Annotated in this window: 103 protein-coding genes, 1 other RNA gene and 1 pseudogene (1 of these 105 running past the window's edge); 71 read left to right on the top strand and 34 right to left on the bottom strand. The window is 42.3% G+C overall.

The features are described 5' to 3' along the window. The 4 genes in view from L1286_RS06185 to L1286_RS06170 are tightly spaced (at most 59 nt apart) and all read left to right on the top strand, a layout consistent with a single transcriptional unit that may run on beyond the window. On the top strand, window positions 1-1,156 hold the 3' portion of the coding sequence (locus L1286_RS06185) for an ABC transporter permease (protein WP_235406037.1). Its footprint begins 158 nt before the window's first position; only the last 1,156 of its 1,314 coding nucleotides appear in the window; its start codon lies beyond the left edge, outside the window; it ends in the stop codon at window positions 1,154-1,156. Between the two features lie 13 nt (window positions 1,157-1,169). Continuing rightward, complete coding sequence (locus L1286_RS06180; protein ID WP_235406036.1) at window positions 1,170-2,372, top strand: ABC transporter permease; 1,203 nt, start codon at window positions 1,170-1,172, stop codon at window positions 2,370-2,372. 59 nt (window positions 2,373-2,431) lie between these two features. Next, complete coding sequence (locus L1286_RS06175) at window positions 2,432-3,766, top strand: sigma-54-dependent transcriptional regulator (protein ID WP_235406035.1); 1,335 nt, start codon at window positions 2,432-2,434, stop codon at window positions 3,764-3,766. Continuing rightward, on the top strand, window positions 3,766-5,058 hold the full coding sequence (locus tag L1286_RS06170) for a sensor histidine kinase (RefSeq protein WP_235406034.1): 1,293 nt from the start codon (window positions 3,766-3,768) through the stop codon (window positions 5,056-5,058). The genes L1286_RS06175 and L1286_RS06170 overlap by 1 nt, the downstream gene beginning before the upstream one ends. Here the strand turns inward: L1286_RS06170 and L1286_RS06165 are convergent, their stop codons facing one another. From L1286_RS06165 to L1286_RS06150, 4 genes are all read right to left on the bottom strand, one after another. Next, complete coding sequence (locus L1286_RS06165; protein WP_235406033.1) at window positions 5,059-5,388, bottom strand: hypothetical protein; 330 nt, start codon at window positions 5,386-5,388, stop codon at window positions 5,059-5,061. A gap of 128 nt (window positions 5,389-5,516) precedes the next feature. Then, the gene (locus L1286_RS06160; protein WP_235406032.1) at window positions 5,517-6,161 is read right to left on the bottom strand and encodes a 2OG-Fe(II) oxygenase; all 645 of its coding nucleotides are present in this window, start codon (window positions 6,159-6,161) and stop codon (window positions 5,517-5,519) included. Between the two features lie 84 nt (window positions 6,162-6,245). Further along, complete coding sequence (locus L1286_RS06155) at window positions 6,246-6,947, bottom strand: CTP synthase C-terminal region-related (seleno)protein (protein ID WP_235406031.1); 702 nt, start codon at window positions 6,945-6,947, stop codon at window positions 6,246-6,248. Between the two features lie 123 nt (window positions 6,948-7,070). Continuing rightward, entirely contained in the window at window positions 7,071-7,541 is a 471-nt protein-coding gene (locus tag L1286_RS06150) for a low molecular weight protein-tyrosine-phosphatase (RefSeq protein ID WP_268832069.1), read from the bottom strand. Window positions 7,542-7,779: 238 nt separating this feature from the next. Here L1286_RS06150 and L1286_RS06145 point away from each other — a divergent pair, with 238 nt between their 5' ends. Together L1286_RS06145 and L1286_RS06140 are read left to right on the top strand one after the other, a co-directional pair. Beyond that, entirely contained in the window at window positions 7,780-8,646 is an 867-nt protein-coding gene (locus L1286_RS06145; RefSeq protein WP_235406029.1) for a serine hydrolase domain-containing protein, read from the top strand. Between the two features lie 344 nt (window positions 8,647-8,990). Next, window positions 8,991-9,467, top strand: a complete 477-nt coding sequence (locus L1286_RS06140; protein ID WP_235406028.1) for a hypothetical protein — start codon at window positions 8,991-8,993, stop codon at window positions 9,465-9,467. Between the two features lie 41 nt (window positions 9,468-9,508). On the opposite strand, the gene L1286_RS06135 is transcribed toward L1286_RS06140, so the two are convergent. Continuing rightward, on the bottom strand, window positions 9,509-9,982 hold the full coding sequence (locus tag L1286_RS06135) for a hypothetical protein (RefSeq protein WP_235406027.1): 474 nt from the start codon (window positions 9,980-9,982) through the stop codon (window positions 9,509-9,511). A 367-nt stretch (window positions 9,983-10,349) separates the two neighbouring features. On the opposite strand from L1286_RS06135, the gene L1286_RS06130 reads away from it, so the two are divergent. The 3 genes from L1286_RS06130 (at window position 10,350) to L1286_RS06120 (ending at window position 12,551) form a co-directional block, all read left to right on the top strand. After that, window positions 10,350-10,763 carry a nucleotide triphosphate diphosphatase NUDT15 gene (locus L1286_RS06130; RefSeq protein WP_235406026.1) on the top strand — a complete coding sequence of 138 codons (414 nt, stop codon included), beginning with the start codon at window positions 10,350-10,352 and terminating at the stop codon, window positions 10,761-10,763. A gap of 138 nt (window positions 10,764-10,901) precedes the next feature. Next, window positions 10,902-12,005, top strand: a complete 1,104-nt coding sequence (locus L1286_RS06125) for a YHYH protein (RefSeq protein WP_235406025.1) — start codon at window positions 10,902-10,904, stop codon at window positions 12,003-12,005. Between the two features lie 27 nt (window positions 12,006-12,032). Continuing rightward, window positions 12,033-12,551, top strand: coding sequence for a hypothetical protein (locus L1286_RS06120; protein ID WP_235406024.1), 519 nt, complete (start codon window positions 12,033-12,035; stop codon window positions 12,549-12,551). Between the two features lie 66 nt (window positions 12,552-12,617). Here L1286_RS06120 and L1286_RS06115 read toward each other — a convergent pair whose 3' ends face one another. Together L1286_RS06115 and L1286_RS06110 are read right to left on the bottom strand one after the other, a co-directional pair. Next, window positions 12,618-13,505 carry a hypothetical protein gene (locus tag L1286_RS06115; RefSeq protein ID WP_235406023.1) on the bottom strand — a complete coding sequence of 296 codons (888 nt, stop codon included), beginning with the start codon at window positions 13,503-13,505 and terminating at the stop codon, window positions 12,618-12,620. Continuing rightward, window positions 13,502-14,191 (bottom strand): hypothetical protein, encoded by a 690-nt coding sequence (locus L1286_RS06110; RefSeq protein ID WP_235406022.1) that lies wholly within the window; start codon window positions 14,189-14,191, stop codon window positions 13,502-13,504. The genes L1286_RS06115 and L1286_RS06110 overlap by 4 nt, the downstream gene beginning before the upstream one ends. Window positions 14,192-14,448: 257 nt before the next feature. Here L1286_RS06110 and L1286_RS06105 point away from each other — a divergent pair, with 257 nt between their 5' ends. Further along, complete coding sequence (locus L1286_RS06105) at window positions 14,449-16,605, top strand: alkaline phosphatase family protein (RefSeq protein WP_235406021.1); 2,157 nt, start codon at window positions 14,449-14,451, stop codon at window positions 16,603-16,605. A 68-nt stretch (window positions 16,606-16,673) separates the two neighbouring features. Here L1286_RS06105 and hmpA read toward each other — a convergent pair whose 3' ends face one another. Genes hmpA through L1286_RS06090 form a run of 3 tightly spaced genes read right to left on the bottom strand, consistent with a single transcriptional unit; the run spans window position 16,674 to window position 19,318 of the window. Then, window positions 16,674-17,837 carry an NO-inducible flavohemoprotein gene (gene hmpA, locus L1286_RS06100; RefSeq protein ID WP_235406020.1) on the bottom strand — a complete coding sequence of 388 codons (1,164 nt, stop codon included), beginning with the start codon at window positions 17,835-17,837 and terminating at the stop codon, window positions 16,674-16,676. A gap of 14 nt (window positions 17,838-17,851) precedes the next feature. Beyond that, entirely contained in the window at window positions 17,852-19,066 is a 1,215-nt protein-coding gene (locus L1286_RS06095) for an NnrS family protein (protein WP_235406019.1), read from the bottom strand. Next, the gene (locus L1286_RS06090) at window positions 19,067-19,318 is read right to left on the bottom strand and encodes a hypothetical protein (RefSeq protein WP_235406018.1); all 252 of its coding nucleotides are present in this window, start codon (window positions 19,316-19,318) and stop codon (window positions 19,067-19,069) included. It lies immediately after the preceding gene. Between the two features lie 160 nt (window positions 19,319-19,478). Here L1286_RS06090 and norR point away from each other — a divergent pair, with 160 nt between their 5' ends. From norR to L1286_RS06045, 9 genes are all read left to right on the top strand, one after another. Continuing rightward, complete coding sequence (gene norR, locus L1286_RS06085; protein WP_235406017.1) at window positions 19,479-21,056, top strand: nitric oxide reductase transcriptional regulator NorR; 1,578 nt, start codon at window positions 19,479-19,481, stop codon at window positions 21,054-21,056. A gap of 210 nt (window positions 21,057-21,266) precedes the next feature. Further along, window positions 21,267-21,737 carry a bacterioferritin gene (gene bfr / locus L1286_RS06080; RefSeq protein WP_235406016.1) on the top strand — a complete coding sequence of 157 codons (471 nt, stop codon included), beginning with the start codon at window positions 21,267-21,269 and terminating at the stop codon, window positions 21,735-21,737. Window positions 21,738-21,740: 3 nt separating this feature from the next. Next, window positions 21,741-22,232: a bacterioferritin gene (gene bfr / locus L1286_RS06075; RefSeq protein ID WP_142048908.1), complete on the top strand. Its 492-nt coding sequence runs from the start codon at window positions 21,741-21,743 to the stop codon at window positions 22,230-22,232. Window positions 22,233-22,446: 214 nt separating this feature from the next. Further along, window positions 22,447-23,040, top strand: coding sequence for a TetR/AcrR family transcriptional regulator (locus tag L1286_RS06070; RefSeq protein ID WP_235406015.1), 594 nt, complete (start codon window positions 22,447-22,449; stop codon window positions 23,038-23,040). Continuing rightward, window positions 23,037-23,882 carry an alpha/beta fold hydrolase gene (locus L1286_RS06065; protein ID WP_235406014.1) on the top strand — a complete coding sequence of 282 codons (846 nt, stop codon included), beginning with the start codon at window positions 23,037-23,039 and terminating at the stop codon, window positions 23,880-23,882. The genes L1286_RS06070 and L1286_RS06065 overlap by 4 nt, the downstream gene beginning before the upstream one ends. 84 nt (window positions 23,883-23,966) lie before the next feature. Further along, complete coding sequence (locus L1286_RS06060) at window positions 23,967-25,184, top strand: ABC transporter substrate-binding protein (protein WP_235406013.1); 1,218 nt, start codon at window positions 23,967-23,969, stop codon at window positions 25,182-25,184. Then, window positions 25,181-28,507: a PAS domain-containing hybrid sensor histidine kinase/response regulator gene (locus tag L1286_RS06055; RefSeq protein ID WP_235406012.1), complete on the top strand. Its 3,327-nt coding sequence runs from the start codon at window positions 25,181-25,183 to the stop codon at window positions 28,505-28,507. Before L1286_RS06060 ends, L1286_RS06055 begins: the two co-directional genes overlap by 4 nt. 71 nt (window positions 28,508-28,578) lie before the next feature. After that, window positions 28,579-30,735, top strand: a complete 2,157-nt coding sequence (locus L1286_RS06050; protein WP_235406011.1) for an exonuclease domain-containing protein — start codon at window positions 28,579-28,581, stop codon at window positions 30,733-30,735. Between the two features lie 12 nt (window positions 30,736-30,747). Beyond that, a complete protein-coding gene (locus L1286_RS06045; RefSeq protein WP_235406010.1) occupies window positions 30,748-31,128 on the top strand; it encodes a DUF1294 domain-containing protein in 381 nt (126 codons plus the stop codon). 78 nt (window positions 31,129-31,206) lie between these two features. Here the strand turns inward: L1286_RS06045 and L1286_RS06040 are convergent, their stop codons facing one another. Then, the gene (locus tag L1286_RS06040; protein ID WP_235406009.1) at window positions 31,207-33,372 is read right to left on the bottom strand and encodes a cation:dicarboxylate symporter family transporter; all 2,166 of its coding nucleotides are present in this window, start codon (window positions 33,370-33,372) and stop codon (window positions 31,207-31,209) included. A gap of 209 nt (window positions 33,373-33,581) precedes the next feature. Continuing rightward, complete coding sequence (locus tag L1286_RS06035) at window positions 33,582-34,076, bottom strand: malate synthase (RefSeq protein ID WP_235406008.1); 495 nt, start codon at window positions 34,074-34,076, stop codon at window positions 33,582-33,584. A 245-nt stretch (window positions 34,077-34,321) separates the two neighbouring features. Here L1286_RS06035 and L1286_RS06030 point away from each other — a divergent pair, with 245 nt between their 5' ends. Beyond that, window positions 34,322-35,821, top strand: a complete 1,500-nt coding sequence (locus L1286_RS06030) for a DUF3612 domain-containing protein (RefSeq protein ID WP_235406007.1) — start codon at window positions 34,322-34,324, stop codon at window positions 35,819-35,821. 181 nt (window positions 35,822-36,002) lie between these two features. Beyond that, a complete protein-coding gene (locus L1286_RS06025) occupies window positions 36,003-36,707 on the top strand; it encodes a substrate-binding periplasmic protein (RefSeq protein WP_235406006.1) in 705 nt (234 codons plus the stop codon). 615 nt (window positions 36,708-37,322) lie between these two features. Here the strand turns inward: L1286_RS06025 and L1286_RS06020 are convergent. The 3 genes from L1286_RS06020 to L1286_RS06010 form a co-directional block, all read right to left on the bottom strand. Beyond that, window positions 37,323-37,922, bottom strand: a complete 600-nt coding sequence (locus L1286_RS06020) for a hypothetical protein (RefSeq protein WP_235406005.1) — start codon at window positions 37,920-37,922, stop codon at window positions 37,323-37,325. An 843-nt stretch (window positions 37,923-38,765) separates the two neighbouring features. After that, window positions 38,766-39,047 carry a helix-turn-helix domain-containing protein gene (locus L1286_RS06015; protein WP_063356480.1) on the bottom strand — a complete coding sequence of 94 codons (282 nt, stop codon included), beginning with the start codon at window positions 39,045-39,047 and terminating at the stop codon, window positions 38,766-38,768. 716 nt (window positions 39,048-39,763) lie between these two features. Then, window positions 39,764-41,245 (bottom strand): hypothetical protein, encoded by a 1,482-nt coding sequence (locus tag L1286_RS06010; RefSeq protein ID WP_235406004.1) that lies wholly within the window; start codon window positions 41,243-41,245, stop codon window positions 39,764-39,766. 344 nt (window positions 41,246-41,589) lie between these two features. Between L1286_RS06010 and L1286_RS06005 the strand changes: the two genes are divergently transcribed. From L1286_RS06005 to L1286_RS05985, 5 genes are all read left to right on the top strand, one after another. Next, window positions 41,590-45,600, top strand: a complete 4,011-nt coding sequence (locus tag L1286_RS06005; protein ID WP_235406003.1) for a hybrid sensor histidine kinase/response regulator transcription factor — start codon at window positions 41,590-41,592, stop codon at window positions 45,598-45,600. A gap of 235 nt (window positions 45,601-45,835) precedes the next feature. Further along, complete coding sequence (locus tag L1286_RS06000; protein ID WP_235406002.1) at window positions 45,836-46,603, top strand: hypothetical protein; 768 nt, start codon at window positions 45,836-45,838, stop codon at window positions 46,601-46,603. After that, window positions 46,604-49,360 (top strand): antiviral RADAR system adenosine triphosphatase RdrA, encoded by a 2,757-nt coding sequence (gene rdrA, locus L1286_RS05995; RefSeq protein WP_235406001.1) that lies wholly within the window; start codon window positions 46,604-46,606, stop codon window positions 49,358-49,360. It abuts the gene before it with no gap. Continuing rightward, on the top strand, window positions 49,357-51,918 hold the full coding sequence (rdrB, locus tag L1286_RS05990; RefSeq protein WP_235406000.1) for an antiviral RADAR system adenosine deaminase RdrB: 2,562 nt from the start codon (window positions 49,357-49,359) through the stop codon (window positions 51,916-51,918). The genes rdrA and rdrB overlap by 4 nt, the downstream gene beginning before the upstream one ends. 305 nt (window positions 51,919-52,223) lie before the next feature. Beyond that, window positions 52,224-52,787: a DM9 repeat-containing protein gene (locus tag L1286_RS05985; protein ID WP_235405999.1), complete on the top strand. Its 564-nt coding sequence runs from the start codon at window positions 52,224-52,226 to the stop codon at window positions 52,785-52,787. Between the two features lie 77 nt (window positions 52,788-52,864). Here L1286_RS05985 and L1286_RS05980 read toward each other — a convergent pair whose 3' ends face one another. Continuing rightward, a complete protein-coding gene (locus tag L1286_RS05980) occupies window positions 52,865-53,377 on the bottom strand; it encodes a GNAT family N-acetyltransferase (RefSeq protein ID WP_235405998.1) in 513 nt (170 codons plus the stop codon). Between the two features lie 222 nt (window positions 53,378-53,599). Beyond that, window positions 53,600-54,511 carry a DUF1444 family protein gene (locus tag L1286_RS05975; protein ID WP_235405997.1) on the bottom strand — a complete coding sequence of 304 codons (912 nt, stop codon included), beginning with the start codon at window positions 54,509-54,511 and terminating at the stop codon, window positions 53,600-53,602. A gap of 223 nt (window positions 54,512-54,734) precedes the next feature. Here L1286_RS05975 and L1286_RS05970 point away from each other — a divergent pair, with 223 nt between their 5' ends. The 8 genes from L1286_RS05970 to L1286_RS05935 all read left to right on the top strand — a co-directional run bounded on the left by L1286_RS05970 (window position 54,735) and on the right by L1286_RS05935 (window position 60,742). Beyond that, the gene (locus L1286_RS05970) at window positions 54,735-55,250 is read left to right on the top strand and encodes a hypothetical protein (protein WP_235405996.1); all 516 of its coding nucleotides are present in this window, start codon (window positions 54,735-54,737) and stop codon (window positions 55,248-55,250) included. 5 nt (window positions 55,251-55,255) lie between these two features. Beyond that, on the top strand, window positions 55,256-55,429 hold the full coding sequence (locus L1286_RS05965; RefSeq protein WP_235405995.1) for a hypothetical protein: 174 nt from the start codon (window positions 55,256-55,258) through the stop codon (window positions 55,427-55,429). A gap of 297 nt (window positions 55,430-55,726) precedes the next feature. Next, window positions 55,727-57,139: an AAA family ATPase gene (locus L1286_RS05960; protein WP_235405994.1), complete on the top strand. Its 1,413-nt coding sequence runs from the start codon at window positions 55,727-55,729 to the stop codon at window positions 57,137-57,139. 11 nt (window positions 57,140-57,150) lie between these two features. Beyond that, window positions 57,151-58,068: a hypothetical protein gene (locus L1286_RS05955; protein ID WP_235405993.1), complete on the top strand. Its 918-nt coding sequence runs from the start codon at window positions 57,151-57,153 to the stop codon at window positions 58,066-58,068. 9 nt (window positions 58,069-58,077) lie between these two features. Continuing rightward, window positions 58,078-59,184, top strand: coding sequence for a hypothetical protein (locus L1286_RS05950; RefSeq protein WP_235405992.1), 1,107 nt, complete (start codon window positions 58,078-58,080; stop codon window positions 59,182-59,184). Window positions 59,185-59,192: 8 nt separating this feature from the next. After that, a complete protein-coding gene (locus tag L1286_RS05945) occupies window positions 59,193-59,582 on the top strand; it encodes a hypothetical protein (protein WP_235405991.1) in 390 nt (129 codons plus the stop codon). 288 nt (window positions 59,583-59,870) lie between these two features. Continuing rightward, entirely contained in the window at window positions 59,871-60,374 is a 504-nt protein-coding gene (locus tag L1286_RS05940; RefSeq protein WP_235405990.1) for a DUF4760 domain-containing protein, read from the top strand. Next, entirely contained in the window at window positions 60,374-60,742 is a 369-nt protein-coding gene (locus L1286_RS05935) for a BRcat domain-containing protein (RefSeq protein ID WP_235405989.1), read from the top strand. Before L1286_RS05940 ends, L1286_RS05935 begins: the two co-directional genes overlap by 1 nt. A gap of 138 nt (window positions 60,743-60,880) precedes the next feature. Here L1286_RS05935 and L1286_RS05930 read toward each other — a convergent pair whose 3' ends face one another. The 5 genes from L1286_RS05930 to L1286_RS05910 form a co-directional block, all read right to left on the bottom strand. Beyond that, window positions 60,881-61,312 carry a hypothetical protein gene (locus L1286_RS05930; RefSeq protein WP_235405988.1) on the bottom strand — a complete coding sequence of 144 codons (432 nt, stop codon included), beginning with the start codon at window positions 61,310-61,312 and terminating at the stop codon, window positions 60,881-60,883. Between the two features lie 3 nt (window positions 61,313-61,315). Further along, window positions 61,316-61,513: a hypothetical protein gene (locus tag L1286_RS05925; RefSeq protein WP_235405987.1), complete on the bottom strand. Its 198-nt coding sequence runs from the start codon at window positions 61,511-61,513 to the stop codon at window positions 61,316-61,318. A gap of 25 nt (window positions 61,514-61,538) precedes the next feature. Continuing rightward, a complete protein-coding gene (locus tag L1286_RS05920) occupies window positions 61,539-62,180 on the bottom strand; it encodes a hypothetical protein (protein ID WP_235405986.1) in 642 nt (213 codons plus the stop codon). A 177-nt stretch (window positions 62,181-62,357) separates the two neighbouring features. Then, the gene (locus L1286_RS05915) at window positions 62,358-63,614 is read right to left on the bottom strand and encodes a Y-family DNA polymerase (protein WP_235405985.1); all 1,257 of its coding nucleotides are present in this window, start codon (window positions 63,612-63,614) and stop codon (window positions 62,358-62,360) included. Further along, window positions 63,602-64,015, bottom strand: coding sequence for a LexA family protein (locus tag L1286_RS05910; protein WP_235405984.1), 414 nt, complete (start codon window positions 64,013-64,015; stop codon window positions 63,602-63,604). The genes L1286_RS05915 and L1286_RS05910 overlap by 13 nt, the downstream gene beginning before the upstream one ends. Window positions 64,016-64,144: 129 nt before the next feature. On the opposite strand from L1286_RS05910, the gene L1286_RS05905 reads away from it, so the two are divergent. Further along, entirely contained in the window at window positions 64,145-65,041 is an 897-nt protein-coding gene (locus tag L1286_RS05905; RefSeq protein WP_235405983.1) for a hypothetical protein, read from the top strand. A 283-nt stretch (window positions 65,042-65,324) separates the two neighbouring features. On the opposite strand, the gene ssrA is transcribed toward L1286_RS05905, so the two are convergent. Then, window positions 65,325-65,682, bottom strand: a transfer-messenger RNA (tmRNA) gene (ssrA, locus tag L1286_RS05900). Window positions 65,683-65,863: 181 nt separating this feature from the next. On the opposite strand from ssrA, the gene L1286_RS05895 reads away from it, so the two are divergent. From L1286_RS05895 to L1286_RS05885, 3 genes are all read left to right on the top strand, one after another. Further along, the gene (locus tag L1286_RS05895) at window positions 65,864-66,058 is read left to right on the top strand and encodes a hypothetical protein (protein ID WP_235405982.1); all 195 of its coding nucleotides are present in this window, start codon (window positions 65,864-65,866) and stop codon (window positions 66,056-66,058) included. A 255-nt stretch (window positions 66,059-66,313) separates the two neighbouring features. Next, complete coding sequence (locus L1286_RS05890) at window positions 66,314-67,225, top strand: ADP-ribosylglycohydrolase family protein (protein ID WP_235405981.1); 912 nt, start codon at window positions 66,314-66,316, stop codon at window positions 67,223-67,225. 134 nt (window positions 67,226-67,359) lie between these two features. After that, window positions 67,360-67,740, top strand: coding sequence for a GFA family protein (locus tag L1286_RS05885; RefSeq protein WP_235405980.1), 381 nt, complete (start codon window positions 67,360-67,362; stop codon window positions 67,738-67,740). 79 nt (window positions 67,741-67,819) lie between these two features. On the opposite strand, the gene L1286_RS05880 is transcribed toward L1286_RS05885, so the two are convergent. Next, window positions 67,820-70,627, bottom strand: coding sequence for a TonB-dependent receptor plug domain-containing protein (locus L1286_RS05880; RefSeq protein ID WP_235405979.1), 2,808 nt, complete (start codon window positions 70,625-70,627; stop codon window positions 67,820-67,822). Between the two features lie 591 nt (window positions 70,628-71,218). Here L1286_RS05880 and L1286_RS05875 point away from each other — a divergent pair. The 10 genes from L1286_RS05875 to L1286_RS05830 all read left to right on the top strand — a co-directional run bounded on the left by L1286_RS05875 (window position 71,219) and on the right by L1286_RS05830 (window position 84,512). Further along, window positions 71,219-72,067, top strand: a complete 849-nt coding sequence (locus tag L1286_RS05875) for a trypsin-like serine protease (protein ID WP_235405978.1) — start codon at window positions 71,219-71,221, stop codon at window positions 72,065-72,067. 835 nt (window positions 72,068-72,902) lie between these two features. Beyond that, a complete protein-coding gene (locus L1286_RS05870; RefSeq protein ID WP_235405977.1) occupies window positions 72,903-73,973 on the top strand; it encodes an energy transducer TonB in 1,071 nt (356 codons plus the stop codon). Window positions 73,974-74,143: 170 nt separating this feature from the next. Continuing rightward, window positions 74,144-75,031, top strand: coding sequence for an ABC transporter six-transmembrane domain-containing protein (locus L1286_RS05865; protein ID WP_235405976.1), 888 nt, complete (start codon window positions 74,144-74,146; stop codon window positions 75,029-75,031). Continuing rightward, window positions 75,021-76,268 (top strand): efflux RND transporter periplasmic adaptor subunit, encoded by a 1,248-nt coding sequence (locus L1286_RS05860; RefSeq protein WP_235405975.1) that lies wholly within the window; start codon window positions 75,021-75,023, stop codon window positions 76,266-76,268. The genes L1286_RS05865 and L1286_RS05860 overlap by 11 nt, the downstream gene beginning before the upstream one ends. After that, the gene (locus L1286_RS05855) at window positions 76,265-79,357 is read left to right on the top strand and encodes an efflux RND transporter permease subunit (RefSeq protein ID WP_235405974.1); all 3,093 of its coding nucleotides are present in this window, start codon (window positions 76,265-76,267) and stop codon (window positions 79,355-79,357) included. Before L1286_RS05860 ends, L1286_RS05855 begins: the two co-directional genes overlap by 4 nt. Before the next feature lie 81 nt (window positions 79,358-79,438). After that, entirely contained in the window at window positions 79,439-80,338 is a 900-nt protein-coding gene (locus L1286_RS05850) for a helix-turn-helix transcriptional regulator (RefSeq protein WP_235405973.1), read from the top strand. A gap of 157 nt (window positions 80,339-80,495) precedes the next feature. Further along, window positions 80,496-81,323 (top strand): class I SAM-dependent methyltransferase, encoded by an 828-nt coding sequence (locus L1286_RS05845; protein ID WP_235405972.1) that lies wholly within the window; start codon window positions 80,496-80,498, stop codon window positions 81,321-81,323. A 34-nt stretch (window positions 81,324-81,357) separates the two neighbouring features. Further along, the gene (locus L1286_RS05840) at window positions 81,358-81,576 is read left to right on the top strand and encodes a DUF6500 family protein (RefSeq protein WP_235405971.1); all 219 of its coding nucleotides are present in this window, start codon (window positions 81,358-81,360) and stop codon (window positions 81,574-81,576) included. 48 nt (window positions 81,577-81,624) lie between these two features. Continuing rightward, window positions 81,625-82,143, top strand: coding sequence for a GNAT family N-acetyltransferase (locus tag L1286_RS05835; RefSeq protein ID WP_235405970.1), 519 nt, complete (start codon window positions 81,625-81,627; stop codon window positions 82,141-82,143). Window positions 82,144-82,328: 185 nt separating this feature from the next. Next, a complete protein-coding gene (locus L1286_RS05830) occupies window positions 82,329-84,512 on the top strand; it encodes an OsmC domain/YcaO domain-containing protein (RefSeq protein WP_235405969.1) in 2,184 nt (727 codons plus the stop codon). A 112-nt stretch (window positions 84,513-84,624) separates the two neighbouring features. On the opposite strand, the gene L1286_RS05825 is transcribed toward L1286_RS05830, so the two are convergent. Then, the gene (locus L1286_RS05825; RefSeq protein WP_235405968.1) at window positions 84,625-84,936 is read right to left on the bottom strand and encodes a hypothetical protein; all 312 of its coding nucleotides are present in this window, start codon (window positions 84,934-84,936) and stop codon (window positions 84,625-84,627) included. A gap of 285 nt (window positions 84,937-85,221) precedes the next feature. Between L1286_RS05825 and L1286_RS05820 the strand changes: the two genes are divergently transcribed. From L1286_RS05820 to L1286_RS05790, 7 genes and pseudogenes are all read left to right on the top strand, one after another. Further along, complete coding sequence (locus L1286_RS05820; protein WP_235405967.1) at window positions 85,222-86,271, top strand: S66 family peptidase; 1,050 nt, start codon at window positions 85,222-85,224, stop codon at window positions 86,269-86,271. 127 nt (window positions 86,272-86,398) lie between these two features. Continuing rightward, window positions 86,399-86,935, top strand: a pseudogene (locus tag L1286_RS05815) (RNA 2'-phosphotransferase). 15 nt (window positions 86,936-86,950) lie between these two features. Beyond that, a complete protein-coding gene (locus L1286_RS05810; RefSeq protein ID WP_235405966.1) occupies window positions 86,951-87,589 on the top strand; it encodes a Vat family streptogramin A O-acetyltransferase in 639 nt (212 codons plus the stop codon). After that, window positions 87,582-88,019, top strand: coding sequence for a hypothetical protein (locus L1286_RS05805; RefSeq protein ID WP_235405965.1), 438 nt, complete (start codon window positions 87,582-87,584; stop codon window positions 88,017-88,019). The genes L1286_RS05810 and L1286_RS05805 overlap by 8 nt, the downstream gene beginning before the upstream one ends. Window positions 88,020-88,048: 29 nt before the next feature. Further along, window positions 88,049-88,510: a GNAT family N-acetyltransferase gene (locus tag L1286_RS05800; RefSeq protein WP_235405964.1), complete on the top strand. Its 462-nt coding sequence runs from the start codon at window positions 88,049-88,051 to the stop codon at window positions 88,508-88,510. Window positions 88,511-88,798: 288 nt separating this feature from the next. Continuing rightward, on the top strand, window positions 88,799-92,071 hold the full coding sequence (locus tag L1286_RS05795; RefSeq protein WP_235405963.1) for a WD40/YVTN/BNR-like repeat-containing protein: 3,273 nt from the start codon (window positions 88,799-88,801) through the stop codon (window positions 92,069-92,071). Between the two features lie 157 nt (window positions 92,072-92,228). Beyond that, window positions 92,229-92,792: a PepSY-associated TM helix domain-containing protein gene (locus L1286_RS05790; RefSeq protein WP_235405962.1), complete on the top strand. Its 564-nt coding sequence runs from the start codon at window positions 92,229-92,231 to the stop codon at window positions 92,790-92,792. Between the two features lie 37 nt (window positions 92,793-92,829). On the opposite strand, the gene L1286_RS05785 is transcribed toward L1286_RS05790, so the two are convergent. The 3 genes from L1286_RS05785 to L1286_RS05775 all read right to left on the bottom strand — a co-directional run bounded on the left by L1286_RS05785 (window position 92,830) and on the right by L1286_RS05775 (window position 94,164). Further along, a complete protein-coding gene (locus L1286_RS05785) occupies window positions 92,830-93,462 on the bottom strand; it encodes a DUF6058 family natural product biosynthesis protein (protein ID WP_235405961.1) in 633 nt (210 codons plus the stop codon). A gap of 67 nt (window positions 93,463-93,529) precedes the next feature. After that, a complete protein-coding gene (locus L1286_RS05780) occupies window positions 93,530-93,829 on the bottom strand; it encodes an antibiotic biosynthesis monooxygenase family protein (protein WP_235405960.1) in 300 nt (99 codons plus the stop codon). Continuing rightward, a complete protein-coding gene (locus L1286_RS05775) occupies window positions 93,826-94,164 on the bottom strand; it encodes an NIPSNAP family protein (protein WP_235405959.1) in 339 nt (112 codons plus the stop codon). The genes L1286_RS05780 and L1286_RS05775 overlap by 4 nt, the downstream gene beginning before the upstream one ends. Before the next feature lie 85 nt (window positions 94,165-94,249). On the opposite strand from L1286_RS05775, the gene L1286_RS05770 reads away from it, so the two are divergent. Together L1286_RS05770 and L1286_RS05765 are read left to right on the top strand one after the other, a co-directional pair. Next, entirely contained in the window at window positions 94,250-94,927 is a 678-nt protein-coding gene (locus tag L1286_RS05770) for an ArsR/SmtB family transcription factor (RefSeq protein WP_235405958.1), read from the top strand. Window positions 94,928-94,990: 63 nt separating this feature from the next. Next, entirely contained in the window at window positions 94,991-95,611 is a 621-nt protein-coding gene (locus tag L1286_RS05765) for a hypothetical protein (RefSeq protein ID WP_235405957.1), read from the top strand. A gap of 4 nt (window positions 95,612-95,615) precedes the next feature. Here the strand turns inward: L1286_RS05765 and L1286_RS05760 are convergent, their stop codons facing one another. Beyond that, a complete protein-coding gene (locus tag L1286_RS05760) occupies window positions 95,616-96,122 on the bottom strand; it encodes a helix-turn-helix domain-containing protein (protein WP_235405956.1) in 507 nt (168 codons plus the stop codon). A 772-nt stretch (window positions 96,123-96,894) separates the two neighbouring features. On the opposite strand from L1286_RS05760, the gene L1286_RS05755 reads away from it, so the two are divergent. Next, window positions 96,895-97,539: a hypothetical protein gene (locus L1286_RS05755; RefSeq protein ID WP_235405955.1), complete on the top strand. Its 645-nt coding sequence runs from the start codon at window positions 96,895-96,897 to the stop codon at window positions 97,537-97,539. Between the two features lie 665 nt (window positions 97,540-98,204). Here L1286_RS05755 and L1286_RS05750 read toward each other — a convergent pair. Continuing rightward, entirely contained in the window at window positions 98,205-99,320 is a 1,116-nt protein-coding gene (locus tag L1286_RS05750) for a pyridoxal-phosphate-dependent aminotransferase family protein (protein ID WP_235405954.1), read from the bottom strand. Between the two features lie 174 nt (window positions 99,321-99,494). Next, window positions 99,495-100,346 carry a LysR family transcriptional regulator gene (locus L1286_RS05745; protein WP_235405953.1) on the bottom strand — a complete coding sequence of 284 codons (852 nt, stop codon included), beginning with the start codon at window positions 100,344-100,346 and terminating at the stop codon, window positions 99,495-99,497. Between the two features lie 134 nt (window positions 100,347-100,480). Here L1286_RS05745 and L1286_RS05740 point away from each other — a divergent pair, with 134 nt between their 5' ends. The 7 genes from L1286_RS05740 (at window position 100,481) to L1286_RS05710 (ending at window position 104,382) form a co-directional block, all read left to right on the top strand. Beyond that, window positions 100,481-101,140: an FMN-dependent NADH-azoreductase gene (locus L1286_RS05740; protein WP_235405952.1), complete on the top strand. Its 660-nt coding sequence runs from the start codon at window positions 100,481-100,483 to the stop codon at window positions 101,138-101,140. A 105-nt stretch (window positions 101,141-101,245) separates the two neighbouring features. Beyond that, window positions 101,246-101,725 carry an ASCH domain-containing protein gene (locus tag L1286_RS05735; RefSeq protein WP_235405951.1) on the top strand — a complete coding sequence of 160 codons (480 nt, stop codon included), beginning with the start codon at window positions 101,246-101,248 and terminating at the stop codon, window positions 101,723-101,725. A 172-nt stretch (window positions 101,726-101,897) separates the two neighbouring features. Continuing rightward, window positions 101,898-102,257 (top strand): response regulator, encoded by a 360-nt coding sequence (locus L1286_RS05730; RefSeq protein WP_235405950.1) that lies wholly within the window; start codon window positions 101,898-101,900, stop codon window positions 102,255-102,257. A 110-nt stretch (window positions 102,258-102,367) separates the two neighbouring features. Then, window positions 102,368-102,757: a RidA family protein gene (locus tag L1286_RS05725; RefSeq protein ID WP_235405949.1), complete on the top strand. Its 390-nt coding sequence runs from the start codon at window positions 102,368-102,370 to the stop codon at window positions 102,755-102,757. 86 nt (window positions 102,758-102,843) lie between these two features. After that, window positions 102,844-103,200, top strand: a complete 357-nt coding sequence (locus tag L1286_RS05720; protein ID WP_235405948.1) for a RidA family protein — start codon at window positions 102,844-102,846, stop codon at window positions 103,198-103,200. A gap of 20 nt (window positions 103,201-103,220) precedes the next feature. After that, on the top strand, window positions 103,221-103,661 hold the full coding sequence (locus tag L1286_RS05715; RefSeq protein WP_235405947.1) for a GNAT family N-acetyltransferase: 441 nt from the start codon (window positions 103,221-103,223) through the stop codon (window positions 103,659-103,661). 199 nt (window positions 103,662-103,860) lie between these two features. Then, a complete protein-coding gene (locus L1286_RS05710) occupies window positions 103,861-104,382 on the top strand; it encodes an adenylate kinase (RefSeq protein WP_235405946.1) in 522 nt (173 codons plus the stop codon). Between the two features lie 48 nt (window positions 104,383-104,430). Here the strand turns inward: L1286_RS05710 and L1286_RS05705 are convergent, their stop codons facing one another. Both L1286_RS05705 and L1286_RS05700 read right to left on the bottom strand, forming a co-directional pair. Next, the gene (locus L1286_RS05705; RefSeq protein WP_235405945.1) at window positions 104,431-104,913 is read right to left on the bottom strand and encodes an acyl-CoA thioesterase; all 483 of its coding nucleotides are present in this window, start codon (window positions 104,911-104,913) and stop codon (window positions 104,431-104,433) included. 95 nt (window positions 104,914-105,008) lie between these two features. Continuing rightward, window positions 105,009-106,658 (bottom strand): electron transfer flavoprotein-ubiquinone oxidoreductase, encoded by a 1,650-nt coding sequence (locus L1286_RS05700; protein WP_235405944.1) that lies wholly within the window; start codon window positions 106,656-106,658, stop codon window positions 105,009-105,011. 175 nt (window positions 106,659-106,833) lie between these two features. Here L1286_RS05700 and L1286_RS05695 point away from each other — a divergent pair, with 175 nt between their 5' ends. The 5 genes from L1286_RS05695 (at window position 106,834) to L1286_RS05680 (ending at window position 113,708) form a co-directional block, all read left to right on the top strand. After that, the gene (locus L1286_RS05695) at window positions 106,834-107,586 is read left to right on the top strand and encodes an electron transfer flavoprotein subunit beta/FixA family protein (protein WP_235405943.1); all 753 of its coding nucleotides are present in this window, start codon (window positions 106,834-106,836) and stop codon (window positions 107,584-107,586) included. Further along, complete coding sequence (locus L1286_RS05690; protein WP_235405942.1) at window positions 107,583-108,509, top strand: electron transfer flavoprotein subunit alpha/FixB family protein; 927 nt, start codon at window positions 107,583-107,585, stop codon at window positions 108,507-108,509. Before L1286_RS05695 ends, L1286_RS05690 begins: the two co-directional genes overlap by 4 nt. A 416-nt stretch (window positions 108,510-108,925) precedes the next feature. Continuing rightward, window positions 108,926-109,288 (top strand): GFA family protein, encoded by a 363-nt coding sequence (locus tag L1286_RS24290; protein ID WP_442961679.1) that lies wholly within the window; start codon window positions 108,926-108,928, stop codon window positions 109,286-109,288. A gap of 300 nt (window positions 109,289-109,588) precedes the next feature. Beyond that, the gene (locus tag L1286_RS05685; RefSeq protein ID WP_235405941.1) at window positions 109,589-112,378 is read left to right on the top strand and encodes a TonB-dependent receptor; all 2,790 of its coding nucleotides are present in this window, start codon (window positions 109,589-109,591) and stop codon (window positions 112,376-112,378) included. A 49-nt stretch (window positions 112,379-112,427) separates the two neighbouring features. Further along, a complete protein-coding gene (locus tag L1286_RS05680; RefSeq protein WP_442961687.1) occupies window positions 112,428-113,708 on the top strand; it encodes a metallophosphoesterase in 1,281 nt (426 codons plus the stop codon). 46 nt (window positions 113,709-113,754) lie between these two features. Here L1286_RS05680 and L1286_RS05675 read toward each other — a convergent pair whose 3' ends face one another. Further along, on the bottom strand, window positions 113,755-114,093 hold the full coding sequence (locus tag L1286_RS05675; RefSeq protein ID WP_235405939.1) for a DUF3703 domain-containing protein: 339 nt from the start codon (window positions 114,091-114,093) through the stop codon (window positions 113,755-113,757). Window positions 114,094-114,363: 270 nt separating this feature from the next. Between L1286_RS05675 and L1286_RS05670 the strand changes: the two genes are divergently transcribed. Next, window positions 114,364-115,317, top strand: a complete 954-nt coding sequence (locus tag L1286_RS05670) for a tyrosine-type recombinase/integrase (protein ID WP_235405938.1) — start codon at window positions 114,364-114,366, stop codon at window positions 115,315-115,317. Window positions 115,318-115,343: the final 26 nt, after the last annotated feature.

Genomic DNA, 115,343 nt, shown 5'->3' with positions numbered 1-115,343 from the left:
CAGCCAGTTGCATGCTGTGCAATTACAAACGATGGATGAAGGGCAAACATGGAATACGTCCGATGATGTGCCTACGCAGCTAACCTATCAAGACGCTAAATTTTTGATGGAGAACTCGCCGCTAACACACCGTGTCGCGATGATGAAATCAGGTGCCGCAGTGCATCTTGACAGCCCGGATAGTGTGCCATTTATTGAGGATGTGCGTATCACCGGAAGATCGTTCTTCTCTATGTTTGATCTATCATTTTTGCATGGTGGGGCCTGGAGTGAGATGCAAAGTGAACAAGCTGCGCCAGTTGCTGTAATTGGTGAAGCGTTAGCGCAGAGGTTGTTTCAACGAACTGATGTACTAGGTGAGTCTATTTATCTTGATGAGCGTAAGTATGAAGTTATCGGCGTGACAGCAGCTTGGCAGCCAGCAATTAAGTTTTACGATGTGAATAATGGTCCGTTTCAACGCGCGGAACAGCTCTTTATTCCTTTTAGCCATATTGAAGCCTATGAGTTACATAGTTGGGGAAACACCAATTCTTGGAAAAATGAGGAGATTAGAGGGCGTGAGCAGTTTCTTCAGTCAGAGATGGTGTGGCTCCAGTTTTGGGTTCAAATTGACTCTGAAAATGCGTTGAAAAACTATCAACAATTTTTGCTGGACTATATGGCACAGCAACAAAAGCTAGGGCGATTTAATCGCAAGCAACTTGCTTACAATATTAAGCCAGTGAATGAGTGGTTGGAATACAACCACGTCATTGACCCTGATAACAAGATTTTAGTGGGTCTGAGTTTTATGTTTCTCGCCGTATGCTTGGCGAATATCCTCGGCATGTTGTTGGCAAAGTTCTTAAAGCGCGCGCCGGATGCCGGGGTTCGACGAGCATTGGGGGCAAGCAAAAAGCAGATATTTTTTCAGCATTTGGTTGAAGTAGCGTTGCTGGGTTTACTGGGGTGCTTGGTCGGTATTCTTCTTGCGCAGGTGGGGCTGGTTGGCATTAGAGAGACGATGTCAGTGTATGTGGGCATCGCTAAGATGGATTGGACCATGTTGCTGTTGTCCCCCATCATCGCAATCTCTGCATGTTTATTAGCTGGGTTATTCCCTGCTTGGGTGGTTTGTAAAACGTCACCCGCTACCCACTTGAAGGTTCAGTAAAGGAGTGCACAAAATGCTAGAAATTAAGCCAATTATTAATACGCTGATGCGCTCAAAGGCGGGTGCTCTGTTACTGATATTACAAATTGCCATTACGTTAGCGATCGTCAGTAATGCGCTGTCAATTGTGTCAAGCCGCATCGACAAACTGACCGAGGATACCGGATACGATGAACAAGGGATCATTGCTTTTACTGTGTTGACATACAACCGAAATATAGACAGAGCCAAGCAGTTCAAAGAAGACATGATCACATTAAAAGAAATCGATGGTGTCAAAGAGGCCATGACTGTAAGTTCAATCCCACTGTCAAGTAGTGGTGGGTCTTGGACGGTTAGCAACCACCCAGATGAATTGCAAGGTAAACGTGTCGACAGTGGCTATATTCAGGCAAACCATCGGATTGTTAACGCATTTGGCCTAACGATTAGCGAAGGGCGCGACTTTGAACCACAAGACGAAACAGAGGGCTCACAAGATCAATTCCCCTCGGTCACGATTGTAAGTCGCGCTGTTGCAAATAAGCTATTCGGCGAGGGAAAAGGGCTGAACGAATTCATATACAGTGGCGACAATATGATGAAGATTGTGGGCATTGTTGAAACGATGAAAAGCCAATGGCCAGACTCGAAAATGGGTGACAATGTGGTGCTGATCCCGATTGAGAGGAGCAGTATGTATCAGCGGGTTATTGTGAAAGCGGAGCCAAGCAAAAGGGCACAAGTGATTAAGTTGATAGAGCCGACACTCCTTGAGAATGAACGCCAAAGAGTCATTATGGGTGTGAAAGGGCTGGATACCGCCAAGGCGCAAACATACCAAAGAGATACCCTCATGATTAGAATGCTGATGGCACTGATTGTATTTTTGGCGATTATCACTGCCTTGGGTATTTTTGGATTAACACATTTTAATATTAGTAAACGAACCAAACAAATCGGTACTCGTCGCGCGCTAGGGGCGAGGAAGTCGGCAATTTTTAGGTATTTCATTGTCGAAAATACCTTGGTGACTTTATTTGGCGTCGCGGTAGGATCGGTTGCTGCAATTTACATGGGGGGGCAGCTTATGGCTTTGTACAGTATCCCTGCCCTAGATTGGTCTATTGTGCTGTATACGTCACTGGTAATGTTGGTCATGAGTGTCTTGTCGGTGTATCAACCTGCAAGGCGAGCAGCCAATATTTCTCCTAGTATCGCGACACGAAGTATCTAATCAGAGGACTGTGCATTATGTTACACTCGAAAGGGTGTAACATAATAAATAATAAACACATGGATAAAATACTTATTGTTGATGACAATCAAGCTGTTTTACAGTCACTGTCATTACTGTTCGAACTACATGACTATGAAGTTGTCACAGCCAGCTCGCCTTTTGAAGCTGAGCAAGTGGTGCGATACCAACGCATTGCATTGGTGATCCAAGACATGAACTTCACGTCAGACACCACATCTGGTGAAGAAGGCAAAGCTTTATTTTTTAAACTTCGCGCACTCTCTCAAAATTTGCCCATCATACTTCTCACGGCTTGGACCGAACTTGAGATGGCCATTTCACTCGTCAAAGCTGGCGCCGCGGATTACCTTGCAAAGCCTTGGAATGATGACAAGCTTTTGGTGGCGGTCGCCAACTTAATCGCGTTGGGTAAGGCCAATTCGGACAATCAGCAGCTGCAAAGGCAACAAGTAGAGCGTGAAAGCTACAGTGCAAATGCTGAGTTAGTGGGGTTGATTTATGAAAGTGTGGCGATGCAACGAGCCGTTGAGATGGCACTACAGGTTGCGAAGTCAGATGTATCCGTATTGATTACGGGGGCAAATGGGAGCGGCAAAGAAAAAATAGCGCAGATCATCCAAGCGAATTCCAAATTGGCCAACCAGCCTTTCATTAAAGTAAATGCAGGTGCACTGCCAGATAACCTGATAGAAGCAGAACTTTTTGGTGCCGAAGCGGGGGCTTATACTGGCGCAAATAAAAAACGTATTGGCCGTTTCGAAGCTGCTGATGGAGGCACGCTGTTTTTAGATGAAATAGGCAACCTGCCGTTGTCTGGGCAAATGAAACTACTGAGAGTACTGCAAACGGGTGAATTTGAACGGTTGGGCTCCGTGGATACGCAACAAGTCAATGTGCGAGTAATCTCAGCCACAAATGCAAACCTACTCAACGATGTGGCATCAGGCAAGTTTAGAGAAGACCTGTTTTATCGCCTCAATGTAATAGAAATCAATTTGCCGAGCTTAGCGCAACGTGTTGATGATATTTTGCCCCTCGTTAGGCATTTTTTACCCGGCCGCCCGCTATCCTTGGACGCGGAGCGCGCGCTGTGTGCCCATACTTGGCCGGGCAATGTCAGAGAGCTAGAAAACGCGTGTAAACGCGCCGGAGTACTGAAACCAGAGGGGGAGCTTGTTGCCAAAGACTTTGGGCTACTGGACAATGTCATTACGCAACCTGTCAAATCACAAGTAGCAGAACCGACGAAGCTGGAATTGCAACAAGCCATGCACCAGTGCCAAGGCGTCATTGCAAAAGTCGCCAGACAATTTGGGATGAGTCGCCAAGCACTTTATCGGAGGCTGCAAAAGTATGGAATTGACTATTGATGGCTAAGGCATTGAATACTCTAAAGTATAAGGTCATTGGTGTATTGTTTATCAGTCTTTTTGTGGCGTGCTCACCCATTATTTACTTGGTTTCAATACATGCTTGGCTGGCATTAAGTACGTGTTCGGCTTTACTCTGTTGCTTACTCATGAAGCTAACGTTCAATAACTTAATTAAAGCTATAAACGCCCTCAATGTTGGCCTTTTAAACTTTAAAGATGGCGATTTTTCCAACCAATTAGCATACCAAAAAGACGATGAATTTGGACAATTGTGTCGGCTTTACAACCAGACTGCACAGCAACTGAGAAAAGAAAAACAGTGGCTCTATCAAAGAGAAATGATGTTAGATAAGATGTTGCAAAGTGCGCCTCAAGCATTATTACTCGTCAATGATAATGGCGTCGTGGTATTTGCGAACCAAAGTGCGCAACACTTGTTAGTCAGTCAGCAAGCATTGGAAGGCCAATCTATCGAGCAGTTGCGTACAACTGCACCGAAGGAGATTTCGGCTGCAATAAAAAATGCGCAAGATGGCTTGATCAGTATGCGCCTAAATGAGTCGGAAGAGCAGGTTTGGCATGCTTCTGTGGGTGACATTTTGTTGAATAACCAGTCTCATACTCTATATATTTTCAAACAATTGACGCGTGAATTAAATCGTCAAGAAGTGGCTGTGTGGAAAAAGGTAATTCGGGTTATTAGTCACGAGTTAAACAATTCTTTGGGGCCAATCTCCTCGATGTCACACAGTGGGAAAATTATTGCAGATAAAGTAGATGATGCGCGTTTGCACCGTGTGTTTAGCACTATCGATGAACGCATTTCCCACCTGACTGAATTTGTGCAAGGCTATGGCACGTTTGCCAAATTACCTATCCCAAAAGTAGCAACGGTGGCGATTCGTCCGTTGCTCGAATCGATTCAGCTGCAATGGCCAACTCAAATCCATTGTGAAGTAGAAACCCTGAGGGCAGACAAGGGACAACTGGAACAACTCATCATTAACTTATTGAAAAATGCCCATGAGTCAGGCTCTGACTCGGCAGCTATTTCGGTGACCATAGCGCGAAGCCCAGGAATTACAAAAATGTTTATCGAAGATGCGGGGCAGGGAATGTCAGAGGCCGTGCTAACCAGTGCGCTCGTGCCATTCTACTCAACAAAAAATAGCGGTACAGGTTTGGGGCTAGCGCTTTGTCGCGAAATTGTCGAAGCGCACAATGGTTACATAAACTTAAGTAATCGCCCGACAGGCGGGTTAAGTGTTGAGGTTGGACTGCCAAACTAGTTAGGTATTTTGCGCAGTTTGCAGTTCTGAGTCAGAATTCTCTGGTACTTTACAGCCGTCTTGTTGTTCTAACCATGTTAAGGTGTTTTGAGTCATTACAATGGTGCCAGAGACCACTAAGCTGGCTGCCGAGACGATACCGGCACCGGCCATCAAAACAGCACATGCTTTATCTGAACACCCACCCAAATAGCCCATTTCTTCATGGGACAATACATGTTTGCGCATCGTAATTTGGCAGCGCTCATCAAAATACTGGACTTCCTTGGGGACGAAAATACAAGCTGAAAGGGTGCATAAAGCCAGCACCGTGAGTAAGGCTATCCGCATGACGAATTCCTATCGTTTTTTTATACCTTAAAGACTGGTTGGTAAAATGAAAAGTAAAAAACTGTAATTGAAACGCGCTAGCTCTGCTAGATAGCAGAGCTAAATGGGTCCACCACAGTATATTGCAGTTAGCTAGGTGGGTCTATATGGCCTGCTGTACTGGCATTGATCCTAAACCACCCTGCAATGGAGTATCGGGATGTGTGGGCTGGCAATACTTCGTGCGGAAATTCATCACTTAAAAATGTCACCAGTGTCCCTTGATTTGGCAAAACGCGGCACAATTCTTTGTCATGGTCATTTGGGTCATAAATGACCAATTCGCCACCATTGATGGCTTGCCAATCATCATTGAGATAGAAAACAGTGGTAAGGACTCGATTTGCTCTCCCTTTGAAGGCATCGACATGTTTTTTATAAAATGCACCAGCTTGATAATGCGCAAAATGACTTTCGTAGCTAAATAACCCCATGAATAACCGTCGATTTAGATAATTTTTAAGTTCATCCATCGCTTGGATATAGCCGAGCTCCAAGTCATTATTGCTGTCTAGCCATAAGATTTTATCTCTGCGGATCTTGGCATTTTTTTCATGGTCGACTTGCCTGCCAATGCCTGCACTCTGGAATTTGTCCTCAGCCAAAGATTCAATACGTTTATTGAGATCATGTATCAGTTTTGGGTCGATCGCATTCTCGATGATGCTTAGGCCGGTTGCACGCAGATCATTTGCAATTTTTTCGAACACATTTTGATAATCAAAGTTGGACAAGGTTCACCTCCAGATATTGTGGAGGCTTTTTACCGAATCAAAGATAAAAACGCAAGTGATACTTCATTGCTCATAAAAACAAGACTACAAACCTTGATTTTGCGCACAGGCATTCACAAAAGCCTCAATCAATGGCGAGCGTTTTCTACTCAACACTGCGCGCTCAGGTTGGAACAACGTGGCAATAAAAAATGGATGAATGGTTAGCTCAACGGCTCTGACTTCGTGTGTGTTATCATCAGCTGATGCAACCAATGGGCCTTGCAATAGGGCGTTTCGAAACGCTTCGTTTAGGCCGTAGCGACAGCGGTACCCTTCTTGAATTGCGGTTACTTTGTAGATGGAAGCCAATTGCGATTGCGGGAACAAATTGACGGCTTCAGTCGTTTCAATCAGTGCGCAAGACAGTTCAGAAATTACTGCGCGCTGACCCTCGGGGGTGGACTCTGCATGGGCTGCGTCCGGCCATCCAATCACGTTTCGCGCGTATTCCAGCACAGCATGCTGAAAACCACCGCAGCTTCCTAAAAATGGCACTAGATTTTCACGAGCATATTTTATGGCTTGAATAGCACCAGATTCATCTACATATGGTGTTTTTGGAACACACCAAATGCCGTCAAATTGGCTCAAATCTGTGTTTTTAATGGTTTCTGTCGCAAGCCAGGTTGCTTGAACTTCAAGTCTTAATTCGTTTCCTGCCATATCTAAAGAAAGAGGGATCCCCTGGTGAGCGGGTACAGACGCGTCGTAGTCTCCGACGAGGGCGATTGATATTGTTTTCATCTCTTTTCCTTAAGTATTTATTAAATATTCGTGCGTTTTCATTATGGGTAAAAATAGTTGCCACGTCCATTTCGTTGAGGGCAGAATTGTGAAGAATTGTGTTACCTGCATATATGCAAGTGATTACGACAGCGACTTAATAAGCTTGTCTGAGGCTGACTCAACAAGATCTAACACCAACTCAAACCCATCTCCATCGCCGTAGTATGGATCAGGCACCTCAGAAACACTCAGCCCAGCATAGGTTAAAAATAGGTGGAGTTTACCTTGATACGCTCTTGGGCAGATTGCTTGTAAGTCCGATAGGTTATTTTTATCGGCACAAAGAATTAAGTCGAATTCCTCAAAGTCTTTTTTTGCGACTTGTCTGGAGGTAATGCCCGCAAAACTATAGCCCCTTTTTTGTCCCGCTTTAGCGCTACGTTTATCTGGTGAGCTGCCTTCGTGATAGTTAATCGTACCGGCTGAATCAACCAAGAGTGCGAGCCCTTTTGCTTTGGCTTTTGCTTTCATGACAGCTTCCATCGTGGGCGAACGACAAATGTTGCCCATGCAAACAACCAATATTTTTTTAGTCGAAGTATTAGACGCCATGGTGAGACCTATAAAATGAAGAGATTATTTTTTGGTCTTAAAAATTAACACTCAAGCGTAAGCAATAAAAGCGCTTAATATGATTTTTTAAAAATTATAAGCTTTTTCATAGTTTTGCGTCTGTTTTACACAAAGTAGCCGTTCATTCGCTACTTTAGCGACATAATCTTCTCAAGTCTTTTATTTATTTCTGCTAAATAAATATGTCTAACAGTCAAAACGCATGGTGGAGATACTCTTGATTTATAGCTTACATAACGAAGTGTATGATTTTACGAGCGCTGGAGATAAACCGGTACCGTGGTGGAGCTTTACAAAGACAGTGATAGCCACCTTGATTTTGAGGTGTGTGGAGCAAGGAAAGATTGAATTGGACGCTAAGCTTAACGGCAAGCCATATACTTATCGACAGCTTTTACAACATACGTCAGGGTTAACTGATTACGCTATGCTGCGTGAGTATCATCAAGCGGTTGCGAAAGGCGACTCGCCTTGGTCATGTGAGGAGATGTTGGCAAAGGTGCAAGTTGAGGAATTGCTATTTAATCCCGGAGAAGGTTGGCGTTACTCAAATATTGGCTATCTGATGTTAAGGCAGCAGATAGAGCAATGCCACGATGCGCCTTTCACTGCCGTATTGAATGGACTATTCAACGCCTTTGATATTTCAAATAGTGCACTTATTGAGTCATCTGCCGATTTCGATAAACTCAAAGTGAATAGCCAAAGCTACGATCCGCGCTGGTGTTATCACGGTGTGATAGCGGGTAGTGTGCACAATGCTGCCAAGTTTTTACATCTGCTTATGAACGGGCTGCTTATCTCAAAGCCAATGCTAAAACGCATGCTGGCACCCTATAAATTAACCTTTGATGTGGGGCAAAGGCCATGGAAAAGCCCCGCGGTCGGACTGGGTGTGATGCTCAACTGTGAGCCTAAACTTAAAACAACCGGACATACAGGCCAAGGCCCACAGAGCTGCTTTGCCGCCTATCATTTTGCGCAGGCCAACCCGATTACGATTACTGTTTTCGAACAAACTGACTCACAAGCAGTGGTCGAAGATAAAGCCGTTGAGTTAGCGAAAGCTTTTGTAGGGCGCTGAATAGCAAACAAGTTCAGGCGCTGGATATGATGGTGTGGGGGGACTCATTGACCCTATACATTTTTGATTGAGTTGTTCACTGTCCAATTACGCCAAGACACCCGATACATTTTCAAGGCTTATTGGGAGCATAAGTAAGGCAAATTACGCTGCACAATAGCACTTGATAATGGGCTTAAAGCAGATCCTCTCGGCAGTGTCGGCAATTTGTTTATCTAGCATGGTGGTTAAAAAATAACAGGCGAGTGCAATTTAAAGTTGAAATAAATGTAAATAAAGTGTGTATTTTGTGTTTTGTTAATGCAATATAGAGTTTCTATTAAAGGTAAACTTAAGGACGAATTATGAAATATACATTAGTTTTGGCTTCGTTGTTGGCGACTTATGGTGCTCATGCGCAGGTTAAAATCTCAGTTGACCCATCACAATGTCAGCAAGTCAGCCAGTATGGAGAGATTGCTTATGAGGAGGCAGGCGTGACCAACGTGTCAACGCAGCATGAGTTAACATTGAGGTGCCCGATTCCAAATTATAATGGCAAACAATTGAGTAGCGTGGAGATATGGAAAAATCCGCATCGCACAGTATATTGTAGTTTGGTGCGAAGGCATTGGGCACATTATGCAAATAAGCCGTCGTTAACAGTGAAAGAATTTACCCTTTCTAGCTATCCTGGGTTTTTATTACAGTCTATTTCGGCTGGTAGCCTTGGCAACAGTGACAGAGATATAGGCACAGCCTATCATTTTGAGTGTCGTATTCCAGCTAAGTCAGGCAATAATCAAACCTATCTTGGTGCATACACCTATATTTTCAACTAACCATGATAACTATCCGTTTGGTGGCTGTTGAGAGACAAGTATTAGTTTGCGAGATACTTTGAATGAAAGTGCTCAACCTGAATATAGTGATCTATCAGCACCTGACAACGAATACTTTGATTAAAGCGGACCAGCTCACATGCAAGGCAAGCCACAATTTTATATGCGTGTAATGCCGCTTTTCTCAGCGCCGTGTTTTGCCCATTTTTGATTATATTCTCAAGTGCTTCGGCAGCCGTTTCCAAATAAAACGTCTCATCAGTGTCTTCAAGAATGGGGCAGTAATCAAAGCAGTTATTACAAATGTCGGCAACACGTCTAGCAGAGAGTCTATTGGCGCTGGGTGAGCATAACAATTGAATACTGACATCAAACGCTTGTAGATAGATGTGACTAGCCTGATCTTGTAAACCCAATGAGTAGGCTTTGTCGGCACTTTCTATAAGCCGATTGTATTTAATGACCAGTGAGTTTGAGTTTGAAGATGATACTAAAGCAAGTTTTCGAACCACCATATGCTTTTCCTAATCATTTTTTATTAATATCGCTGTACACATGGGTAGCAGCCACTGCATTTTATATTTTCATGATAATGAGATTGGTTATCATTATCAAGTTGTGGTGAGGTGTGTGTTGTCTTTCAATTGCTTTATCAGCGTACCCAGTGTTGTTAAAAGCCACCCAGTGGGTATGCCTCATTCCCAGTATGGTTCAAAATATAAATATGGCAAATCATAGACATAGGTCAGTTTAATTTTAGGGTAAGTTATTTTGTTCCATGATAGACTCTCGCGTATTTTCGCTGTAATTGTTTAATCCATAGTTGAGGCAAGGAGGGCACGATAGGGTGCTCGTCTTAAGTTGTGTATATGAGAGGTGTACATGGAAAATGTAGTAAAAGTGGGTGTGGGTGTCATACTGATTCGAGATGGAAAGATTTTGTTAGGAGAGCGCCAAGGAGCGCATGGTGAAAACACATGGGCAACGCCTGGCGGCCACTTGGAATTTGGTGAAAGTGTCGAATCGTGTGCTGCAAGAGAAGTATTGGAAGAGACTGGGCTACACATTTCCTCTGTACGCAAAGTGGGTTTTACCAATGACATATTCGATAATGAACACAAGCATTATATCACTTTGTTTGTGGCGGCTGAGTGTCCAATTGGAGATGCCGTTGTGATGGAACCCGAAAAGTGTAAATCTTGGCGATGGTTTGCATTGGATGATTTGCCAAAACCACTATTTTTATGTATGGAAAACTTCTTAAAAGATCGTGATTTTGAAAATGTAAATTTATGAAAATATTGCATTTTTAAATTTAAAGACGATTAACTGTTTCGTTGCACAGTGTTTGCACATTGGTCTCTTATAGTTGAAAAAAGCGCAAGTATTGACCTGATGGTTTAAGCGAAGCTTTTGACGATAGGAGAACAAAATATGTATTGTACTAGTGTGTCTTTTAAACGTGTCACAGCATTCATGGTCAGTGCCTCTTTGTGGGTGCTGACAGGTTGTGGCGCAAGCTCCGGTGACGACGGCACAGGTCAAGTCGTTACAAATACTCAATCAGACGTGGGGAATACCAGCGCCAACAATAGCGGCAGCACGACGTCATCTGGTGCTGAGTCAGGGTCGAGCTCAGATCAAAGCTCAGGGGAAAACCCCGATTCAAGTGATAGCGCGGGCGGAGACAGTAATACGGCGCAAATTACAGGCTCTACAGACGGTGTTTTGTGTGAATATTTTCACAATGAGTTTAATGCGTCTACGTCCGTGCAGGCCACAAGCAATGCGGATTGGAGTTGTGACGGTTCAGACCGCCAATTAACCGCAAATGGGATCCCAGACCACGCAACGGGGGCTTTCCCTAACTCGGGTAATCCGAACACCATCAGTGAACAAAATGTTTCTATTAGTTATACACTCAATCCTACCAAAACTGACAGTACAACAACGTTAGGTGGCCCAAGAGGGGCAACAGGTTATGTTTTGAATGGCGTTAAAATTGACGCGAACACCGCAGGCTCATGTGACGATTCAGGTAATAGTTGTAGTCTGGTTGGCAATACTGGGAGTTGGAGTATTGAAGCCTTAGGACAAACCAGTTTTGATTTTGGAACTGACGACAACAACGCGCACGTGCAACCAGATGGTTCTTATCATTATCATGGCATGCCGGAGGGGTTCATAGCGCTAAAAAGTGGTAACGAAGTTGCAATGACCTTAATCGGTTGGGCTGCAGATGGCTTTCCCATTTATGCTCGTTATGGCTATAGCGAAGCTGAAAATGCAGAATCTGAATTGAAGGTGATGACGGGCAGTTATCACTTGGTGGAGAATGTCAGCAGCAATCGCCCCTCAACGTCAGTGTATGCGCTGGGTACCTTTGCGCAAGATTGGGAGTATGTGGCAGGAAGCGGAGACTTAGACGAGTGCAATGGCCGATTTGGTGTAACACCTGAGTTTCCACAAGGCATTTACCATTACTATGCAACAGACAGTTATCCCTATTTTCAGCGTTGCGTAAAAGGTCAACTGTAGCCAAATCAGAGTATAAAAGGGGGAATTATGATGTTCAAAATCATTGCAAGGTTAGTCATCGTCGCTATTTGGGTGTTTAGTTCGGTCTCAAATGCCCACCTCATGGTTGCCGAACATGGCACATTGAACTTTGATGACTCAGGCGCCTACATGGTAATTTCGTTACCAGCTTTGAGCTTTGCTGACGCTGATATAGACAACAATGGCTCGCTATCTGTAAGCGAGTTTAAAGCAAAAAAAGACCATATTATTTTGGCTATTCTAGATAAGGTATGGATGACTCAAAATGAGCGCAAAGAATCATTGCAGGGCATTATGGTTTCACCACAAGTGGCTCATCATGGTAACCGCGATGATATCGACCAAATTGTGGTTATGGGTAAATTTGTGAATATAGACCACACACAAAACCTGACATTTCATCATGGCCTATTTGGCGCGAAGCGTGATCAACAACTGGTTATGACGGCTAAACACAAACGCTTAGGACTAAGCCAAAAGTTTGTTCTGACACCCCAAAAGGTGACATCAAAGGTATTTCACTGAGTAGGTAGCAATGGCAGTAAACGTGTTGCCAGTTTGTCGGCTGGCAACATTTAACATTTTACAGCGCTAGCTGTCACACTGGCTCGGCAGATTGGTAACATAGTTTGCCGGGTAGTGAAGGATCCAATTCCTCAGGTTTTTAATGACAACATACTCACAAGAGTGCTCTATGACGCTGGCCCTTAAAAATTGTTTGTTGTTCTTTTTCTTGATGTGCAATGTTTGTTGCTGCGGTACCTGACTGTAGGTGCCAGATAAATCCTTCTTTAAACTCTCAATGGCCCGATCAAAAAGCGCATCATATTGTTTCGATATGTCGGCATTACCATTCATCAACTGGCCTGCGAGCTCTTCTGACCAAGTCGCCCCATGTACTTCGATGATGTTCTGGTACATCAAGTTATTGAGCTTCTTGCGGCTTTTAGTTTTCTTGGATTTAGGTTTTTCTATCCATGCAACGAGTTTTAATGACAGTTTCTTCATGTCCTGATTTGCAAAAAAGATAGGTCTGACTTGTACCGTTTTCTCTCCAGCAATTGGTGGGTGATCAACCACATAATGACGCTTAGACTCAGCCAATGATTTATGAGTGACTGATTTTGACGCTTCAATGAGCGGCATTATCAGCTTATTTGCTTGGTCTTGTTGTTCTCTCAGCTTTTTCTCTTGCATAGAGCTATTAATTGCAGCGTGAGAGAAGACCTGAGCCAATGCCGTTGCCGGCGTGCCATAGTACATCATATGTGTCCCAGCAACCGAACGGTCATGAGAATACTCACCTCTAAGGTCGAGTTTGTTGTCCAAATTTAAGTAAAACTTGAACTCATTTTGTGCAATTGCATTGTCTTTGTTCAGTGACTTTGCGACTACATAGTCATCTCTTTTTGCAGATTTGCAGCCTGTTAGGGCTGCAATAGCACATAAAGAGACAAATAGCTTCTTTATGTTCATCATAAGAAAATCTTGTTTATCGACTCTTTAACTTGCTCAACGGCTTGGTAGTAAGCGTTTGTTACGCCTGGGAACTTCTGCTTAGGTTCATCCCACTCACCCTCGACAACGACTTTCTTGTCCAATTCAAGATACTGTAGGTACTGGTTCGTCTCTAGATCGACAGAATAAACAACGCCACGGACATAGCCAAGTGGATCTGTATTTGGCACATAGTTCGTGTAGCTTCTATAAGCACCATGCGTTGCAATGTCTAACACAACGAGTACATCAATATTTTTAGACGCTTTTAAAGCACGGAAGTCTTTTTTAGCGTAACCCAGTTCACCTTTGAACTTTTTAAGCTTTTTAAATTCTTTTTCAGACAATTCGATGAACTCGACAGAACCTGTTTTAGCTTTATAGCCCTCCAACAATAGTTGTTTACTGGATTCAATATCCGATGTTGGCAATGATTCAAGGTGTTTTGACAATGAGGAGTTAGCTGCCGCAGCGACCCCATAACAAAGAAGGCAGCCTGCACCGTAAATATTTGTTGTAGGTTCTTGAATAGTGTCAACGTAGATACCTACTCGCTTTTCTGCATTCAGAAGTTGCTGTTGTAGCTGAACAGGAGGTTGTGGCGTTGAACCACATGCGGCTAGGACCAATGTTATCGCTGCCACAAAAAGTACTTTAATTGAATTCATAATTTCACCAAGTTGAATAAAGGTGGCGATTCTATGGCTAAAAACTCAGCATTTCAATTTGGTTTGTAAAAAAGTGTAAATCCAATTGTAAAATTATGAATTAATTCATTTTTATCTGGTTGTGAAAAAAAACCGAAAAGAAATTTACGTAAAAACTTAATATTAAGTTCATGTTTTTTGTCTTTTTTTATAGTTTTTTTTAGAAATAATATTGCTCCACATTAAGTCTGGACTAGACCAAAAAGGAAGGAGATTTTATGCAGGTTTTTAGACGTGGTGTTCAAAATGTGTGCAAGGTGGGTAAGTGTCGTGCAGTCATTGCGTTGTCTCTAACTATCCCGTTTATCGGGATGGTTGGTGCGGCGGAACACTCTTTGTTGATAGCGGTTGATGGTTTAAGAGGTGACGGAATTGAGAATGCGGTGACCCCAAACTTTGACAAGTTGATCCAAGGCTCTTGGGCTGAAGGTTATCAAGGCGCATTTGCCTTTTACGCGCAAACAATGAAGGATGCCGCACCCAATAGTGGGCCCAATCATGTCGGTATTATGACAGGCGTGACTGCCAGCAAAAGCGGTGTTACTGGTAACTCAGATGTACACACCGGTCGGTACGATCAATTCCCGCACTATCAAACCCTACTTGAAAGGCACAGTAGCAAACTCAATACAGCATATTTGGTAACCTGGTCTACAGATATGCAAATTACTAATCATGCTGATCTAAAGGTTGATTCCAATGATGCGGGCAATGTGGCAAATACCATTGCGATAATCAATGGTACCTACCAATCTAAAGATTGGCCGAGAGGCACATCTGCAGATTCAATTTTTTTATTTTTGGATGATGTAGATGGTGCAGGTCATGCTTGCTGTTTTACGGCCTCTGACACCGGGTACGTAGACGAAATCGCGGATGTAGATGCCCAAATAGGCCGTATCCTCGATGCAATTAAAGCACGGCCAAATTTTGCGAATGAGCATTGGCAAATTGTGGTAACGTCAGATCATGGCGGTCGGGGCTCCTCTCATGGCATTCACGCCGCAGACAACTATACCATACCGTTTTTAGTTGTTTCTAAGTCTGCGAAGCAAGGTTACTTGACTGGGGTACCAAATAACTATGATGCAGCCCCCACGGTACTTGCTCATCATGGCGTATCTATACCCACTAATATGGATGGTGTTGTACGAGGAGGCAGCGTGCAACAAAAAGCACCTGATGCCATCGAGACGGATTTAATTACTTACTTGCCATTTGAAGGTGACTTTCATGATAAGTCAGGGAATCACCTGCATGCACACGTAGGTGGAGGTAGCCCAGAAGTTAATTCTGGCGGTAAATTTGGCCGATTTGTCTCCATCAACGGTGAAAAAGAGTTTTTAACACTGGGTAATCCTTCCGAGCTAGATTTTGCCCACGCTCGAGATTTTACGCTCATGACTTGGTATCGAGTCAACGGCGATCAACACGGTGATCCTGTGATTGTAGGGAACAAAAACTGGGATAGCGGCAGTAACAGAGGCACATTGCTACTTGCCAATGAAGGCAATGGCGATGATGTTGGGATCAATATTGCGTCAACATCAGCCGATCGTAAAGACATCGACCCAATAGATTATACATTTAATGGTTGGTGGTTGCTGGTCGCAACGTTTGACCGAGATGGCAGCGCAACCTTGTACGCGGGCAGCCCGACTGGTGAACTAAATATTATCTCTGGCAGTATCGAAGATGTGGGTGACATTAGTACTTCGCTCGACTGGAACATTGGGCAAGATGGCACCGGTCGATACAAGTATAATTTAAAAGCGGATCTTGACGATTTTGCAGTGTGGGGGCGTGCATTGTCAATCGATGAAGTACGTACGCTTTACAATGGTGGCGCAGGAACCGAAATCAACAGCATATTGGGCAATCCCTCAGCACGTTATTTGACCGCAGAGTCAAATGTCATTGCTGGACAAGATTACTCTGTGATTATTACCACTGCCGTGAATGGCCAAACATGCGGCCTAGAGTGGGATGCAACGCTGCGTAGTCGGGAGCGCAATGCGAAATGGGATTGTGCAGGCCGCGCTGATCCACTGACTTTGAAGGTGACTAAAGTTGAATCATCCGGCGGTACTCAGCGTGTTTCGGGTTATCTTGTCGCGCAAGGTGGAAAAGGTGCATTTGAATGGGACGCAGATATGGTTTCAAACGAACGAAATGCTAAATTTGATGAAGGTACGGGTGGTGACTACCTGACATTCACTTTATCTAACAGTGCAAATGCCAGCAAAATTAGTGTGATTGCAAACGATCAAGAGTGTGGCCTTGAGTGGGATGCCGACTTATTGGGTGGTGAGCGAAACGCTAAGTTTGATTGTCGACCACGTTACGATCGTTTTACCATTCAATTAATTGACTAGATGTGAAGCATTGAAGCACCTAATTTAGTCAAAAGACAGACTCTGAATGAGTCTGTCTTCATTTGTTATTACAGGCTTTCGTGTGGGCCAAATACTTCATACAAAATGCGTGATTGCTCCACGCCTAGCTCGATAAGCTGAGATTTAATAAAAGCCATGAAACCGCTTGGTCCACAGAGGTAAAACTCACCATCGGTTATGGGCAGTAGTGGTTTGAGTGCATTCAATTGCATAAGCCCACTGTGCTCATGTTGGGCATCGGCTTCGATCCATGTCTGTGTTTGTAGTTGCGGAAGGGACACTTTAAAGTTGTCGATAGACTGTGTAAATGCGCGTTCATTTTGATTGCGACAAGCGTGTAAAAATAAGCAAGGTGCTGTAGTACCTTGTTCAGCAAGCGTCTCTAACATTGCCATCATCGGCGTAATGCCTACCCCTGCACTCACCAGTACTTTTGGTGCTTGGTTAATCTTGAGCACAAAATCACCGGCAGGTGGGTAGGCGTCTACCTCGTCTCCTACTTCTAATGTATGTAAGTGTGAAGAGATGAGTCCATCAGTTTTCACCGAAATGCGATAATGATCTGATTTTGCACTCTGTGACAGCGAGTATTGTCTAATTTGGCGATTTTCTTGCCCTTCAACTTGGCACTCAATTGCAAGGTATTGGCCTGGGGAGTATGTTGCTACCTGTCGGCCATCGATAGGGGTTAAATATAAGCTTTTGATGACCTCTGATTCTTGCACGATTTTTGAAATTGCAAAACGGCGTTTTCCGCGCCAACCACCTAGTTTGTTTTCACTTTGTTGATAAAGACCTTCTTCTTGCGTAATAAATAAATCGGCAAGAAAGCCATAGGCTTCAGCCCATGCGGCGATGATTTCAGGCGTACATTCATTTGGGAACATTTCTTCCAAAGTTGCCAGAAGATGCGTGCCAACAATTGGGTAATGTTCAGGCAAAATATTTAAACTTGCGTGTTTGTGGTTGATGCGATTAATTGCTTCTGACAACACCGCAGGGTTGTCAATGTGGGTCGCATAAGCAGCTAAAGCGCTGAACAGTGCAAACTGTTGCTTTCCCGATTTTTGATTGCTCACATTGAAAATGTTGAGCAGTTCTGGGTTGTGGCTAAACATGCGTTTGTAGAAGTGGTCGGTCACTTGTGTTCCTGCATTAGCAAGCAGAGGGATTGTATCCTTAACGAGTTTTATTGTTTGTGTTGATAGCATAAAAATTCTCCAAATTAACCACGACGCCCGTCAAGGCGCTTTTTCATTAAAATAGGGGTGTACACAGTGACGAAGATGACAAATGCAGCGATCCAAAGGAGTGCACTTGCGAGCCAACTGTGATGGGGATTGATAAAAATTGGTAAAATACTGCGTGTGACGGCTGACAGTGCGCACAGTCCAAATGCAACGCTCATTAGCGGATGAGGGATTAAAGGCCTTGCGGTATGACCAAGAGATACACGAGCCATAATCGACAATATCATCAAACCCATTGCGCCAATGGTGATAAGGTGCAATGCGTCTTTGGCATACCAAGGAAAGTTCAAATACGAACCGCCGAATCCAAGTAAACCCAGTGCCATAAATAAGTAAGCGATAAATAATGACCAAAGCAGTGGTCTAGTCAAAACACCAGAAGTAAACCAATAGGCACTGCGCACAAGGTGTAAGACTGCTGTAAACACCAAAACATAGCCCGGGTTCAGTGGGCTAGACAAAACATGATGAGAGAAAAAGCCACCCATTCCGATAACGGCTGACCAAAACAGCCATTTATCCAATCTTGGAGTTTTTACTTGTTCTGTTAAGCTAAGCCCTCTTGCGATAAAAAATGGCACAACTCGACCCGCAATCACGCTGATCAGCAAGGTGAAACCCAGAATCGCCAGATGAGAGAATACGTGTATAAGTTCGTAGCTATGCGTCTTTACTAGCCATAAAAACACCATGTTGAAACTGGCCATAGCACAAAGGATGATGATAAATGGGTAGTTGTTTTTACTTTTTGCTTTGAGCAAGGTATTGGCAAAGTGACAAATTGCGAGTAACCAAAAGGTGGCTTGTAAAAACACCAAAAATATCAGTGAAGAGTCATTGAATAAAAAGACCAAACGCGCACAGAACCACACGAGTGTTAAGAATAATAGTCTGCTCCCGCTGAGTGTTGGGATACCAGTCCAATTTTGAGAAGCCGTCAGCAAAAAACCAATTGCAACGGCACTGGCAAAACCGAATAGCATTTCGTGAGCATGCCAAAGCGTTGGTGCGATGGATAAATGCCAAGGCATTAAACCACTGAGTACGAGCGTCCAAATAAGCATACTTAAAACAGCCCAAATACCAGCAAGTAAAAACATCGGCCTAAACCCAAGCATTAAAAAAGGCCAGGTTGAGGGCTTAAGTGGGTGCACGCTAGGGAGTGGGTGTTCTAACTGTATCAGTGACATTTAACGTACCTCCATACCCAAGTTGTATTGGCACAGGCAGCGAATGACATAACTAATTTTGAGTAAAGTAGCAAAGACTAAGCTGCTTATATGCGCGCCAATTTGTACCGGAAGAGAGAGCAAGTTTGCCAATGGATAACTTGCAATAATTGCGAATCCAAAACCAATTACGCTTAAAACCAGAAAGTAATTAGCAATGGTGAGCAGTTTGTTAAACGTGACAGAAAAATCAAGGTGTTGGATAGGCATCATAAGTCACTCTCTATAAAAACACGACGATGTATTAATGGCAGGAGTTGTGCCAACTTTTTAAATATTTAAAAACAATGGCTTAAGGATTTTAACTTGCAATTAAGAGTCAAATAGACATAATAAACATTGAGTAATTTAAACATTAAAAGGTCAATTTGACATGGAGCAAAGGCGACTATCTCAATTACTGGCTTTAAACCATGACTTGGCCATGGCGCTGCCGAAATCTAATGAAGTAGAAATAAGCGTTTACAGCCAAGCTGTCGTAAACGCATTGCAAACATGTATTAGTGCAGATGCAATTGTGGTCTTACAGGCGCAAGGTGACGTACTGATCCCGCAAGCCTTTACAGGCCTTGCCCCCGAAGTTATGGGTCGACGATTTCAGCTACGCGATCATCCGCGGCTAGCAAGTATTGCAAAAGCGCCCGATCAGCCCGTGGTCTTTTCTTCTGATTGCCCATTAAGTGATCCCTACGATGGCATGTTACTCGCTGAAGACGGTGAGCTACCAGTGCATGCTTGCATGGGCTTTTCGTTATACGAACAAGGTCTTTTGTTAGGGGTTGTCACTTTTGACAGTCTGACGCCGAATGCATTTGACGCGTACAGTCGCTCATTGCTGACGATGATTCAATCCGCGGTGTGCGCCCATTTTAGTGCGGTGTTAAATACACACAAACTGGCAAAACGTGCTCAATCCGGTTTAGCCATGCTGCACGAGTTAAGCCATCAATCACACACTATGATTGGTGAGTCTGCTCCTATGGAGCGTCTAAAGTCGGATATTAATCTAGTAGCAAATTCAGATTTAAGTGTGTTGATCCAAGGTGAAACAGGTACTGGTAAAGAGCTTGTCGCGAGACAGGTTCATAGTAACTCCAGTCGCTGCAATGCGCCTTTTGTGCAAGTTAACTGTGCCTCTTTGCCAGAAAACCTCGCAGAGAGTGAGTTTTTTGGTCATCGAAAAGGGGCGTTTACGGGGGCTGATAGTCATCGAGAAGGTAAGTTTTTAGTCGCAGATCAGGGGACTTTGTTTTTGGATGAAATAGGAGAGCTACCGCTTCATATCCAAAGTAAACTGCTGCGTGCATTGCAAAGCGGTGAGATTCAACCCGTCGGAAGTGATAAACCCCATCATGTGAACGTCCGCATTGTTGCTGCGACAAATCGCGATTTGCAAAAAGAAGTGGAAGAAGGACGCTTTCGCGCAGACCTTTATCACAGGTTGCGCGTATTCCCATTGCAAGTGCCGCCATTGAGAGACCGAGCCACGGATATTGTTCCGCTTGCAGGTTACTTTGTTGAGCAGCTGCGCAAGAAGCTAGGCGTTTCACAGTTAGTGATAGATAGCGCGCTGCTGGCGCAACTACAGTCACATGATTGGCCTGGTAATGTAAGAGAGTTGGAACATGTGCTGAGCCGCGCGGCGCTAAAAGCAAAGCATGCAGATTGGCAAAAAGACATTGTTAAAATAATGCCGTCTCACAGTGAGCTTACTTACACAGAAAAAGATGCGGGAGGGAGTGTAAGCCTGCCCGCAGAGGCAAATTATGTTGAAGCGAACTCTCTAAAGGATGCGACCGCGCAATTTCAAAAACAACTTATTTTACAAAAGCTGAACAAAGAAAATCTAAACTGGGCCGCAGCAGCACGCTCGCTTGATATCGATCGCGCGAATTTAGTCCGTTTGGCTAAACGTTTAGGCATCGAAACTGTTAAGAAAGTTAAGTCGTGAAGATAGGTAAACGCAACAGTCAATTTAAAGTGGTAATAGAGACCGAAACTCAACTGTAATTGGCAATGAAAATTGTTCTTAATTCTTTTATAAGTTATTTATTTTAAAAGGATATATAAACTTATTTGTTATTTTTATTTAGTCTTGCGAAGTGATGATATTGGACTAGTGTTATAGGGCGTCTAACTGAATTTGCCACTAGGGGGCCCTATGAAGGGTAGCAAGCAAGTAATTGTCACTTTAAATAAAATTTTGACACTCGAACTTACTTCTATCAACCAGTACTTTTTGCATGCGCGCATGTATAAAAACTGGGGGTTAGAAGAGTTAAACGAAAAGGCCTACAAGAAGTCGATTAAGGATATGAAGCAAGCCGATGATTTAATTGAGCGGATCCTGTTCTTAGAAGGCCTACCTAATCTACAACACCTCGAAAAGCTGCGCATTGGCGAGCACACAGCAGAAATGCTGAGCTGTGATCTTGCATTTGAGCACGAGCAGTTGCCAGCACTGCGTGAAGCCATCGACTTGTGTGAAAAAGAGCAAGACTACGTCAGTAGAGAACTGCTCGAAGATATTCTTGAGTATGAAGAAGAGTATGTAGATTGGTTAGAAACACAAGAATTCTTAATTAAAAACACGGGCATCGAAAACTATCTTCAATCGCAGATGGAGGACTAAATTATGCAAGGTGTTCAAAAGGTTATCGATTTACTCAACAAGCAACTTACGCTTGAACTCAGTTCAATGGACCAGTACCTCGCACACTCCAAAATGTACGAAGATTGGGGTATGGATAAATTACATGACAAGCTATCGCATGAATATGAAGAAGAGCTTGACCATGCAAAACGCATTACCGAGCGGATTTTGTTTTTAGAAGGCACGCCAGATACGGCATCCCGCGCCCCAATCAACGTTGGCAGTAATGTCAAAGAAATGCTTGAAAATGATTTGGCGGCAGAGGTTGTCGTGAAAGACCACCTCAAGAAGGTTATTGCCGTGTGCGAAGAAGAACAGGACTACGTCACTCGAGAAATACTAGAAACATTACTTGATGACACCGAAATGGACCATATTTATTGGTTAGAGCAACACCTAGGTTTAATCGACCTTATCGGTATTCAAAATTATATTCAGAGCCAAATGAATGGCGGCTCAGGATCTGGCAGCTAACGGAAGTTAGCGTGTTAAGCAAGGTAAAAGAGCGCACTATGCGCTCTTTTTTTGTGCTTTTAGATAACACAATTTTATTGATTCAAACAACGACAACACGGTTTACTACTTGACCATGCGTTATTCCTGCACCTATGACCGCACACAATTAACTTGACCTAAAACAGTATCGCGCTATTATAAACCGAACGTTCGTTCTTTTTTTTTGGTTGGTATGGGCAAAGGTAAACAAACTAAACAGCAGATTTTGGCTAAAGGGTTGGAACTTGCTTCTGAAACAGGGTTAAACGACTTGACGATTGGGGTGCTTGCAACCGCCACGGGGATGTCTAAGTCTGGGCTGTTTGGCCACTTTAACTCAAAAGAGACGTTGCAATTAAATGTCCTTGAATACGCCGCTGAGCGATTTCGAGAGCATGTTGTTTTGGCATGTGAAAAAGACACGCGTGGTATCGCCAAGTTAAATCAACTGACCCAAAATTGGCTGAATTGGTACCAACCTGATGCCGTCACATGCATTTTTATGAATGCATCCATCGAGTTTGACGACCAACCAGGTGCAATTCGAGATCATATTGAATCCACACTCAGCAATTGGCTGAGCTATTTGCAGCATATCGTTTCTCAGGCGGTTGCGGATGGAGAGCTCAAGTCGGACACCTGTCCACAACAATTTGTTTTTGAATTGTATTCACTTTATTTGGGTAGCCAGAGCCTACGTTGGTTGAGCCTAGAAGATGACAAACGTAATCGCTTCAAAACTGGGTTCAATTCACTTTTAGAAAGATATGGAGTTGACAACAAATGAGTAGCAAAATTTATTTTTCAGACAGTAACAGTAAAAAATCTATGAGCTACCTCGTCACGCGTGGAGTGTCGTCCCTGATGGCAAAAGTAGCTCCGAATACCAGTATGAAAGCAACGCGAAAGCTGTTGTTAACACCGTCTGCAAGTCGCAAAGAGGTGGCGCTTCCTGCGTCTATGCGTACGCGAAAGCTAGACTCTCAATACGGCGCAATCAATGTTGTTGAAGCAGGGGAGGGACCAACTGTGATTTTTACGCATGGTTGGTCTGGTAGTGTGACTCAGTTTTACCCATTAATGCAAAAAGTAGTTGAACAGGGATATAAAGTGGTAGGTTTTGATCATTATGGACATGGTAAAAGTGAAGGCCGCTTTGCAAATTTACCACTGTTCATAAAAGGTCTAAAAACGGTCATGTCGGCATACAAAGATCACACTGTGACAGGATTCGTTAGCCACTCTATGGGCACAATTGGGGCGTTAAATGCGACCAGTGATGCGCGCCATGTACTGATTGCGCCGACTTTTGATTTTTACAATTCATTTCAGCAAAGGATCTTATCAACCGGCCTTGCAAATCAACTGTTTGAAAAGCTGTTAAATGAAGTTGAAACAGAGCATGGTATGGTATTCAAAGCATTGCAACCTGAACTGCATATGGAAAAACAAGGACAGTTACTTGTTGTGCATGATAAAGACGATAAATATGCACCTTATAGCCATACCCAAGAGCAGGTTAGTTTGTATGAACATGCAAGTCTTTCTACCACATCAGGTCAAGGGCATGGACGCGTTATTAACAGTGACCAAACATGGCAGGCGGTAAAGCAACTAATGGGCATTTAATACTTTGATTGAATTGCAATTACTAAGCAATGTTTGTCAAGATAGGCTAAATTTAAGTAAATCCAAATTTAACGATTAGTTCCTATGGCTAAATATTGCTTGGTCGTGTTGTGGTTGTGTTTTTCGACGTATGCGCTTGCAGATGGTAAAAACTTACCATCGCTTCACATCTATCATGATTCTGATTACAGCACGCATAAGGCGTCTGCAATTGCGATGAAAATGGGCTTTTTGACAGCGCTGAATGAAGTTGATAAGCAAGTACAAGGATTTGAATTGAAGTTATTGTCGATGGATCATCGTGGCAACAGCAATCGGAGTTTTTTACATTTTAAACGATTTTTGAAAGACCCATCTGGATTGTTTGTACTCGGTGGGTTGCATTCCCCACCTTATATTAAACATCGCGCGTTCATCAACAAGAACCAAATTCCTCTTTTGGTACCATGGGCTGCTGGTGGTCCGATTACCCGGTATGACCAAGGTGAAAACTGGGTATACCGACTCTCTGTAGATGACACAAAAGCAGGTCCTAAGTTAGTTGAATTTGCAGAGAAAAGATCTTGTAAGAATCCGCATCTACTCTTAGAAAGAACCCCTTGGGGCAAATCAAATTATAAATCCATTGGTAACGCGTTGAATAACCCACAGCCAGACGTAACGTGGTTTGATTGGGGAATGAAAGCGAACAGCGCGAAAATCCACATTCGTGAAATGATATCCAAAGGCAGCGATTGCTTATTGTTTGTGGGTAACTCCATAGAGGGGAAGCAATTGGTCAGTGCAATGGCCGATTATCCAGTCGATCAACGTTTACCGATTATTAGTCATTGGGGCATAACAGGGGGAGACTTTTTCTCAAAGGCAAAAGTCGATCTGGCTTCTGGTATTGACTTACACTTTATTCAAAGTTGTTTTTCTTTTCAGCACAGACCGATGTCAGCTTATGCACAAGAGGTTTGGCAGCGAGCGAAAGCGCTGTTTCCGGATGAGTTTGCCGAGCGAGACTTTTTATTTGCACCGACAGGGTTTATACATGGCTATGACTTAGGCAAAGTATCACTTGCGGCCCTTAATCGAATTAAGCTCACTGGCGATATGCATCAGGACCGCCAAGCTTTTAAACAGTCGCTTGAAAATTTAACGACCCCCGTTGTTGGACTCATCAAAACGTATCAACGACCTTTCACCAAATGGAGCGCAAATAACCCTGATGCACATGAAGCGTTGGGCCTAAGTGACCTGTGTATGGCCTACTTTCAATCTAATGGAAGTACCAAAGTACTGGTGAATAATTCATGAGAGAGTGGCTAAAAAAAGTTTTTAGCATGTCTTCGGACAAAGCGTTTTATGCGTTTTTACTATGTAGTTTGGTGCTGTCAATCGTGATTAGCTTGGCGTTGGTTGGGACGCGAGCCAATAGCTCTGTAAAGGAGCTTCAGCTACAAGCCCGCCAAACAGAAGCGCGCTTGGCAGTCAGTAATTTAGGCCAGTTTATATCAACACGCCTGATCTTGCTCAAAGATTTAGCCAAAATTCCTATGCTGTCTAATGCCGTGATGGGCAGCGATATCTCAAGAGCGTCTTTGTCCGATTTTTTAAAGGAATACAAAGTGCTGGGTTCTCATGCGCCTTTGCATCTTTATAATATCCTTTCAGAGCAAGTCTTTACAAACGCTCCCCTCAGTAGTGAAAATTACACCAACGAGCCTTGGTTAGATCAACTTTTACTGGGTGAGCTTGGCCAAGCCGTCGCTTTAAAATATGATGGCGAGCAGTTTGTTTTTGTAATTGCTGTGCCTATTGAATATAACGGCTTTACAGAGGGAGTGTTAATCTCTGAGTTTAAAACTGATTTAACGGCCTTAATTGCGATTGATATGGGTCAAACAGAACTGGCGGTTGATTTAACGGGTCAGTGGGTCAAGTACAGCAATGCTGATGAAACGCTGTCGTATTTAAAATTGTTTGAAAGTACGTTGGCAGACACCGATATCGCCATTACGTTTTATATTGATCAACAAATTATTGAAAATAATGTCAACACCTTCATTTTAGCAATCGCAAAAGCCGTTGTGATCAGCCTACTGTTGTCATTTTTATTGCTGTTCTTTTTTGGTCGGCAACTGTTACTTAATCCATTTAAGCAATTGCAATTGTCGCAAAAAGCCACTGAAAAAAGTGAAGAGCGTTTTAAACTTGCGATAAAAGGCAGTAATGACGGTATTTGGGATTGGGACATTGAGCGAGGAGGGATGTTTTATTCCCCCCGATTTAGAGAGCTATTAGGCTACAAAGGCGATGATCTAATTGGCTTTCCGGATGTTTTTGAGAGCCTTGAAAAGCATGTTCATCCTGAGGATAAATCTAATACCTTTGGTGCACTCAATACCCACCTCGATACCGGCACTAGCTTTGACGTTGAATTTAGAATGAGAAATGAGTCGGGGGACTTTAGGTTTTATCGCTCTAAAGGGCTAGCGCTTAGAAATAACAATAACAAAGCAATTCGTATGTCAGGGTCATTAACGGACATCACAGATCAGAAAATGTATCAAGAGGCCCTGAAACAAGCCAAAGAGCATAATGATTTATTGGCATATGCCATAGAATCATGTGATGTAGGTATTGTGATCACCGACGCGCACAAGCAGGACATGCCACTGAGCTTTATTAACTCAGCGTTTAAACGCATTACCGGCTATGATGACAGCGTAATTGGCAAAAACTGTCGATTCTTGCAAGGCGAACAAACCTCTCGAGCTGCCTTGAAAGCCATCCGCGAAGCAATTCAAAGCCAAAAACCTCATAGAGAAAAAATTCTGAATTACCGTAAAAATGGCGAAACGTTTTGGAATAATATGCATATTGGTCCTGTGCTGGATGAGCGTAAACGGCTCATAGCCTATGTTGGGATTTTACAAGATATTACTGAGCAGATCAGGCAGCAAAAAGCATTAGCGGACGCTAAAGTTGAAGCGGAACAAGCCAGTGAAGCAAAAAGTGCATTTTTAGCCTCTATGAGCCATGAGATCAGGACACCGATGAACGGCGTATTGGGCATGCTCAATTTAATGTTGAATAGCCCGTTAGATGATGAGCAAAAACACCGAGCGCAGCTGGCGATGAACAGTGCCAATTCATTGCTTAATTTGATCAATGATATTCTTGATTTTTCCAAAGTAGATGCAGGCAAAATGGAACTTGAGTTGCTCGACTTTGATTTAAGAGAATTATTTGGTGATTTCTCTGAGTCGGCCGCGTTACAAGCGCAACGTAAGGGCATTGAGCTTGTATTAGATATCGTTAAAGTTGAAAGTTCAGTTGTCAAAGGCGACCCGAGCCGACTACGCCAAGTACTCTCAAATCTTGTGGGCAATGCCATTAAATTTACCGAGGAAGGTGAGATAATTATTCGCGCAGAGCTCACGAAAGCGGGTGAAAAGCTTAGGCTGGACTGTTCAATTATTGACTCTGGTATTGGCATTCCTCTGTCTAAACAGTACAAACTGTTTGAAACTTTTTCTCAGGTTGACTCATCAACCACTAGAAAATACGGGGGGACGGGGCTAGGGCTTTCTATCGTTAAAAAGCTCTGCGAACTGATGGGGGGCAGTATTGGTGTGCGCAGTGATGAAGGCCGAGGCAGTGAGTTTTACTTTAGCATTGAACTTGCGGTCGGCGAGCAAAATAACCAACACTTACCTGACTTTGACATCAGTAAACTTGAGTTGCTCATTGTTGATGACAACCAAACTAACCGTACTGTACTCAGGGAGCAATTACAGCTTTGGGGGGCAAAGGTCACGGAGGCAGCGTCTGCCATTGAAGCGCTTTCGCAATGTGAGGCGCGTTTAAACGATCCCCATAGAAAGCTGTTTGATATTGCCTTGCTCGACATGCAAATGCCCGTTATGGATGGCGCTAAGCTTGGCAGCGAAATGCAAAAAGATCCGAGGCTCAAGAGTATTAAATTGATCATGATGACGTCGATGGGACACCAAGGCGACGCGGCATTTTTTGCCAAACGCGGCTTCTCGGGATACTTCCCAAAACCTGCGACAACCTCGGATTTACACAATGCGCTCTCTGTCGTCGGTGAAGGAGGCGAAGCGTTAGCCAATGCCAAACCGATTGTGACCTCTCACTATCTGAAGTCATTTAAAGAGTCAGAGTCCGCCGAAGATATTATTTGGGATCCGCAGCCGCGTATTCTTTTAGCTGAAGATAATCATGTGAATCAAATTGTCACGACGAGCATGCTGAAAAAGCTCGGGATAGACTTTGTGGATGTCGTTGCGAACGGGCGTGAAGCGCTGACCACACTTAGGCATTGCCAACACTCTTCACCTTACTGTCTTGTTTTGATGGATTGCCAAATGCCAGAAATGGACGGGTATATCGCCACTGAGTCAATTAGAAATGGCCAAGCTGGCGAAGAAAACAAGGACATAACGGTCATTGCACTGACTGCGAATGCCATGAGTGGCGACGAGAAAAAGTGTCGCGATGCGGGGATGGATGACTATTTGACTAAGCCTATTCAGCCAGCTACGTTACTGACCTGTTTGCGTTCACATTTGGATCATAAGGTCGCCAATTCAGATGTAACCCAAGAGCAATAAGAAAAAAGAGATAGCCAACTGGTACAGATTTTGGCATAGTAAAGTACTGTTTATGTATACAGGTTTTTGTCGTGAAAACGTTGCCAGAAAAATACTATCTCACACATTTCTTTGAACTGGTGAGCTACATAGAGCAAACCAGTCTGCATCTGTTGAGTGATGAGCAAAGGGCAAAGTTAGCCGCTTTTAAACGCCTAGATGAGCAATCTCAATGCTTGTTGGTAAGGGTAATAAACCGCAAACGCGAGTATGTATGCAGGGCTGATTTAGAATACAGTGAAATCACTGATTATGACGCTGCCTTTAACACATTGTACGATGAAAAATGGTTGTCGCTAGCAGCAGAAGCTCAAACGCCTCAATCATTACTCGCGGAGCTAAATAAAGCGCAACTGCAAACCTTAGCAACAAAGCATGACTTAGCTTGCCCGCCTGTAAAATCAGCAAAAAAATCTGTTTGGCTTGCGTTTGTCGCGGGCAAATTTACGCTCTTGAACTTATCTGACTGTGATCTTTACACACACTATTTTACGTCGCATTTTAAACAGGACTTTACGTATCTCCTGTTTTTATATTTTGGTAAATCGGGTGGTGCATTGGCACAGTTTTCAATGCGCGATCTTGGTGTGATGCAGACCAATGCAGAGCGTGCACAAACCAACGCACACTTTGATGATTATCAAGAAGCGCAAAGCGCTTTTTATTTCAGTCGTTTGTATGCTGAACTCAAGCAAATGAGTGAACAAGAGATGGTTGCAACTGCTCGGGTGCTCACTGATGAGTCAGTGATGCAGCCGGTTGGTCAACTGGCTCAGGTTAAGTTTGACCACTTATGCTTCAAGCTGGCGAATAGAGTGGCGGAGTTAAATGGTGACTTAAGCGAAGCCTTGCTTGTTCAAAGTGCACATCCAAGTGCCCAAGAAAAGTACATTCGCTTACTTTACTCGCAAGGTGAGCATACGCGTTGTAAGCAGCAAATCGAGCAAATCTTAGACGCGCCCAGCGACGAACAATTGTTGTTTTTTGCTGAGGACTTTTACCGCCTCAAATATACAAGTAAGCGCACCTCAGCGCTAACCGATGTGCTTAGAAATAGCGGTCCAAAGGTATCTTTAGATGAAGCGTATAAAGGCGACGTTGAGCAAGGGTTAGTGAATCACTATGCCAGGCAGGGTATTAACGCGGTGCACTGCGAAAATATGTTATGGCGAACCTTATTTTGCCTGAGCTTTTGGTATGAACTGTTTGAAGATCATAGAAATGCGTTTTCGAATGAATTTGAAAGCACACCTAAGTGCATCAAAGAGAATACTTTTTATCGTGTTTTTGAAACTGAAATTGAACGCCGTTTGAGTACATTTGACAGTAATGATGAGCTCCTTAGTTGGTTGGTTAAACAAGCTTCAACACATTTTGGCACGCATTGTCGATTACTGCATTGGCAACCTGAAGTACTGACCAATGTGTTTGAGTTTGCAAAACAAGCGCCGGTTCAAGCCGTTTGTGCACATCTGCGTGCTATGAGTAAAGATTTTAAAAACTTAAAAGATGGTTACCCAGATCTCATGGTATTTGATGACGGGGTTAAGTTTGTTGAAGTGAAGGCGCCAGGGGACAGCCTAAGGCGCAATCAACTTATCACCATTCAAACTCTGATCAGACACGGTTTTGACGTCGATGTGCAGTCAGTAGAATGGCGTGTCGACCCACAGCAGCCATATGTGATCGTGGATATAGAAACCACTGGGGGCAAAAAAGAGCACGATAAAATCACCGAAATTGCCATGATTAAAGTACAGGGGGGCGATATAGTAGAAGAGTGGCAGAGCCTGATTAACCCGCAGCGTCGAGTGCCTAAATATATTACTGAATTGACGGGAATAGATAATAATATGGTGGTGGATTCGCCTATTTTCAGTGACATAATGGATAAAATAGATGCCTTTACGAAAGATGCCATTTTCGTTGCGCACAATGTGAACTTCGATTTTGGTTTTATCAAAGCGGAATTTGCGAGATTAGATAGACCGTTTCGTCGTGCCAAGCTGTGTACCGTGCAATTGGGCCGAAAGTGGTTACCTGGACATGCCTCGTATTCACTTGGCAAAATTTGCCAAGATCTGTCGATACCACTGCAAGGTCATCACCGAGCATACAACGATGCAGCTGCGACAGTCGCACTCTTTCATTTAATCAACCAAAAGCGCATTGAAGCCGCAAGTGAATAGGAGGAGACGGATTTGCTATTTAAATCCTTGGTGATGTTTTTGGCCAAATTGGGCGTGATCTTATCCTTGTGTGCTTTAGGTATGCTGGTTCTACCTGTAATTGGCCACAATAGTATGTTGCTTGGCGTGAGCCTTGGTGGACTCGTCATAGCAAACTTAGTGACGTTAATTGTTTTTTATAAAGACAAGGCTAACGCCAAACAAGATAAGCAAAGGATCTCTGAAAGAACGCTGGTTTTGCTGTCGGCACTGTCATTACATTGTGCCACCTATTTAGTAATGCATGTCACGCGCCATAAAACCAATAAAGTGTCGTTTCAACTCAAGTTACTTTTGGCTGTGAGTGTGCAGCTTGTTGCCAGTGCAGCATGGTTTGCCAAGGTATATATTTAGTTTAGGCTACCTTGGCAAATACCAACACGAGTGCACTTTACAGCGCAAACACATTGTTGTTTAGTCGACGCGGAATAGTCATCCACCGGTTTGTTCAGATAACTCATCCAACAAAGACCAGCGATGTTCTTTTGCTTGTGTGCCATTGCCCAAAATCCAGTAATTGTAGGCGTTTTGAATGGTGCCTTTACTCTGTTGGATAGCCAGCCAAGTATTTAAATAACTGAGGATATCCACGTTGCGTTTGGCAACAGCAAAACCCACAGGGTATTTAAGCTCAGCACCTTTTGGTACGATCACACCATACTCTGGGTAAAACATACTCCATGCAAAACCTGCTTCAGCACTTATTACCAGGGCGTCGTAATCGCTTTGGTGTTCAAAAAACGCTTGGTGATTATTGAGTTGACTCACTTTTATCTGTTGATGCTCACTGGCCACATCACGCATTAACGGTTGATACTCAACATGGGCTAAATTCAATTGAGGCTTTGACAGTACCAAGTCACGTGTGGCGAATTCTTTTAAGCGGTGATCTTTGGCAACAAGCGCTAATTGCAGCTCTAATACTGGGTTACTAAAACGTACTGAGCGCAGATCGGCTACGCTCATTTCGAGGCCAGACATGGCAACATCAAAATAGCCTTTGTTTAAGTATTCGGCTAACTGGTTTTTTTTAAATGGAATAAACTCTACTTTGACCTGTAAGTCAGACGCCAGTTTGTGCGCAAGTCCAATGTCAAAACCAACCAGCTCGCCCTTTTGGTTGAAGTAGCTAAACGGTACATTGTCGACTAAGTATCCGATCCTAAGTAGGTTACGCTTTTTGATGATTTCAATATTCGTCAATGACAGCTCACCACTTTGGTAAGCTTTTGGCACATGGTTGAGTACATCGCTTGGCACTTGATCCGAGACCACCATATTTGCAATCACATCGTCAGAACTCTTAGTACTTTGAGCTAAGTGGTTATTTGTTGTAAAGCTTAAGACCATAAATGCTGGTAACAGCAAAGACAACAACGTGAGGTAGTAAACCGAACGAATACGTTTTAAGTGGAGCTGCTGCTTGTTGTAAAAAATACACAGCAGTGTGACAGCGAAAATGTACACCACGGTGGTTGGTGATACCACTTTAGCTGTGAGCACCGACATAGATAGGTACAGTTGGTAGCTGTCAGCTGGAATTTTCAAACTATCAAGCATGTATGGAATGGCAATGTGTACATTGGCAAAGTAGCTGAGCATGGCCGATAACGTCACATGTGGAATTTGTTCTAGTGAGATTGGGTTGCCAGTAAGCCATGCCGCAAAGGTAACAAACATCAATGTGGTGAGCTTGCCTAAGCTCGGAAAAGTATAGGCGATCGGCACCAGCACTTCAGCGATATGATCAGACTCCTCATCACTGCGCTTAATTTTTTGTAAGTGTGCTTTAATTCCTTCGGTGATCACTGGGAGCACAATAAACACGTTGCCAGTACTGAATGCGGTGATCCAGGCATTACGCATAACCTTAATGAGATCTCGGTATTTTACAGGGGTCAATGCAGCCACTAACATGGGCAGTAATGCAAACATAAGATAAAAGCCAAGGCATACCACCAATACAAGGTAAATTTGTAAATTACTGAGTTCTTCACTGCCAATTGTACCAGCTGTGCTGGCGGTCATGGAGAAGATCCCAATAGGGAAAAACTTAATGACTTTTTTAGACATCACGGTAAGACCTTGTCCCACCACCTCTAGCACATCGAGTAACTGGTTTTTACGACCATTAGAAATAAGCGCAAGGCCAAGGGCAATACAAAAGATGACCAGCGCTGGCACATTACCGTCAGCCATAGACGCAAACGGATTAGATGGAATGTACTGTTGTACAAAGTCGACATCTGGCGCTTGGGCTACCAAAGCGGGTGAGAAAAATGTACCGGCGTCATGAGAAGGAAGCGTAAGCGTAAAACACCAGATGGCAGCCAACCCGACCACCCAAAGTGCAAGCATGGTGATGGCGGCTTTAGCGAGTACCGTTTTCACTTGGTCAGGGCTGAATTTTCCAAGACCGACGACCAGGCTGACAACAATGTACGGGAAAATGGTGATTTGCATTAGGCTAACAAACCCTTCGCCAATCGGTTTTAAAAAGGCAACACGTTCGCCAAAAATGAGTCCAGTCGCGATACCGAGGATCAATGCCCACAGCATCCAGTTCATGTTTTTTAACCAATCGAATACTTTATTCATATAAGCCAGTCACAAGTGAAATTTCGCGCGATTATATTGAGGTTAGCTGAAATTAATCTGAATGCATGGTTAGCAAAAGACGGAGGTGATTGAAGGCTATGAAAATTTATGGTTTTAATGCGAGTAAGTATTCACATTTGGCCACTCAAACCCCAGTGGCCAAAATAATCATGCACAACCCAAAGTGGGTGTGATTTGGGCAAAAAGTTTTAGACTTCGTAGTCTTCTCCGTTTTTGCTGCGGTAGCACTTGCACCGTGACTCGTCCACAAGGGTATGCTGTACGCCGTCAATAAAACTCATCCACAGCTTAGTGTGTTTACTATTTTGCGTATCTATGGCGCTAAATGGTGTTTCGTATTGCACATCGTTGATATGTGCTTTGTCATATTTACCTGTGTCGCCGGCACTGTTAAAACTTAGCTCGATGTGTAATCCATCTTCTTTTTGCAGCAAGATGGTAGAAGGAGACTCTTTGTGGCCACACAAGGCAACAAATTGTTTTGTGTTTTTTAGGCCGCAGTGTTGACCATCTGCAAAAAACACCATGAGATGGTTGTAATACACAACATATGCACTAACTTGTGTGTGCGAGCCAAACTCTAGTGGACAGTGCTGATCTAAAAACTGCTTAGCGATGATCAGTTTTTGACATTCTTCGCTAAGTGTCTGCGATGATTCATTGGTTTGAAGTTGTGCTTTCATTGATGTATCCCCAGTTACCGAAATTTTATGTTTAACCACGTATTGGTTGTCTGCATTACGTGTTCGCTGATTAATGACTACAATTTCAGTGTATGAAAAATTATCAATAAATTTCACAAAAAGAATTTTACAGTGTAAATTTTACAAAATCTGGTCTGACCTCTAGATATGGATAAGATAGGGTTGTACTCATAAACATCGTCTAATAATACCAGTAAACGGTCACTTAAAGACTCGGGGGCAAAATGAAAACTAGTTCAGAGTTAATGCGCAAGTCACATTTTCTCGGTACCAAGATACGAAACTTACGAAAGCGAAATCACCTTACACTGGAAGACCTTTCTGCGCGCTGTATTCGCGTCGACCCTCAATCGGCACCATCGGTGTCGTATCTATCGATGATTGAACGCGGCAAGCGTACCCCGAGTAGTGGTATGTTAGAAAACTTTGCTGAGGTATTTCAAAAACCGTTATCATGGTTCTTAGACACAGAGCCAGAAGCAGATGCCATAACGCCACAAAAAGGCCGCTCAGGAGGCATTGAAGGCATGGCGTTGGAGCCAAACTTTTTATTCTCAAAAGACATTTTGCAAATTGCAATCCCTGAAATGCTGTCTCAAACAGGGATCAGCGGACGTCAATTTGCACACCTTTTAATTCGAGCTCATCAAGAACACCATCAAAATCACTTTCCAGATCTAGAACGTGCAGCAGATGAGGTCGGGGGCAAAAATCTGTATTTAAATGTGGATGATTTGACTCGGCTACTGACAAAACAGGGCTTGGTGCTACGCTGGTACGATGAAGTGCCTAGCGAGGTGATGGATGACAGTGGTCACGTATTCAACCATTTAATCACCTCTTATTTTACCGAGCCTAATGTCGTTAATATTAATAAGCGTCTGAGGCAAAACCCAGCGCGCTTAAAATATGATTTAGCCGTACATATTGGTCATAGCGTGTTACACGAACTTAAAGGCCTACGCTGCGTATTACGCACTGGTGGATTTAACAGTGCAGTATTGCCGACAACCGACAGCACACCGAATGCGCAGGACATTTTGACGGCCTGGCATGATTTTGAGTCGAGTTTTTTTGCCGGGGCTTTGCTATGCCCTAAAGTTGCTTACCGCCAACTTTTAGACTCCTATGGCTACGAAGTAGATATCCATCAGCATTTAAACATTTCACCTTCGGTGGCCATGCGAAGAATGACGGTGGTATCGCCGTATCCTCATTGGCATTATTTTGATGCTTACTTACCCGGTAAACTCAAAGCAGTGTATCGAGGCAATGGTATACCGCTTCCATGGGGCAATATGCGCAGTGTGGAAGATCCTTGTCAGCATTGGGCGGTATTTAGAAAGTTTATGTCACAGAGCCTGAAGGGCAGTGCGCAGTTGTCTATACTTAATGTAAACGGCAAGCCCCATTTATATTGTTGCGAATCTCTCAAAGTGAATGATCTCGTTGAAAATGCGCATGTGTTATGTGCGGGGATTGATCTTAACCCTGCGATAGACGCACAGGGCAATAGCGCACAAGAATTGGTGCAAGAGCTGCAAGAATTATGTATTAAACAAGGTGGCGCAAGTGTGGTACCTTGGCATTTGAAAAAACAATTAATGAGTGTCGCCAAAATATTGAATATTAATTGGATTGAACGGGGTATTAACACGGATGTTAGGGTAATATGTACGCGAGGCACTGCCTGTCCTCGACAGCCAAGTTGTTATGAAAATTAGCCATACTGTCTGTCAAATATAAAGGAACAACTTTAATTACATTGCCAGAGGTGTATACACATTGATTTATTCTGCTGAAAAAAGGCAAACAAACAGCACTTTTTATTGTGTTTTATTGATGAGTTTGTTTGTTATTTTCTGCACAAAGGTATTTGCCTGTGAGAAGTCACTCAAGGTCAGTGTGAGTAGTGATTGGCCACCTTACTCATCTAAACATGAAGGCACCTACTACGGGTTAGAGATCCAACTGATAGAGATGATAATGCGCGACGCTGGTTTTTGCGCGCAATATGTTGTGCTACCGTCTTCGAGCAGAACGTTTAAAGAACTGCAAGAAGGGCATGTAGATATTATCCCAGCAGCCAGTTTCACCCAATCCAGAAGAAAATACGCTGAGTTCAGCTTGCCTTATCGCCAAGAAGTAATGTTGTTATTTGCCCATAAAAGCAATGCACTGCCATTTCTTAGCAAGCAAAATTTAAAGGGCAGTGCACTGTATTCAAACTTACAAAACAACATTGTGGCAGTAAGCCGAGGCAGTGTGTACGGCAAACTGTTTTCGGTGTTTCGCAAAAACTGCCCTGATTGTGTGATTGAAACTAACTTAGCACGAGAGCGTTTTAACTTGGTACTTAAAAAGCGTGTGGAATATGCGGTAGAGGACAACTTAACTGGCGCGTTTTTAATACAAAAAGGGCGCTATGGCGAGCATGTAAAACCCACGGCTATCAGTGTGTATACAAATCCTGTCCATTACATGATTAGACCAGGCAGCTTAACGGAGCAGCAATTACAAAAATTCAATCTTGCCATTATCAAAAACCGCGATGCGCTCAAGCAAATTATTGATGACTACCACGTGCTATATGGCCTCAATAGCAATTAGTCGAGGCCGCTTTTAGAAATGAGAGATAAAAAATATTAAATTACTTAATTTTATCTGACTTTTTCTGAATTATCCTCTCACGCTATTGATTAATTGATATTTCCAGTGTGATATAAATCACGCCACACAAGTGGTTAATATAAAAACTTTAAAGGAGTTAAAATATGAAAGCGTTAAATCGGGAATTAAGTAAAGCGTTATGTGACAAGGTCAGCGGTGCTGGTGGCGTATACAAACCGACGGATCCGAGACCGTAATTATATGATTGACGAAACACTTCTCGATTTCGAGGAGTGTTTCGATTGCTAAACCAGAGACATGTTATTTGAGTAGGTGTTATGATTTACAATGATTTTCCGTTTTCCTTTTCAAAAGTTTACAGCCATTCGTAAGCAAAATCTTACCATAAGGCATTAATACCTATTGGTTTTATTTATAACCTCGATTTACTTATTAGATTCTTCTAGCGGAGAGCCATTTGGAGGCGTTGGTAACGAACTTGAATAAGTCTTGAACAATAGTCATCAGAATTATCCTTAACTTATACTTGGCGTCGGATAACTTTCCAGTGAGAGGGTTATATAATTAAGCTTATTATCTGTTCTCTTTTTTCTACTAATTATCATTTTCTTCAGAAGAGATTCTAAGTCTTTTTCTTTCAGGTTTTCTCTGGGATTTTAATTTAAATACATGTTCGTCAATTGGAACTGTACGTGTGGAAAGCTTTAAAACAAGCAGTGACTCTACTAATTGTAGAATAGTAATGCTTGGACTATAAATGTTATTTCTAAAAGGGTATAAATCTATGATCCAGTATTGGTATAGCTTTGTTTCTATAAGGGCTAGTAGGTTGACAATAACAAAGATGAAGTAAACAAATACAAGGGCTGCTTCTTGTTTACTGAAATAGTAATTAGAAAAGACATCATTACACAAAGTTATGTGATTTTTTAATGCTTTTGAAAGTATTCGCCTGAAAACAACTAAGGCTATAAAAATAATATTAATGAATACAGCATAAAATCCATAATTGTTTCCCAGCCGAAATGCAAAGTCTTGTAGGGCAATGTCTAAGCATTCAAGTAAAAGAAGTAGAATGAGTAATAGTCTTGTATTGATACTTTTCCAGCCAACTAGGAGCGCAATAAGGTAAATAGGTATAATTGATAGACCAACTCCGTCGTAAAATGTTTGAAATTTTTCATAGCTGAACATCAGTAGGCCTTGGGTAAACTTTGGAATAGCAGAGGTCAATTATGTGTAATGGTAGAAGCTTTTTCATGGCTTATATGAATGGGTGGGAGAATCATATAAACCATAAATTAGTTTACGCTATAGAAATATAGTTTTTCAAATTATTTGGGCCTTTTATTAGCACAAATTCGGCAAATAATACCTTAAGCTACCCAGACTTTTCTTCTGGATTTGGACCATCTATAATTCCGGGGCCTGAACCATAAATCTTTTTCAATAAACTATAATCTATAACTTTCATTTCATCTCCTTAATTAGTTGCACTGAATGTGAAATTATGTCCTCTAAACCTAAAAGCAATTGACATTACAAGAAAGCATTCAATAATAAATATTAAAATTAACGCTGGGCTGAATATGTATTTTTTGAACATATAATCACCAATGAAAGCGCCCTCATATAATACAAATTCAATAAAAGTAATTAGAAAAACAAAACCACTTAAAACGTAGAGGAAAAGAAGGCCACCTTCTTGTTTTGAAAAATGAAAATCATTTAATACTCTTTTAAAGAAAGTGAAATTGTTTTGTAAAGATTCAGCAATTAGTCTCCGTCCTAGAATTGGAACTATAAACAAAAGGCACATGGCGATTCCCCACAGATAAAAATACCTTCCCCAGCTAAACGCAGCTTTCATTGTTAAGGTATCAATTACTTCAACAAATAATAATATAAAGAATAGATACCTACAGTTTGTGTTTTTCCAACAAATAACTAATGAAATAAAATAAATAATGAATGGGGCAATCCCAATAATAGAATATATTGTACTCAGGTTCTCAGTGCTAAACATCAGATACTTCCTTAATTCCGTTTGTTTTCTGGTTGCTGACTTTCAAGCAATTGCTTGGTTTTTTCTTCTGGGCTAAATCCGCATATAAAGCAAATTAAAAAATAACTGGTGAGTGGTACAGGTGTTTTTCCTGTTTCCCAGTTTGAAATCGTTGCTTGATCTACGGTGGGTATTAACTTTTGACCCAATTGACTTTGTGTCAGTCCAGCATCCTTACGCATCGAACGTATCGACTTGGCTGCTTCTCCCCATAAGCCATTAAACAATCCTAGTTGTCGAATTCTCAGTTTCATAACTTTCCAACATTACCTTCTGATAACAAAATTTAACAAAAGTTATCACTAAACTTGGTTTTTAGGCAAGGAAATAGCGTTAATATTCAGAGATATTAATATAATAATGCTTTGTGGGATGTATTTTACCTAGTTTCTATATTCTATACCTGATTTTTATTAAATATTTCATTATCTGAGCTAGATATTAACAACTAAAAATCAACTTTTAAACCTTTTGTGAGCGAAAAATTTAAAAATTATTTTCAAACAAAGTTTAGGATTAATTTAATACTATAGTATTGGTCAGCTTTTTATAAAAAAGAAGCTGAGCTTGGTCCTTATTATTGAATCTATCTTTATGAAAAAGAAGCTAATTAGGTTTTTCAAATGTTTTTTGTGGGTGAGTGTTGTTTTATATTTTGCAATTAAAATATTTTCTTATTTTAAAGACTTTGTCTTGAGACTTTTATTTTAGGACCTTATACAGGGGCGGCCGGGAGCGGTAAATTTTGTAACTTATTTTACTCATGTGATTTTGTAAATAGTTTAAATGAGCAATTTGTAAATGAGGCTTACGGGATAATGCAATAAACTGAGCGTAAATACGCTAATCTAAGAAAGATGGTTGAGAAGTTTTTTTCCAGACTTTTGGATGGGGAAAAATACAGTCGCAAGTACGGGCTTACTTGCGACTGTAGGTTTGGGAGATATCTCTATGTTATTGGGTTTGTTGCTCAGTCACAGTCAGATGACCAGTTTTCACCATCTGTGCTACAGGTTAAATCATAGGTGCCATCTGCTTTATATGTTTTTCTTGTCCATTTACCATCGTGTTTGCGTGATGTGGTAACTCTATACTTTCCAGAGTCGTCAGTGACTCGTTTTTCCCACCAAGTAAATGGAATGGTGACTTCAGCATCCAGCTCGTAACCCGCATTGTCGAAGTAATAAACGATAGCAACGATACTGAGCAAGTTGAAGTTATCAGCCATGTTATACCAATCCGTCAGGCCCTGTTTTGTATTTGAGTAATTGTCCTGTGCAAATTGGGCAAAGTAGTGAATATCCCCTTTATAGTAAGACAGAGTTAGGCTTCGATCTTTCGAGTCGCTAAAATCCACGCTAAAGTCACACACTTGTGCTTGAGAGTCGCGCTCTACCATTTTTTCGTTGCTAATTTCATACTCAACGCCGTTAATCGTCAGTTTAAGTCGCTCGCTATGGAAGCAATGCCCAGTATCGTCTGGACTATTTAAGACCACATCAACAACTTGTCTATATGAGTGACCGCCACTGAGCTCAATGGCACGTGTTTGACGGTTGTAATGGACATAAAGTACATTTTTTAAGGCGTCATCCATCAAGGCTGTTTCATCAAGTAAAGTACCGCCGTCTTTATCTGAGATATGGATATTCCTATACCACACAAGTTCTTCACTCTCGGGGTTATTTGGCGGTGTGCCTTTGTAGTGAATAACTCTAATTTCAGGCGCATCGACGTACTTTTTGACGAGTTCTAAATATTTTTCAACACTGGCTTGTAAACCTTTAACGATAGACTCTGCAAGTTTTTGCAATGCTTCATCACCGCTTTCGATATAGTCGCTGAATAATTGCTCTTCTGAAATATTGTAATGTTCAACCACTTGTTTGGTTGTTTGCTCTAGCACGATGAGTAGGTTTTCTCTTGCATCATTACTTTCAAGCAGTTGTCCACAGGTCGCATTTTTGAATTCTGGTGTGTCCGAAAGAGATTGCCAAAGGACGGTGGTAAGGGGCGTGATATGCTGAAGTGCATCATCATCTAACGGCGTAAGCTTTGGTGGTAGCACCATTTGATAAGCTTTAGTGACTTCACCTAGGTCCTCGTCAATGGCACCAACCGGAACGTCGACATAAGTTGGAACGTAAGCGGCACACTTTGCTTGTTGTTCGGTCAGTTCCAGAATATAGCTTCCCTTATCTGTTGAAACGACCGACGGTTCGTTAGCGTCCTTAATTGTGTTGCTGTTCAGGTCTATCCATACCGTGGCACCTTGTACATAGCCGTCAATGACACGTCCACGGCGGGCGTATCTATTTTCTTCCGTGGTGACTTTCTTATTGCTGTCTAATTCTATACTAGGGGAGTTTGAACCGCTTTTGCCACCACAACCACTGAGTGCGGCTGAGCAAAGCATAGCGATACTGAGCGTTTTTATGGATGAATTAAACATGGTAATTCCTTATTTTTGTTGCAGGCTCGCGATGTACTGCATTGTGTTTACTACTATTTGTACCTTATTGGTGATCCATTAAGTGCATGCTCTACTTGCGTTGAGCTGAGCATTTGTCAGGGCACGTTAAAATTATATTGAGCACGCAGCTGATGGCGGTAGCACAAAACAGACATATCTATGCAATTATCTGACATTCTGGACTCCAAAATGGGACATTTGATAATTGCTCAATAGTTGTTATTATGTCAAATGAACTGTGTGTATCAACACTGAATATTAAAATATAAGCAAATATAACAACAATTTACTCTATGTTTAATGACTCCCTAGCAACCACCTTAATGCGGTGTTCTTTGGTACTTTGCCTGTTTTTAGGCATTGGAGCTGAAGCGCGTAGTAGTGCAAATAATTTACTCAGTGTCGGTGATGGTTTACCGAGCAATCGTGTGTTTGACATTACGCGAGACCATCGCGGTTTTATGTGGTTCGCCACTGAACATGGGATTGCTCGATTCGACGGTACGCAAGTCAGGCGCTTTTCTGTACATCAAACGCCCAAGTTGAGCACATCCCTTTGGGTTAGAGCACTCTTGTTTGACTCGCAACATAGATTGTGGGCAGGGGGTAAACAGGGGTTGGAAGTCTTAAATAAAAATGTTGAAGCTTTTGAGCAGGTTGCAGTCGAAAACGCGCCACAAGCTCTAAACGTTTATAGTCTTTTTGAATCTGGCCAAGGCACGGTTTGGGTGGGGGCTAAATCTGGTTTATATAAAGTTACAGGTACCCAGCTTGAGTTTGTGCCGTTTGAATTTACTGACATCACTAACCCCGAGCGTCCCCAAGTATTTAAACAGCGTATTCTATCTATCACTGCGGTAGATCAGTCCATGTTACTCGTTGCCTCCGATGTGGGTGTGATGCTCCTGAATACAGACACCCTGCGAGCCGAGTCTATCTACTCGAAAGAGGGGGAGCCTTTACACGCAGACAAAGTTTGGCAATTGAATGATGGGCGGATCTGGCTCAGTATGCAAGGCGTGGGGCTAGCTGAGTATTTACCTGGCAATCGTCAAGTCGAAGTACGTTATTTGGATGAGAACCAATTTGATACGGTTGGCTATGTGTTTGATCTGGTTAAACATGAAGAGCGTCTACTGGCGGCATCATTAAATGCAGGACTTCTACATTTAGGTACGAAAGCGACATTGATTGATGACTTTCCCCCTTTGTTATCTATTTTCACGGACTCGCAAGTGCGTGCATTTGGCAGTTACACTGAAGGGGCCGTGATTGAGCACGCCAACTTACAAGCAGTTAAAAACCTAGCTTTCAGTCACCCCAGCGAAACGCATCAGTTTGAAATTAACGACATGGTGTTTTTAAATGATCATATTTGGGTCGCAGATCAATTGGCTGGGCTGTGCCGGTATCAAATAAATGGTCGCCTCAATGGGTGCTTGGCAACGCAAGATTTATCTGCTCAAGCTATCGCAAAAGGGAGTAACAACACACTCTGGGTTAGTTTTTACCAAGAGTTACTACAGATTGATGCGCAGAGCTTGCAAATATTGAATCAGTTTTCATTTGCTGAACATGGCATCCCTGATTCAATTTATGCGATAGTCGTTGAGAGTGACACTGCAATTTGGTTGTCACACAGCTTTGACGGTTTAACTAAATTTAACCCGCAAACCGGGCAAACCCAAAGGTATACGCAGGCGCAAACGGAGCTTCTTTCTGATCAGGTACACAGTATTGTAAAAGACAATAACGTTATATGGATAGCGACGTCTGCCGGGGTGCAGATGCTAGACGTTAAAACAGGGTGGGTTTCGACTCATGATGTGTTGAAAGCTGAATTTAAGCATACCGTGTACGATTTATTTTTAAGCCCTGAAGGGGTGCTGTTTTTACAAACCGACTCCGGTATAAAAGCATTTAATACACATGAAAATACTTGGCTTACATTGCCCAAACAGCTAGCCCATATCACAGATGTGAGCATCGCATTTACCCCTTCTGGTCATGTTTGGTTTGCCAGTGGGTTAGGGATCTTTTCATGGCATCCCGACAAGGCAGACGAAGTACGTTATTTTGACAAAGGAGATGGACTTTACCATCAAGGTTATCTCGGTAGTGCAGCAACAAGTACGGGCCATGAATTGGTGTTTGCATCGGCTGAAGGCTTAACTTTGTTCGCGCCAGAAAAGCTCACCTATTTTGATGCTAGGCCTAAAGTCAGTGAATTTGAGATGACATTTGGTGATGGCAGTACACGCACGTTTTTGAATCAACAGTCATTATTTGAGTTACCTTATCAGCATGCCAGTATTCGTTTTAATATCGCCAATACAAACTTTGCCAGTGCCTCTAAACAACAGTTTCGTTATAAATTAGAGGGCGTGTCACAGGCTTGGGTCGAATTAGGGAACAGTCGAGTGTTGATGATCCCAAGGCTGTCATACGGTGAATATAACCTCAAAATCCAAAGCACCGATAGCATGGGCAACTGGTCCAATACTACCGGAGAATTTGAGTTTTCGATAAAAACCCCATGGTTTGCAACGATTTGGGCCTACTTTGCTTATGGCTTGGCATCGGTTATGTGTTTGTTTGCAATTTACCACTTAAGGGTTGCAGCGCTAAAACGGATCCAAAGAAAGCTTGAGCAAGAGGTTGCAAGGCAAACTAAGGCGATCACCGAGCAGAATTTGCAACTATCAGAGCAGTCTCAAGCATTGGCGAGTGCTGAGGCACAGAGAACGTTATTATTGAAAACGCTATCTCATGAACTGATGACGCCAGTGTCACTGATCCAGGGGCCAGCAGAACAATTACTTAAAGCAGAACAAGCACAAGAACGTACTAAAATGGCGAATATTGTGGTCAGCAATGCAAAGCGTTTGAAAGTACTTATTGAGCAACTTATGCAGGTGTCTGAGCACCATGGGAAACCAAATCAGGCTGAAAAGCATGCTCAACCAGTGCTACAAGCTTATGACTTGTCTAAGATCTGCCATGAGCAAGCAAACGCTTTTGCACCTTTGTTGACTAAACAAGGTTCACCAATTGAGTTAAATATCGCGCCAAACGTGATGGTGTACGCAGGTCAAGATCAGCTTGAACAATGTGTGAGCAACCTACTCAGTAATGCCATAAAATACAGCGCGCAGGGCAGTCCTATTTCACTGGACTTAAAGACTGAACAATATCAAGAGGGGACGCGATGTACCTTGAGCGTGCAGGACAAAGGGATTGGTATTTCATCAGACGAGCTAACGCGTATTTTTGAACCTGAGTACCGAACTGAACAAGGCAGCCAATACAGCGTTGGGCTGGGTATTGGACTCAGTGTGGTTAAGTCAACAGTAGAGGCTTTGAACGGCTCGGTTGATGTGCATTCTATAGCAGGCCAAGGCAGTACTTTCACTCTCACTTTTAAGGAGGCTAACCAGCAGGGACAATGTCCCATTGAAGCAACTCACCAAATGCCCGATACAGTTCAAAACGCTGATAACTCTCTTATTGGTCCTCAGCTTGCGCGGTCTATTTTGATTGTAGATGATACGCCCGATATGCTTGAATTTTTGCACAGTGTATTTGGTAAGTCCTATAAAGTGATGGTTGCTCGAGATGGTGAAGAGGCCCTGTCATTGGCGCAGTCTGTGCTGCCAGATTTAATTATCTCTGATGTCATGATGCCAAAACTAGACGGGTTTGGCTTATTGTCCGCAATTAAGCAAGATACATTGACTGCTCATATTCCCGTCATTTTGCTAACTGCTAATTTAAATGAGCAGCGCCAAATTGAAGGGCTCACCTTACGGGCTGATGACTACATTACCAAGCCATTTAATTTACAGGCACTCGAGTTAAAAGTGAGTAACTTGTTTAATCACCAACAGGCAATGCTCGACAAGTGGCGTAAGCGCCTTACCGAGACGCCGCGCAAAGATGCGCTAAGTTTACCTGCACTGCCTAAGTTGCAATTTAAGGATGAACCGCATATTTATGATTTTCTCGATAAATTGGACGCTGTGGCCGAGCGCTACTATAGACAACCCGACACCACCGTCGCTGAGCTTGCAAAAGAAATGGCGCTGAGTGAACGGCAATTACATCGTAAGTTAACTGCTTTGATCTCCATGGGGGCCAATGAGTATTTGAGAACTTACCGTCTCTATAAATCCGTGACGCCACTGCTTAATGGTAAGAATGTGGCGCAAGTCGCCGACGAAGTAGGGTTCAACTCTGGATCTTACTTCAGTGCATGCTTTAAGAAGCAGTTTGGCATGACCGCGAAAACGTTTGTACAAAAGCAAAGAGATAAACACAGTGAGTTGAAAAAATAAATGAGCCACTTTACGTGTATGGATAATTTGGCAGATCGTATGTCACCATTGAATATTAATATAAACGCAAGGCGCTTTAGATAACGCAGGGTTAATTACAAGACCTTTTTAATATTCGACTTAGCCCATTGCTTGGATGTTAAAATTACATTACTTTGTAACGCAATTTAATATTTAACATCGTATTGGTCATATTTGTATTCAAATAAGCCAGTATAAAAGCATTGAGGCTGTTATGGGAAATCCGAAGTATCAAGGATATATCGAGAAAATTGATGACAACGACCCAGTTGTAAGTGAAATTAACTGGTTTATTCACGAAATATACCTCCCCGCGCACAAGCGCGCAGACAAAAGCAGTAAGGCCACAAGAACATTAGCGGTTTTATTCTCTATTTGGGCATTCACCTTATTAGGCTTTTTCGCCATTGCTGAACTTAGTCCGCATCTAAAGATATTTACGCAAAGCCAACTGTGGGATGGGTACGACTTAAATTGGGTTGTGCTCGCGGCACTGCCTTCATTGATGCTTGCAATATTTGTTAGTTTTAGAGTTTATCCCTTCAAGCGTGCCGATAATACCTTTGTTGAACCCGATGAATTTACTTGGCGTAAGCGTCAATCTTTGGTTTTGGCGTCTTTTAATTTAATTTTTGTTTTGGCATTAACATGCGCCTTTACAAAGGCTGTTATTTGTTTATTGGGGATATCTTGCGTCGCTGGGTTTTTATTAACCTATATGAGTAATCGGCTGTTTGGATTTACGGCTTCGTCTATACGTAATCAGACTATGGCGCATCAATTAGGTCGGCTAAAAAGAGAGTACGAAATTGCGCTGCACAGTGCGGGAAAGTTTGAAGTTGATCGTATTAGAACCGAAACATTCAAGCGGTTATTTACAATGGTACAAGAGATCATAGACCGTAGAGATAGAGAAATTCTAGGCGATCACTATAAAGTACACAACAGCGCCTTTGATTTGGTAAAAGGATTAAAAAAATAAATGGCCATTAAATACATATTAGATCTAACTAAAGAAGAATATCGCGATGATTTTGTGTCACTGGCCGAGGTTGATGACAAAAAAGAAGGCAAAGAGTTTTGGCAGTTTGAAGCCCGAGACAGATTAATTGATAGGTTGTGTGCATTCTTAAAAGATGCGCAAGCATATAACAAAGAAAGAAGCCTGGACGATACTAAAACTTGGTTGTCTCACAATGCAATATTAGTAAACGGTGGCAGAGGGACCGGTAAAACCGTGTTTTTACGAAACTGTAAGGCGATGTGGCAGTACCACTGTAAGCAAAATGACCACTTGCAAGCGTCGAGCATTCACTTTATGCCATCTATCGATCCGACCATGCTGATTGACCATGATAACTTTGCCAACGTGATCATTGCGCAAATTTATACGGAAGTAGAACGTGTATTTGAAAGTGGTAATGGCTTCGCACGAACCGGCCTGCCGGAAGAAAGACAAAAGAGTATATTTTACAGAAACCTTCAAGTTCTTGCCGATTCACTGGGCAAAAAAGAGGAGTTTGAAGGGGTAACGGGTATTGATAGAATTTTACAGTACAAGTCCGGCATCAGTATTGAACAGCATTTTCATCGATATGTTGAGAGTGCACTCGAAATCTTAGACTGTGATGCGATTGCGTTGCCCATTGACGATGTAGACATGGCACTTGAAAGGGCATACGAAGTAGTCGATCAGGTGCGCCGTTTACTTGGTTGCCCGTATATCATCCCGATAGTCAGCGGTGATTATGGCCTATATGAGCAAATGGTAGAGTTACATTTTGACGCCAAGGCATACAGTAAACAGACAAAAAACACGTCGCAAATAGAGAAGGGCAAACAACTTAGCAAAGAGCTGACGTCGGCATACTTAACCAAAGTATTTCCAAACCAAATGCGCATTACGTTGGTCCCCATTGAACATATTTATCCAACGTTGGAATTTAATGTGCTCACAAGCACAGGTGCACAGCCTTATCACTATCGGAACTATGTTAAAGCAATATTCAATGAGTTTTACCCGCTTTGCTTGAATGAAGAAGTGCTAAATGACTGGCCTCAGCCGACCTCTGCGAGAGAATTTACTCAGCTTGCGCGGGCAATTTTACCCAGTGACCTTGATGCGGCTAAAACGACCACTGAAATCAGTTACAAGCTGTGGAAAAACTATTTCAACTGGGCTGAGCAAAAACAATCAGGGTTCGCCTACACAAACGTAAACTCGTATTTAACGCTCAAAAATCAAGAAGCTGGTGACCTTTTTAACATTATGCAGCTGCCGAGCTTTAACCCAAAACTGCAAATTAACAAAGAACACTTTTTCTGGGGGGGAAAACGGTTTTTGCGCTCACAATGTATTGCCTTGGGTGTTGAAACCAGTTCTGAAGGTCAGCAAAAAATTAAAAACTCAGAAAAAGACGCGTGGAAACGGGACAACTTGGCTCTACTCAAAGCGGCTTTTGACTTTAAAGACCGCGTCATTGCAAGCATGCCACCATTGGAGTTTTATCATCCCAACAGTACGGTTTCGAACAAAACAGTACTCTCAATTGAAAAAGATTTAGTACTGACACAAGTCGCTGAACCCTCAGACAGCCCCTCTAAAGAGACCGTGATTGCATCCTGTAGCTTGGACGAATTGTTAATTAGCGTATATACCCAAAAAAGTGCGTACTCAACACTGGTTAATAATTACCAGTTTGTGTTCGTAAGCCGCGCATTTGAAATTATCATGTATTCGTTTTTACAATTGGGGTGTGCAAACAACATTGCCGACAACCTACAAAGAATGCTTCAGCGTCGCCCCTTTTACAGTATCTTTAATATCGCGCCTACCAAAGCGCTAGAAGATGAAGCCGTTGGTGGAGGAGAAGAGGTCAGTGCGCACAATCAAGCCTCTAACGAAGAAAGCGCCCAAAAAGAAGTCAGTCACTATTTAGCGCAGAGCGTGCTGCAATGGCGACAAACACATGACGCCTTTTTTAAGTCCTTAGATGCCGAAAAACTAGTGCCTATTTTTAGCTTTATTTTTAACAAATCATTGACTGCCTTTAATTCATTCAAGGTCAATGATTTTGCTAAAGGCTCTAGCTATCAAAACGAATACTTAACGGATTATGTAAAGCGGTTTGAATATATGCTTATTAACGCCGCGTATTCAGCCATGATTGAAGGAACCGCTGTACAAGCCAGTGTTGCGGTGACGAAGCGTCAGCAAACAATCAGAGATCCCAAAGAGTTCTCTAAATATGATCGCACGCTGACTCGAAATATTGCCATGCTTGAGTCACAAGTGCCCAACACCGAAGATGTGAAGTGGCTATTTATTAAGGCGCTTGAGTCACATCCTTTATTTACTCTGTTACTAGAAGGGCCTGAGCAAAATGCGCCTATTAAAACGCGTATTAAGCTGGGGGATATTTCTGGTGAATCGCCCCCTGAAAACAACGTGCCAAAATCTTCCGTGTCTAAAGCAAGCATGCCGTCAGAAATGAAGAAGTTACTAATCAATTATGCGCGCAGAAAGGGGGATATTTATCGTGATGTTAAGGTTGGCTTAAAGGGGATGAAGGAATATCTCGAACACGACCTTTCACGGTATGGCAACGAGGCCAAAGAGTTTTACACCATGCTTGTTATGAGGTTCCCAGATGCACGTAGCATTCGAAGTAATGCAGGTTCAAATCTATCGCTGAATTTATATAAAGCCATGCATGACAGGTTTGAGCGCAAATCATGATTATTTTAAACGATTCGCAATTGAGTGATATTGCTTTTTTAACGTCAGACAAAGCCATTGCATCACTCGGCACACAAGATCCTTTAGGAAAAAACTTTTTAACGCGCATGGCGCAGATGGTCGGGGATTATCAACCTTATATTCAACGTAATCTACGAAATGAAGATATATTAAATCAGCTGATTGCTTTTAATTATGATGACCCTGCCACGTCCATCAGTACTGTGCTCTCGCGCTTAAGTAATACGTTTTTAGAGTGGCAAGGCTGTCGTTTTGAAGTAAAGCCGCAAAAGCTTGAGCAGTGGCTAGAGTTACTGTCTCTGGTGGATGGCAGCTGGATCATTGCACAAGGGTATGTCGATTTGGCCAACGACTACAACTTCAGTGCGGATGATATTCTTACTTGTATTCAAACACACCAATGTCCATACGCGCTCAATGGCCAAGAGCATGTTCATCAATATGCCGACAACCATGTTCATCTAGGTGGTCATGGCCACACGGGCCCATCTTTGCTTAGTTTTGCGCTGTATGGTGAGCAACTTACCGATGGTTGGCCGACTCGCCCCGAATTTACCTACTTTGAGAGTGGCCGGTATGAAAAAGCGCAACTGCCAAAATGGTGCCATTCAATCAGTAATCAGTTGCTAGCGTGCGTATTTGAACATGGCGAAGACAGGCCACTGGATCTTGCCGCTATTAAGCAAAATGCAAAGCCAGTTTTTGCGATCAATGGTAGTTCCCAAGGGGATCAAAACTTGTCTCAAAAGGCGTTGATCCGAGCGCATCAGCCGTTTATACGCTCTGACAAGCGATGGCTAGCCTATTGTCTAGGGGCACTATACAACTTTGAGCGCGCACCTAAGGTGACGTCTCAGTTAATTCGCCTCTCAAATATTTTGCGAAACTACATGATTGTGTGGGGAACCGGGCTGGGTCAATTTGTAGAGTCATTCGACTTTGATGGGAGGAAGAAGTTTAGTCGCCAACATCAAGATTACCCAATTGATGACAGTTTAACATCTGATATTAATCAGCATGTTTATCGAGAGTTTAGAATTGCCCCAAATTTATTGTTAAGTAAACAAGGAGAAATAAAGGCAGACATTTTTGAGTATGCGTTAGGTTCGGCACTGAAGAAATCCCTCGCGGAGAATCTGCATTTTGTGGTGCACTTTTCTCGAAGCTCAAAAAGAGGTGAGTTGAAACGAGAGGACCGATATCAAAGCGAGCTGCGAAAAAGCTTAAGAAAAATGGTGGCAACACTGCAAAGTATTAAAAGCTCAGTTAGCTTTTCTGATGAAGAAATATCCGAGTTTTCGAAAAGTAAATTGGTCGAAGAAAAAGCGCATATTGATTTACGTAAAGCCATTCGCGGTTACGACGTAGCGGGCAACGAAAATGAGCTGCCAATTGAGGTGTTTGCACCGGCTTTGCGCGTTATTAGAAGCGCCAAGCACCCCTCAAACACTATGTTTAGCAGCCGTTTTCAAAGGCCTTTTTTAACCGTGCACAGTGGTGAAGATTATAGTCACTTACTCAGTGGCCTAAGGGCGATTGATGAAACGGTTGTATTTTGTGATTTTAAGGCGGGAGACCGGTTGGGCCATGCACTGGCATTGGGTGTGTTTCCAGCGCAATGGGCACAGCGGCAAAGAACCGCGTATGTCACCTTGGGCGATCATCTCGACAATTTGGTGTGGTGTTATCAAAAAGCAATTGAAGTTATACAGACCGTGCCCAAGTTTACTGGGGTACTGCAATTACTCTCAGAAAAGATAGATTTTTGGGCTAACCAACTTTATCCCAACCAATCTTATTCGGTCCGTGAGCTCTATGAGTCATGGAAACTAAGACGCAATTGCCCAGAAACAATGAGAGTACAGCCAAATCAACTTGGTATGCCCTCATCAAGCCACTGCAATAGTGGCAATCAAGATTGGGCCATTGATTTTGTAATGAGTGAACACGTTGCCTCGTATTCAACACGTGTGATGGATCTTTGGCGACAATATCTGTTTGCTGGGACAGTACATGATGGGTTTAGTGAAATAAGCAAGCGGCCAGTGATTGTTGATTGCTTGCCACAGCTTGGTGAAATGCCGCTACGAATTGAAAATGGACGTTTTTACGACTCGGTTTCAGCAGCTGAGTTAGAGCTGTATGAAGCAATCCAAGATTTGCAAATGGAAAGCTACTCAGCGCAAGACATTATTATTGAAGCTTGTCCCACGTCTAATATTTACGTGGGTCGCTTTGAGCAGTATAACCAACATCCGATTTTTCGTTGGGATCCGCCAGACCCTGCGTGGTTACAAACAGGGCAAGAACACAACAAATTCGGTTTAAGAAGAGGCGCAGTACAAGTTTGTATTAACACTGATGACTCTGCTTTAATGCCGACCACGATTGCAAACGAACACCGCGTGCTGCAAAAAGTGGCGGTTAAGCACTATGGTGTTGGTTCAACGACATCAGCTCAATGGATAGAGCGAATAAGAAACAAAGGGTTGGAAGTGTTCAAAAGCAACCATTTAAATTGGGTTAATGAAAGTTAGCTACCCATTTGACTGCTGATTGCGGGCTTTGCTGCCCGCAATAACTCGCCTGTTCTGATACTGGCCTAGTTCAAGCTTGTGCGTACGATTTTAGAACTCAATTTTGATTTCACGAATTATTTAATTATATTAATTAAAATCAATATCTTATTTTTCTTTCACCTAAATTAACCGCGGTTTCACTCTGTTTTTCTTGTTCACTTTGCCTGGCTTTCTTAACAATACTCGCGGCAGCTTAAGCAGGTAAATATACATTTTTACTGGCTGCGAAACGGATTTAACAACATGATTTTACGAGTATAAAAATGAGAAAAAGCACACTATCAAGTTTATGCCTTTTAGCTGTATCTGTAATGACGAGTGGTTCTGCCATGGCTTATTCAGATCCAAGTACTTGGCGATATGACACCGGATGGAAACTTAAAAGCCAAGCGACCGCAAATGATGGCTCAGGTATTTACGCTGGCCAGCATGATCCAAGCTCTCCAGTGTATGTATGCCGTCATTCAAATCTGCCTGGCAAAGCGGTAAATGGGAAATGTTACATCAGTTATCGCGGCCGTGAGTATGGTACCCACAACTACAAGTCACTCCTTACTAAGTTTGGAAACCTTGTTTGGGACAGCCGTTTGCATGGCCCTTACGTGCCTGGCGCACTACCAAATAACATTAGAACCAATGCTGTGGTTGGTGGCAATGAAGGCTTTGACGTATTTATTTGCAAGGGGAAACATGGCGCACACACCGTAGTGGGTAAGTTTGTGCGTGGTCATGGCTGCTACTATGGTCAAGGAGGCCGAGAGTTTTTATTAAAAGTGAGCGACGACAACTTCTCGGTATTAACTGACAGAGCAAGTTGGTCGCGTTAGCACCGTTTTAGAGATTAACCGTATCCATATCAAGCCCCGTCGAAACCAAATGGCTTCTGGCGGGGCTTTCACCGTGTTTATGCTTCGCTTTCGCAATAAAACCCGTCGTGGTAAGCAACACTGCAATTTGGGATGCTGTCGCCAAAACTTTGCACTTGAAAATACTCAGCAGGCACACCTTCTAAAACCATACTCGGCTCTGCTTTAAAGCCAAATCGATTGTAATATGTAGGCTCTCCCAGCACCACACAGCCAGCAGCCTGACGAGAATGCAGAGCTGCTATTGCTTGGTTGATCAACTGAGATCCAATCCCTTGCCCCTGAAACTCGGGTAATACAGAGACGGGGCCAAGTCCAAACCATCTACCGACTCCATTTGATAATTCAACGGGAGAAACGGCTACATGGCCAATAATATGCCCACCCAATTCAGCCACCAAAGACAATGTTAAAGCGCCAGAATGGCGTAGCGCACTGACAACAAAATGTTCGCAGTGGTTTGAATGTTCAGCATTTGCGAAGGCTTGTTTAGTCACAGATCTAATCAAAGTGATGTCATCACTGCGTTCTGTTCGAATTATAATATGCATCGTTTTTGCTCCCATATGTTTTTGTATATTCAGCCAAGAGAAGCGATATTGCCTCTGGAATAAATGAGACTCTAAACTATGAAGCTGTAGACAGGTCAAGAGGGGAGGCAGTTGTTTAAATTATTACCCTTTGCAAAACGATGGAATGAACAGAGCCCGCTAAATGATCGGCTTAGGGCTCTGTGGCGTGGTAGGTTGCATCGAATACCACGCCCTTTTTGACTAAAGCTGTATGGGCTTTAGTACACCATTGTTATATTCATAAGCAAATGGAGTTATGCTATAAGATAGGTTTGGATACGACGAATAAGCGAACATTGCGATTTTATAAAGTGATGCTTCATCGTCTAACGGAACGACTAGCACACTGCTTCTACTTGGGAATACGATGCCCACAGGCCCTTCGAAAGTCGCATTGATTTGTTTCTTAAAATAATCTGAGAAAATAGCGCTTGCTTCGTATATTTCATCCGCGACAAACATATGAATATTGCTATTGCCATCTTCTTGGTCAACTATTTGGAGCTTTGCTCCGATCTGGGCAAGGTATGAGTCTAAATTGGATTTAGCGATGTCCTTTAGCTGCTCTACAGGTAGCTTAAATTCTTCGAGAGTGTCTTTACTAACGTATTGAATACTTGTTGGTGTGTCCAAGGCCAACAGCAAAATCAACGCATCGTTAATCTGCTCGTAATAAAACGGAAAAGGGACCTCTTTATCACTAGACTGATTAATTTGAGCCTTTATGTTATCAATATAAGAAGCCGGTTTGATAACAGGCCGTAATTGGCTAAGTTGCAACTTTGACTCATCGGTTAATAAGTTAACGCTTTTGCTCGAATTTATTTGATCTGCAAATATATCCTCGAGGTTGTGTTGTTCTTTAGAGTATCTCAGGTAAGCATTTGCCAGATTTGTCGAAAGGGTAACGCCTGATGAGTGTGTGATTTCGACAGATAAGTCGCCCGTCACCTTAAACTTGGCACCTTTTAAATGTTTTTCAGCTTCTTTCATATAGGCTTTTGTAAAGGCCTGCTCTGATAGTAACGATTGAGAACTCGGTGATGAAATTGCGTAAAACGAAGAGGACAACCCCAGTCCTAAGGCGAAAGAGAAAAGTAGCGCTTTTTTCATTGTCTAAATCCATAATCATAATTCGTTGCGAATAGTACACTAATTTATTTTTTGTGTCTGTTACTGCTGTACTTTATTAGAATTTACATTTTATATAAGGGTATGAATTATAATGTTATTTTTAATTTCGCTTATTGTCTGATTAGGGAACGCTGCTTCCAAATTAAGCATAAATCATGTTATTTTTCAATACGCAAACAGAGGCAGTTTTTGAGGGAAATTAATGAAGGCACAAGAAAGATATTTTGCAAATATGACTAGAATTATAAAAGGACATTTTTATATTAAGCTGTATTCTGAAAAACTTGAAATGAGAGAAAGAAGTCTAAATATATTTTTGGCTGTTACTTCTTCATCAAGTATTGCAGCTTGGGCAATATGGGGAGATTATCCAATGGTATGGGCGGGAATTATTGCGCTATCACAGCTAATTTCTGCCATGAAACCGCTACTTCCTTATTCCCAATGGCAAAAGCCTGTATTTCAGTATTATCGAGAATTAAGCGAACTAGTACTAGATGCTGAAAAAGTATGGGTCAAAGATATCGCAGAAGGAGAGCTAACCAAAAGTCAGATTCTAGACCAAGCAACAGAAATCAAAGAAAAAGCGCTGAAAGCGTCTGATAGCTTGTTATTAAAAGGCATCTCGTTACCATTGGATAAAAAGCTCTCTAAGATAGCAGAATCACAACTAGAACAATATTTATTCAACTCATTTAATGTTAAAAAAAGGAAATAAAACTGATGTTACCTAATATTACTCCAAAAGATGAATATATTTTAAGCCCTGGTGGCTCAGGCTCAATACCTGAAGTTGATGAAGAATACGAAGCACCGAATTACAAAAATGAAAAAGACGATGACGCCGATGGCGAATCAGGTGAAGGTGGCTCAAATCAAAGCGGTATGCGTCATTAATTAGAAGGTCCAACTGAAACGGGGAAGGCTATTTTATAAACTTAATGTGGTGGAGTTGGGGGAGGGACCCCCGTCCATAAAGCGTCGATTTTAAATGGCATATTTAAATCAATGATTTATATCAAATTCAACAAGTTAAAATCTTACACGGTCTACGTAAAACTTGTGTAAACTCTTGAGTGTGGGCACAATGTGGTCAATGTTGAGGTGTATAGCATGAGTAATGATGTGCTTTAGACCCACTTGGCTCGTTCAATTTAGTTGACCCAACCTTACCGACAAGTTTAAGTGAAAAATATGGAAATATTCGAAATCAATGAAGTCTTTACTCCTACAAAGCCAGCCCGTGCAAATTTTGTAAAAAGAAAAGTTCTGGATAAACGTGTAGGGAGAGCATTAAAAACACCTGGTATGCAATTAGTGCTGTATGGTCACTCAGGTTCAGGTAAAACAACATTGCTCCTTAACAAATTAAAAGAACTAGAACTTTCATTTCTAAAAACTAACTGTACAAGCAATATGTCATTCGATGATTTACTATCAAATGTGTATGTAAATTTAGATAAAGAATTATCAACGAAAGAGATTGATAAAAATGACCAAGAGGGAGGCGGTAGTTTAGGCATCCCAAAAGTTTTTAGTTTTACCTCCAAAAGTGCTACTGGTTCAACGTTAGAAAAAAGTTTTGTATCAGCATATGACTCTATTGAATTGTCTCTTGCAAAGGCCATTGGTGAAAATGATGCTCTCTGGGTGATTGAAGATTTCCATAAACTTCAAACTAGTGTGAAGGAAAAGTTGTCCCAGTTAATGAAAATATTCATGGATCTGTCGGATGAATTTCCCAAATTAAAAATAGTGGCAATTGGAGCGAAAAACACTGCTAGAGAAGTTGTTGAGCTAGATTGTGAAATGCAGACTAGGGTATCAGAAATACATGTGCCATTGATGAGTGACGAGGAAATCAGTCGGATTATTAATAACGGAGCTGAGCTGCTAAATATCTCTGCAAACGCTTATGTTGTAAATGATGTAGTTGAACACAGTCATGGTGTAGCTTCAATCTGTCATCAGCTATGTCTCTTGATGTGTGAATTTGCTGATATAGAAGGAACAGATGCTTTTTATTCTGATATAGAGTTAGATTTCGCACACTTTAATTATGCTGCTACCGAGTATATTGAACAGGTTTCTGATACTTTAAAATCAGCTTTCCAAAAGGCTATAAAAGTAGATAACTCATATGAAATTCTTGCTTGCTTGGCAAGTAGTGACATTGAGGGAGTAGAAGTAGTAGAAATACTTGAACATATAAATGAAACTACAGATAGTGTTGAATTGTCGATGGAAGAGCTAAAAGAGTCTTTAAAGTTACTATCAAGTACAGAATATGGTTCAGTTCTATTTTATATTGAAGTATCAGAAAGGTATAGTTTCAAAGATCCATTTTACAAGATGTTTGGTAAACTATTTTTAAGTGCATTTTCTTCAGGTAAGAAGAAGAAAAGCAAGGCGGAACTCTTCACTCTTTTCAATAAGCTTATTGATAAGGCAAAATCTAATTACACGAACTCAGATAACAACATTATCCCCACCGAGAGTTACTTTGATGAAGATAATGCTTTGCTTGAAAATAAATGGAAAAAGTCAGAGCCAAAAATTGAAAGGAAAGTTCATAAAAATCACAAGAAAAAGAAAAATTTTTTATAAAAGGTGAGTCTTTGAAATATTCAATTCTTATTATTACTAGTTCTTATGATAAAACTGTGGACTATTTGCAAGAGAAATTCTCGGAGTTAAGTTTTTTTAGGTTTAATGTCGATCAATTTTCGAATTATAGGGTTTGTGCAGCTGAAGGGGGGTTCTCAATAAGTGACGAATATAAATCCATTACTAATATTTCTTGTGCCTCAATATACTATAGGAAACCTTCGATAGAAGACTTGAAAGATAAAATATCTGAAGAATACTTGTACTTCGTTTTTAAGGAAGTTTTTGCATTGGTTGATGGTATCGTAGATACTTTCGATGGCTATTGCCTAACCAGACCTAGAGTGTTTAGGTATGCATCAAACAAAGTAGTCCAGTCATCAATTGCTAAAAAAGTTGGTTTCAATATGGCTAAACATGAAATTACAAATAATAGTGGTAGTGATTTCATGTCTAAACCAAATAGAGTTGTTAAACCAATAGCTGTAGGAAGAATAAAGAGAGATGAACACTTTGAATTTGTGCAAACTAATATGGTCGACGAAAAATACACAGTGGACTTATTAAAGTATTGCCCTTCTTACTTCCAAGCTTATGTTGAAAAAGACTATGAATGTAGGCTTACAATTGTTGGGGACGATTTCTTTCCAGTTAAGATTGATTCGGAAAATAAAATTGATTGGAGAGTGAGTAACAACAAAATATCATATTCATTAATGGATGTGCCCAAGGAAGTTTTAGAGAAGTGTTATGAAATGATGAATATTATGGAAGTCGAATTCGGATGTTTTGACTTCATTATTAAAAATGATGAATGGTTTTTTTTAGAAGTTAATATTAATGGTCAGTGGGCATGGCTAGAGTTTGAATTAGGTTTAAATATATCTAGATCTATAATTTCAAAGCTTGAAGTTTACAAATGTAGCTAGGGGGTGATTTTGGGTTTTATATATAGTGTACTTTGTTTTTTGTTAAATCACTCTCCAATCTTAAATGTATCTGATGATGGCAATTTTGGTACAATAGAATTATCGAAGCTAAAAGAGAAAGGTAACCGATTTAGATTTTCTATTTTTTGCTTTGTTTGGGGTTCTCGTATTTTATACCTTGCAACGTATTGTTTTGAATCACATAAATTTGAATGGCGTAAAGTTCAGTCGCTTAAAGAGATTGATGCAAAAAAGATTGAAGAGTTGCGAGACAATACAATTAAGGAACTCGGTATACAAGATGATGATAGTACAGGGTACAAATACCTATCTGATTACTATAAAGAAAAGCTTTCTCAGGAAAATGCTAGAATTTCAATTGCTATGCAGAAGTTGACTAGTTATCGTTCATTCTTACTGTTCCTAGCAGTTATTCCAGCCCCACTTTTTAAAATTATCATATCTGAGCTCGGGGTTTTGTACTCAATTTTAGTATATGCTTTTTATTATTTAAATTGTTTTTACTTATATAAAACGATCAGCTCTGCAATTAGCATTAGACATAGATTCCTGTCTTCTGCAAGTGATAAGTTCTTAAAAAAAACACAAGAAGGTTCACCAGAAGATTTACCAAAAGATTTACCAAAAGATTTACCAAAAGATTTACCAAAAGATTTACCAGAAAAATCATTGGCTCAGCTTTACCTTTATGACCTTATTAGTTTTAGGAAAGCGTCAGAATTTAAGATTACAATGATTAGAAATGCAGAAAAATATCTTAGAATTTTATCTATCTCTTTATTTATTATATTTTTCTCATATGTTTTTACTATGCTAAAAGCTCATTCTGGAGGGAAGGGAAAGGTAAGTTCAAGTGAAATTGCTTTTGTGGTTTATAACGATTTAGGCCACTTAGATATTCAAGAGTACACAAAAATGATATCGAAGGTATCAGAGTACAAAGGCGAAATTAAAGTTATTCACTGTTCAAAAGCTAACAAAAAGTCGTCTATCGAAAAAATGTATTCTATAATCGATTCAAGTGATATTTCTTTGGTTTATATTGAATCAGAAAATAAAAGCCATTGTACAGGCGAAGTATTGATTGTTTTATGAGAGGGACCATGAAGCCTTATATTATGAATTACAGTAAGAGCACGGTTGACGTAGTGAATTTTGCAAATAGTTCAACTTTCCAAACGAATCAGAGTGAAGACTCAGATGATTCATTTATTGTTAGTGGTGTAACGTCACTGACCGAAAGCAATGAGGACTCAGACGAAACCTATATCAATGGCTGTCCAAACTTAATGGTTGGGTCATCGGAGAGTAGTGTGAATGACAGTACTCAGTTGGGAACTGTGCAGACCTATGTTGTCGAAGATAGTGATGAGAGTATGATTCATTGCGGAACTTTGCTTACGAAGTCATGTGAAGACCAAGATGATGAATATATTGGAACGGCTATGACTCGAATAAGCGAAGACAGCGATGAAAGCTTTTTATCGATTTAAATGAATAGGTTTAGACCTCATCTGGCAGATACCTATGAGCGAATAGCAGCGGTCGAATAAACTATTCCATTTCTTAATGATTATTTCTCCTTAATAATATTAACGGGCAATTTGCCTGTTTTCTGCAACTTATAAAATGTTAATTTTCAGATAACTATCTGACTAGTAATAACTAATTATTAGTGCTATAAATTACTCCAGAATGTAAACAGGCGATGTTGCGGTAGAAAAAGAGGCAACTTGCCTCTTAATAAACTGTAAGAAGACTATCAACAAAAGGAAGTATAGATGCCAATTTATGATATCATCAGCATTACATCTGAAGTAATTGTCATGTACGTTTTGACTTTTGCGGTCTTTATCTACATCAAGTCACAGCGTCAAAAGAAAAGAGCTGTTTCATTGGAGTTTGTGAAAAGATGGAATGACGGACGCTATCAAAGAGTCTTCTCAAGAATTCTCTCTGACCCAAGAAATCATGATAGAGATATAAGAGATATCCTCTCAGATGCAGCAATGGAATGGGAAAGCGATACGAATTTTAATGACATAGAGAGCATTTGGAATTTCTTTGAAGAGCTATCTATCGCAATTTTATTTGATGAAGCAGACGAAGAAATAGCTAAAGAATATTTTTTATACTCGCTGACAAATACTTATCGAGTATCAGAAAGAGCCCTATATTCATTGAGAAACTCTAATGGCAAAGGACTTTATCTGAACATGGAAAGGCTCTTTGGAAAATGGACATCCGACAAAGAGTTCACATTGGTGCGGGAGGTTTCTAAATAATGCCTGTGCCATCAATACCAAATCAAATTGACAGCGATCCTATCGCCGTCCAAGAGAAATTCATCCGGCAATTTGATTGCCCTAATCCAGATTGCGATGAATCAATTGACATCACTAAAGTTAATGTAGGGACTAAAATCCAGTGCAGCGCCTGCAAGAATGTAACTTGGTTACCTGATTATGGAAATAGTTGGTGGCAAAAACCCGCAAGCATTTTTGGTGGGTTAGTTCTAAGTTTTATAATCGGTGTGGGAGCTTCACTCACTGCCAATTGGATCGACTTAGAGAAAGAAGAACAGACCAGTCAGCAGCCGACGTCTTCTAACAATTCAAGCAACTCGGACACCTCAAGCGGCGCCGGTTCTTGAGGCATTACGAATGACAGTTGTTGGCACATATGCGACTGTCAGATTTGATTGAGTTCTATTATTCGAGTCTGACAGATCAAGTTATGATTTATTCAATTTAAATAAAAGGCGCGTTTAGCGCCTTTGCTTTTTCCTAACTTACTTTAACTCAAATAACTCTTTTCGCTGCTCTTCACTTAAATCAGAAAGTTTGATTCTTTTACCATTTGCATGGACCAAATGTGCAGGATTCTCAGTACACACTCGAGCAAAGAGCGGTTGCATATTTAACTCAATCTGAATTAACTTTGTTGGTGCATTACACGCCTTGCCGTTTTCTAGTAATTTAACTTTGCAAGCATTTTTAGTGTCCGTAAGAAACCGTCTCATTACATTTCTACGAAAGTTATTTCTAACTTTTCGATAAGTATCGGGGGTCTGTACGACACCAACAGCCCCACCAATAAAGGTACAGGTGTTTAAAATTAAATCAATAGTCGTTGGATCAACTAGACTAGCACTTGCCCTACAACCTTTATAGCTCTCTCGTTGGTATTTATGGTTGATTTTTCTTTTATGACTCAGTTTCATTACTTATAGTTTTTCCCATGTGTATTGTTCGCAACCGTTTTCAATAGATAATGCGTAGTATTCTAGTTCACTTTCTATAACATGAAGGTTTCTTGGGTGATTTTCACTTAAAGCCATATTTTCTATTTTGACTTGTTTTTTATTTCCATCACCGTCGATCATAAAATATGTTCCTTCGATTTCAGGTAGAGTATTTTTCATCTTTGTTCCTTTCTTTATCCCAATACTAAACTTTGTACTTTGTGTTGACGTAAATCGGGTAAAGTTTATCCCTGTATAGTTTAAATACGTCGCTACTTTCTACTTTTTTTATTTGCTCTTCTGTGCGGTATTTGCTTAAGAGCTGTAATGGCTCTGGAATTGGGTCATTCGTGTCATACATCGCTTCACTGTTCACATTTAAGGCTGTTCCGGATAAATAACTCCTTACTGCTTTCTCTATTTTTTCCAATGGTATCGGGTTTTTTTGAGGGAATTTAAGTAATAATGTAATTTCATAAATTTTAATGAATTCAGCGCCTTTGCGATACGCATCGTGGTTATGTGACTCTGACATAGATGGAAGTTGGTAGATAATTGAGTCGGCCAATGCATTGCCGATCTCTTTTAACTTAGATATATTTTCTTCTGCTTTTTCATTTTCCTGTGATAACTTTACTTCGTTGCCTCCAATTGTAAATGACTCGACTCTATCTGCTAACTTAACTAATAGTGAAACAACCAAACCCAGAGTCGCGAATGCGATGTACTCAGCTCCGCTAATAAAGCCTTTGCATAAAAAGTGATAACCTACCAACATAAAGGCTATAAAAGTACATATGGAAACTAAGTTTTTAATTTTGGTGCCTGAGTTTTTATCTTTTTCCATTTATTACAATATCCCTATACTTTAATGCTTGAATAAAAAATAATTACTTAATCTGATATTTACAATATATTACCACTTTATATGTCGGTAACAACTTATCTCGATAGGTTCCCGAACAAGCCCGAGGCAACATCATGGTCAACGCTCTTTGCTACGTGCCATTTTAACCATAGATTATCAGCATTTTATCACTGGAATATCCGCCCACCTTGTCGTAAAGCGTGGAGATAAAAACTCTCTGCGCATTTCCCACTTTTGAGTTTGTAATTCTGAACCTATACGCGCAGCAGTGGAGCCATACCTAGTGTTTATTTCGTCCAGACATTTCATGAGCTCAGGTTTATCTTGCGATTGATTAAACATGTCGGATTGCTGAAACAGATCATCTTCTAACTCGATAGCGCCTACACCAGCTTTGTAGTAACGAACACCTGGTTTATACAATTGATTAAACACACTCTCGACTGCATTAGCAAACACGGTTGCATCATTTGAAGCAACTAGAAGTTCTTTAATGAAAGACTTTTTGAAATAGTCATTCTCGTGTGGCGAACTGTGGGCAAAAATCACGATGCGTTTTGCCAATGAGCTTTGCTTTCTTAGCTTTTTAGTGACGATAGAACAGTGCGAAGCGAGTGATGCTTTGAGAGAGAAAGGCTCAGTAACCCGCTCACCAAAGCTGCGGGTGCTATAAACTTCTTTTTTACGTTGCTTTACTTCATCCCAAGATAGGCATTCCTCACCATTTAACTCTGTAATAGTGCGCTCGAGAACTACGCTGAATTGTTGGCGCATAAGTCGAGGGTTTTGTTTGGATAAATCGAGCGCAGTTTCAACGCCGAATAGTTTGAGTTTCTTAGTTAGTCTGCGTCCAACGCCCCACACATCACCAACGCCCATTCTAGAAAGTATCTGCCTGCGGCTTTGTTCGTTATCAATCACAGCAACACCGGTTGCACCTGGGAACTTTTTGGCAGCATGGTTTGCTGCTTTTGCCAATGTTGGGGTAGGGCCAAAACCCACCCCAACAGGTAGCTTTGTTATGCGCCAAACTGAGCGCCTTATTAAATGACCATAGTCATACCACGATGAAACCACATCACTATAGCCGTCGAACTTTAGAAATGACTCATCGATAGAGTAGATATAGTGATTGTCGCTAAACTGATTAATGACGTTCATCATTTTGTCTGACAAATCGGCATACAGCTCATAGTTAGACGACTTAATAACAACACCATTCTTTTGCAGAATGTCCTTCAATTTGAAATATGGTTCAAACTTGGGTATGCCTAAACACCTTGCTTCGGGTGATGCTGCGACTATACAGCCATCATTATTCGATAGAACCACCACTGGCTTTTTACGTATGCTCGGATCAAACACTTTCTCTGCAGACGCATAAAACGATGTTGCATCTACTAGTGCATACATTTAGTTAATTCCGAATTGCTGCGATGCATACGAACAGAGCCAATGACAACACCCTCTAATTGAAAGTTGTCATCATCACTAATTCTAACGGGAGAATAAATAGGTGAAGCAGAGCGTAGCAAACGATTCTCAACGTCTAATAATTTACAAACAAATTCGTTGTTGTAATTGGCCACGATAACATCGTTCTGTTGTGGCTGTACTGCTCTATCTACAACAAGTAAATCGCCATCGAAAATGCCTACACCTTGCATTGAATCACCAGACGCCAAGCCAATGAACGTTGCATTTGGGTGTTGCACTAATAATTGATCTAAAGACAGTCCTAGTTCTCGGTATTCGGCTGCGGGAGACTCAAATCCTGTGATCCCAGCTTGTGCCTTTATGGGTATTACTTTCATACGTTACCTATACTGTTTATATATACAGTATATATCTATAGGTTGAGGTAAAGCAATAATAGGTGGGTTTGATTGATGCTTTTGTAGTAGGTAGGCATAATTGGCTGCATCACTGAAAAGGAATATATTATGAGCCAAAAAGAGCTGGACCAAACCGACATAGCACAACAAGAAAAGAAAACGTTACAAGTCATCATTACATCGGTGAAGTTTATAATCCCAATAGCGTTGGGAGTGTTGTTACTTACCTATTTTTCAAATTTTAATGATGGCTTCGGGAATCAAGGGGATTTTGGGGCTTTTGGCGACTTTATTGGTGGGATATTAAATCCAATACTCACCTTTTTTACAATTGTGATTCTGGTTTACTCTATTCGTTTGCAAGTCAAGGAACTGGAGCTAACCCGAAATGAACTCCGAGAAACTAAGGGTATCCACCATGATAATCTGTTACTCGCTCAGGAAAACCTAAAGTCTCAAGAGAAGCAATACGCACTAGAAGTGCTCACAGAAAAGATTAAATCTAAGTGCGACTTAGTGAATGAAATTTTATCTGAAGTATTCACTTCGCATGAATATTCAACACTTGTAACAGAAGATGGTGATGAATTTGGCCCAGGTAAGTCCTATTACGTAAAACTACCCAAGACATTAGGGGATCTCGAGGTCGGTGTATATGAGTTACTTGACCATTTTGAACTGAGTGTGCAAGAGGCTCATTTCCATGAATTGTCTAGACCTATCCCAAAGCTGGTATATACAGTTTCAGATTTAGCAGAATGTATTTTACATCTGGATAAGCTAAAAGTTGATAGGGTTTTACTTAACGATGATATATTGAGAAATACTAGCAGAAGAATTGCAAATAAAGTTATTTTGATAAGATCGCTTCCTGCCTTTCAAGTTAAGGAAGATCCTAACTCACCGTTTGGTTCCAGAAGAATGTTGTTGAGACTTGAAAATGTACTTGAAAGGCTGGATGGATTGTTAGATGTTGATTTCGAGAGAAAAGCAAATGGGTATTGAAGCTTACTTGGGTCCATTGGCATATATATGGAGCATGGTTTCAAAGAATATTAAAGAATGACCACAGGAAATATCAAAGCTTTAAAGTGTTGAGCCTTGTTTGAGAGAGCCATCTGGCGAATTAGATACCCTAGCGGAATAATGCTTTTATAGGTGACCGAAATGTGCCCTTTCAAGGCATGTTTGGGGCACATTTAGGGCACGTACGTACCGCTATCGATACATTCAGAAAACAAAAAAGCCAGTAAAATCAGATGTTTTACTGGCTTTTTATTGCTTCATTTGGTGGAGCTGGGGGGATTTGAACCCCCGTCCAGAAAGCGTCGACCCTCGGTCCTACATGTTTAGTATCGTCTATTGGTTAACCTTTAAGTCTCGGACGAACACGATAAGTAAAGGCGAGGCCGCTTATATTTAACCCTTCAACCCCGGCCAGGGTTTCCGTAGCGATCTTATGTAGGATGACACTCCAGATCCAGAACCACAAGCATTTCTTGGAGGAGTGCTAGCGGGCTTATTATGCCGCTAGAGCGTAGTTATCGTCGTTTGCGATTACTTTAAATGCGGCTTTTTTACGAGGCCAACCGCCCCTCGACATGCACCTCAGGCTTCATGAATCCTGTCGAATCCTAATCAGCCCCTGAAATCTTTCATTCAGTACATAATAACTTTACTACATTATTAAGCAAAGTTGTTATTTTCCGGCATTGTAGCCCTAATATATTGGCTTAGCAACAGTTTTTATGTTCAATGCCTTATGATGCCTGTTGTTTGCTGGTTTACTGACCGCTTTGGCGCCAAAGTGCGCGAATAATTTTAATAATGTTGAACAAACACCTCATTAAAGCGGTGTTTGTTGCTTTTTTACCACTGATTGCCAGATACCCGCTGGCTGGTGTAAAGCGCGAGGTTCAGGTTTTTATTGGTACAAAGGCAGGGCAGGTACCTCGACTTGTTGCAACAGACATATCTTCAATCAATTTTGTGTTGGCCATGTGTATGGTGCTCGCTATTTAAACCCCCTTGCTTAGCATTCAGCTCTAGCGTGTAAAACGATCACTTATTCTTGTCCAAATGAGTTTTGGTCAATTCAGTGTTGAATAGGTTAGTTCGTAGGTTATTAATCCGCCAACGGGGTTTCAGAGGTATCTTACTGGTGCTTGATTATTTATGAATACCCGCGTTTTCATACCAAACTCAGCTAATATTATCTAATGAATTCAAATCGCGTTTTCTCTTTGGTGAAGTTTATTCAAATCAACGGAGTTGGGTGTGATCGAACAATCTAAATTTGTTGGCTGCTTTAAGGCATTGGCAATTGCAGATGCTTGCGGCGCATGTTTTGAAGGCGGGCTGTTAGAACGTGCGTTGTGGTACTTTGTCGGCAAAACTTCTGATGGTAAGCAGCGCTATACCGACGATACGCAAATGTCTATTGATGTCGCAACTTCATTTTTAGTAAGCCAGATGTTTAATCAAAGCCACTTGGCAGAAACCTTTGGCGCCAGTTACCATTGGTCGAGGGGGTATGGTCCAAGTGCAGCTAAACTCTTGAAAGGAATACAATCAGGTAAAGATTACACGACTTTAAACAAAGCAAAGTTTAAGGAAGGTTCTAAAGGTAATGGCGCTGCGATGAGGGCGCCTGTGGTTGCCTTATGTAACCTAGCAGGACAGCGCTCCTTGCTTGAAGACATCACCAAAACCGCTGAGATCACACATGCGCATCCAGAAGCAATAGAAGGTGCATTTTTGATTGCACGTGCTACCCAACTTGCACTGATTGGCGTAGATAAAGTCGGCATTATGCAAACCTTATGCAGTGAAAGTAATTTGAGCATCTACAAGCAAAAGCTCGTTATCTGTTACAACGCGTTGATAAAAAATAAAGTACTTGAACCGAGTACAGTTAAATGCCAGCTAGGCAATGGCATGTTGAGTTCCGAATCGGTTGTTACCGCACTCTATTTTGCATTTATGTACCGGGATAAGCCGCTTACGCAAATGGTAGAAGAAACCTGTTTACTGGGCGGTGACACCGACACTATTTGTGCGATGGCTGGTGGAATTTGGGGCGCATACAATGGTGACGCAACACTGAATTGCTTTGACCAACAAATAGAGGGTCTAGAGCGAGTAAGTGCCATTGCTCAGGATTTATATCACTGCTACGCATCGCAGTAAGTGTGTCATGTCTAGATGCTTTCAAAGCCGGCTTTGCTTTTTATTACCTTTTACTGTATAAAAAAACAGTGGTTGCACTAAAAGGTCGCGAGCGGGTGTTTAAGTGACTAATACATAATACAAGAGAGGACAATATGCAGGGGAGCTGTCATTGTGGCAATGTGATAATCGATGTATCAACAAAGGTAAATTTAGCAACAAGTTGTAATTGCTCTTTATGTCATCGTTATGGCGCGATTTGGGGCTATTTTGAGATGGCGCAAGTTAACGTTGCGCATCGCAGTGCAAGCGTACAAAGTTATAAGCATGGCGATGAATATCTTGATTTTCATCATTGCACTCGCTGCGGTTGTATAACGCACTACACCCCAACAGAGAAGGCGGAGTCGACGCGTATGGCTGTTAATTTACGTATGTTCGATAAAACAGTTTTACAGGGGGTGGAAGTTAGATACTTTGACGGGGCAGACACGTGGGAGTTTAAAGCGCAAAGCGCAGATCGCTACTTTATTTAAGCAAATGTGCAAATAAATAGCCCCAATTCCTTGGGGCTATTGGACTAGCTATGCGTGCGTATGACACGCGCTCCTGGGGTTAAAAATCGTAATCTATGCCGATATAACCAGAGCGGCCAAGGATGGACCAGCCATTGTATGCGCCGCGGCTTGTCGTCCAGTGGTCGCCACCGTTGTTGTCGGTCACGTTGTTGATGCCAATGTAAACAGAAGCATTGTTTGTTACTTGATAGTCTGCACGCAGGTTATGAATACGCGAGTGAGACGGGGTATCCGAATCGCGGTAGCCAGGCGCTGCGTCGTCGTCATAGCGACCGGACATTTTAAACTTAAATGTCCAGCTCAGTGACAGATCATCCAATTGATATTTTGTGACTAGGCTTGATGCCCACTTGGGTCTACCAAGCTGCCCCACTTCGTTGTTCGTTTCATCTAAACCAGTTGCAAAGTTGCGGGTCGTTTCTGAGTCTTCAAGCATACGAGAGGCTTTAAAGTCAAACGACAGTGTCTCCCAAGAGTAATAGGCTTCCAGATCAACCCCTCTCACGCGGCCCGAATCGAAGTTTAAGCTCAATGGTTTGACGTATTCTACATCACCATTGTCCTTACGAAATGCCAAGTCGCAGAACATGTTGTCGATCGAGTTTTGAGACAAATCGACGCAATTTTTTAGGATGTCGCTTCCGCCAAACTCAGAGATTTTGTCTTTTAATTTTATGTCAAAATAGTCGATTGAAATGGTTAAATCCTCAACCAGCTTTGTCGGTGTTAATACTAAGCCAACAGTGAGTGTATCTGCTTTTTCTTGCTTCAAATCAGGGTTGCCAGAGCTTCTGGACTGGCCTCGCTGGGTTTTTATGTTTGATGCCCAGCCCGGTTCAATGCCCAGTAAAGCACAGTTTGCTTTACGACGACCATCAGACGGGCCGCCATCAATTTCATCAGCATCACAGGGATCGGTCATGGTGGAGTAACCGATTGACTCACTTCTAAATTGCTCATAAAGTTGTGGCGCTCTTACTGCCTGCGAGAATATCGAGCGCAAGCGAACTTGGTCATTGATCATCCAGTTTAAAGCCAGTTTGCTACTTTCAAATAAACTGTCATTGGTTGAGTAATCAGCGATACGGTATGCTGCTTCAACATCCAACTGCTCCACAAACGGTAAGTCACTGAGCACGGGGACTAATACTTCAATGTACGCCTCTTTGATATTACGGCTTGCATCCAAGACTTGCATTGTTGAAGATAAGTTACCTGACGCCCAAAGTTCATGTGGGTCAAAGTAAATACTTTCGTAACGCGCCTCGACACCGGTACTCATTTGCATTGTACCGGCTGGTAGTTCATAAAGATCACCTGAGAGGTTAGCGGTAAAGGAGTGGTTTACGGTATCTGTGGTTGATGTAAACGCGTCAATTACATAATCCATAAATTCGTCGGATGCGCGCTCAAAGGGTGAAAATGTTGGACAGTTACCTGCTTCGACGCACTCACCTGCCACTTGCATTTTGCTGGTAAAGCGGTCTTGACGCATTTCTGTGTGTCGATCAAGAGACGCCATTGACTTACCCGTTACAAAGTTCACGTCCCAGAACCAGTCATCTGCATAGACGCCAGAAAATGTCAGTGAAGAAGAAAAATAGTCTCTGGTATTGGTGTGTTTACGTCCGCCGCGCTCGTAAAATGTATGGTGGAATCCTATCCAGTCTTCATCATCAAAATTGTTAGTGATGGAGGCTGGCGTATCAAACAGTTCTTTAACTTCCTTAACTTGCATCCAAGCGCGTTTAAAGGGAGGGTCGATAACGTTGTTTGACTTAGTGCGCGCGAGTGTTACATCAAAGCCCACATCAAAGTTATCAAATTGATAGTTTAAAGACGTGAATAAGTTGATTCGCTCGAACGGATCTTCTATGTGGCCCCAAGCCGTACCTTCGTAACCTTTGTCTGCATCGACTAACCAACCATCGTACATGTCTTTGTAGCGTGCGCGCAGTGCGACTTCTTGAGTCGCTTCGTCAAAGTCATACCAGTCATAGCCGCCATCGTCGCCATTGTAGACTGAGAAAATAGTTTGTGGCACCCCCCACGGAATCGGAGATACATTGGTTTTCCAAATTTTGGCGGGTTGGCCTTCACCTTTATTCGGGTTGGTCACAGAGCGCTGGTAGTTATAGGATTTTTCGCGATTGTTTTGTGTGAGCGCCGATTCTGACAAGTAGTCAAATGCGACGGTTACATTGCCGTCATCGTTAAACGAAAATCCATGAGTAAAGTTAAAGCTGCGAGTACTGTGCCCACCTTCTTGGGTGCCAGAGATGTGCGCATTTGCTTGTGTGCCTTCGAAGTCCTTTTTCAAGATGAAGTTAACAACACCGGCAATTGCGTCTGAGCCATATATCGCTGACGCACCACCTGTCATTACTTCGACACGTTCGATCAAAGAAGCTGGAATCGTGCCCACATCAGCAAACATTCCTTGATAGTCTGTTGCAACAAGAGCAGGGCGTTTACCGTTTATCAGGACGAGGGTTCTTTCTTCACCCATATTTCGTAAATCGAGAATATTCAGCCCCGAGTTACCAAAAGAATAGTTGCCTGATGCAGAGTCAAATCCATCGGCAAACTGTGGCATTCCCGTCAAAATATCATTGACGTTATTGGCCCCAGTTATTTTGATGTCTTCTGCTGAAATCACAACAGTGGGAGAAGGTGCCTCAAAGCTTGCGCGCATAATGCGAGAACCTGTTACGGTAATGCGCTCGGGTGCTTCCGCTTGGTCGTCGTCATTCGCATAAGTTGTTGGTGCCATACTTGCTGAAGCAATTGCAAGCGCCAGTAGGCTCCTGTTTAGATTGCGTTTCGTTCTATTGTTGATGCTCATGGTATTCCCCTTTTTACCACTGATTATTATTGTATTTCTGTATCACCTAAGATGTATGCAAAACATTTTTTTGAATCTAAATTTCGAATTGTTTTGCATAAAGAGCTGATAAATATGCGCTCAAACTTCCCAGTGATAATTGTATACAATATACATTAAATTTAATTAGGCAAGTGCTAATATTGCAGCGAGATGTGTTTTCAATTGCCAAAAACGCAATTATCTGTAGTGTGGACAGGTGTAGAAGGTTTAGGTTTGTTATGGTTTTCTCTGGATTTTTAGTGTGATTCAATGGGAGGGGAATAGATTATTTTCAGACTCTATGGTGTTTTTCCACGGTTATTCTTTCTGAACTGCCATTCTTTATGCAGCTAAATTATTACATTTGGCCCCCTTATTGGTGTGTATTATGCATTAATTGGTTTGTCTAAATATTTGCAACAAACCGAATTTGAGCTGAGTAATATGCGCGAGCTCCAGTAGTTTGGTATGAGTAAAAGAGCGTAAATATGCGTTTTCATAAGACTTTAAATATGGTACACAATTTATACTCAAATCAACCCGCTAACTCAGCCTCAATAAGAACAGTTTATGTTGAAATTATGTGTTGTTGCTATCGGCATATTAAGTACGTCTGCCCAAGCGATTGTTACTCGACACGATGTCGAGCCAGCCCATTATCTTGCAAACAGCAAGGAGTTTGCGCCACTGGCAACTTTTTATTTTGATGGTGCGCACGGTACTTTGATTGAACCCGAGTGGATTGTAACTGCTGCGCATGCGACATTTTGCGTCACGCCCAACCGCTATGTAAAAGTGGGCAATCAGCTACGAAAAGTGAAAAATACGTATGTTCATAAGCAGTATCAACCTGGCAAAAGCCACGATATTGCATTGGTTGAATTAGTAAGTGCCGTTGAGGATGTAACGCCTGCAAAGCGGTATAAACAGTCTGACGAACTAGGCAAGACCTTGTGGTTTATCGGTATTGGCGGCACAGGTAACGGCCTGACTGGAGAAACCGTAAACAGTTACGACAACCAACAAGTGCTTCGCAAAGCCCACAATAAAGTATCTGAGGTACAAGGTCCGCTTATTAAATTTAAGTTTGACAAAGAGAAAGATGCACTACCACTAGAAGGCGTTTCCGGAGGTGGGGACAGCGGCGGCCCAGCGTATGTTCGTGACGCTGACGCAGTGTATCTGTTAGGTGTAAGTTCGCGATTTGAAGGCGCTGGCATTGGAAAATATGGCATCACAGAAATCTATACGCGTATTTCATTTTTTAACACATGGATTGATCAAATTATGGCGGGTGAAGATGTGGCTAAGTACAGTTTGCCTAAATTACCGACCGTCTATTTACCAGCTGGCTTAACACAAAGCAATTTGCAGAGTATCTGTGAGCAAATAAATTGGTCATCAGAAGGTGATCTATAAGTTGTTTTTTATGCAAACAAGCATGTAAAAATTAGGCTTGTCAACGTTGATGGCCGCCATTGTACTTGCCAACAAAAATCGGCGAAACCCGTTGCAACATTCGTTTTGACGACATGCAAACGTGACATTACAGACGCGATGAGATGGGGCCTTTGCGAGCTTGCAAATGAGTGAAGGGGCGTTGAGTGATATGCCTTGACAGATTGCTGTGCAACTTTAAATGTTCGCCCATTCGTTTAGGCCACATAGTGGCTTTTGGTTGTGAGATATGGCCGCAAACACTGCCATATCAAGTTGGTTAACAGTAACGAGACCTGCAAGTACCTTGAGAACAACATGCGGCTGTGCCTCCGAAACATTGGCCGGGTGCTGAGTTGCATCCGCCCGCTATTTGAGGTGTCTGTGCAGGAGGCAGAGCATGTTTGCTTTTACTTAGGTTTTTTATACGCTTTTTGTCTAGTGATAACGTCATAATGTGTCCTTTTAGTTCAGTGTCTTTGACAGACTGCGATGTATTGATGTTTAATTTTTTGTAAATTTAATGTTGGCTTTGATAAGGCTAAATGGTTCAGTCATGAAAAGCGATTGAAATATTGTCATGCGGATTGAGTGTTTAAGGCTTCTTACTCTGGTTTTCCTAAAATAGGTTCATTTTAGGTTTATTTTCGATTATGTAATATGAGAAAATATCAGTGAATCTGTTACGCTCCCTTTGGGTTAAAGAAATCGAGTCTGATTTACTGGTTTTTGATTAAAGGGGCTTCAAGGACCCGCCAGCGGATATGTACTTTTACTGTGTGGGCAGTGGGTTTTTGAATATAGAAAAAGGAAAAATATGAGCTTTATCTCTGCGATGCTACTCACTGTGGCGTCATCTCAAGCATCACCTGCAATTGATATTAATACCGATGACTACCACATAGAAACCATAAAAAATGCCATACCCATTAAAAGGACGTCGCCCAGATATCCAGCCAATGCGGCGAGAAAAGGTCAAGAAGGGTGGGTACAGGTAAGCTATGTCGTAAATGAAAAAGGCGAAGTTGAGTCGGCTGTTGTTGAGAACTCATCAGGTATTGCGTCGTTCGAAAAAGCCGCATTACGGGCGGTGAAATCTTGGGAGTTTAGCCCTGCGACACAAAATAAAAAACCAGTAAAACAGTGTCAAAACCAAATACAATTAGACTTTCGGTTGCACCAAGCTGATAAAGGCGTGTCTCGTAAGTTTTTAACACGTTATAAAAAATTGGTCACGGATATAGAAAACGACGCACTTGAAAATGTGCCGCAACAGATAACTGAACTGCGTGCGCTTAATTTAGGTAATTTTACCGAAGACAGTTACTTTTGGTTCGCAAAATCTCGGTACTACAACAAAGTAGGTGATCAAGTTAAAGAGTTACATGCGCTTGATAACTTTATTCACCAAGGCAAAGACTATATGAAAAGAGAGGTGTTTGTCGCTTCTGTTGCACGTGCTATTGCGTTGAAGCTCGATCAAAATAAGCTAAAAAGCGCGGCACGAACGTTTGAAATGTTGTCAGAGACCCGAGGCGCTGAAGCGTATACGAAAGAGCTTTTTCCGTATATTGATAAAGTTCAGGCGCTGATCGATGATAAGAATAGACCAATCTGGGTGCAAGGAAAGATCTCTGAGCATGCATTGTGGCGTCATGAGCTAGTGAGAAACGCATTTACGATTGCAAATATTCAAGGTGATTTAACTTCTTTGGAAGTACGATGCGCGAATCAGTACTCTGTGTATGAAATCACACAAGGTATTCAGTGGAATATTCCACAAAGTTGGCAGGGCTGCCTTGTCTTTGTACATGGCCGCCAAGGCGCGTCTTTTAATTTAATTGAAACTGCGGCGGCAGTGCAGCAGTCGGCAACCGACAAAGCATAAGGTACGCATTGTGTCTGTCAGAGTATGGCAGGCACATTAACAGTATATTCTGCGCAATACCCTACACACCTTTTTAATTTCTTCCATCACGTTTAAAACAGCAATCTAGGACACTTTTTACAGTTCATTATTGGCGATACTTCACGCCTAGCTGTATTTAGGAGTCTGATATGTCCAACTTTAACGCGATTTCATTGTGGTCCATTGTGAAATTAAGCCCATTCAAAATTGCGATTACCTGGTCAATGGTGATCATAGAGAACGTGCTTCTTATTCTCTTACCGCTGTTTATTGGCTATGCGATTGATGGCGTGCTGGCACAGGAAACCGCGCCATTGTTTGGCTTTGCGATCAGTTTGTTTGGCTTGGTGGTTATCAGTGTGCTGCGCCGCTTTTATGACACAAGAGTCTATGGTGGGATTAGAGTTAAACTCGCTGAAAGAGTTGCGCATAACTTAAGAGCCGCAGATGTCTCTGCAAAAAGCGCGCGTCTCACCATGTCTCGAGAGCTGGTGGACTTTTTAGAAAACGACTTACCCGCTTTAATGACAGCAGCGATTCAGCTGATATCGATCATCATCATATTAGCCACGTTTCATGCTTATTTTGCGATGAGCGTGTTGGTTTCTAGCTGCGGCATGTTGGTAGTTTACGCATGTTGTCACAATACCTTTAAGCATCTGAATCGTAAATTGAATGATCAAACTGAACAACAAGTGAAGGTGCTCAGCGGCAAACCTTTCGCCGCGATTAGTGCGCACCTAGAAAAGCTGAAAAAGCACGAAATTGCATTGTCAGATACTGAAGCGTTGGTCTATGGCTTTATTTTTTCGCTGTTGTTTTTGTCCGTGCTATGCAACTTATGGCTTGTCAATATACTGCCAAGCCCGAGTACTGGAGAAGTGTTCTCAATTCTGACTTACTCCCTCGAATTTGTGGATACCGCCATTATGTTACCGGTTACTTTACAGATTTTATCGCGACTGAGCGAAATCACACAGCGACTGAACCGCGATGATGAATCGCAACTAACTAAGGAAGGCAGTTATGAAGTATAAAAATATGTTGGCGATAGGGGTTGGCGTGCTCTCTGTGTTTATCGCGCTTGTTATTGTGGAAGAGCTGACGGTTATTGAGCCTGAGGGGCAATTTAAAGAGCCTCCAAAGCAGCCTGTAACGATTGAGGTAGTAAGCCCTGTGTCACATCAGCCACGTATCACCTTGCTTGGTAATACGCGTGCTCGAGATGTGACACAGTTGCGGGTGTCTAGCAATGGGCAGCTTGCTTGGCTTGAAACTGCTTTGGAACCAGGGGCATTGGTGCCACAAGGCACACCTTTGGCTAAGCTGGATATGACGCACCTAGCTTATGAGCTAGCACAAGCACAAAGTCGCTTGCGCCATGCTGAGCTTGCGCTTGAGCAGCAATTGCATGAACAGTCTGTCGCACTGAGCATGCTGTCACCACACAATCAAAGTCGATATGCCAAAAGAGAACCGCAAGTTGCAGCCGCTGAGTCTGATTTAGCACAGGCACGCATGGCGCTGCAAAGTACCAACAAATTGATCCAAGAAGCGCAGGTTACAGCGCCTTTTGATGCGGTTATTTTGTCAAGAGCTGCCAGCCCAGGTGATTGGATAAGTGCAGGAGAAAGCTTGTTTGAAATAGCCAGCAGTGCCAGTATGGATGTATTAGTGCCTGTATCTGAGCCTGTGTGGCAAAAAATATTGCCACAACTTGAATCGCAACAAGCCACCATTCTCATTGAAGACCGCGCTGGTAAACAGTGGCCTGCAGACGTGAGATATATTGCACCCAATATAGACATAAATACCCGACAGCGACAACTGGTTTTAAAGGTCACAAACCCATATCAAACAGTCGCTGCTCTGATGCCAAATCAACCTGTGCAGGTAAATATTCAATTGGCGTCTGAGCCGACTGCATTTCAAATCACGCACAGTGCGCTCACACGGGACGGGTTTGTTTGGACCGTAAGTGCTAAAAATACCTTGCGAAAAGAAGCCGTTGAAGTGTTATCTGAACATGAACAGCATGTATTTGTCCGTTTTAAAGGCGCTGGGAACATAGCTCGGCACATCGTGACATATCCATTGTTGTCGATGTTAGAAGGGGCGACGGTTTCACCGGAGCTTTCACCCGAGCTTTCACCCGAGCTTTCACCCGAGCTTTCACCCGAGCTTTCACCCGAGCTTTCACCCGAGCTTTCACCCGAGCTTTCACCCGAACAATCAAAGTCCCTAAGGTTAGCCAATAGGGAGGAAAATCAATGAGTTGGTTAACAAAGTGGTTCATTGACAATAGCGTTGCTGCCAATCTATTGATGTTTGCCATTATAGTCAGTGGCGTGTTGGCTTTGGGTCAGTTACGGGTCGAGTCTTTTCCACAAATTGCGCCCTCAAGTATAACCGTGACGGTACCGTACCCTGGCGGCACAGCCAAGCAAATAGATCAGGGGATCACACAGCGTATTGAAGAATCAATTAGCGGCATTGCTGGCGTCAAACAAATCGTTAGTCAATCAACCGCTGGGTTATCTACAGTCACGATTAGAAAAACCAGTGACGCTGACATTGACGCACTACTCAATGACGTTCGCAATCGCGTAAATAGTATTGTTGGTTTCCCAGCGTTGGCAGAGCGTCCCATAGTTGCCAAAGATGCATTTACCAACTTAGCGGCATTTGTCGTTGTGTCAGCCCCAAGAGATGATCACAGTCTACAACCAATCGCGAGACAGGTTGAAGTTGCGCTTAAAAAGCATGCTGATATTTCTCGGGTCGACAATTGGGGAAGCCGCAGCCCCCAATTAGTGATTGAGCCAAATCCGATAAAATTAGCGCAACTGGGCATGACCTTGGAACAGTTTGCTGCCGCCATTGAGCAATTTTCAAATGAAACTCGAAGTGGTGAGCTTTCCAGTGCGAGCGGACGGTTTGTACTGAAGGGGGATGGCTATGCTGACGATGTGGCGAAGTTAAAGCAAATTCCGGTGATAGTTCAAGCGGCAGGTAAAGTTCATGTCGGAGATATTGCCAATGTATATCGAGATTATGCGCAAAGTGGCTCGATCGTGCGCAACAATGGAGAAAATGCGATTGCTTTGCTAGTGAGTACCAGTCGGCAGGACAACTTGTTACACGTAAGTGACGCCATCAATGACACACTCGCGCAACTGCGTGCGCAATTACCCAAGGATGTGACCCTCAACACGATGGCAGACATGGCTCCATACATAGAAGAACAGCTGTTCAGGCTGGGTGACAATGCATGGCAAGGTCTTTTAATCGTCATTGTCTTGCTTGGGCTGTTTCTAGAGCTCAAGCTTGCTTTTTGGGTGTGCGCAGGCATTCCGGTGGCGTTATTTGGCACGTTAGGTGCAATGCAGCTTACTGAGCACAGCATCAATGACATTACGTTATTTGGCTTTATTTTGGTGTTGGGCATTTTAGTTGATGATGCCGTCGTTGTTGGGGAGGCGATCCATGATAAGCGCAGACAGACTAAAAATGGCCGCTTAGCCGCATTTCAAGGGGTGCAATCTGTCTCAGTAGCAACCATCTTTGGCGCGCTGACGACCATTGCTGCATTTTCACCAATGCTTTGGATAAACAATGAATTAGCAAAGCTGCTGGCGGGTTTTTCATTGGTCGTGATCTTAGCTTTGTTGTTTTCGTTACTCGAAAGTAAGTTTATTTTGCCTGCGCATTTAGCCTCGTTAGGTAATCTAAATAAGCCCAAGCGCTCAATAATGAGTCGGGTGCAGGGCTATGCGCAATCAGGGCTAGATGCATTTAAATGGCGAGTTTATCAACCCGTTTTGGTGCTGGCGACCAAGTACAAAGTAGCCTGTTTACTTTTCTTTATCGCTTTTGTGACGCTTGCATATGGCATGTGGTCTACAGGTACCATTCGCAGTGCGGTGTTTCCAGAGATCCCTGGGCGTTACGTTACTGCCAAGGTTTCTTTGCAAGATGGTGCGCCACTACCGTTGCAAGGCAAAGCCCTTTCTCAGTTAGAGCACGCGGCGGCAAAAGTTGGCGAGACACTGAGTGCGCAGTATAACTTAGCGGCTTCGCCAATTGTTAATTTACTCGCATGGTCAGATGGCTATGGAGATATTGAAGTAACCGTGGAATTGCGCAGCGAGGCATTGCGTACTTTGCCTGGATCTTTACTGACGGATAGCTGGCGCGCGCAAACAGGGCTGATTGAAGGAGCCTATTCAGTACAGTTTTCTGCCTCGGACACGCCCGCAGGGGGGACATTTGTGTCTATTTCCGCACCTGAAAAAGCCATAGCAAAGCGCGTGAGTGAGCAATTTTCAGCGCTTTTATCTGCACAAGCTGGTGTGTCAGATATCTATGATGATGCGGATGGAGGACAAGTACAGATCCAGATTACACTTAATGATTACGGTAAACAGTTGGGACTAACTCAAATTCAGATCGCCAAATTTGCAGGTGAAGCCTTCGGTGAAAGAGAGTTGCACCGCTTGCTCGACCAAGGGCAAGAAACCAAAGTTTTGGTTCGATACGCAAAAAAAGACAGTCAGCATATTGAGCAACTTAAGGCCAGTTTAGTGACTTTACCAACGGGTCAGTCTGTCAGGCTCGAGGATGTCGCAACCTTGAGTTTTGAGCAAGTACCAGAGGCAATCTATAGGCGCGATAGAACAGAGGTTATCCATGTATATTGGCGGCAAAATAGGCAGATTCAATCACCTGAAGAGGTAATTGCTAAGCTGCAATCGCAAATCGCCAATATGGAACATACGTATCCTGGCCTAAAAATCAGAGCTGGTGGCGAATTTGAAGAGATAGCCGAGGTGTCTAAAGGGTTTAAATCAGCCATGATGATGACTCTTGTACTTATATATATTTTATTGGCCATCCCTCTTAAATCCTATTGGCAACCGTTGATCATCATGGCTGTGATTCCGTTTGGGTTTGCGGGGGCAATTTTTGGTCACTACATTATGGACTTACCAATCAGCTTATTGTCGATGTTTGGGATGATGGCAATGACGGGGATCGTGATTAATGATTCTCTCGTTTTGATTACGCGTTTTAACTACTTTTATCGGGGTGGGATGGCGTTAAATGAGGCTTTAATTAAAGCGGGTACAAGTCGATTTAGAGCGATATTTTTAACCACCGTTACGACCGTGTGCGGCTTGTTACCTTTACTGTTTGAGCAAGCTGAACAAGCGCAGTATTTGAAGCCAGCGGCGGTTGCATTGGTGTTTGGGGAGCTGTTTGCAACAGCTGTCACGTTGTTGTTAATTCCAATTTTGTTGGGGTTATTTTGTCGGAAACCGCCGAAACAGGAGGTGTCTTTGTTGTTGCCCGAGCAAGCCTAGCTACAATTACTTACATACGGCTGATTGATTTTACAGTCTTAGCGCGCGATAGTTGTGGCATGTGCCACAACTGTCTTGCTTATGTCTGAAAAAATATCAAAGCCGTTCGTGTTAGTGCCTGAATATGCACTGTTGGCGCCTTTGCCTGAACACTTAAAAACACGCTTTGTCACAGCCCTTAAACTGATGCATCAGGACTTAGCATCAGGTTTGTGTTGGGAACAAATTGCGACGCAAAGTGCCATATCGCCCTATCATTTTCACCGCCAGTTTTCTGAGCTATTCAATGAAACCCCTGGGCAATATCTAAGCCGATTACGGCTTCAATATGCGGTACATTACATTTTCGCTGCTCAAGATTATAAAATCATTGATATTGCCCAAGAATGCGGATTTTCGTCGTCACAAGCACTTGGGAAGGCGCTGAAAAATGCGTTGGGCTTAACGGCGAAAGAAATTCGTGCAATGGGGGTCATGGGCACGCCCAGAGAAACGAGTGAGCTGCTCGCTAAGCTTGCTCACCCAAGTGAGGCAGATTCATTAGAAAACACGTTAGCGCAAAACCTACCGTGCGAGCTTGTGTGGTATCCGCAAAGAGGGATGAAAGTGTTGCCCAATTCGAGTGAAGACTGGGACACCGTGTTTGAAACGTTTGGTGAAAAATCGACTCGCATTATGGGAATGACTCCTGTAAATCAATTGGAGAATCGTTGGCAAGACATCAAAACTTACGTGGGGGATTGGCAAGTACCGGTGTCTGAGTACACAAAATTGCTGGCTGAGGGACATTACTTTTGTTGTGACGTCTATTTGGTTTCTGATACCGCGTATGCGGTTGCGCTAGAGCAATTATTTAAGGTTATTGAATCAAAAGGTTATCAACTTGATGCAAATGGTTATTTGGTAGAAATCATTCGAGATATTGAAATGACTGAAACCGGAGGCGTGACATTCTCATTTCAAGTCCCCGTGATGGTATAAATTGAGATGTGCGGGCTTAGTCAACCGTGAAGTAACAGCGGTAGCCAAATTTATCAAGTGCTTACATTGCCCAAGGGACTGTGTTAACCCTTTGTAGACTAAATTTTCAGGGTCTGAGCGCGTTATAGTCAATGTGACAGAACAAAAGGAAGTTGGAATGAAATACGGTGCAAATTTAACGTCAGTCCCTGAAACTATGCTCTGGACATTGCACAACAGGGCCTCTGAGGCGATGAGAAGTGACGGAATTATTAATGATGACTTTGCGGCAGCTATCTACCAAAGTATTGAATATGATTTTGAACTTAATTTCGGTAAAGCTGAGCCATCTCACGCTGTGCGCTCGCTCGATTTCGATAGAGAAATCAGCGCGTTTTTAAACAAGAACCCGACAGGTACCGTGGTTAACCTAGGGGAAGGGCTTGAAACACAAAGGTTTAGGATAAAAAAAGACTGTGCATTGTGGCTGAGTGTTGATTTACCTGAGTCAATTGCCATTAGGGAACGTTTTATTCAACCGGATAAACACCATCTCCATTTACCTTATTCGGCATTGGATAATAGATGGTTTGAGTATGTGCCTAGTAGGACGCCAGTGTTTATTTCTGCACAAGGCCTATTCATGTATTTTACAGAGCAAGAGGTGGTGGCGTTAATTAAAGACATTGCTTCGAGGTTTACTGATTGGTGCCTGATGTTCGATACCATTCCAGTATGGTTATCTAACAAATCAACGTCCCCAAAAGGGTGGGAAAAAACGCCGCACTATACGACACCCAAAATGCCTTGGGGTATCAATCGAGATCATTTAACGACTTACTTTCAATCGCAACTGCCAGCGAGTTTGTTTGTGGCCGATGTAGGATATTCAAACTTCCCTCGGGGAATGACGAAGTGGATATTTAAAGCGTTGACCTCTCTACCTGTGCTTAGAAATCATGCGCCAACAATCGTAAAAATTGAGCCTGTGAGTCTTTGCAAGTAATATGCGAGGCTATCTAGGCTTAAGGAGTGTGAGGATGAGAGAATCTCTTCGAGACAAAGTAGTTAATGTGTGCGAGCAGAAAATCGATAAAAAAGGAGAAAATGTAGGCGTTTCATTCTATGCCTTTTTTGCCAATAAAAACGATGACCCCGTACTATTAATGGAAGCGGCAACTTGGTGGATACAAACACATAAGCTGGATCACTTTGAAAAGGCCAAAAAAATCAAAGAAATGGTACTAAAAGGCTTATAAATAGTGTATCCAATAGAGGGTGAAGTAATAGTCAAGTCGAGCGATTGAATGAAACAACCCAATATCGAAACCCAGAGGCTGATATTAAGGCCTTTTTGCCATAATGATGCTGAAAGAGTCGCAGTGCTTGCAGGTGAAAAAATCATCTCTGATATGACCGCAAGTATTCCCCACCCTTATGAATCCTCTATGGCAATCGACTGGATAAACACGCATAAAAGTCAATATGAACAGCGAACGGCTGTTGTCTATGCCATTACAATGAAAGACGACAGTCGCATCATCGGTGCAGTTAGTTTTCCTCAATTTAAAAATGGCGAAGGGACAATAGGCTATTGGCTTGGCGTGCCTTTTTGGGGGCAGGGTATTGCTTATGAAGCGGCAAAAGGGTTAATCGCACACTGCAAAGCGAATTTGGGTTTGAAAACGGTGCATGCTGTGCACTTAACAGAAAATGTTCGCTCTCAATCCGTGATCGAAAAGCTGCGGATCCCTTTGGTTGGCAATGAAACACACGAAGTGAGAGGCGGGATGTGTCCAGTTCGAGTTTACAGAGGGCCTGTTTAAAACATCACCATATTGGACGCAGTGATCCTCAATGCTTGATTTAATTTGAGGATATTTGCAATTAACCCAAGACTAATGGCGAGAAAAATAAGATAATTGCACAGTTAAGATAATTTTGCTGCTGGGTCGAGCTAAGCTAGGCTTTGGTGTGACCGAGTGGCTGCGCACAACTGTGGAAGAGTTCAATGGAAATTAAAGTTAATTTTCTCGATAATCTGAGACTTGAAGCCAAGTTTGATGATTTTAGTGTTATTGCGGATCAGCCAATCCGATATAAAGGTGATGGTTCGGCGCCAAGCCCCTTCGATTATTTCTTAGCCTCATCAGCACTTTGTGCGGCATATTTTGTAAAGGTGTACTGCGTTTCTCGTGAGATCCCAACAGATGGGATCCGTATTTCGCAAAACAACATCGTTGACCCAGAAAATAGATACAATCAAATTTTTAAAATTCAAGTCGAGCTGCCGGAGAGTATTTCGGAGAAAGATCGCAAAGGTATTTTGCGCTCTATTGACCGTTGTACGGTGAAAAAAGTCATTCAAACAGGCCCAGATTTTCAAATTGAAGATGTCGAGAGCTTAGATGACGATGCGCAGGCAATGCTTATGGTAAAACCTGAGCAGGATGCCAATACCTTTATTTTGGGTAAAGACCTTCCACTCGAGCAAACGATTGCTAACATGACCGGTATTCTCGCAGATCTTGGCATGAAAATCGAAGTGGCATCATGGCGCAACATTGTTCCCAATGTTTGGTCGCTTCATATACGTGATGCGGCATCACAAATGTGCTTTACCAATGGTAAAGGTGCAACAAAAGAAAGTGCACTGTGCTCAGCGCTTGGCGAGTTTATTGAACGTTTGAACTGTAACTTCTTTTACAATGATCAGTTTTTTGGGGAAGAGATTGCAAACAGTGATTTTGTGCATTATCCCAATGAAAAGTGGTTCCAACCTGGCCCAAATGATGAATTACCCGGTGAGATCTTAGACCCGTATACCTTGTCAGTTTATGACGCTGAGGGTGAGTTGAAGGGCTCTAACCTCATTGACACCAACTCAGGAAATGTGGCGCGTGGAATTTGTTCAATTCCTTACACTAGACAGTCTGATGGCGAAACTGTGTATTTTCCTTCAAACTTGATTGAAAACTTGTTCTTAAGTAATGGAATGAGTGCTGGTAATAATCTAGCCGAAGCAAAAGTACAGTGCCTTTCTGAAATTTTTGAGCGTGCAGTTAAAAAGCAAATCATTGAACAAGAAATTGTGCTACCAGATGTTCCTGAAGCAGTCTTAGCGAAATATCCAAGTATTGTTGATGGCATCAAAGCCTTAGAAGAACAGGGCTTCCCTGTGGTTGTCAAAGACGCTTCTCTTGGGGGGCAATTCCCAGTGATGTGTGTAACATTGATGAACCCTAAAACAGGCGGCGTGTTTGCGTCATTCGGTGCACATCCAAGCTTGGAAGTTGCGTTAGAACGAAGCTTAACAGAGCTACTTCAAGGTAGGAGCTTTGAAGGCTTGAACGATGTCCCAAGACCTACATTTAACAGTATGGCCGTTTCAGAGCCTGAAAACTTTGTTGAGCACTTTATTGATTCAACCGGCGTGATCTCATGGCGTTTCTTCAGTGCGAAGAAAGATTTTGACTTTGTTGAGTGGGACTTTTCTGGCACGAATGAAGAAGAGTGTGAGCAGCTATTTGGTATATTAAAAGACTTAGGGAAAGAAGCCTATATTGCTGAGTTTACGGATTTGGGCATCGCGTGTCGTATCTTGGTGCCAGGCTACTCTGAGGTGTACCCAGCCGAAGACTTAATTTGGGATAACACGAACAAAGCACTACAATACCGTGAAGATATACTGAACCTCCACCGTTTAAATGACGAAGAGCTTGCTGATTTAGTTAATCGTCTAGAGGAAAGTCAGTTAGATAATTACACGGATATTATCACCTTAATTGGCATTGAGTTTGATGAAAACACAGTATGGGGTCAGTTAACTATTCTCGAGTTAAAACTCCTTATTTACCTCGCGTTGGGTGATTTAGAGGAAACCATGGACCTAGTAGAGTCCTTCCTTCAATACAACGACAACACCGTTGAACGCGGTATTTTTTACCAAGCGATGCATACAGTATTGGAAATTGCACTTGACGACGCGTTAGAAATTGAAGATTACATTCACAACCTAACGAGAATGTTTGGCCAAGAAGTCATGACTAATGTTATCGGCTCAATTAATGGTGATGTTCGTTTCTATGGGTTGACTGAAACGAGCACTAAACTTGAAGGGCTAGATAAGCACCTTAAATTGATAGAAAGTTACAAAAAGCTACATAAAGCACGCGCTGCCATTGCTGCAAAATAGTGTGACAATATAGTTTAATTAAAAAGCCCGAAGGACTCCCTTCGGGCTTTTGTCTTTTTCTGTTTGATTGACTGAGCTAGTTTCTGCTGCGATGGGGCGCAGCGGCCGCACCTTACATGCCTCCACTGTCACCACCACCGGCATCTCCACCAAAACTTTGGCTAACATCAGTGTCTGTGTCACTGTCATGCTTATGTTTATCAACGCTGGGGTTGATTAAATACGCGCTGCTATCGCTAGACTGTGTCTTGGCGCTTGGCGAAGACGTTGATGATTTTGCGGCTAGGAATAGTTGCCTGAGCATACTAAAAATGAATACCGCAATCAGAATAGGGCAAATGACCCCTTCAACGATAGAGGGTGACTGAAGGTCTGTAAAGTACCAAGTGACAGCCAGACCCGAAATGTGACTAATCCAAAACATAACAACTCCTTATGTCGGTTATTTGTGGCATTAACGCTCAACGTCCACGCAAATTATTTAGCTAGATTGTTGTGTCTGGGCGAATTAAAGCTATCAGGATAATGCGTTGAAGGCAAATTTTGAACAAATATAGTGTTTTAAATAGGTATATTCCGTGCCATCGCATTGATGTGGAAATAGGGTCATCAATTGCACGATAGATAATTTAACCTAGGCCATCTAACGCTATGAAAATTATATTGTTTGAGGTATAAAAATGAGAACTCAACTAAAAGGCGGTTTACTTTGATCAAACCAAAACGATTGAAACCCGGAGACAATATCGCTGTATTGTCTCCTTCGACAGGGTTGCCATCAGTGTTTCCCCATATTTTTGAATGTGGTATTCGTAACTTAACAAAACTTGGCTTTAATGTGGTGGCGTATCCAACTGCACGCATGGCGATTGATAAAGTGTTTAACAATCCAAAGCAGAGGGCTGATGATATTAATCATGCTTTTGCAGACAGTAATATACAGGGCATCATTGCAACCATCGGTGGCAATGACTCCGCTAGGATTTTGAAGTATTTAGACCCACATATTATCAAGGCAAATCCGAAGTTTTTTATGGGGTACTCTGATTTTACGGCAGTGTCTGTTTATGTGAATCAATTGGGTTTAGTCACTTTTAATGGTCCTTCCGTGATGGCTGGATTTTCGCAACTACACAGTTTTCCACAAGCATATCAAGACTACGTGAAATCATTTTTATTTGATGACGTTTCAGACTCAGTTTTACCAGTATTTAGTCATTATAGCGATGGTTATCCGGATTGGGCTGAACCCTCTAATGAGGGTAAAATCCATCCTCAACAGCGCAACGATGGCCCAAGGTTTTTACAATCATCAGATGCGCACGGTGGTTGTGTATCAGGACAGCTATTTGGAGGGTGTCTTGAGGTATTGGAAATGCTGAAAGGTACACAATACTGGCCCGATGCGAGTTTTTGGCGAGGTAAAATCTTATTTTTTGAAACCTCAGAAGAAAAGCCGACAATTGACTACGTGAGATACTGGTTGAGGAATTACGGCGTGATGGGCGTGTTTGAACACGTATCTGGTGTGATATTTGGTCGTGCGAGAGATTATAGTAATGAAGAAAAAGCACTGCTAGACGATATGATAGTGTCTGTCGTGGCAGGAGAGTTTGGATGTGATCAACTCACATTAGTGAGTAATTTAGACTTTGGTCATACGGATCCCCAGTTTATTTTGCCACAAGGCGTTATGGCCGAAATTAATAGCCATCTTCGGCAAATAAGGTTATTGGAATCTCCATTTGAGCAGTGCTAGGGCAGCTTTTTGCGCCCAGCAATAAATGAATAATCAGTGAGCCCATATTAATGGGCTAATTACGCTAAGTCTATCAGCGCGCAATATTTCTTAACTTAGTTGATGAGATCGGCTACATTATTGGCCTATGCAAAATAAAAAAATATCAAAATATCTAAGTCTTATTCTTAGGCATCAACCTGAGTTAATAAACCTAACAATAGACAATCAAGGCTGGGCTGAGATAAATGAACTTATCTTAAAAACAACAGCATTCTCACTGACTTTTGAGGTCATTGCTGAGATTGTTCAAAGTAGCGACAAACAGCGATTTGCTATCAGTGAAGATGGTCGAAAGATCCGTGCTAACCAGGGCCATTCCATTCAAGTCGACTTAGGCTTGGCACCGACAACGCCACCCAAAATCCTATATCACGGAACCGCTACTCGATTTTTAGATTCAATCAATGCATAGGGTTTACAAAAAGGAGACCGCCACCATGTTCATTTAACCGAGTCAGCAGAAACTGCACGCACCGTTGGCAGTCGCTATGGCAGCGCCGTAATTCTGACCATAGATTCTGAGCTGATGCATCAACAAGGCGCACAATTTTACAAAACGAATAATGATGTCTGGCTGGTTGAACATGTACCACCGGATAAAATTGTGAACGATAAAAATTGATATAAAGGTGCTACTTTGAAAGGACCCAACCCAAATAACCCATCACCACTTGAGGGATTTCCTCAGGTAGGTTATCTCAAAAACTTCATTACTCGAGACAACATCATTGTTGGTGATTATACCTATTATGATGATCCGCAAGGCCCCGAAAACTTTGAAAAAAATGTGCTTTACCATTTCGATTTTATTGGGGACAAATTAAAAATTGGCAAGTTTTGCGCTATTGCAACGGGCGTAAAATTCATTATGAACGGTGCAAACCACCAAATGTCGGGATTTTCCACATACCCGTTTTACATCTTTGGCAATGGCTGGGAGAAAGCCACCCCTCAGGCGGGGGAGTTGCCGTACAAAGGGGATACGGAAGTGGGTCATGATGTCTGGATCGGGTATAAAGCTACCATTATGGCAGGTATCAAGGTTGGTAATGGTGCAATTATTGCCAGCAAGTCTGTAGTTACCCAAGACGTGCCGCCGTATAGCATTGTCGGTGGTAACCCCGCAAAGGTAATCAGAATGCGATTTGAACAACCTGTTATTGACACGCTCTTAAACATTGCTTGGTGGGATTGGCCTGCGGAAAAAATAACGTCTCACTTAGAGGCGATCACTGGTGGTGATTTGAAAAAGTTACAAGAGGCATGCCATGACTGACAGTAAGGTGATTCAACAAACAGTCGCTTTGCCGTCAAAAAGTTATAAGGCCAATTGCATTTTGTTACTGGCTTCTTTGCTTTTTTCAGCGGTGGCTTTCGTGCTCTATACAATGGATAACAGCAAGGGCAGCGATGTATTGGCCCTTGTAAAGTTGGGGTACATGTTCTTTTTTGTTGTGCTTTATGCATTGTTGACGTGGCGTTGGATAAAGCAGCCTGAATATATCGTAAAGCCGCTATTATGGCTTAGTTTGTTTCAAGTGGTGACAGTCAAGGTGGGTGAATGGAATATGGGGTTAAATCCCTTTTCAGTGATTGGGGTGAGTTTAGACTTTGACTCAATTTCCTTCACTGTCAATCTAATCGCAATCGCACTGTTGGCATTTACTTGGAGATACAAGCGGATGCTTGCGCGTATGAAGTATTAAGTCGAAGGACGCTGTTGTGAGGTATTTATATGGAAGCGAAGAAGGAATTTGAAGGCTTAGTGTCGTTAAGACCAGTGACTCATCTAAACTATGAAGCCATTTGCGACTTAGATGTAAGTAAGGAGCAACAAGACTTTGTGGCTTGCAATATGTGGTCGTTGGTTGAATCACATTACAATGCACATTATCAAACTCGTGGGATCTACCTAGACAATGAGCCTGTGGGCTTTTTTATGTGGGTGCCAGAGAGTAAGTGCCATGTGTCTATTTGGCGCTTTATGATTGATAAAAAATTTCAAACTCAGGGAATAGGGCGCCAAGCAATGAGGTTGGCTATTGACGAAATTAAGCGCGACGAAGAGCTGGCGTTTATTGAAATTTGTTATTGCCCTAAAAATACATTGGCGAAGGATTTTTATGCCAGTTTTGGGTTTGAGGAGTATGGCTTTGATGAAGAAGATGGGGAATATCTGGCTAAATTAACCGTGTAATTTTTTACGCTTTTTAGACAAAGTGCATGCGGGGGGAAGCAGCAACTTTCAGATTTTACTGCTGTTTTCCCTTAATTGTGTACAAAATACGGTTGAATTTAGTGTAAGTTAATGAATACTATATCTTTTTCTTTATGTTTGATGCCTAACTAGATATTACATATTTTGTTACATCATAACATTTAACTCAATTTTTTGTAGTATGAGCGATTATTTACACACCTGTATCATATGTTAGGTTAATGTTTCCCGCTGGGATGAATGAAAATAATAACCTTTGGTGTGAAAATGAAAACTCTCCTAAAAACAGCATTAGCTGTCTCTATTGCGCTCGTGACTTCAAATGCGCTGGCGAGCGAGTCAGAAGAAGAAAAATCAATCTTTAACAGTCAAACTTTTGAGGCGATGAAGCTTCGTAATATTGGCCCAGCCTATATGTCTGGACGTATTGCCGATATTGAAGTAGACCAAAAAAATCCATCGACTTGGTACACTGCAGTTGGTTCAGGTGGCGTATGGAAAACCGTCAATGCGGGGACTACTTGGACCCCTATTTTTGATAAGCAGGCGGTTTACTCCACCGGTGATGTGACGATTGACCCAAGCAACTCTAATATCATTTGGGTAGGTACAGGTGAAAATAACGGTGGCCGCCATATCAGTTTTGGTGATGGTGTATACAAGTCTGTAGACGGTGGTAAAACTTGGAAAAATATGGGCCTGAAAGACTCAGAGCGTATCTCTGATATTATGGTCCATCCAACAGATTCAAATACAGTGTGGGTGTCTGCACAAGGGCCTCTGTGGAGCAGTGGGGGTGAGCGTGGGTTGTACAAAACGACAGATGGCGGTGAAACTTGGAAGCAAGTGCTCAAGCCGGAAGATGAGTGGACGGGGGTTACCTCATTACTCATTGACCCTCGTAATCCTGACAAGCTATATGCGGCAACTTGGTCTCGTCAAAGAACGGTAGCCACATATGTTGGCACAGGCCCAGGGGCTGGCATCCATACCTCGGATGATGGTGGTGAAACTTGGACAGAGCTCAAAACAGGATTACCGACAGGTAATATGGGTAAGATTGGTATGGCAATCTCGCCTATCAACCCAGACATTGTTTATGCAACGATTGAGACAGATAACCGAAAAGGCGGATTTTATCGCTCCGCAAACCGCGGCGCGAGCTGGCAGAGAATGTCTGATGAAGTAGGCGGCGGTACGGGTCCTCACTACTACCAAGAAATCTTTGCGGATCAACATCAACTTGACCGTGTTTATATTGCTAGCAACTACAGTAAAGTGTCAGATGATGGGGGTAAAACTTGGACGCCTATCAATACCAAACGTAAACATGTAGACGATCACGCCTTTGCATTTCACCCTACGGATCCCGATTTTGTATTGATAGGCTCTGATGGCGGCATATACATGTCTCATGATCGCATGGCCAATTGGCGCTTTATGGCGAACCTGCCGTTAACGCAATTTTATAAAGTTGCGCCTGATGACGCAGAGCCTTTTTACACGGTGTATGCAGGTGCGCAAGATAACTCGACACAAGGTGGTCCATCACGTACCCGACGTTCAGAAGGGATCAAGAATAAAGATTGGTTCTTAACTCTAGGGGGAGACGGTCATCAACCTGCAGTTGAACCTGGTAACCCGAACATTATGTACTCTCAGTGGCAGCAAGGTAACTTGACTCGTCACGACCTTAAAACCAGAGAAGGTGTATACATTAAACCACAACCGCGTCCGGGCGAACCTGCTGAACGCTTTAACTGGGATGCACCTATCAATGTGTCTACGCATGATCCTAAGCGCTTATACTTTGCATCACAACGTGTTTGGCGTTCAGATGACAGAGGAGATAGCTGGAAGCCGATTTCGAGTGATTTAACCAAAAACGAAAATCGTATGCATATACCGGTCATGGGGAGAACATGGTCAGTTGAAGCCGGTTGGGACATCTATGCAATGTCTGAGTACCATACGATTGCGAACTTCACAGAAAGCCCAGTAGACGACAAGATACTTTGGGCGGGTACGGACGACGGTCTTATTCAAGTCACCAAAGATGGCGGCAAAAACTGGAAAAAAATTGATTTAAATACCATTGAAGGGATCCCTGCAATGGCGTATATCAATGATATTCGTGCTGACTTGTTCGACCCGAATACCGTATATGTAGCACTTGATAACCATAAATATGGTGATTTCAAGCCCTACCTAATTAAGTCTACCGACCTAGGAAAAACGTGGCAGTCACTGGCTGATGACTTACCTGAAAAGCACTTGGTATGGCGTATTGTGCAAGACCACGTAAACAAGGATTTGATGTTTATTGGTACCGAGTTCGGGATTTTCTTTACAGTTGATGGTGGTAAACAGTGGGTTGAACTCAATGGTGGCATCCCGACAATTTCGACACGAGATGTCAAAATTCAACGAAGAGAAAATGATTTAGTTGCGGGCACTTTTGGTCGTGGTATCTACATTCTAGATGACTACGCGCCACTGCGTGAACTCACCGAAAAGTCTATGGAGCGAGAGGCTTTGCTCATTGCACCAAGTCGACCCGTTAAGTGGTTTAGTCTAGATGGTAATCATACTAATACCGATGGTGATGATCGTTATGCGGCTAAAAACCCCGAGCATGGTGCAACTTTAACTTATTACTTAAAAGAAAGCTTACTGACTGCAAAAGCGCAGCGTCAAAAAGCAGAAAAGGAAATGGTTAAAGAAAAAAATTATCCACAGTATCCGGCTTGGGAAGAGATCGAAAAGGAAAACCAAGAACCAAAACCTGCGGTTTATCTTGAGATCCGTGATGAAAACGGTGAATTTGTAAACCGTGTTTCAGGCAAGACAACCAAAGGGTTGCACCGCGTAACATGGGACATGACCTATGCAACAGGTAAAGCGATAACGGGTGCTGAATCTTCAGGATGGAGTCCATTTGGTACAGGCTTGTTGGCTATTCCTGGCACCTACAATGCGACGTTATACAAGCGCGTAGGCAGTACCGTCTCGCAACTTGCACAGCCTGTTGAATTTGAATTGAAACCGATTACAGATAGTGCATTGCAAGCGGCATCCGCCAAAAAAGTACTTGAGTTTGGGAAGAAAATCTCAAATGCGCAAAGACGAGCAAGTGCTGTAAACGCGGTCATTGGTGAACTAAACAAATCAATGAAGACACTACGTACTGCAATTGACCGCACACCGGGTGACATCACGGCTTTAGAGTCGAACTATGCGGATATCCAAGCCGAGATAAATGCGATTAACTATGAGCTGAATGGCTTGAAATCTCGTGACCGTATGGGCACAAAGCCAGCGAACATCTCAAGTCGGTTGTTCTATGCAATGACTGCCGCTTGGTCGACCTATGGGCCTACTCAACAGCATAAAGATCAATTTGAATATGCCAGCAAGCGTCTAGAAAGCGTGAGCAAGCGTGTTAAGTCTTTACAGCAGCGTGAGATCCCACAACTGCAGCAGTCGGTAATTGACGCGGGTGGTCCATGGACCGTTGGCGCGCCATTAATGACTAAATAATTGCCAAATGTAGGCGGTGTCCAGTGTTGCTTGGCACCGCCATTTGGTGATTTTAGTCTAATCTTGATAAATACATGTCATGTAAAACGGAAGTAGGTGGACCTGATTCAATACGTGATACATTTGCTTTGATTGTGGGTTGCGACATAGCGCGATTATGTGGCGACCGGTAGCAAAATCAGTTGTAGGTAACATGAGCTTTAAAAGAACGAATAGAAACATTCATAAATGGGCAAGTATCGTTATCGTCTTACCGTTATTGGTAATCTTGATAACCGGCATTCTTTTGCTGGTAAAAAAGGAGTTCGATTTTATCCAGCCTCCCACAGCTAAAGGACTAACCGCTCAGCCTACCATTACTTTCGACCGCATTTTAGAAGCGGCACAATCTGTCGAAGCGGCTCAAATATCGGACTGGGACGATATTAATCGATTAGACGTGAGGCCAGCAAAAGGGATTACTAAAATCCGTAGTCACAACAGCATCGAAATTCAAATCGATAGTCATACAGGCGAAGTACTTCAGGTTGCAAAACGTAATTATGAGTTTATTGAAAGCCTGCATGACGGTACCTTTTTTGAGAAAAATGCAAACCTCTGGTTAATGTTACCGGTCTCTTTTATTCTACTTTTTATGGTCATAACAGGCTTAGCGATGTTTTTTCAGCCCTACAGGACCAAGAAAAAGAATCAGCGAAGACTAAGACGTAATCAGAAATAGAGTGGAATTGGGCGGTTACTTGGTGCCTTGTGACTTTTTATGGTGTGCAAAGTCGCGCTTTCATGGCTTCATGTAAGCGATAATTTTGCGACTTGTGTCTTTCATGTGGGGCAAACTTTGGACTACTCGACGCAAGTATATTCATCGCCGTTATTAGGCGTTTTTCTTCTTGGTCGCTCAGCCTGTGCTTGGAGAGTAGGGGGGATATCAATGCTACAGCGATTTCTTTTTTGGCAATATCTTCGGGCAATCCCGTGCGTGTGCAAAGCCCATAGGTACCTGCTAAGAAGTGGGGCCACTGCGTCGTTATAAACTGGTTTAGCGCTGATACATTGTCTTCGTACCCTACTGATATATTGATATTTGCTAGCGCAAGAATGGTTTCCTGCATGCGTGCGCTAAAGTGGTGATACGCATCACCTTGCGCTGTGTTGAGTTTTACCGCATCTAGCCACTGAGTGTATGCTTTTGGGTAAAACCGAATAGGTTCACGTTGCTTGTGTTCCCCAAAAAATGAGCTGCAAGTGATGTCGGCATCCAAAATATAACTGGGTTTGGGCATGACGCCAGATGCTTGTAATTTTCTAAGCCTATGAAGGGGGATATGACACGTTTTGATAAGCTGTGCTTCAGAAAGAAAGTGTACATATAGATAATCAAGTAGTTCCATTGTTCTGACCTGTTTGGCTGCAATTCAAAGCGCATTTAATTGCATTGCAGCCATAGTGAATGTCTAATTACAGCGTGTAATCTCTAAATACGTTTGCGACGCGGATCCGATAATATGTAAACAGCTCCGTTTTCCCGATATGTTGCGCTTTTTGGTGCGTAATTTCATTTCGCCAGCGCATCACGGATTCCTTGTCTTGCCAAAATGACAGTGATAGGTATTGCTCAGGATGATTGACGTTTTGATAGCGCTCTATTGAGATAAACCCGCTTTGTTTGACCAATATTTCTTTGAGCTCAGCAGCAATATCAAAATATCGAGGTGCCGTATTCGGTTTTAGGGTGACTTCAAATATAACGGCTATCACTTTAAAAGCTCCATATCGCACGTGAGGGTTTCAGGCACGCCTTTTAAAAAATAGCGTTTTTCATGCAATATAAATTGTGCTTGCTGTGCATAGCGGAAATTTTCTATGGCATCGTTATCGCTTTTTAGCCTTGCTCTATAACTTTCGTAATCGGCTAGGCTAGCAAAAGTAATTAGCCCGAAAGCACGTTTGTTATCTCCTTCATGCGGTATGAAATAACCCATCAGCCTACCACCACATTGCGGAATGATCTTTCCCCAATTTTTTGCATATAGTTCAAATTCTGCGTGCTTAAATGGATTAATTTCGTATTCAATAAAACATGTAATGGACATAGGGATTGCCTCCTTTATTATTTTGAGGCAGTCTACCAAGCCAAAAAAAGCATGCTTCGATGGTCATCGAACTAATGGTAAATATATGGAACCGAATATCTCAATCGTGGCAGGGCTCATTGCAGATCCAACCCGCGCAAAAATATTGACTGCTTTGATGGGCGGCAAAGCGCTGACTGCCACCGAGCTTGCGATCGAAGCTGACGTGACGCCTCAAACGGCGAGTAGTCACCTCTCTAAACTTGTTGCGGGTGCCTTATTACAAGTGAGAAAGCAGGGGAGGCACAAGTACTTTCAGCTGAAAGGGCTCGCTATTGCTGAACTATTGGAACAACTTTTGGTGATCACCACAACGGCACAAACGACCGTGAAGACAGGCCCAAATGACACGCGGCTACAATATGCCAGAGTATGTTATGACCATTTGGCAGGAGCGCTGGGAGTAAAGCTGTATGATGCGTTAGTCGCACGAGGTATTTTAATTGATGCGGGTGAGCAAACGCAGCTTACGGAAAAAGGTCGTATTTACTTTATTGAATTAGGAGTCGATATCGAGCACTTACAAACGAAAAGGCGGCCTGTTTGTAAGTCTTGTTTGGATTGGAGTGAGCGTCGCAATCACCTAGCTGGTAGCCTTGGGCAGTGGGTATTAGAGTATATTTTTGATAAAGGCTGGGCCGAAAGAGATTTAGATGCACGTTCCGTGCGCTTTTCAGAATCGGGTCTAAAGGCATTTAAGCGTATGTTTTTACGAGAGGTTTGAAGTATTTATGGTTTTCGGTGTTACACTTACATCGTGCATAATTAACGACTTACTAAAAGCGATATGAATTACTCCTCAATTGATAAACAATCCGATTTAGACAGGTTAGATGCGACGATTTGTTGGGAGGACTCTGTATTAGTAGAGTCATACGTTAGTCAACAATGGCCGAGTTATTTCCCTAACGCGATTGCGTCGAGTGGCGGAGCAGGGTTTCATTACCACTGCTTGTATGAAGTATGTTGCGCAGAAAAGTCTCATCTGGAAATCGTATTTATCAATGTCGAAGATCTTAATCATCGAAACTTAGTTGATATGACTTTGTCTGGCCGTGTTTTATACAACTCTGGGGTAGCGCTGTTCGATGCCGCGCAGCAGTGCTTTTTGACATGCGCAAAGGTGATATATCGTTTCGTAGATATTGAGGATCATGCGCAGTTTGGTTACTTTTTAGAATCAGGCGGTGTAGGTACAAATGCGCATATATCAGATGAGGCGTTAGACCTCTATGTCACTGACGCCAAAACGCATATGCTGTTAAACACGACAGGCCGAGAGGTAGAGGTGTTGATGAATGATGAGAACGGAAACTCTCAACATATCACACTTAATGAAGTACAAATGGAATCATTATCTCGGTTTCTCATTCAAGCTCGACTTCGAAATATTACGCAAGAACAATAAGCATTTAGGTCTCACTTACTTGCTGCGTTATACGCCATTGACTTGGAGTGGTCCCCAGCTGCTTTTTAAATTCATTGTAAAACGAACTTTTGTTGTTGAACCCACTTTCTAAAGCGATTTGGGTGATGCTTGTCTTATTTGTTGCGTGTTTCAGCAGCTGACAAGCATGTTGAATGCGGTGCTCATTGAGTAAGTTATAAAAACTCGTCTGCATGTGTTCATTGAGTAGTTCAGATGTCTGGTGTTGGGTTAAGTCCAGCCTCGTTGCCAGTTGTCCAAGTGTGAGTTGATTATCCAAAAATAGGTGTTCTTTTTGTAGCAAGTGATGCAGCTTTGCTATGCAATCTTGTGCCACAGAATCACTGAGCTGTATGGTGCGTTGTTTGAAATTGACATCCTTCGAATGAGAATTTTGCGGATCTGACTTTTTAATGACAGTGTTTTGTATATGAAGCTGAGGGGGCTTTGTTACCTGTTTAAGGCGGTAAGCGGCATAAAAAGAAAATGTCATTAGATAAGCGCAAATGCTGACATTAAGGAGTGACCACAAAGGATACGTCCAACTCGATTGGCTTAAATAAGAGATTGCCACAATACCATTCAAAGCAATTAAGTAAGTAACTGTAAATATTAATAGAGTACTGCACCGTAGGGAGTTTGTTGTGGATCTGGCCGTTGACTGCCACATGCAAGTTACATAGCTAAACATCAGCCCAAAATAGAGGATGTACAGCAATACGGTTTGAGTATGAACCCCGATGATCTTTATGGTTATAAAGAACCCAAACGGGATGCAATGAAGCGCCACCCGCTTCATGCTAGGGGGCGTCTTGCTGCAATAAAACAAGTAAGAAAATGCACAGAAAAGCAAGATGCAGCTGTTTGCGATTTGCGATATGAGCGGTGCGCTAATGTAAAATTTTAACTGTATATAGCTAATTAGTGGCATTAGCATAATGGCGAGATTTGCCAAGCTGAGGTAGTGCGCACTTTCCTCAAAGCTTCGTTCATATTTAAACATCAGGCCAGCGCAAAAGAGTGTCAGGACACAGCAAACTAAATAAAACTCCCTTTGTAATTCAATCCACATAAATAAAGTTTCTCTTAGCTCGTTTTATTCGAAATGACTAATCATGGTGTCAATTTAGCTAAATGGACACTTGCTAATTAGTTGATTGGTATAGATATTAATTCAAAAAAATCCATGTTTATCAAGATGGAATATTTTTTCCCAATCAATGAGGAGACTGGAAGCACGATAACAACAAGGACTAGGAGTCATTATGAAATCTATTCAAGCTGCAATTTTATTAACCAGTGTGAGTTTTGCGAGTGCAACTAGCGCCGCGCAACCGCTGACCGACAGCGAAATAAATACACTTAAACAAAATGTCATTACGTACATGAGCGCTTGGAATGTTTTGGACGAGAGTGACAGAGTTAATATGCTAGAAAAAGCAACGAACCCTGGATTTGTGTACCAAGATCCAAGCTCTGCGGGTTATGTGATCAACAATGCTCAACTGGTAAGCAATTGGATAGGCGGTTTTCAAGGGCAAATGCGCGAGTTTGGGCTCTGGCCTTATGATGCTACTTTGGTGTCGAATATTGAAGTACACGGTAGCATTGATTCAGCGAATATCCGGTTTAACTGGCATATCACCGCACTGGGTGGCGCGGTATCGGTTGCTGAAGGCGTCGATTATGGCACAGCCTCAGGGTTAAAACTCAACAGCATTACGGGCTTTTTTGGTGCGCTAACACCAAGGTGCCAATCGGCACGTTGGCAAGTTGGTGAAACCTATGTACGCGATAGCGTGGTAACTTTTAAAGAAGCTATCTATCAGGCTAAATGGTGGACACAAGCATCCCCAGCAGAAGATACCGACGTTTGGGTTAAGCTGCACGATTGCACGCTCTCAAACTAATCTGAATTCTAGTTAGCACCAAGGGCGGCGACATTAGCTGCCTTTTTTCAGATTGGTTTGAATGTGTGATTTTGAGCGCCACGATATTACGACAGCAATGAGAAGACAAAGACGTATTTTATGGCTAATAAGCGCTATATTGTTGATCGTTCACGCCACTGGTTTACCGCATATTAATTGTATTTATTTTGATGAGCATGGAAGCGAAAATTCATACCATTTTTAGTCAAATTAAAGATCAAATTGCTCATCGTCAAGGTGCGATTCAATTACATGCCTCTATGGCAATGGATGTGTTCGTGTTAATTATTTTGCGGTGGCTCTGGGAAAAGTACTTTATTATTAAGCTTAAAAGGCAGCCTGTTTAAGGTGAGCACCATAAAAAGTGTGTACAGGCGATTCATGCTTGCTTTTACTTGATTCTTACTAGCTTAATTGTAATGGGGGGATGGCTGTAAATGCAGATGTGACGAACGACGCACTGGCCGTGCGGCTATCGAGTATGGTCGTCAGGGGTGGGCGTTTCTATATGGAAATGCTAGATGCTCACTGCCATAGATAATCATGCTATGGTGGTTGATATTGTTGCATTTTGCTGGGCAATATACGCCTACCCTCAGGTAGAACTAGGTGTGGTAGCATATCACACCTAGATAATGCGCTTGTTAACGTAGCGCATCTTTCAATGCTGCAAGTAGCAGAGCAATGTTTTGTGCATGTGCAGTCGTGCCCATCAACCCAATTCGCCATGTTTTACCAGCGAGTTGGCCAAGCCCGGCACCAATCTCAAGGTTATATTTGTTTAACAGTGTTGCACGTACTTGGGCATCATCAACGCCATCAGGAATAATGACAGAGTTTAATTGTGGTAGACGAAAGTTTTCATCAACCAAAAAGTCAATGCCAAGTTCTGTTAAACCAGTGTGCAGCGATTTATGTAATTGAGCATGCCTTTGCCAAGTCTGCTCCAGTCCCTCTTGTTTTAGCACAAGCAATGATTCATGCAGCGCATAAAGTGAATTGATAGGGGCGGTATGGTGATAACTCCGTTTGCCGCCGCCAGACCAATAGTCCATGACGAGGGATTGATCCAAAAACCAGCTAGGCACTTTGGTTTTTCGGTTTTTTAGTACTTCAACGGCTTTGTCACTAAAGCTCACGGGAGAAATGCCTGGCACGCAAGATAAACACTTTTGGGAGCCTGAGTAGATGGCATCTATACCCCAGTCATCGACTCTCAACTCATTTCCGCCCAATGATGTCACGGCATCGACAATCGTTAAAACACCATATTGCTGAGCCAGTTGACAAAGTGATTTGGCGTCGCTGCGTGCACCTGTGGAGGTTTCCGCATGGACAAAAGCGAGGGCTTTTGCATCTGGGTGAGCAGCAAGCGCGTCGGAAACTTTCTCTACGGATACGGGGTCGCCCCATTTATCTTCAACAACAATAGGCTGCGCCCCGACGCGCTCCACATTTTCTTTTAATCGATTGCCAAATACGCCATTAATACACACTATGACCTTGTCATTTGGCTCAATTAAATTAACCACGCATGCTTCCATGCCCGCTGACCCCGGTGCTGAAAGTGCAATTGTAAATTCGTTCTTAGTGCAAAAAGCATATTGTAAAAGCTGTTTTATTTCATCCATGAGGCCTATGAATTGCGGATCTAAATGCCCAACCGTTGGTCTTGCAAGGGCACCTAAAACTCGAGGAGACACATTTGATGGGCCAGGTCCCATCAGGACGCGGGGCGTCGGGTTAAATGATTCGAACATAAAATTCCCGTTTTAAATTAGTCGTTCTAAACGAATATGCGCATTCAAAGTCGCATTACGTGAGAGCACCATTGTGGGCATTATGTCGCGCATTTTCCAGTATTGAAATCAAAAAACTGACAGGTAAGAAAACCTTACCCTACGGGCGCACTGTGCGCCATCCACGTTCGGGGTTTAGTTCAACTGCGCGCTAAGCCAATGAATAAATTGTACTTGTTTTTGAGTTTTTGACGCTAAAGGGCTCACCAGGTAGTAACCAAGTTGTGATGGCTGTGCACTATAATTACATTGACTTAATATTTTGCTCGATACTGCGTGTTTAATGAGAGTCGACGAGCAAAACACTAGCCCAGAGCCCGCAATGGCCTCGTCTATACAGTAGGACTCTTGATCAAAGTACACGACATCAAATGCAGTCTCTGTCAGCTCATTCTTTTGTAACCACTGCTGCCAAGGCGGAGAGGGTAAAAGCGGGTTCTTCCATTTTGGCACGTATACTTTGATCCTGTCTTTATTCGGGCTTTTTCTTAAGATTTCCTTTGAGCCATAAAGGTTGAACAACTCAAGCGTGAGCTTCGCGATTTGGGCTACTTTCTGGACTTCTCCGAAGCGAATAGAGATGGCTTGAGGATCATGAACTAATTGCTCACCGGTGGCGATTTCTACCTCTAAATCGGGACAACTAGTCGCTAAAATACGTAGTCGAGGGATTAAAAACTGTGCAGCAAATGAGGAGGTGGTTTGCACTTTGACTTTTTGCGCTTGAGTATCAAGTGCATTTATCGCGTTTTCTATCGTACTGAAACCCGACAGAGTCGCCTTGGCTAAAAACGTCCCTGTATCAGTGAGGGAAACTTCCCGTGTTTTGCGTGTAAATAATGCGATATTTAGCCGTGATTCAAGATTACTGATGTGGTGAGAAACGGCTGTCGCACTGATGTTCAACTCCTGTGCCGCAAGTTTAAAACTGCCGTGACGCGCTGCCACATCAAATACTTTCAGCGCTTGCATCGAAATTTTTCCCATTTCAACCTCTTTGCTCGTTGGAATTTGTAGTATACATGAGTAAAACTTATTTATAAGGTCCATCTATTCATTTGTCTGTGCAGTGAGGGGAGCGCACAATTGGTCTCGTAATTTAACGTGATGAGATATTAAAGATGACCCAATTACTTCATATAGATGCCAGTATTCGTAAACGCGAAAATGACAACCCAAACCATGACTCAATCTCCAAGAAATTAGCGCATAGTTTTGTTGAATCACTTAAAGAAAATACACCTATAACGCGCTACATTTATAGGGATGTGGGGGCAAACCCGCCGCCATTTACGGATCAAGAGTGGCTTGGCGCGGTATTTACGCCTGCGGAAAAGCGCACGGATGCTCAAAAGCAAAAGCTCTTAATGTCAGACACCTTGATAAGAGAGCTAAAAGACGCTGACATTGTGGTGATTTCTTCCCCCATGTACAATTACGGCATGCCAGCACAGTTGAAAGCTTGGTTTGACCAAGTTGTAAGGATCAATGAGACTTTTAGCTTTGACCTTGCGCGTGGCGACTTTCCTTTGGAGCCAATTTTATCGGGTAAATCCCTAGTACTTTTAACATCCTGTGGTGAATTTGGTTTTGAATCAGGTGGAATAAGAGCACGTATGAACCATTTAGCCCCCCATATACGCACATTATCTAAATACCTTGGCTGTGAAACCGTTTATGAGATTGCTTCCGAGTATCAGGAATTCTCGGATTTGAGACATCAAAACTCTTTGGCGTCTGCCTTTACCGAAACAAGAGCACTTGCCAAGTCTCTGGCGTAACCTGTAATGTAAACGGCAAAAAGCCAACATTGCCGTTTACATTAAAAATAACGTGCAATTTATCGTCTCTCACGATGAGGGCCGTCGAATAAGGGAATTACTATTGTGTCGAATAGAGACTGTCATTTATCAGTACACAGAATATGTGAAGCGTATTTTCATCACATCAATCAACCCCAACAGCAATTGGATAGTTGGCACTTTTGTGACAATGAAAAAGATGCCAACGACTGTTTGTCTTTAGTCATTGCGGGAATAAAAAAGGCCACTTCTCCGTCACTGTGGTGGTATCAAGCCAACAAGTTTGAATTGCCCAAAGTGGGTGATTTGAATGTGGTTACTGACTGGGATGGCGTTGCACATTGTATTATAAAAACGGTACGTGTTTGCGTCATACCATTTGATGAAATCAGTGCTGATTACGCTATTTTGGAAGGGGAAGGAGATAAAAGCTTGGCTTACTGGCGCAAAGTGCATTGGGATTATTATCACCGAGAATTGGCGGATACCGGTTTTACGCCGCAAAAAAGTATGCCAATCATTTGTGAAGAGTTTGAAGTGGTTTATCGGTTAAAGCATTTGTGAAACAGGGGTTGCCTTAAAAAACGGCCAGGTCAAATGACGCTTTTAGAGGCTTACAGCTGAGTTAGGGTTCATTAAAGTAGGTAAATTCGGTTCGTGAACTTTGCATTTGTAGCTAGCAATGACTAGCATAAATCATTGTTGGGCAAACAACTTGTGGCGTTTAGGGAAGGGTATGCGAATCTTAATAGTTGATGATACTTATTTTATGCGGGAATTAATTAGTGAGAGCTTACAGGATCGTGGTTTCAGTGAATTAACCCAAGCCAGTAACGGTGAAGAGGCGTTAAGTGCCTTATCTGATGCCCATTTTGATTTGATTGTAACCGATTGGAATATGCCAAAAATTAACGGTGTTGAGTTAATAAAACAAGTGAAACTCGAACCTGCCTATCAAAACATTAAAATTATTATGCTGACGGGGGATACCTCGCCTGACAAAATTCAGCAGATGAACCAGCTTGGAGTTAATGCTTACATATCAAAACCCTTCACACCTGAGTCCTTGTCTGATTTGGTGGTTAAACTCGTCTAGCCGCATGGTCATAACTTAATTTTTTCCAATTGTCCTAAACACTTGAAAAAGAGCACAAAGGCAGAGACTATAAGCACACTTTTATCTATTAACCAGAAACGGAAATTATCATGACAAAAGTTTTGCATACAGAATCAGCACCCGCGGCAATTGGTCCCTACGTACAAGGTGTTGACCTAGGAAATATGGTTTTGACTTCAGGTCAAATCCCAGTAAACCCAAAGACTGGTGACGTGCCAGAAGCGATCGCAGATCAAGCTAGACAGTCTCTTGAAAATGTAAAAGCTGTGGTTGAATCATCAGGCCTCACTGTGAGTGATATTGTGAAACTAACTGTGTTTGTTAAAGACTTAAATGACTTTGGTACGGTGAATGAAGTATATGGTCAGTTCTTTGATGAACACAACGTAGCAAATTACCCTGCACGTTCTTGTGTCGAAGTAGCACGCTTGCCAAAAGACGTTAACATCGAAATTGAGGCGATTGCAATTCGCAAGTAGTACCATTCAAAAAATAAAGGAGCGTATGCTCCTTTATTTTTAGGCATGCTATTTCACAAGTAAAATCTCAATGATCAGGGAGTTATATGATGATTGAAAGAAAACGTGGTATTCACGCTGGCCGCAACAAATCATCAGCATATAAAGATTTAGTTTGGACCGTTGCCACATCTTCAAATACACACGTCGGCATTGAAGAACAAACACACCATACCTTAAACACCATACAAGAAAATCTGGCCGAGCTAGGTTCAGACAAGAGCCAAATTGTTTCAGCGCAAGTGTACATTGCAAATATGGCAGATAAGCCAGTGATGGATGAAGTCTGGAAAGCATGGTTGGGGCCAAACCCTGAACATTGGCCGCAACGAGCCTGTCTAGGTGTTGACCTTGAAGGGAATGTACTGATTGAAGTCACTGTCACTGCAATAAGAACACTGTAATGTAATAAGGAATCGCCACGTTGATAGAAATAAAGCCAGCCCAATTTGAACATATTGATGCTTTTGTCACGATGGAGCAAGCAGATAATACATCTACTTATATCATCCCATACTCAAAAGAGATGCACTTTGCTGAGATGCATAAAGAGGACATTGTTTATTTGTCAGTGTTTGACCAAGGTGTATTAGCGGGTTTTATGATTCTAGCTTGCGAGTCAAATCACAGTGTAGAGTTTAGGCGTATTGTGATTGCGTCAAAGGGGAATGGTGTTGGTCAAAAGGCTATTTACCTAATGGAAGCTTACTGCGTAAAACAGTTATGTTGTCAGCGGATTTGGTTGGACGTATTTGAGTCCAATCTTAGAGGCATTCATATATATAAGAAACTTGGCTATCAACCTTTTGATGACTCATCTCACATGGGTAAAAAACTGATATTAATGGAAAAGGAACTCTATTAGCTGATGTAAGTAAAAGGCATTGACATCAAACTGATATATCTAGATGATTGTTTTATGAACATGAGCATACACAACAAATCAAGCCGAATTATCATCATTCCTTAGGAGTGGTGGGGCTTTTGTATGTTCGAATGATAACCCGCCTACAAGGCGGTTTTTTCATTTCTGCCTTTTAGGTACTTCGAATCAAGGAGACAGAATGAAGAAAATAGCTGTATTTGGTAAACCAGGCAGTGGTAAATCAACTTTTAGTGCCCAATTAGCCAGTCTTGCAGGGATACCTTTGTATCAAATTGATACTATGGTTTTTAATGCCGATGGGTCGCAGGTGATGCGAAGCAAGTTTGATGAAGCGCACAACACAATACTTAAGTCAGAAAGTTGGATCTTAGACGGGTTAGGACCGATAGGGCACTTTCAGCAAAGAATAGCGTGTGCGGATACACTCATTTATATCGATTTACCCTATGCTTTGAGTTATTGGCTCGTTACAAAGCGTTTGCTACAAGGAGTTTATCAGAAACCGCAAGGGTGGCCGGATGGCTGTTCTTTAGTTAAAGGTACAGTGCAATCATATAAATTTTTAGGACAGTCCCGTCAATTTTGGAGTGAATCGTTTTATCAGTCACTAAAGGCCAGCGCTAAAGAAAAGACGCTGTATAGAGTACAAACCTTAAATACGCTCAATGGCTTACTGGAAGTATTGGTGCCTCAACGGTAGTGATTGCGTACGCGGCGAATATCGCGAAGGTATTCGCCTTTTGGTCAGTTACTCATCTTGATCTAGTGTAGCTTGCAATAAAGATTCAGTCTGAATGGCGATGTCTTTCATCTTAATTGCATATTGCTCTAGCGCCTTTTGCTCAGCATTTTCCGCTACAAACTTGGGAACTGGAATTGGGTAACCTGCTTGATCCATCGCAATAAAACTAATAATGCAATGGTTTGTTTCTACCATATGCTGGTTTTGAGGGTCACCACAGCGTACTTGAATAAATATTTGCATGCTGGTTTTACCCGTGTGCGCAATTTTTGCAGACACCTCAACAATTTGGCCCACTAGAATAGGGCGGTGAAAACGAACCCCTGCGACTGAAACAGTGACACAATAAGCACCACTCCAACCGGCAGCGCAGGCGTAACCAGCCTGATCTATCCACTTCATAACCACGCCACCGTGTACTTTTCCGCCAAAATTAACATCGGTTGGTTCTGCTAGGAATCTAAAAATGACTTCTGATTGCTCGGCCATACGCGCCTCAATAATTGTCGAGTATGGGATAAGTATAGAAAAAAAGGGGCATTTCGCCCCTTGCAATTTAGGAAATAGTAATAATTGGTTGGTTATTACATGTTGGGGTAATTTGGACCGCCAGCGCCTTCAGGCGTGACCCAAGTGATATTTTGGCTAGGATCTTTAATATCACATGTCTTACAGTGGATACAGTTTTGTGCATTAATGACGAAGTGCTTCTCACCTTCCTCGTTTTCATTTACTTCATAGACGCCTGCAGGGCAGTATCGTTGCGCAGGCTCTGCATACTTCTCAAGGTTTACATTAATCGGTATTGACGCATCTTTGAGCTTCAGATGACATGGTTGCACTTCTTCATGGTTGGTATTGGATAAAAACACTGAAGATAACTTGTCGAAACTTAACTTGCCGTCTGGTTTTGGATAATTTATTTCAGTTGAATCTTTTGCCAGCCTTAGTGACTCGTAATCTTTGCTGATGTCTTTTATGGTAAATGGCAATGAACCAGAGAAAAAGTTTTGATCAATCATATTGTATGCGCCGCCTAAATAGCGACCTAACTTATGCATTGCCGGGCCAAAATTACGTGATTGATACAGCTCGTCATGTAGCCAGCTTGCTTTGAATTTATCGTCAAAGCTTTGTAGGTCGATTTGTGGCTCGTCACTTGCGAGTGCTTCAATGATGGTATCAGCACCGATAATTCCGGACTTCATCGCGGTGTGGTTGCCTTTGATTTTTGCAAAGTTTAGGGTGCCCGCATCACACCCAATTAAAAGACCGCCTGGGAAGTGCATTTTTGGCAAAGCATGCAGGCCGCCTTTAGCAATGGCTCTAGCGCCGTAGGCGATGCGCTCTCCCCCTTCAAGTGTCGCTTTGAAAACGGGGTGATGCTTCATTCTCTGGAATTCATCGAAAGGACTTAAGTACGGATTTTTATAGTTTAGGTCGATGATTAGGCCGATCACGACTTGGTTATTTTCAGCATGGTACATAAATGAACCACCGTGGGTTTCGCTATCTAATGGCCAACCTGTGCCGTGAACAACGGTTCCTTCTTTGTGCTTTTCAGGGTCTATTTGCCAAATTTCCTTGAAGCCAATTCCATAGTGCTGAGGAGATGCCGCTTTGTCCAAGTCGAATGTTTTAATGAGTTCTTTACCCAAATGGCCTCTACAACCTTCAGCAAAAACGGTATATTTTGCTCTGAGCTCCATACCGGGCATGTAGGTATCTTTTGGTTGTCCTTCTCGGTCTAAACCCATGTCGCCCGTTACTATGCCCTTCACTTCGTTTTCTTCAATGATAAGTGACTGTGCACTGAAACCAGGGAAAATCTCTACCCCTAGCTGTTCGGCTTGTTCTGCTAGCCAACGGCACACGTTCCCCATAGAAACAATGTAGTTACCGTCATTTTTAAAGGTTTTTGGTACAACCATATGAGGCAAATTCGTTGCGTTTTTCTCATCTTTGAATAGGTAAATATCATCATGGGTGACTTTAGTTGTGACCGGCGCGCCTTTTTCTGCCCAATCAGGGATTAATTCGTCTAACGCTTTGGTTTCAAATACAGCGCCCGATAAAATATGCGCGCCAACTTCTGAGCCCTTCTCCACCACACAGATCATCAATTCTTGTTCTTTTTGCTGTGCTTGTTGGGCGAGTCGAATAGCGCAAGATAGACCGGCAGGTCCAGCACCTACTATAACGACATCAAATTCCATGGTTTCACGTTCGACCATTTTTACCTCGTATACATTGACGGTAGATTAACTTAAACTCGAGTTAAGTTTTTTTTACGTTAAGCTAAGGTTATTTTAGGTTGACGTTTACGTCAACAGGAAGTAGGCTGGTTTCATTAAATTGTTTTATTGACGTACGCGTCAGCTACACAAATAACCAGATGATGGAGTAACCATGAAAGTACTTGTACCAATCAAACGCGTGATTGACTACAACGTCAAAGCGAGAGTCAAGGCCGATAACAGCGATGTTGATCTTACAAATGTAAAAATGGCTATGAACCCGTTTTGCGAAATTGCAGTAGAAGAAGCGATTAGACTAAAAGAAGCTGGCAGCGCAACAGAAGTAATTGCGGTGTCGATTGGTGATAAAGCATGTCAAGAACAGCTTCGTACTGCGCTCGCACTTGGTGCTGATAAAGCAATCCACATTGAGACTGACGCTAAATTAGAGTCACTTCATGTTGCAAAACTACTTGCGAAATTGGTTGAACAAGAAAACCCTGAATTGGTTATCTTAGGTAAGCAGTCTATAGATGCCGACAACAATCAAACTGGCCAAATGCTGGGTGCATTGACCAAGCGCGGCCAAGGAACATTTGCTTCAAAGCTCGTTATCGAAGGCGAGACAGCCGTGGTAACACGTGAAGTAGATGGCGGTCTACAGACTGTTTCATTACCTCTTCCTGCGATAGTAACAACCGACTTACGTCTGAACGAACCGCGTTATGCAACGCTACCTAACATTATGAAAGCAAAGCGTAAGCCTCTTGATGTAATCGCCGCGGATACCCTCGGTGTTGATTTGGCGCCTCGTATTGAGCTGGTTAAAGTTGAAGAGCCTGCGAAGCGTGAAGCAGGTGTTATGGTAGAGAGTGTTGAAGAGCTTGTAACTAAACTAAAGACTGAAGCGAAGGTGATCTCATGAGCGTATTAGTAATTGCAGAACATGAAAACGGAGTATTAAAGCCTGAGACTGCTAAAGTTGTGAGCGCTGCGGTTAAAGTAGGATCGCAAGTTGACGTTTTAGTTGCTGGTCACAACGTCGCTGGCGCTGCCGATGCGGTCGCGAGTATTGCTGGCGTAAATGTTGTAAAGCTGGTTGACAACGCAAGTTTTGAACATCAGTTAGCAGAAAGTAGTGCTGATTTAATTGTAGAAATTGCTGATGGTTATAGCCATATTTTTGCAAGTGCTTCGACAACAGGTAAAAATATTCTACCGCGTGTTGCGGCGCTATTAGATAAGTCACAAATCTCAGAGATCGTTGATGTTATCGATGCAGATACATTTAAACGCCCAATCTATGCTGGTAACGCAATTGCGACAGTTAAATCTCTCGAATCTCAAAAAATAGTCACTGTACGCGCAAGTGCATTCGACGCAGCGGGTGAGCAGGCGCCAGTTGCTGTTGAATCTCTATCCAATGACAATGCAAACACTTTAAGCAGCTTTGTAGGCGTAGAACAGACTGAATCAGAGCGTCCAGAACTCACAGCAGCACCGGTGATAATTTCAGGTGGTCGCGGTATGCAAAATGGTGAAAATTTTGCGCTGTTAAATGGTGTGGCTGACAAACTCGGTGCTGCAATTGGTGCATCACGTGCAGCAGTTGATGCAGGCTTTGTACCCAACGATATGCAAGTCGGTCAAACAGGTAAAATTGTAGCGCCTGATCTATACATTGCGGTTGGTATCAGTGGTGCCATTCAACACTTAGCTGGTATGAAAGACTCAAAAGTAATCGTGGCTATCAACAAAGACCCTGAAGCGCCTATTTTCCAAGTGGCGGATTATGGGTTAGTGGCAGACTTATTCGACGTATTACCTGAGCTTGAGCAAGCCCTGTAACCTATTCTGGTTGTTAAAGCCGTGTGCAATGTGCCGCGGCTTTTTTTAGAGCACTTGTCCGCCCTAAATCGATTTGACACTTTGCAAACTTAATTTTGCAATCTAAACATTGCTATACTTTCGTTTCCCTTTGACTGTTGCGCTTTATTTTATTGCCTTCTAAACAGTAAACTAGCTAGCCGGTTAGTGGGTTTTTATGCACTCACATTAAAGCCCTATTGATATACTTCTAATTTTCGGATCATCGTTTCATAGTGCTGAATCACTTAAGGCGTTGCTATGTCTTGTCGTTTTTGTGAAACGGGTCTCATTCTTTCCTCCCAGTAGATTTAGTTGACTCCATGTAGCATTACATTGTTTATTATTAGAAGCTTACATTTTACAATGGTCTGATTTAATTTTTGGAAGTACTTGGAATGATCAAAGGAAGTTGCTTATGTGCGGCAATTGAGTTCACGCTTTTGAGTCAACCGAAGGCGATAACGGCCTGTCACTGCCGTATGTGTCAAAAGCAGCACGGAGCGGCATTTGCAGTTTATGGGAGTGTGCTAATAACACAGTTGTCTATAAATAAAGGTGCCCAGCTTTTGGTTTCGTATAACTCCTCAGGTACGGTACAAAGACAGTTTTGTCAAAAATGTGGCTCAAGTTTGTTTTGGTCTGGGAGTGAGCACTACTCAGATTGGGTGTCTGTAGCGCTAACTGCACTAGACGAGCCGTACGAAGTTAAAAAAGTTAAACATATTCACCGAGAGTCCCGAGTGTGTTGGCTAGAATAGTAAATTACGTTTGAATAGAATCACACTCGACTTCCACATGTTTTGATTTGCAGGGGCAATTTAGCTCATAACTTTGTTTGCATTTGTGGCTTTGTTGCTACGACGTCAATGATGCCCGCACAGAAACGCTGATACGTTTTGGTTGAGGGGGTTAAATTGGCTCATTTAAGTCTGCAAAATCTAAAAAACTAGCTATTTCAATATGTTCAAATATTTAGTGAAATAAATACTTCATATTTTGCCGATAAGGTTCTGGCGATTTTTAGGGTAATCAGCCATTACAATCTGTGCGAGATAAATATGAAACATACACGTTCGTTACCACTTTCCAAGTCTTATAAAGCGGTCGCATTGGTGCTAGGCATCGCTGCTACTGGCGCTCAAGCTAATACTTTGCAGGGGCAAATTGGAGATCAGCAAAACAAAGCATTATTTGAAGGGGCACAAGTCTCACTGGTTGAGCTTAATAAGCGAACCAGTTCAAATCGAGATGGCAGCTTTGTGATTACTAATATCCCAGCTGGTAGTTACACATTGAAAGTCAGTTATATTGGCGCTCAGTCTAGTGAGCAAGTGATCGTTATTAGGGATAACGAAACCAAGTCGATCAAAGTTCAACTTGTGCCATTACAAAGTGAACTAGACAACATTATTGTTGTGGGTCAACGTGCAGGGCAAGCAGGCGCATTTAATAGACAAAAAAATGCCGACGGGATCATGTCCATTGTCAGTGCCGATAGTATTGGGCAATTGCCGGATCAAAATGCAGCTGAGGCATTACAGCGCTTACCTGGTATGTATATTCAGCGGGACCAAGGGGAGGGGCGCTTTGTAGGTATCCGCGGAATTGACCCAGGCTTAAACAATGTATCAATTAACGGTGCAAATGTGCCTTCTCCTGAAGCTGGGATACGCAGCGTTGCAATGGACGTCATTCCTAGTGAGTTAATCCAAAGTTTGGAAGTAAGTAAAACTGTCACACCTGATATGGATGCCAGTGCTATTGGGGGCAGTATCAACGTAAAAAGTTTAAGTGCTTTTGACCGACAGGGACGAAGTTACAGTTTTACCGCACAGGGGTCTCATAACGAACAGGTGGATAAGACCAGTCCTAAATTGTCGGCTAGCCTCAGTGATATCTTTGAATTATCAAGTCATACACAATTTGGAGTCGCCACAGCCGTTTCTTGGTTTGAGCGTGAATTTAGCTCGCACAACATGGAAACTGATGGCGGTTGGATGTCTCTCGAACAAGAAAGTGCAGAAACCTCTGAGGATGTGACGTTTTTTGGTGCCGAAGAAATAGAACAACGTCACTATCAGGTCACTCGGGAGCGACTTGGGGCGGCTTTAAACTTAGACTTACACCAAGGTGGGCTGAACAAGTACTATCTTCGATCACTGTATAGTGAGTTTTCGGATGACGAGTTTCGACTTAGAAATGAATACAAATACGATAAAGGCAAGTACTTGAGTACTGAGTCTACTGAAACTTCTGCATATTTTACCGAAGCTGAAATGGACCGAGATACAAAAGATAGGTATGAGGAACAAAGCATTTTGTCCGTTGTGGCTGGTGGTGAGCATATCCTACGAAGCTGGTTTATTGAATACAATGTCGGCTACTCCAAGTCGGATGAAATTGAGCCAAATCGCCTTGATGTTGACTTTACGGGTGAAGAGCTGGCGTTGGGTTATGCTGCGCTCGGCAGTGCTCCAACATTAGCTCATTCTGAATCAGCGCATGATCTTACTCATTTTGCGATGAATGAAATTGTTTGGGAAAACAATGTCAGTGAAGATGAAGCGACCAGTTTCAAATTAGATGTTAGCAAAGACTTTGTGATCAGCGGTCATAATGCGCAATTTAAAATGGGTCTAAAGTACAATGACCGTGATAAGGTAAATCAAGTTAAAACAGTCATTTATGACGGCGGTTTTGACGATGTGACTGCACAGCAATTTGCCATTAGTGCACCTAATTATGATCTTGGACTATTTGGACCGGGCCTATCACGTGCTGGGATCAGAAAATACTTCAATACAAACAAGGCAAGTTTGAGTATTAATGAGCTTGAAAGTGATATTGAAAGTAAAGGCAAAAGTTATAGCGCCCAAGAAACCGTCACGGCACTGTATGGTATGGTCAGTGTTGATATGGGTAAGTTAAATATTATTACTGGCTTACGTTTTGAGGATACTGACTATGAAACGTCAGGTAGCCGTGTAGAGCTGATTAAAAATGAAATACAAGACAGCGAAACTGTTGCAATTACACCTTGGCAAGTCAGCAAAGGCTATGATCATTTACTACCTAACTTAACGTTACGCTATGCGTATTCGGATTCATTGATTACTCGCTTTGCTTACACACAGACAATTGCTAGACCCAGTTTTGGAGATGCTGCGGCATTTCAGTTGTTAGAAAGTGAAACAACAGTGGACGATGGTGAAGTAACAGTCGAACGCAAAGGAGAGGTCGGCAACCCTGAACTCAACCCCTATGAGGCAACAAACTTAGACTTTTCTGTTGAATATTACCCTGGAAAAATTGGTATTATCAGTGCCGGACTGTTCCATAAAAACATTGATAACTATATTGCTAAACAGCAGGTTCAAGACAATGGCAGTTGGGATGGCTTTGAAGAGGTAATCCAGTCTGTGAATGGAGGGGAAGCAGAATTAACCGGTATTGAGCTTGCCTACACGAAGAACTTTGACAACGGATTCATGTTCTCGACAAATGGCACATTCATTGATGCAGATGAGGCACTTCCAAATCAATCTGACACTGTGGCCAACCTCATGATTGGTTATGAAGATGACAACATCAGCGCGCGTTTAAGTACAAGCTACAAGAGCAAGTCGTATATCATGACTGAAAATGATGCGCGGGTATACCAAGATACTCACAATCAAGTAGATTTGAGCGTTAAGTACTACTTTAACGAACAAACCCAATTTTACTTCAATGCTGTGAACCTGACCGATGAACCTTTCTATGTTTACCATGGGGCAAAACAATATAACTATCAGTATGAAAGCTATGGCCGCTCATTCGAGTTTGGTATCACTTTAAGTTCTTTCTAATTCGAGACATCAGCAATATTACGGAGCTGCCAAGGTAACTTGGCAGCAAATAACTATGAAACTAAAAACCGCTCACCTACTTGTTTCTGCATTGTTTGTAGGCAGCGTTTGTCCCGTTAATGCAAGCGAAATCATCTCATTTTTGGCTTTTGGTGACGGTGGATACCACCCTGATTACCCCAAAAAGAAACATATTGAAAACCCGAAAAATAAAACGCAATTTATTGCTGCAGAAAAAGCCGATTGGTTGCAAGAAAATAGACCAATTGCGGAGTTTAATCACGCTCCGATATTTGTCTACCCAAATACGGAAATAGCGACAGAGGATACAGGCGCTGCGGCTGTGGGCCAAGCGATGGCAAAGCTTTGTAAAACTAAGCCTTGTCAATTTGGCATTCAGTTGGGTGACAACATTTATCCAGATGGTGCCGATGCCAATGACGGAAAAGATGATCAAAAGCGTATGGACGATTTGATCCTTGGACCGCTGAAGCCCTTATTTGATGCCAATAAAAATCTCATTGTTTATTCTGCCTTGGGTAACCACGATTGGAAAACGTCGCGAAAAGGGGTGAAGTTACAAACCGAATGGATGGCCAAGCAGCCAAACTTTCATATGGATGCGAGAGGATATTATAGTTACACAGTTGGGAAGACAGGTAATGATGTCGAGTTCTTCGTGCTTGACACCAATATGTTATTGTCAGGTCAGCACTACTATGAAATTCCATTAAAAGAAGACGGCAGCGAGCAAGGCTTAGCATCCGCTTTAGCGAGCAGACAAGCGGAAGTTGAAGACATTGAAGTACACGAGTCACCAGTGAATGGGGAAGACCACAAACAGCTTGCCTGGTTAGCTAATGGACTTAAAAACTCAAAGGCGAAATGGAAAATCGTATATGGGCACCATATTTTATGGTCCATCGGTGGCACTAAATATGATGAAGGGCACGTATTAAGGCGACTCATTTTACCTGAATTATGTCAGTATGCAGATGCTTACATAGCGGGACATGAGCATGATCTTGAACTACTTACTGACGATTGTTCGCGAGTGATGCCCAACAATAATAAGCCTAAACTGCCATTGATCATCAGTGGTGCCGCATCAAAAATGCGCGGTACACATTCCCCATTTGCTGAGCAACAGGAAAAGCGCTATGCCGAATATGACTTAATATGGGCAAAGAGTTTTATTTGGGGATTTGCGCATATTGAGCTAGATAATCAGAGTGATAGCTTAAATGTCAGTTTTTATACGACACCCAGAGATAAGTCTGGTGACTTAATGCCTGAGGCCCGTTTTTCATTCAAACATCGTAGTGAGTAATCATCGAGAGCACGACCTATTGCGTCGTGCTCTCGGTATGCAATATTCAGTCTTTAAGAAGCGTTTTTAAATCATCAGGAATTGGCATCTTTTTTAAGGCGCTGACATTGCTTCCACCTGTATTTCCGACAGGCACCCATAGCCTTGAAAATAATATCGAGGCGACAATACGTGTACATTGACCAGCGATTTCTTTCTTATCAGCAGTTGTAAGCCCAACCTTTAGCATCCACCAATGGCTCAGTGTATGAGGTATTACGTATTTTTGCGCGAGAATATGTGCGCGTTCGAGGTGCTTAAAACAAAGAGTGAACTGTTTCGTTGCATAGTATTTTTTAGCAATATTCATCTCGTCGTTAAATGCACCTTTGAGTTTTTGATTCATCAATTTGCCCTCTATCATTTATGCATTGAGTGTCATGTTACAAATTGACGAAATGAAAAAATTGAACAAACTGGCTATGTTGTACATTGAAGCGCACTTTAAACCTTAAAAATTGCGAAAATATAAATAGCACTCTTAAGGCAAAAAAGAAGGTGCAAGTTAAAAAACAACCAAATGAATCAAGCGTAGGACGTGTTTTGAAGGTTATTGTTGTTATTAATGCATTTTTCAGGGGACAATATGTAAGCTTATAAATCTTATGGAGATTTCATGCTTATCCAAGAAGCTAGTCGACAATTTTTACTGCATTGCCAATATGTCCGTAAACTGTCACCTCACACACTCAGAGCTTACAAGAGGGACTTAGACACTTTTGTTGAGCTTATAGAAGAAAACAGTGTGCTTGACCTAAATAAACATCACTTTAAACGTTATCTATTTGAGTTGCACCAAATTGGCCTGAGTATACGCAGTATAAAGCGAAGAATCGCCTGCTTAAAGTCAATGTTTAGATGGCTGGAGCAGGAGGAGGTGATAGCCTCCAACCCAATGCAAAAGGTAGATACGTCACTTAAAGTCCCCAACGTGTTACCGAGAAATATACCTAAAAAAAACTTACGTAAAATGCTAAATACAGCAAGAAGTGAATTAGGGTTAGCAAAAGAAGCTAATTACGACCTTTCCAGTGTCAGTGCGTTGGTTAATTCTTCAAAAGACTTAAATAAGCTTACATGTATTCTGTCACTTGAATTGCTTTTTGCGACGGGGGTTCGCGTGAGTGAATTGGTCAACATTGAACTCAACCATATTTTAATAAAAGAGCGAAAGGTAAAAGTGCTGGGCAAAGGTCAACGAGAGCGTTTTGTGTTTTTACCTAGCGTTGAGGTAGTCACGCTACTAAATACTTATGTCACATTGAGAGGCAGGTTAAGCGTCGAACATAACTATTTGTTTGTAAATAGTCGAGGCAAGCAGGCATCTCCTCATTTTATTCGCAAGCAAATTCGCCAAACAGCTGAAAAAGCAAAAATTGAGAAAGTGACCCCTCATATGTACAGGCACTCATCTGCATGTCAATTGTTGGAATCAGGAGTCGATATTCGTTATGTACAAAAATTACTCGGGCATCAAAGTATTTTAACAACTCAATTGTACACCCACGTCCATGACAAAGAGCTACAAAAGAAGATAACTAAAGCAAATATACGGAGTTTTATTGCATAAAAAGTAACGATAACTAGGAATTATCA

Origin of the sequence: Pseudoalteromonas sp. SMS1, from assembly GCF_021530565.1 — a bacterium.
Taxonomy (GTDB): Bacteria; Pseudomonadota; Gammaproteobacteria; order Enterobacterales; family Alteromonadaceae; genus Pseudoalteromonas.
The sequence above is the reverse complement of the archived record's forward strand: the minus strand, read 5'-3'. Positions and strand labels throughout refer to the sequence as shown.

Excerpts from the sequence above, each read along its gene's own strand:
- L1286_RS06180 (WP_235406036.1), top strand. The coding sequence starts at position 1,170 with ATGCTAGAAATTAAGCCAATTATTAATACGCTGATGCGCTCAAAGGCG.
- L1286_RS06175 (WP_235406035.1), top strand. The coding sequence starts at position 2,432 with ATGGATAAAATACTTATTGTTGATGACAATCAAGCTGTTTTACAGTCA.
- L1286_RS06170 (WP_235406034.1), top strand. The coding sequence starts at position 3,766 with ATGGCTAAGGCATTGAATACTCTAAAGTATAAGGTCATTGGTGTATTG.
- L1286_RS06165 (WP_235406033.1), bottom strand. The coding sequence starts at position 5,388 with ATGCGGATAGCCTTACTCACGGTGCTGGCTTTATGCACCCTTTCAGCT.
- L1286_RS06155 (WP_235406031.1), bottom strand. The coding sequence starts at position 6,947 with ATGAAAACAATATCAATCGCCCTCGTCGGAGACTACGACGCGTCTGTA.
- L1286_RS06150 (WP_268832069.1), bottom strand. The coding sequence starts at position 7,541 with ATGGCGTCTAATACTTCGACTAAAAAAATATTGGTTGTTTGCATGGGC.
- L1286_RS06140 (WP_235406028.1), top strand. The coding sequence starts at position 8,991 with ATGAAATATACATTAGTTTTGGCTTCGTTGTTGGCGACTTATGGTGCT.
- L1286_RS06135 (WP_235406027.1), bottom strand. The coding sequence starts at position 9,982 with ATGGTGGTTCGAAAACTTGCTTTAGTATCATCTTCAAACTCAAACTCA.
- L1286_RS06130 (WP_235406026.1), top strand. The coding sequence starts at position 10,350 with ATGGAAAATGTAGTAAAAGTGGGTGTGGGTGTCATACTGATTCGAGAT.
- L1286_RS06125 (WP_235406025.1), top strand. The coding sequence starts at position 10,902 with ATGTATTGTACTAGTGTGTCTTTTAAACGTGTCACAGCATTCATGGTC.
- L1286_RS06120 (WP_235406024.1), top strand. The coding sequence starts at position 12,033 with ATGATGTTCAAAATCATTGCAAGGTTAGTCATCGTCGCTATTTGGGTG.
- L1286_RS06115 (WP_235406023.1), bottom strand. The coding sequence starts at position 13,505 with ATGATGAACATAAAGAAGCTATTTGTCTCTTTATGTGCTATTGCAGCC.
- L1286_RS06110 (WP_235406022.1), bottom strand. The coding sequence starts at position 14,191 with ATGAATTCAATTAAAGTACTTTTTGTGGCAGCGATAACATTGGTCCTA.
- L1286_RS06105 (WP_235406021.1), top strand. The coding sequence starts at position 14,449 with ATGCAGGTTTTTAGACGTGGTGTTCAAAATGTGTGCAAGGTGGGTAAG.
- hmpA (WP_235406020.1), bottom strand. The coding sequence starts at position 17,837 with ATGCTATCAACACAAACAATAAAACTCGTTAAGGATACAATCCCTCTG.
- L1286_RS06095 (WP_235406019.1), bottom strand. The coding sequence starts at position 19,066 with ATGTCACTGATACAGTTAGAACACCCACTCCCTAGCGTGCACCCACTT.
- L1286_RS06090 (WP_235406018.1), bottom strand. The coding sequence starts at position 19,318 with ATGATGCCTATCCAACACCTTGATTTTTCTGTCACGTTTAACAAACTG.
- norR (WP_235406017.1), top strand. The coding sequence starts at position 19,479 with ATGGAGCAAAGGCGACTATCTCAATTACTGGCTTTAAACCATGACTTG.
- bfr (WP_235406016.1), top strand. The coding sequence starts at position 21,267 with ATGAAGGGTAGCAAGCAAGTAATTGTCACTTTAAATAAAATTTTGACA.
- bfr (WP_142048908.1), top strand. The coding sequence starts at position 21,741 with ATGCAAGGTGTTCAAAAGGTTATCGATTTACTCAACAAGCAACTTACG.
- L1286_RS06070 (WP_235406015.1), top strand. The coding sequence starts at position 22,447 with ATGGGCAAAGGTAAACAAACTAAACAGCAGATTTTGGCTAAAGGGTTG.
- L1286_RS06065 (WP_235406014.1), top strand. The coding sequence starts at position 23,037 with ATGAGTAGCAAAATTTATTTTTCAGACAGTAACAGTAAAAAATCTATG.
- L1286_RS06060 (WP_235406013.1), top strand. The coding sequence starts at position 23,967 with ATGGCTAAATATTGCTTGGTCGTGTTGTGGTTGTGTTTTTCGACGTAT.
- L1286_RS06055 (WP_235406012.1), top strand. The coding sequence starts at position 25,181 with ATGAGAGAGTGGCTAAAAAAAGTTTTTAGCATGTCTTCGGACAAAGCG.
- L1286_RS06040 (WP_235406009.1), bottom strand. The coding sequence starts at position 33,372 with ATGAATAAAGTATTCGATTGGTTAAAAAACATGAACTGGATGCTGTGG.
- L1286_RS06035 (WP_235406008.1), bottom strand. The coding sequence starts at position 34,076 with ATGAAAGCACAACTTCAAACCAATGAATCATCGCAGACACTTAGCGAA.
- L1286_RS06030 (WP_235406007.1), top strand. The coding sequence starts at position 34,322 with ATGAAAACTAGTTCAGAGTTAATGCGCAAGTCACATTTTCTCGGTACC.
- L1286_RS06020 (WP_235406005.1), bottom strand. The coding sequence starts at position 37,922 with ATGTTCAGCTATGAAAAATTTCAAACATTTTACGACGGAGTTGGTCTA.
- L1286_RS06015 (WP_063356480.1), bottom strand. The coding sequence starts at position 39,047 with ATGAAACTGAGAATTCGACAACTAGGATTGTTTAATGGCTTATGGGGA.
- L1286_RS06010 (WP_235406004.1), bottom strand. The coding sequence starts at position 41,245 with ATGTTTAATTCATCCATAAAAACGCTCAGTATCGCTATGCTTTGCTCA.
- L1286_RS06005 (WP_235406003.1), top strand. The coding sequence starts at position 41,590 with ATGCGGTGTTCTTTGGTACTTTGCCTGTTTTTAGGCATTGGAGCTGAA.
- L1286_RS06000 (WP_235406002.1), top strand. The coding sequence starts at position 45,836 with ATGGGAAATCCGAAGTATCAAGGATATATCGAGAAAATTGATGACAAC.
- rdrA (WP_235406001.1), top strand. The coding sequence starts at position 46,604 with ATGGCCATTAAATACATATTAGATCTAACTAAAGAAGAATATCGCGAT.
- rdrB (WP_235406000.1), top strand. The coding sequence starts at position 49,357 with ATGATTATTTTAAACGATTCGCAATTGAGTGATATTGCTTTTTTAACG.
- L1286_RS05985 (WP_235405999.1), top strand. The coding sequence starts at position 52,224 with ATGAGAAAAAGCACACTATCAAGTTTATGCCTTTTAGCTGTATCTGTA.
- L1286_RS05980 (WP_235405998.1), bottom strand. The coding sequence starts at position 53,377 with ATGCATATTATAATTCGAACAGAACGCAGTGATGACATCACTTTGATT.
- L1286_RS05975 (WP_235405997.1), bottom strand. The coding sequence starts at position 54,511 with ATGAAAAAAGCGCTACTTTTCTCTTTCGCCTTAGGACTGGGGTTGTCC.
- L1286_RS05970 (WP_235405996.1), top strand. The coding sequence starts at position 54,735 with ATGAAGGCACAAGAAAGATATTTTGCAAATATGACTAGAATTATAAAA.
- L1286_RS05965 (WP_235405995.1), top strand. The coding sequence starts at position 55,256 with ATGTTACCTAATATTACTCCAAAAGATGAATATATTTTAAGCCCTGGT.
- L1286_RS05960 (WP_235405994.1), top strand. The coding sequence starts at position 55,727 with ATGGAAATATTCGAAATCAATGAAGTCTTTACTCCTACAAAGCCAGCC.
- L1286_RS05945 (WP_235405991.1), top strand. The coding sequence starts at position 59,193 with ATGAAGCCTTATATTATGAATTACAGTAAGAGCACGGTTGACGTAGTG.
- L1286_RS05940 (WP_235405990.1), top strand. The coding sequence starts at position 59,871 with ATGCCAATTTATGATATCATCAGCATTACATCTGAAGTAATTGTCATG.
- L1286_RS05935 (WP_235405989.1), top strand. The coding sequence starts at position 60,374 with ATGCCTGTGCCATCAATACCAAATCAAATTGACAGCGATCCTATCGCC.
- L1286_RS05930 (WP_235405988.1), bottom strand. The coding sequence starts at position 61,312 with ATGAAACTGAGTCATAAAAGAAAAATCAACCATAAATACCAACGAGAG.
- L1286_RS05925 (WP_235405987.1), bottom strand. The coding sequence starts at position 61,513 with ATGAAAAATACTCTACCTGAAATCGAAGGAACATATTTTATGATCGAC.
- L1286_RS05920 (WP_235405986.1), bottom strand. The coding sequence starts at position 62,180 with ATGGAAAAAGATAAAAACTCAGGCACCAAAATTAAAAACTTAGTTTCC.
- L1286_RS05915 (WP_235405985.1), bottom strand. The coding sequence starts at position 63,614 with ATGTATGCACTAGTAGATGCAACATCGTTTTATGCGTCTGCAGAGAAA.
- L1286_RS05910 (WP_235405984.1), bottom strand. The coding sequence starts at position 64,015 with ATGAAAGTAATACCCATAAAGGCACAAGCTGGGATCACAGGATTTGAG.
- L1286_RS05905 (WP_235405983.1), top strand. The coding sequence starts at position 64,145 with ATGAGCCAAAAAGAGCTGGACCAAACCGACATAGCACAACAAGAAAAG.
- L1286_RS05895 (WP_235405982.1), top strand. The coding sequence starts at position 65,864 with ATGTTGAACAAACACCTCATTAAAGCGGTGTTTGTTGCTTTTTTACCA.
- L1286_RS05885 (WP_235405980.1), top strand. The coding sequence starts at position 67,360 with ATGCAGGGGAGCTGTCATTGTGGCAATGTGATAATCGATGTATCAACA.
- L1286_RS05880 (WP_235405979.1), bottom strand. The coding sequence starts at position 70,627 with ATGAGCATCAACAATAGAACGAAACGCAATCTAAACAGGAGCCTACTG.
- L1286_RS05875 (WP_235405978.1), top strand. The coding sequence starts at position 71,219 with ATGTTGAAATTATGTGTTGTTGCTATCGGCATATTAAGTACGTCTGCC.
- L1286_RS05870 (WP_235405977.1), top strand. The coding sequence starts at position 72,903 with ATGAGCTTTATCTCTGCGATGCTACTCACTGTGGCGTCATCTCAAGCA.
- L1286_RS05865 (WP_235405976.1), top strand. The coding sequence starts at position 74,144 with ATGTCCAACTTTAACGCGATTTCATTGTGGTCCATTGTGAAATTAAGC.
- L1286_RS05860 (WP_235405975.1), top strand. The coding sequence starts at position 75,021 with ATGAAGTATAAAAATATGTTGGCGATAGGGGTTGGCGTGCTCTCTGTG.
- L1286_RS05855 (WP_235405974.1), top strand. The coding sequence starts at position 76,265 with ATGAGTTGGTTAACAAAGTGGTTCATTGACAATAGCGTTGCTGCCAAT.
- L1286_RS05850 (WP_235405973.1), top strand. The coding sequence starts at position 79,439 with ATGTCTGAAAAAATATCAAAGCCGTTCGTGTTAGTGCCTGAATATGCA.
- L1286_RS05845 (WP_235405972.1), top strand. The coding sequence starts at position 80,496 with ATGAAATACGGTGCAAATTTAACGTCAGTCCCTGAAACTATGCTCTGG.
- L1286_RS05840 (WP_235405971.1), top strand. The coding sequence starts at position 81,358 with ATGAGAGAATCTCTTCGAGACAAAGTAGTTAATGTGTGCGAGCAGAAA.
- L1286_RS05835 (WP_235405970.1), top strand. The coding sequence starts at position 81,625 with ATGAAACAACCCAATATCGAAACCCAGAGGCTGATATTAAGGCCTTTT.
- L1286_RS05830 (WP_235405969.1), top strand. The coding sequence starts at position 82,329 with ATGGAAATTAAAGTTAATTTTCTCGATAATCTGAGACTTGAAGCCAAG.
- L1286_RS05825 (WP_235405968.1), bottom strand. The coding sequence starts at position 84,936 with ATGTTTTGGATTAGTCACATTTCGGGTCTGGCTGTCACTTGGTACTTT.
- L1286_RS05805 (WP_235405965.1), top strand. The coding sequence starts at position 87,582 with ATGACTGACAGTAAGGTGATTCAACAAACAGTCGCTTTGCCGTCAAAA.
- L1286_RS05800 (WP_235405964.1), top strand. The coding sequence starts at position 88,049 with ATGGAAGCGAAGAAGGAATTTGAAGGCTTAGTGTCGTTAAGACCAGTG.
- L1286_RS05795 (WP_235405963.1), top strand. The coding sequence starts at position 88,799 with ATGAAAACTCTCCTAAAAACAGCATTAGCTGTCTCTATTGCGCTCGTG.
- L1286_RS05790 (WP_235405962.1), top strand. The coding sequence starts at position 92,229 with ATGTGGCGACCGGTAGCAAAATCAGTTGTAGGTAACATGAGCTTTAAA.
- L1286_RS05785 (WP_235405961.1), bottom strand. The coding sequence starts at position 93,462 with ATGGAACTACTTGATTATCTATATGTACACTTTCTTTCTGAAGCACAG.
- L1286_RS05775 (WP_235405959.1), bottom strand. The coding sequence starts at position 94,164 with ATGTCCATTACATGTTTTATTGAATACGAAATTAATCCATTTAAGCAC.
- L1286_RS05770 (WP_235405958.1), top strand. The coding sequence starts at position 94,250 with ATGGAACCGAATATCTCAATCGTGGCAGGGCTCATTGCAGATCCAACC.
- L1286_RS05765 (WP_235405957.1), top strand. The coding sequence starts at position 94,991 with ATGAATTACTCCTCAATTGATAAACAATCCGATTTAGACAGGTTAGAT.
- L1286_RS05760 (WP_235405956.1), bottom strand. The coding sequence starts at position 96,122 with ATGACATTTTCTTTTTATGCCGCTTACCGCCTTAAACAGGTAACAAAG.
- L1286_RS05755 (WP_235405955.1), top strand. The coding sequence starts at position 96,895 with ATGAAATCTATTCAAGCTGCAATTTTATTAACCAGTGTGAGTTTTGCG.
- L1286_RS05750 (WP_235405954.1), bottom strand. The coding sequence starts at position 99,320 with ATGTTCGAATCATTTAACCCGACGCCCCGCGTCCTGATGGGACCTGGC.
- L1286_RS05745 (WP_235405953.1), bottom strand. The coding sequence starts at position 100,346 with ATGGGAAAAATTTCGATGCAAGCGCTGAAAGTATTTGATGTGGCAGCG.
- L1286_RS05740 (WP_235405952.1), top strand. The coding sequence starts at position 100,481 with ATGACCCAATTACTTCATATAGATGCCAGTATTCGTAAACGCGAAAAT.
- L1286_RS05730 (WP_235405950.1), top strand. The coding sequence starts at position 101,898 with ATGCGAATCTTAATAGTTGATGATACTTATTTTATGCGGGAATTAATT.
- L1286_RS05725 (WP_235405949.1), top strand. The coding sequence starts at position 102,368 with ATGACAAAAGTTTTGCATACAGAATCAGCACCCGCGGCAATTGGTCCC.
- L1286_RS05720 (WP_235405948.1), top strand. The coding sequence starts at position 102,844 with ATGATGATTGAAAGAAAACGTGGTATTCACGCTGGCCGCAACAAATCA.
- L1286_RS05710 (WP_235405946.1), top strand. The coding sequence starts at position 103,861 with ATGAAGAAAATAGCTGTATTTGGTAAACCAGGCAGTGGTAAATCAACT.
- L1286_RS05705 (WP_235405945.1), bottom strand. The coding sequence starts at position 104,913 with ATGGCCGAGCAATCAGAAGTCATTTTTAGATTCCTAGCAGAACCAACC.
- L1286_RS05700 (WP_235405944.1), bottom strand. The coding sequence starts at position 106,658 with ATGGTCGAACGTGAAACCATGGAATTTGATGTCGTTATAGTAGGTGCT.
- L1286_RS05695 (WP_235405943.1), top strand. The coding sequence starts at position 106,834 with ATGAAAGTACTTGTACCAATCAAACGCGTGATTGACTACAACGTCAAA.
- L1286_RS05690 (WP_235405942.1), top strand. The coding sequence starts at position 107,583 with ATGAGCGTATTAGTAATTGCAGAACATGAAAACGGAGTATTAAAGCCT.
- L1286_RS24290 (WP_442961679.1), top strand. The coding sequence starts at position 108,926 with ATGATCAAAGGAAGTTGCTTATGTGCGGCAATTGAGTTCACGCTTTTG.
- L1286_RS05685 (WP_235405941.1), top strand. The coding sequence starts at position 109,589 with ATGAAACATACACGTTCGTTACCACTTTCCAAGTCTTATAAAGCGGTC.
- L1286_RS05675 (WP_235405939.1), bottom strand. The coding sequence starts at position 114,093 with ATGAATCAAAAACTCAAAGGTGCATTTAACGACGAGATGAATATTGCT.
- L1286_RS05670 (WP_235405938.1), top strand. The coding sequence starts at position 114,364 with ATGCTTATCCAAGAAGCTAGTCGACAATTTTTACTGCATTGCCAATAT.